General features: G+C 57.0%; 102 protein-coding genes and 9 pseudogenes. 29 read left to right on the forward strand and 82 right to left on the reverse strand.

Annotated features, from left to right (window positions below):
• Nucleotides 1–348: 348 nt before the first annotated feature.
• A complete protein-coding gene (locus tag OMP40_RS00005) occupies nucleotides 349–1,188 on the forward strand; it encodes a sugar phosphate isomerase/epimerase family protein (protein ID WP_277528175.1) in 840 nt (279 codons plus the stop codon).
• Between the two features lie 52 nt (nucleotides 1,189–1,240).
• On the opposite strand, the gene OMP40_RS00010 is transcribed toward OMP40_RS00005, so the two are convergent.
• From OMP40_RS00010 to OMP40_RS00025, 4 genes and pseudogenes are all read right to left on the reverse strand, one after another.
• The gene (locus OMP40_RS00010; RefSeq protein WP_277528176.1) at nucleotides 1,241–1,720 is read right to left on the reverse strand and encodes a C40 family peptidase; all 480 of its coding nucleotides are present in this window, start codon (nucleotides 1,718–1,720) and stop codon (nucleotides 1,241–1,243) included.
• A gap of 191 nt (nucleotides 1,721–1,911) precedes the next feature.
• On the reverse strand, nucleotides 1,912–2,415 hold the full coding sequence (locus OMP40_RS00015; protein ID WP_277528177.1) for a WGxxGxxG family protein: 504 nt from the start codon (nucleotides 2,413–2,415) through the stop codon (nucleotides 1,912–1,914).
• Between the two features lie 157 nt (nucleotides 2,416–2,572).
• Entirely contained in the window at nucleotides 2,573–3,502 is a 930-nt protein-coding gene (locus OMP40_RS00020) for a stalk domain-containing protein (RefSeq protein WP_277528178.1), read from the reverse strand.
• A gap of 261 nt (nucleotides 3,503–3,763) precedes the next feature.
• Nucleotides 3,764–4,722: pseudogene (locus tag OMP40_RS00025) on the reverse strand (3'-5' exoribonuclease YhaM family protein).
• A 203-nt stretch (nucleotides 4,723–4,925) separates the two neighbouring features.
• Here OMP40_RS00025 and OMP40_RS00030 point away from each other — a divergent pair.
• Nucleotides 4,926–5,144, forward strand: coding sequence for a DUF2188 domain-containing protein (locus tag OMP40_RS00030; protein WP_277528179.1), 219 nt, complete (start codon nucleotides 4,926–4,928; stop codon nucleotides 5,142–5,144).
• A gap of 110 nt (nucleotides 5,145–5,254) precedes the next feature.
• Here the strand turns inward: OMP40_RS00030 and htpG are convergent, their stop codons facing one another.
• The 5 genes and pseudogenes from htpG to OMP40_RS00055 all read right to left on the reverse strand — a co-directional run bounded on the left by htpG (nucleotide 5,255) and on the right by OMP40_RS00055 (nucleotide 12,094).
• Nucleotides 5,255–7,135, reverse strand: coding sequence for a molecular chaperone HtpG (htpG, locus tag OMP40_RS00035; RefSeq protein ID WP_277528180.1), 1,881 nt, complete (start codon nucleotides 7,133–7,135; stop codon nucleotides 5,255–5,257).
• A 142-nt stretch (nucleotides 7,136–7,277) separates the two neighbouring features.
• Nucleotides 7,278–8,825, reverse strand: coding sequence for a gluconokinase (gene gntK, locus OMP40_RS00040; protein ID WP_277528181.1), 1,548 nt, complete (start codon nucleotides 8,823–8,825; stop codon nucleotides 7,278–7,280).
• Nucleotides 8,826–8,869: 44 nt separating this feature from the next.
• Nucleotides 8,870–10,233 (reverse strand): annotated as a pseudogene (locus tag OMP40_RS00045) (GntT/GntP/DsdX family permease).
• Between the two features lie 161 nt (nucleotides 10,234–10,394).
• Entirely contained in the window at nucleotides 10,395–11,069 is a 675-nt protein-coding gene (locus tag OMP40_RS00050; protein ID WP_277528182.1) for a GntR family transcriptional regulator, read from the reverse strand.
• A 119-nt stretch (nucleotides 11,070–11,188) separates the two neighbouring features.
• The gene (locus OMP40_RS00055; RefSeq protein ID WP_277528183.1) at nucleotides 11,189–12,094 is read right to left on the reverse strand and encodes an AraC family transcriptional regulator; all 906 of its coding nucleotides are present in this window, start codon (nucleotides 12,092–12,094) and stop codon (nucleotides 11,189–11,191) included.
• Nucleotides 12,095–12,257: 163 nt separating this feature from the next.
• Between OMP40_RS00055 and OMP40_RS00060 the strand changes: the two genes are divergently transcribed.
• Both OMP40_RS00060 and OMP40_RS00065 read left to right on the forward strand, forming a co-directional pair.
• On the forward strand, nucleotides 12,258–13,091 hold the full coding sequence (locus OMP40_RS00060) for a sugar phosphate isomerase/epimerase family protein (protein WP_420871880.1): 834 nt from the start codon (nucleotides 12,258–12,260) through the stop codon (nucleotides 13,089–13,091).
• Between the two features lie 3 nt (nucleotides 13,092–13,094).
• Entirely contained in the window at nucleotides 13,095–14,105 is a 1,011-nt protein-coding gene (locus OMP40_RS00065; RefSeq protein ID WP_277528184.1) for a Gfo/Idh/MocA family protein, read from the forward strand.
• 505 nt (nucleotides 14,106–14,610) lie between these two features.
• On the opposite strand, the gene OMP40_RS00070 is transcribed toward OMP40_RS00065, so the two are convergent.
• The gene (locus OMP40_RS00070) at nucleotides 14,611–15,153 is read right to left on the reverse strand and encodes a shikimate kinase (RefSeq protein WP_277528185.1); all 543 of its coding nucleotides are present in this window, start codon (nucleotides 15,151–15,153) and stop codon (nucleotides 14,611–14,613) included.
• A 166-nt stretch (nucleotides 15,154–15,319) separates the two neighbouring features.
• Here OMP40_RS00070 and OMP40_RS00075 point away from each other — a divergent pair, with 166 nt between their 5' ends.
• Both OMP40_RS00075 and OMP40_RS00080 read left to right on the forward strand, forming a co-directional pair.
• The gene (locus OMP40_RS00075) at nucleotides 15,320–16,204 is read left to right on the forward strand and encodes an ATP-binding cassette domain-containing protein (protein WP_277528186.1); all 885 of its coding nucleotides are present in this window, start codon (nucleotides 15,320–15,322) and stop codon (nucleotides 16,202–16,204) included.
• Complete coding sequence (locus tag OMP40_RS00080; RefSeq protein WP_277528187.1) at nucleotides 16,201–16,989, forward strand: ABC transporter permease; 789 nt, start codon at nucleotides 16,201–16,203, stop codon at nucleotides 16,987–16,989. Before OMP40_RS00075 ends, OMP40_RS00080 begins: the two co-directional genes overlap by 4 nt.
• A 90-nt stretch (nucleotides 16,990–17,079) precedes the next feature.
• On the opposite strand, the gene OMP40_RS00085 is transcribed toward OMP40_RS00080, so the two are convergent.
• The gene (locus OMP40_RS00085; protein ID WP_338130982.1) at nucleotides 17,080–17,736 is read right to left on the reverse strand and encodes a TetR/AcrR family transcriptional regulator; all 657 of its coding nucleotides are present in this window, start codon (nucleotides 17,734–17,736) and stop codon (nucleotides 17,080–17,082) included.
• A gap of 410 nt (nucleotides 17,737–18,146) precedes the next feature.
• Between OMP40_RS00085 and OMP40_RS00090 the strand changes: the two genes are divergently transcribed.
• Together OMP40_RS00090 and OMP40_RS00095 are read left to right on the forward strand one after the other, a co-directional pair.
• A complete protein-coding gene (locus OMP40_RS00090) occupies nucleotides 18,147–18,494 on the forward strand; it encodes a type IV pilus inner membrane component PilO (protein WP_277528188.1) in 348 nt (115 codons plus the stop codon).
• On the forward strand, nucleotides 18,495–19,565 hold the full coding sequence (locus OMP40_RS00095; RefSeq protein ID WP_277528189.1) for a phosphodiester glycosidase family protein: 1,071 nt from the start codon (nucleotides 18,495–18,497) through the stop codon (nucleotides 19,563–19,565).
• A gap of 56 nt (nucleotides 19,566–19,621) precedes the next feature.
• Here OMP40_RS00095 and OMP40_RS00100 read toward each other — a convergent pair whose 3' ends face one another.
• Nucleotides 19,622–20,209 (reverse strand): NAD(P)H-dependent oxidoreductase, encoded by a 588-nt coding sequence (locus OMP40_RS00100; protein WP_277528190.1) that lies wholly within the window; start codon nucleotides 20,207–20,209, stop codon nucleotides 19,622–19,624.
• Nucleotides 20,210–20,573: 364 nt separating this feature from the next.
• On the opposite strand from OMP40_RS00100, the gene OMP40_RS39605 reads away from it, so the two are divergent.
• A complete protein-coding gene (locus tag OMP40_RS39605) occupies nucleotides 20,574–20,768 on the forward strand; it encodes a hypothetical protein (RefSeq protein ID WP_338130983.1) in 195 nt (64 codons plus the stop codon).
• A 53-nt stretch (nucleotides 20,769–20,821) separates the two neighbouring features.
• Here the strand turns inward: OMP40_RS39605 and OMP40_RS00110 are convergent, their stop codons facing one another.
• The 9 genes and pseudogenes from OMP40_RS00110 to nirB form a co-directional block, all read right to left on the reverse strand.
• Nucleotides 20,822–21,202 (reverse strand): GIY-YIG nuclease family protein, encoded by a 381-nt coding sequence (locus OMP40_RS00110; protein ID WP_277528191.1) that lies wholly within the window; start codon nucleotides 21,200–21,202, stop codon nucleotides 20,822–20,824.
• Nucleotides 21,203–21,204: 2 nt separating this feature from the next.
• Nucleotides 21,205–21,684 (reverse strand): DUF6530 family protein, encoded by a 480-nt coding sequence (locus OMP40_RS00115; RefSeq protein ID WP_277528192.1) that lies wholly within the window; start codon nucleotides 21,682–21,684, stop codon nucleotides 21,205–21,207.
• Between the two features lie 580 nt (nucleotides 21,685–22,264).
• Nucleotides 22,265–23,101, reverse strand: coding sequence for an NAD-dependent epimerase/dehydratase family protein (locus OMP40_RS00120; protein WP_277528193.1), 837 nt, complete (start codon nucleotides 23,099–23,101; stop codon nucleotides 22,265–22,267).
• Nucleotides 23,102–23,103: 2 nt separating this feature from the next.
• Nucleotides 23,104–24,345, reverse strand: a complete 1,242-nt coding sequence (locus OMP40_RS43010) for an enolase C-terminal domain-like protein (RefSeq protein ID WP_459076897.1) — start codon at nucleotides 24,343–24,345, stop codon at nucleotides 23,104–23,106.
• Between the two features lie 374 nt (nucleotides 24,346–24,719).
• Nucleotides 24,720–25,488: pseudogene (gene cobA, locus OMP40_RS00135) on the reverse strand (uroporphyrinogen-III C-methyltransferase).
• Complete coding sequence (locus tag OMP40_RS00140; RefSeq protein WP_277529149.1) at nucleotides 25,485–26,018, reverse strand: formate/nitrite transporter family protein; 534 nt, start codon at nucleotides 26,016–26,018, stop codon at nucleotides 25,485–25,487. Before OMP40_RS00140 ends, cobA begins: the two are co-directional and overlap by 4 nt.
• Nucleotides 26,003–26,338 (reverse strand): formate/nitrite transporter family protein, encoded by a 336-nt coding sequence (locus OMP40_RS00145; RefSeq protein WP_277528194.1) that lies wholly within the window; start codon nucleotides 26,336–26,338, stop codon nucleotides 26,003–26,005. The genes OMP40_RS00140 and OMP40_RS00145 overlap by 16 nt, the downstream gene beginning before the upstream one ends.
• A gap of 29 nt (nucleotides 26,339–26,367) precedes the next feature.
• Nucleotides 26,368–26,676, reverse strand: a complete 309-nt coding sequence (gene nirD / locus OMP40_RS00150; protein WP_277528195.1) for a nitrite reductase small subunit NirD — start codon at nucleotides 26,674–26,676, stop codon at nucleotides 26,368–26,370.
• An 18-nt stretch (nucleotides 26,677–26,694) separates the two neighbouring features.
• A pseudogene (nirB, locus tag OMP40_RS00155) lies at nucleotides 26,695–29,104 on the reverse strand (nitrite reductase large subunit NirB).
• Between the two features lie 333 nt (nucleotides 29,105–29,437).
• On the opposite strand from nirB, the gene OMP40_RS00160 reads away from it, so the two are divergent.
• Complete coding sequence (locus OMP40_RS00160; RefSeq protein ID WP_277528196.1) at nucleotides 29,438–30,061, forward strand: ANTAR domain-containing response regulator; 624 nt, start codon at nucleotides 29,438–29,440, stop codon at nucleotides 30,059–30,061.
• Nucleotides 30,058–31,117, forward strand: a pseudogene (locus tag OMP40_RS00165) (anthranilate phosphoribosyltransferase). Before OMP40_RS00160 ends, OMP40_RS00165 begins: the two are co-directional and overlap by 4 nt.
• A 470-nt stretch (nucleotides 31,118–31,587) precedes the next feature.
• On the opposite strand, the gene OMP40_RS00170 reads toward OMP40_RS00165, so the two are convergent.
• The 9 genes from OMP40_RS00170 to OMP40_RS00210 all read right to left on the reverse strand — a co-directional run bounded on the left by OMP40_RS00170 (nucleotide 31,588) and on the right by OMP40_RS00210 (nucleotide 41,487).
• Nucleotides 31,588–32,538, reverse strand: coding sequence for an S-layer homology domain-containing protein (locus OMP40_RS00170; RefSeq protein WP_338131004.1), 951 nt, complete (start codon nucleotides 32,536–32,538; stop codon nucleotides 31,588–31,590).
• A 217-nt stretch (nucleotides 32,539–32,755) separates the two neighbouring features.
• A complete protein-coding gene (locus tag OMP40_RS00175; protein ID WP_277528197.1) occupies nucleotides 32,756–34,021 on the reverse strand; it encodes a sugar-binding protein in 1,266 nt (421 codons plus the stop codon).
• Nucleotides 33,918–36,452 carry a glycosyl hydrolase family 28-related protein gene (locus tag OMP40_RS00180; RefSeq protein ID WP_277528198.1) on the reverse strand — a complete coding sequence of 845 codons (2,535 nt, stop codon included), beginning with the start codon at nucleotides 36,450–36,452 and terminating at the stop codon, nucleotides 33,918–33,920. The genes OMP40_RS00175 and OMP40_RS00180 overlap by 104 nt, the downstream gene beginning before the upstream one ends.
• A complete protein-coding gene (locus OMP40_RS00185) occupies nucleotides 36,424–37,602 on the reverse strand; it encodes a hypothetical protein (RefSeq protein ID WP_277528199.1) in 1,179 nt (392 codons plus the stop codon). The genes OMP40_RS00180 and OMP40_RS00185 overlap by 29 nt, the downstream gene beginning before the upstream one ends.
• A 107-nt stretch (nucleotides 37,603–37,709) precedes the next feature.
• On the reverse strand, nucleotides 37,710–39,038 hold the full coding sequence (locus OMP40_RS00190; RefSeq protein WP_277529151.1) for an extracellular solute-binding protein: 1,329 nt from the start codon (nucleotides 39,036–39,038) through the stop codon (nucleotides 37,710–37,712).
• The gene (locus OMP40_RS00195; protein ID WP_277528200.1) at nucleotides 38,974–39,288 is read right to left on the reverse strand and encodes a hypothetical protein; all 315 of its coding nucleotides are present in this window, start codon (nucleotides 39,286–39,288) and stop codon (nucleotides 38,974–38,976) included. The genes OMP40_RS00190 and OMP40_RS00195 overlap by 65 nt, the downstream gene beginning before the upstream one ends.
• 56 nt (nucleotides 39,289–39,344) lie before the next feature.
• On the reverse strand, nucleotides 39,345–40,229 hold the full coding sequence (locus OMP40_RS00200) for a carbohydrate ABC transporter permease (protein WP_277528201.1): 885 nt from the start codon (nucleotides 40,227–40,229) through the stop codon (nucleotides 39,345–39,347).
• A gap of 86 nt (nucleotides 40,230–40,315) precedes the next feature.
• Nucleotides 40,316–41,245, reverse strand: coding sequence for an ABC transporter permease (locus OMP40_RS00205; protein ID WP_254639560.1), 930 nt, complete (start codon nucleotides 41,243–41,245; stop codon nucleotides 40,316–40,318).
• Nucleotides 41,242–41,487, reverse strand: coding sequence for a hypothetical protein (locus tag OMP40_RS00210; RefSeq protein WP_277528202.1), 246 nt, complete (start codon nucleotides 41,485–41,487; stop codon nucleotides 41,242–41,244). The genes OMP40_RS00205 and OMP40_RS00210 overlap by 4 nt, the downstream gene beginning before the upstream one ends.
• A 414-nt stretch (nucleotides 41,488–41,901) precedes the next feature.
• Here OMP40_RS00210 and OMP40_RS00215 point away from each other — a divergent pair, with 414 nt between their 5' ends.
• Nucleotides 41,902–43,044, forward strand: a complete 1,143-nt coding sequence (locus OMP40_RS00215) for a transposase (RefSeq protein ID WP_277528203.1) — start codon at nucleotides 41,902–41,904, stop codon at nucleotides 43,042–43,044.
• Nucleotides 43,045–43,548: 504 nt separating this feature from the next.
• Here the strand turns inward: OMP40_RS00215 and OMP40_RS00220 are convergent.
• From OMP40_RS00220 to OMP40_RS00235, 4 genes and pseudogenes are all read right to left on the reverse strand, one after another.
• Complete coding sequence (locus OMP40_RS00220; protein ID WP_277529153.1) at nucleotides 43,549–44,184, reverse strand: sensor histidine kinase; 636 nt, start codon at nucleotides 44,182–44,184, stop codon at nucleotides 43,549–43,551.
• Nucleotides 44,185–44,302: 118 nt separating this feature from the next.
• Nucleotides 44,303–45,196 (reverse strand): annotated as a pseudogene (locus OMP40_RS00225) (cache domain-containing sensor histidine kinase); the annotation flags it as partial.
• Between the two features lie 143 nt (nucleotides 45,197–45,339).
• A complete protein-coding gene (locus OMP40_RS00230) occupies nucleotides 45,340–46,974 on the reverse strand; it encodes a response regulator (protein ID WP_277528204.1) in 1,635 nt (544 codons plus the stop codon).
• 349 nt (nucleotides 46,975–47,323) lie between these two features.
• Nucleotides 47,324–47,758: a hypothetical protein gene (locus OMP40_RS00235; RefSeq protein ID WP_277528205.1), complete on the reverse strand. Its 435-nt coding sequence runs from the start codon at nucleotides 47,756–47,758 to the stop codon at nucleotides 47,324–47,326.
• On the opposite strand from OMP40_RS00235, the gene OMP40_RS00240 reads away from it, so the two are divergent.
• Nucleotides 47,748–48,020 carry a hypothetical protein gene (locus tag OMP40_RS00240; protein WP_277528206.1) on the forward strand — a complete coding sequence of 91 codons (273 nt, stop codon included), beginning with the start codon at nucleotides 47,748–47,750 and terminating at the stop codon, nucleotides 48,018–48,020. The two genes, OMP40_RS00235 and OMP40_RS00240, sit on opposite strands and share 11 nt — an antisense overlap.
• Before the next feature lie 548 nt (nucleotides 48,021–48,568).
• Here the strand turns inward: OMP40_RS00240 and OMP40_RS00245 are convergent.
• On the reverse strand, nucleotides 48,569–49,972 hold the full coding sequence (locus OMP40_RS00245; RefSeq protein WP_420871864.1) for a transposase: 1,404 nt from the start codon (nucleotides 49,970–49,972) through the stop codon (nucleotides 48,569–48,571).
• 409 nt (nucleotides 49,973–50,381) lie between these two features.
• Here OMP40_RS00245 and OMP40_RS00250 point away from each other — a divergent pair.
• The 3 genes and pseudogenes from OMP40_RS00250 (at nucleotide 50,382) to OMP40_RS00260 (ending at nucleotide 53,026) form a co-directional block, all read left to right on the forward strand.
• Nucleotides 50,382–51,081, forward strand: a pseudogene (locus tag OMP40_RS00250) (GntR family transcriptional regulator).
• Nucleotides 51,078–52,169: a mannonate dehydratase gene (uxuA, locus tag OMP40_RS00255; protein ID WP_277528208.1), complete on the forward strand. Its 1,092-nt coding sequence runs from the start codon at nucleotides 51,078–51,080 to the stop codon at nucleotides 52,167–52,169. The pseudogene OMP40_RS00250 and the gene uxuA overlap by 4 nt, the downstream one beginning before the upstream one ends.
• Nucleotides 52,166–53,026 carry an SDR family oxidoreductase gene (locus tag OMP40_RS00260; RefSeq protein WP_277528209.1) on the forward strand — a complete coding sequence of 287 codons (861 nt, stop codon included), beginning with the start codon at nucleotides 52,166–52,168 and terminating at the stop codon, nucleotides 53,024–53,026. Before uxuA ends, OMP40_RS00260 begins: the two co-directional genes overlap by 4 nt.
• A gap of 360 nt (nucleotides 53,027–53,386) precedes the next feature.
• Here OMP40_RS00260 and OMP40_RS00265 read toward each other — a convergent pair whose 3' ends face one another.
• From OMP40_RS00265 to OMP40_RS39615, 5 genes are all read right to left on the reverse strand, one after another.
• Nucleotides 53,387–54,028, reverse strand: coding sequence for a polysaccharide deacetylase family protein (locus tag OMP40_RS00265; RefSeq protein WP_277528210.1), 642 nt, complete (start codon nucleotides 54,026–54,028; stop codon nucleotides 53,387–53,389).
• Between the two features lie 238 nt (nucleotides 54,029–54,266).
• Nucleotides 54,267–55,133, reverse strand: coding sequence for an ABC transporter permease (locus OMP40_RS00270; protein ID WP_277528211.1), 867 nt, complete (start codon nucleotides 55,131–55,133; stop codon nucleotides 54,267–54,269).
• Nucleotides 55,114–55,893 carry an ABC transporter ATP-binding protein gene (locus OMP40_RS00275; protein WP_277528212.1) on the reverse strand — a complete coding sequence of 260 codons (780 nt, stop codon included), beginning with the start codon at nucleotides 55,891–55,893 and terminating at the stop codon, nucleotides 55,114–55,116. Before OMP40_RS00275 ends, OMP40_RS00270 begins: the two co-directional genes overlap by 20 nt.
• A 68-nt stretch (nucleotides 55,894–55,961) precedes the next feature.
• Nucleotides 55,962–56,996, reverse strand: coding sequence for an ABC transporter substrate-binding protein (locus tag OMP40_RS00280; RefSeq protein WP_277528213.1), 1,035 nt, complete (start codon nucleotides 56,994–56,996; stop codon nucleotides 55,962–55,964).
• Between the two features lie 378 nt (nucleotides 56,997–57,374).
• Nucleotides 57,375–58,646, reverse strand: coding sequence for a TetR family transcriptional regulator (locus tag OMP40_RS39615; RefSeq protein ID WP_338130985.1), 1,272 nt, complete (start codon nucleotides 58,644–58,646; stop codon nucleotides 57,375–57,377).
• A gap of 266 nt (nucleotides 58,647–58,912) precedes the next feature.
• On the opposite strand from OMP40_RS39615, the gene OMP40_RS00290 reads away from it, so the two are divergent.
• Together OMP40_RS00290 and OMP40_RS00295 are read left to right on the forward strand one after the other, a co-directional pair.
• Nucleotides 58,913–59,344 (forward strand): MarR family transcriptional regulator, encoded by a 432-nt coding sequence (locus OMP40_RS00290; protein ID WP_277528214.1) that lies wholly within the window; start codon nucleotides 58,913–58,915, stop codon nucleotides 59,342–59,344.
• Between the two features lie 16 nt (nucleotides 59,345–59,360).
• A complete protein-coding gene (locus tag OMP40_RS00295; RefSeq protein WP_277528215.1) occupies nucleotides 59,361–60,113 on the forward strand; it encodes an SDR family NAD(P)-dependent oxidoreductase in 753 nt (250 codons plus the stop codon).
• Nucleotides 60,114–60,205: 92 nt separating this feature from the next.
• Here the strand turns inward: OMP40_RS00295 and OMP40_RS00300 are convergent, their stop codons facing one another.
• The 4 genes from OMP40_RS00300 to OMP40_RS00315 form a co-directional block, all read right to left on the reverse strand.
• Complete coding sequence (locus tag OMP40_RS00300) at nucleotides 60,206–61,051, reverse strand: carbohydrate ABC transporter permease (protein WP_277528216.1); 846 nt, start codon at nucleotides 61,049–61,051, stop codon at nucleotides 60,206–60,208.
• Complete coding sequence (locus tag OMP40_RS00305; protein WP_277528217.1) at nucleotides 61,030–61,956, reverse strand: carbohydrate ABC transporter permease; 927 nt, start codon at nucleotides 61,954–61,956, stop codon at nucleotides 61,030–61,032. The genes OMP40_RS00300 and OMP40_RS00305 overlap by 22 nt, the downstream gene beginning before the upstream one ends.
• A gap of 184 nt (nucleotides 61,957–62,140) precedes the next feature.
• The gene (locus OMP40_RS00310) at nucleotides 62,141–62,851 is read right to left on the reverse strand and encodes a helix-turn-helix transcriptional regulator (RefSeq protein WP_277528218.1); all 711 of its coding nucleotides are present in this window, start codon (nucleotides 62,849–62,851) and stop codon (nucleotides 62,141–62,143) included.
• Between the two features lie 25 nt (nucleotides 62,852–62,876).
• The gene (locus tag OMP40_RS00315) at nucleotides 62,877–63,173 is read right to left on the reverse strand and encodes a hypothetical protein (RefSeq protein ID WP_277528219.1); all 297 of its coding nucleotides are present in this window, start codon (nucleotides 63,171–63,173) and stop codon (nucleotides 62,877–62,879) included.
• 191 nt (nucleotides 63,174–63,364) lie between these two features.
• Here OMP40_RS00315 and OMP40_RS00320 point away from each other — a divergent pair, with 191 nt between their 5' ends.
• The 3 genes from OMP40_RS00320 to OMP40_RS00330 all read left to right on the forward strand — a co-directional run bounded on the left by OMP40_RS00320 (nucleotide 63,365) and on the right by OMP40_RS00330 (nucleotide 65,092).
• Nucleotides 63,365–64,075, forward strand: a complete 711-nt coding sequence (locus OMP40_RS00320) for a PIG-L deacetylase family protein (protein WP_277528220.1) — start codon at nucleotides 63,365–63,367, stop codon at nucleotides 64,073–64,075.
• 65 nt (nucleotides 64,076–64,140) lie between these two features.
• Nucleotides 64,141–64,347: a hypothetical protein gene (locus OMP40_RS00325; RefSeq protein ID WP_277528221.1), complete on the forward strand. Its 207-nt coding sequence runs from the start codon at nucleotides 64,141–64,143 to the stop codon at nucleotides 64,345–64,347.
• Nucleotides 64,301–65,092 (forward strand): sugar phosphate isomerase family, encoded by a 792-nt coding sequence (locus OMP40_RS00330; RefSeq protein WP_277528222.1) that lies wholly within the window; start codon nucleotides 64,301–64,303, stop codon nucleotides 65,090–65,092. Before OMP40_RS00325 ends, OMP40_RS00330 begins: the two co-directional genes overlap by 47 nt.
• 74 nt (nucleotides 65,093–65,166) lie before the next feature.
• Here OMP40_RS00330 and OMP40_RS00335 read toward each other — a convergent pair whose 3' ends face one another.
• The 5 genes from OMP40_RS00335 to OMP40_RS00355 all read right to left on the reverse strand — a co-directional run bounded on the left by OMP40_RS00335 (nucleotide 65,167) and on the right by OMP40_RS00355 (nucleotide 73,669).
• A complete protein-coding gene (locus tag OMP40_RS00335) occupies nucleotides 65,167–65,949 on the reverse strand; it encodes a dienelactone hydrolase family protein (RefSeq protein WP_277528223.1) in 783 nt (260 codons plus the stop codon).
• A 378-nt stretch (nucleotides 65,950–66,327) separates the two neighbouring features.
• On the reverse strand, nucleotides 66,328–67,440 hold the full coding sequence (locus tag OMP40_RS00340) for an IS4 family transposase (RefSeq protein ID WP_277528224.1): 1,113 nt from the start codon (nucleotides 67,438–67,440) through the stop codon (nucleotides 66,328–66,330).
• Between the two features lie 211 nt (nucleotides 67,441–67,651).
• Nucleotides 67,652–68,413, reverse strand: a complete 762-nt coding sequence (locus tag OMP40_RS00345) for a metallophosphoesterase (RefSeq protein ID WP_277528225.1) — start codon at nucleotides 68,411–68,413, stop codon at nucleotides 67,652–67,654.
• A 254-nt stretch (nucleotides 68,414–68,667) separates the two neighbouring features.
• Complete coding sequence (locus OMP40_RS00350) at nucleotides 68,668–72,516, reverse strand: carbohydrate binding domain-containing protein (protein WP_277528226.1); 3,849 nt, start codon at nucleotides 72,514–72,516, stop codon at nucleotides 68,668–68,670.
• A 514-nt stretch (nucleotides 72,517–73,030) separates the two neighbouring features.
• On the reverse strand, nucleotides 73,031–73,669 hold the full coding sequence (locus tag OMP40_RS00355) for a TetR/AcrR family transcriptional regulator (protein WP_338130986.1): 639 nt from the start codon (nucleotides 73,667–73,669) through the stop codon (nucleotides 73,031–73,033).
• A gap of 126 nt (nucleotides 73,670–73,795) precedes the next feature.
• On the opposite strand from OMP40_RS00355, the gene OMP40_RS00360 reads away from it, so the two are divergent.
• Nucleotides 73,796–74,446 carry a peroxiredoxin family protein gene (locus tag OMP40_RS00360; protein WP_277528228.1) on the forward strand — a complete coding sequence of 217 codons (651 nt, stop codon included), beginning with the start codon at nucleotides 73,796–73,798 and terminating at the stop codon, nucleotides 74,444–74,446.
• A gap of 121 nt (nucleotides 74,447–74,567) precedes the next feature.
• Here the strand turns inward: OMP40_RS00360 and OMP40_RS00365 are convergent, their stop codons facing one another.
• The 6 genes from OMP40_RS00365 to OMP40_RS00390 form a co-directional block, all read right to left on the reverse strand.
• Nucleotides 74,568–75,254, reverse strand: coding sequence for an extracellular solute-binding protein (locus OMP40_RS00365; protein ID WP_277529155.1), 687 nt, complete (start codon nucleotides 75,252–75,254; stop codon nucleotides 74,568–74,570).
• The gene (locus OMP40_RS00370) at nucleotides 75,178–75,867 is read right to left on the reverse strand and encodes an ABC transporter substrate-binding protein (RefSeq protein ID WP_277528229.1); all 690 of its coding nucleotides are present in this window, start codon (nucleotides 75,865–75,867) and stop codon (nucleotides 75,178–75,180) included. The genes OMP40_RS00365 and OMP40_RS00370 overlap by 77 nt, the downstream gene beginning before the upstream one ends.
• Nucleotides 75,868–76,069: 202 nt before the next feature.
• Nucleotides 76,070–76,909: a response regulator gene (locus OMP40_RS00375; RefSeq protein ID WP_277528230.1), complete on the reverse strand. Its 840-nt coding sequence runs from the start codon at nucleotides 76,907–76,909 to the stop codon at nucleotides 76,070–76,072.
• 19 nt (nucleotides 76,910–76,928) lie between these two features.
• The gene (locus tag OMP40_RS00380; RefSeq protein WP_277528231.1) at nucleotides 76,929–78,725 is read right to left on the reverse strand and encodes a sensor histidine kinase; all 1,797 of its coding nucleotides are present in this window, start codon (nucleotides 78,723–78,725) and stop codon (nucleotides 76,929–76,931) included.
• A 112-nt stretch (nucleotides 78,726–78,837) separates the two neighbouring features.
• Nucleotides 78,838–79,341, reverse strand: a complete 504-nt coding sequence (locus OMP40_RS00385; RefSeq protein WP_277529158.1) for a DUF948 domain-containing protein — start codon at nucleotides 79,339–79,341, stop codon at nucleotides 78,838–78,840.
• 77 nt (nucleotides 79,342–79,418) lie between these two features.
• A complete protein-coding gene (locus OMP40_RS00390) occupies nucleotides 79,419–81,878 on the reverse strand; it encodes an alpha-L-rhamnosidase-related protein (protein WP_277529160.1) in 2,460 nt (819 codons plus the stop codon).
• A 170-nt stretch (nucleotides 81,879–82,048) separates the two neighbouring features.
• On the opposite strand from OMP40_RS00390, the gene OMP40_RS00395 reads away from it, so the two are divergent.
• The 5 genes from OMP40_RS00395 (at nucleotide 82,049) to OMP40_RS00415 (ending at nucleotide 85,946) form a co-directional block, all read left to right on the forward strand.
• Nucleotides 82,049–82,330, forward strand: coding sequence for an AraC family ligand binding domain-containing protein (locus OMP40_RS00395; RefSeq protein ID WP_277528232.1), 282 nt, complete (start codon nucleotides 82,049–82,051; stop codon nucleotides 82,328–82,330).
• Nucleotides 82,323–82,973 carry a helix-turn-helix domain-containing protein gene (locus tag OMP40_RS00400; RefSeq protein ID WP_277529162.1) on the forward strand — a complete coding sequence of 217 codons (651 nt, stop codon included), beginning with the start codon at nucleotides 82,323–82,325 and terminating at the stop codon, nucleotides 82,971–82,973. The genes OMP40_RS00395 and OMP40_RS00400 overlap by 8 nt, the downstream gene beginning before the upstream one ends.
• 85 nt (nucleotides 82,974–83,058) lie before the next feature.
• A complete protein-coding gene (locus tag OMP40_RS00405) occupies nucleotides 83,059–83,340 on the forward strand; it encodes an ArsR/SmtB family transcription factor (protein WP_277528233.1) in 282 nt (93 codons plus the stop codon).
• Nucleotides 83,341–83,430: 90 nt separating this feature from the next.
• Complete coding sequence (locus OMP40_RS00410; protein WP_277528234.1) at nucleotides 83,431–84,645, forward strand: MFS transporter; 1,215 nt, start codon at nucleotides 83,431–83,433, stop codon at nucleotides 84,643–84,645.
• 122 nt (nucleotides 84,646–84,767) lie between these two features.
• A complete protein-coding gene (locus OMP40_RS00415) occupies nucleotides 84,768–85,946 on the forward strand; it encodes a glycosyltransferase family 2 protein (RefSeq protein WP_277528235.1) in 1,179 nt (392 codons plus the stop codon).
• A gap of 162 nt (nucleotides 85,947–86,108) precedes the next feature.
• Here the strand turns inward: OMP40_RS00415 and OMP40_RS00420 are convergent, their stop codons facing one another.
• The 19 genes and pseudogenes from OMP40_RS00420 to OMP40_RS00510 form a co-directional block, all read right to left on the reverse strand.
• The gene (locus tag OMP40_RS00420; RefSeq protein WP_277528237.1) at nucleotides 86,109–86,924 is read right to left on the reverse strand and encodes an alpha/beta fold hydrolase; all 816 of its coding nucleotides are present in this window, start codon (nucleotides 86,922–86,924) and stop codon (nucleotides 86,109–86,111) included.
• A 215-nt stretch (nucleotides 86,925–87,139) separates the two neighbouring features.
• Nucleotides 87,140–87,487, reverse strand: a complete 348-nt coding sequence (locus tag OMP40_RS00425) for a histidine phosphatase family protein (protein ID WP_277528239.1) — start codon at nucleotides 87,485–87,487, stop codon at nucleotides 87,140–87,142.
• A 37-nt stretch (nucleotides 87,488–87,524) separates the two neighbouring features.
• Nucleotides 87,525–88,112, reverse strand: coding sequence for a hypothetical protein (locus OMP40_RS00430; RefSeq protein WP_277528241.1), 588 nt, complete (start codon nucleotides 88,110–88,112; stop codon nucleotides 87,525–87,527).
• Nucleotides 88,113–88,151: 39 nt separating this feature from the next.
• Nucleotides 88,152–88,580, reverse strand: a complete 429-nt coding sequence (locus OMP40_RS00435) for an NUDIX domain-containing protein (protein WP_277528243.1) — start codon at nucleotides 88,578–88,580, stop codon at nucleotides 88,152–88,154.
• A gap of 343 nt (nucleotides 88,581–88,923) precedes the next feature.
• A complete protein-coding gene (locus OMP40_RS00440) occupies nucleotides 88,924–89,259 on the reverse strand; it encodes a hypothetical protein (protein ID WP_277528245.1) in 336 nt (111 codons plus the stop codon).
• A 71-nt stretch (nucleotides 89,260–89,330) separates the two neighbouring features.
• On the reverse strand, nucleotides 89,331–89,864 hold the full coding sequence (locus tag OMP40_RS00445) for a DinB family protein (RefSeq protein ID WP_420871865.1): 534 nt from the start codon (nucleotides 89,862–89,864) through the stop codon (nucleotides 89,331–89,333).
• Between the two features lie 165 nt (nucleotides 89,865–90,029).
• The gene (locus tag OMP40_RS00450) at nucleotides 90,030–91,145 is read right to left on the reverse strand and encodes a response regulator (protein ID WP_277528246.1); all 1,116 of its coding nucleotides are present in this window, start codon (nucleotides 91,143–91,145) and stop codon (nucleotides 90,030–90,032) included.
• 42 nt (nucleotides 91,146–91,187) lie between these two features.
• Entirely contained in the window at nucleotides 91,188–91,826 is a 639-nt protein-coding gene (locus tag OMP40_RS00455) for a sensor histidine kinase (RefSeq protein ID WP_277528248.1), read from the reverse strand.
• A gap of 100 nt (nucleotides 91,827–91,926) precedes the next feature.
• Nucleotides 91,927–92,028: pseudogene (locus OMP40_RS00460) on the reverse strand (hypothetical protein); the annotation flags it as partial.
• A 325-nt stretch (nucleotides 92,029–92,353) separates the two neighbouring features.
• Nucleotides 92,354–94,336 (reverse strand): annotated as a pseudogene (locus OMP40_RS00465) (sensor histidine kinase); the annotation flags it as partial.
• 291 nt (nucleotides 94,337–94,627) lie between these two features.
• Nucleotides 94,628–99,742 (reverse strand): discoidin domain-containing protein, encoded by a 5,115-nt coding sequence (locus tag OMP40_RS00470; protein ID WP_277528250.1) that lies wholly within the window; start codon nucleotides 99,740–99,742, stop codon nucleotides 94,628–94,630.
• Nucleotides 99,696–99,848 carry a hypothetical protein gene (locus OMP40_RS00475; RefSeq protein WP_277528252.1) on the reverse strand — a complete coding sequence of 51 codons (153 nt, stop codon included), beginning with the start codon at nucleotides 99,846–99,848 and terminating at the stop codon, nucleotides 99,696–99,698. Before OMP40_RS00475 ends, OMP40_RS00470 begins: the two co-directional genes overlap by 47 nt.
• A 294-nt stretch (nucleotides 99,849–100,142) precedes the next feature.
• The gene (locus tag OMP40_RS00480) at nucleotides 100,143–101,711 is read right to left on the reverse strand and encodes an ABC transporter substrate-binding protein (RefSeq protein WP_277528255.1); all 1,569 of its coding nucleotides are present in this window, start codon (nucleotides 101,709–101,711) and stop codon (nucleotides 100,143–100,145) included.
• Nucleotides 101,712–101,853: 142 nt separating this feature from the next.
• Nucleotides 101,854–104,208 carry a helix-turn-helix domain-containing protein gene (locus OMP40_RS00485; protein WP_277528256.1) on the reverse strand — a complete coding sequence of 785 codons (2,355 nt, stop codon included), beginning with the start codon at nucleotides 104,206–104,208 and terminating at the stop codon, nucleotides 101,854–101,856.
• Nucleotides 104,209–104,267: 59 nt separating this feature from the next.
• On the reverse strand, nucleotides 104,268–105,179 hold the full coding sequence (locus OMP40_RS00490) for a carbohydrate ABC transporter permease (protein WP_277528258.1): 912 nt from the start codon (nucleotides 105,177–105,179) through the stop codon (nucleotides 104,268–104,270).
• A 42-nt stretch (nucleotides 105,180–105,221) separates the two neighbouring features.
• Nucleotides 105,222–106,088 carry an ABC transporter permease gene (locus OMP40_RS00495; RefSeq protein WP_277529166.1) on the reverse strand — a complete coding sequence of 289 codons (867 nt, stop codon included), beginning with the start codon at nucleotides 106,086–106,088 and terminating at the stop codon, nucleotides 105,222–105,224.
• A gap of 458 nt (nucleotides 106,089–106,546) precedes the next feature.
• A complete protein-coding gene (locus OMP40_RS00500) occupies nucleotides 106,547–107,335 on the reverse strand; it encodes a protein phosphatase 2C domain-containing protein (protein WP_277528260.1) in 789 nt (262 codons plus the stop codon).
• 231 nt (nucleotides 107,336–107,566) lie between these two features.
• Nucleotides 107,567–108,025, reverse strand: a complete 459-nt coding sequence (locus OMP40_RS00505; RefSeq protein ID WP_277528261.1) for a hypothetical protein — start codon at nucleotides 108,023–108,025, stop codon at nucleotides 107,567–107,569.
• Nucleotides 108,026–108,278: 253 nt separating this feature from the next.
• The gene (locus OMP40_RS00510; protein WP_277528262.1) at nucleotides 108,279–108,716 is read right to left on the reverse strand and encodes an NUDIX domain-containing protein; all 438 of its coding nucleotides are present in this window, start codon (nucleotides 108,714–108,716) and stop codon (nucleotides 108,279–108,281) included.
• Nucleotides 108,717–109,044: 328 nt separating this feature from the next.
• Here OMP40_RS00510 and OMP40_RS00515 point away from each other — a divergent pair, with 328 nt between their 5' ends.
• Nucleotides 109,045–109,335 (forward strand): hypothetical protein, encoded by a 291-nt coding sequence (locus OMP40_RS00515; RefSeq protein ID WP_277528263.1) that lies wholly within the window; start codon nucleotides 109,045–109,047, stop codon nucleotides 109,333–109,335.
• 239 nt (nucleotides 109,336–109,574) lie between these two features.
• Here the strand turns inward: OMP40_RS00515 and OMP40_RS00520 are convergent, their stop codons facing one another.
• From OMP40_RS00520 to OMP40_RS00545, 6 genes are all read right to left on the reverse strand, one after another.
• Entirely contained in the window at nucleotides 109,575–110,027 is a 453-nt protein-coding gene (locus OMP40_RS00520) for a hypothetical protein (protein WP_277528265.1), read from the reverse strand.
• A gap of 395 nt (nucleotides 110,028–110,422) precedes the next feature.
• Nucleotides 110,423–110,644, reverse strand: coding sequence for a type II toxin-antitoxin system death-on-curing family toxin (locus OMP40_RS00525; protein ID WP_277528267.1), 222 nt, complete (start codon nucleotides 110,642–110,644; stop codon nucleotides 110,423–110,425).
• Entirely contained in the window at nucleotides 110,641–110,814 is a 174-nt protein-coding gene (locus OMP40_RS00530) for a hypothetical protein (protein WP_277528271.1), read from the reverse strand. The genes OMP40_RS00525 and OMP40_RS00530 overlap by 4 nt, the downstream gene beginning before the upstream one ends.
• Nucleotides 110,815–111,097: 283 nt before the next feature.
• Nucleotides 111,098–111,538 (reverse strand): hypothetical protein, encoded by a 441-nt coding sequence (locus OMP40_RS00535; protein WP_277528273.1) that lies wholly within the window; start codon nucleotides 111,536–111,538, stop codon nucleotides 111,098–111,100.
• A gap of 559 nt (nucleotides 111,539–112,097) precedes the next feature.
• The gene (locus OMP40_RS00540; RefSeq protein ID WP_277528275.1) at nucleotides 112,098–112,448 is read right to left on the reverse strand and encodes a hypothetical protein; all 351 of its coding nucleotides are present in this window, start codon (nucleotides 112,446–112,448) and stop codon (nucleotides 112,098–112,100) included.
• Between the two features lie 192 nt (nucleotides 112,449–112,640).
• On the reverse strand, nucleotides 112,641–113,123 hold the full coding sequence (locus tag OMP40_RS00545) for a hypothetical protein (RefSeq protein ID WP_277528277.1): 483 nt from the start codon (nucleotides 113,121–113,123) through the stop codon (nucleotides 112,641–112,643).
• Between the two features lie 313 nt (nucleotides 113,124–113,436).
• Between OMP40_RS00545 and OMP40_RS00550 the strand changes: the two genes are divergently transcribed.
• Nucleotides 113,437–113,727 carry a hypothetical protein gene (locus tag OMP40_RS00550; RefSeq protein WP_277528279.1) on the forward strand — a complete coding sequence of 97 codons (291 nt, stop codon included), beginning with the start codon at nucleotides 113,437–113,439 and terminating at the stop codon, nucleotides 113,725–113,727.
• Nucleotides 113,728–113,977: 250 nt separating this feature from the next.
• Here the strand turns inward: OMP40_RS00550 and OMP40_RS00555 are convergent, their stop codons facing one another.
• On the reverse strand, nucleotides 113,978–114,493 hold the full coding sequence (locus OMP40_RS00555) for a DUF3841 domain-containing protein (protein WP_277528281.1): 516 nt from the start codon (nucleotides 114,491–114,493) through the stop codon (nucleotides 113,978–113,980).
• A 204-nt stretch (nucleotides 114,494–114,697) separates the two neighbouring features.
• Nucleotides 114,698–115,153 (reverse strand): GNAT family N-acetyltransferase, encoded by a 456-nt coding sequence (locus OMP40_RS00560; RefSeq protein ID WP_277528283.1) that lies wholly within the window; start codon nucleotides 115,151–115,153, stop codon nucleotides 114,698–114,700.
• Between the last annotated feature and the right edge of the window lie 190 nt (nucleotides 115,154–115,343).

A 115,343-nucleotide genomic window follows, 5' to 3' on the forward strand; every position in this document is an offset into this window, starting at 1 on the left:
TGTGAAAGCTTGTCCGCTTCGTTTCCGAGGCAGGAATTAGATCTTATCATAACTTCGCGACTCTTGCAATACCCTTTTTTTCTTCCCTTCGAAACAAGTATGTATAATCACCAGTGTTCGGATGGCTTTAAAACGGATTCGCAAAAGGCACAATAAGTAATTTAACACATCCACGCCGAGATGCGCAACCCCTTTTTTTAAAAATATATTTGTATCTTCGCTTCGCACCATGAATGCGTAAGGAATGAACAAAAATCGCGATGGCGCTCCAGCCGTTCGATGCTATGCTGAAGGGGAGAATCTACTCATTCATTCATCTATATAGAAAGAAAGCGAGGCGAAAAACGCTTGTCTTATTTATCTTTAAGCACATGGAGCTTGCATCGGCTGCTCGGTCCGCTCCGGTGGACGGCCTGGGATGCCGCCGGTGAGCGTCATATCGTTAACGAACAGGAACAACCGGAAAGTTTGACGCTGCTTCAACTGCCTGCCGAGGCGGCGAAAAGAGGCTATGAAGCATTGGAAATCTGTCACTTCCATTTTCCAAGCACGGAACCGGATTACCTGCTTCAGCTCCGAGAAGCCTTCCAAGCATCCGGCGTTCGCTTCGATACGCTGCTGCTGGATTACGGGGATCTGACTTCCAACGACGCCAATCGGCTGAAGGCGGATCTGACGCTCATGCGCGCGTGGATCGATGCGGCGGCACATTCCGGAGCGAAACAAATCAGAATCGTCGCCGGCGAACGCGAAGGATCGGACAAAACGGCTTTGGCGCAGTCTGCGCGGCACCTTAGAGAATTGGCTGCTTATTCAAAAGGGAAAAACGTCAATGTCGTTACCGAGAATTTTAAAGCCCTGACCGCCACCGGCGACGATTGCCGCGAGCTCATCACGCTGACCGAGCCGGACGTTCAGTGGATCACGGACTTCGGCAATTTCTCGGGCTCGCGCAAGTACGAGGAGCTCGATATCATCCTGAAGCATAGTGTCTCCGTACACGCGAAAGCGCAGTATGACAAGCAGGGGCTGCCGGATCGCGCAGAATTCGAAACGTGTCTGGTGCGATCGGTCCAAAGCGGCTTCGACGGGGCTTACGTATTGATTTACGACGGTCCGGGAGACATGTGGGAAGGGCTGGAACGAATCAAAACGATCGTTCTGGACATGCTGAAAGAAGCGCAATAAACGAATCGCCCCGCATGCCGTGAGCATGCGGGGCTGTTTAGGATTGGCGTTTTTATAAAATTCTTTTGGCAGTAACGTACCTGGCTTTCCAATACGCGCTGTTCATGCTCGATACGGTGACGCCTTGACTGGTGCTGGCATGGAGGATGTTGCCGCTGCCCGCGTAAATGGCCACATGGCCGATCATTTTGTTCGAGGAGCTGAAGAAAACGAGATCGCCGACGCTCAGCGAGGCTTTGGCGACTTTGGTGCCCTTGCCGGCCATGGCGGCCGCCGTGCGAGGCAGCGTCGTGCCTTCTTTGCCGAAAATATATTGAACGAACGACGAGCAATCGAATGCGGAAGTCAATCCGCTGGCCGCGCCGTAAAGATAAGGCGTTCCTATGTATTGCTTGCCGAACGAAAGCAATTCGAGCGACTTGGGTGTCGCGGCGGAAGCCTTGGATGCTCCCAGCGCGGCTGCGCCTCCGAATAACAAACCGGCTGCAAGGACGGCGGATACGACAGGTCTGATGAGTTTGCGAACGTTCATAAGTTAGGATCCTCCGGGCAATTGAATGTTAATCTTGCTCGGGATTGATCTTAACACATCTGAATCACCCTCATTTTCCCAAAAAGAGCGTAAATCCGCTTCTATCGCCGCTAAAACGCAGATTGTTAAAATACAGTGAGAAAACGTTAATCGTGAAAAACCGCCGGAAATGCTTCCGGCGGTTCATGGTTTTAACGACGATCGTCGCTCGTGTGGCGCGAACGCATGCCGGCAAGGCCGAGCAAGCCGAGCAAGCCAAGCCAGCCCCAGTTCGAGCCGCGACGCGTCTCGGTCGTAGCCTTGGCTCTGTAAGTGCCGTCCATCGACCTCGTGTGGTAGGTCCCGCCCGTCGTCGGCGTATTGTAGCCGGTGTAGCTGCGCGCGTTATACGTGCTCGAGGACGTGCCCGTACCCGAATAGGTGCCGCCCATTCCGGTCGTATTCGTACGATAGCCGCCCATCGTGCCGCCGGTACCCATGCCCGAAACGCCGGTGTCGCTCGTGCCGTACATGCCCGTCGTACCGTGCATGCCGTAAGTCGTGCCCGTCGTGCCGTAAGTTCCTGTCGTGCCGTACGCCGCAGGCGTCGGCGAAGGACTAGGTACAGCGGTCGAATAAGAAGTCGCGTAGGCCGGAACGGCCAACATCATGGACAAGCACGTGCAAGCTGCTGCTTTGCGAAGCGTCGAATTCAAAATGTGTTCCTCCTCGGGAATGGGATTGACAAGTCCAAGCGCGAATGCTCTTGTAATGTCCCTCGCATGGCCCGAGCGCATACCGTGAGAAAACTGCCATTCCGCTCAATCCGGCCCTTCGCAGGCAGCAAGTCCTAACGAACGATGGATGCCGTAATTATTTAAATGCGGTTAGCGGCACCGCAAACTCCGGCATGCCGGCCGCATACGGCGTATATTCGTACTGCTCGAAATAAATGACCAAAGATCCGTGGCTCAGGAAATACGGACGGTCGGCTTCGATCGATTTGAACGGGGTCAGCAGTTCCAGTTTGCGTTGTTTGATTTGCGCCTGGATCGCGTTGTTGATTATGGAAACGTAATCGGCGCCGCCGGCCCCGGCGATGTCCTTGAGCGAAAGCAGCTCTCCCGTCTTCAGATCGAACGTATAGGGCACGCGGTGGGTGCCGCCGTGCGCCCCGCCGGTATAAACGTAGTAGTCCACGTACAAGCTAAGCAAACCCGTTTCATTATTCGCGATCTTATAAATGCCTTCGAATTCGACAGGCGGAAATTCGGTGTCCGGATAGCTTTCCTCGGCCTCGGCATTGTCTTTGGCTGCCTGTTCGATCGTCTGGAGGCCGTTTTCGGCGTACTTTTCCGCTTCGCTCTTCAATTTGGCGTTGATCTTCGCTTGCGCTTCCTCGTTCTCCAAACCGGCAAAAACCGGATATGAGACGGTCAGCGACAGCTTGGAGGCGGCATGGGTAATCTGCTTCGACTGCCAGGTAAGCTGATTCTCGGCGATGGGCGCAATCGATACGGTCTTGGTCGAAGCCTCGAAGCCGATGCTGTAGCCGAAGCTCTCGAGCACGAATCGCAGCGGCACAAAGGTCGAGCCGGCTTGAACGTATGCCGGGGAGGCGTACAGACGCTCGCCGTTCAGCCGGTAACCGGCTGCCGGGGACAGCTGCATCGTGCGGCCGCGGCCGGTCAGCGTCGTCTCCCGCGTCTTCGGGTCCCAAGCGGTCTTGATGCCCAGCCGATCGTTCAACGAACGGAGGCCGATATAAGATTCTCCGTTTACGATCGCGGCTGGCAGATACACCTTTTTTGCCTTCGATCGCGAACGGCCGCGCCGAAATTTGCAAAGCGGACTCGGAAGACGCCGCATCGGCGCGCGCGCCTCCGTTAACGCCTTCAAATCCCGCGACCGCCAGCACGGCGGCCAACGCGGCGATTTTCGTCTTGCGCAGCATACCGGATGAATTTACCTTACGATGGTTGGACATGTTTGCGACCTCCTCTTGCCCGGATTTGTACATCTTCCTGCCTTTACCCGCTGTGACGCTTCGAGATTCAGTGTCCGTTAAAAATCTGTTCGGTAAATCGCTTTGTTCTCCAAGCCTCTGATCATCGGCGTCCACGATTCGCCGTCCGGCAGCGCGCCCAGTGCATCCTCCGCCATCTGCAGCTTGGCGTCCAGCGAATCGATATAATGGAGCGCGATCGCTTCGGCAGTCTGCGGCTGGACGGGGCTCCCCCCACTCGCCCAAATTGTGATGCGAAAGTATTAAGTGCTGCAGCGCGACGACCTTGGGCGAATCGGCCGGAATGCCGAGCTTGAGCGCCGCCTCGGTAACCCAGACAGACGCCAGGGCAATATGACCGATCAATCGGCCTTGAAGGCTGTATTCGGATACGATGCCGAGATTCGCCGTGAGCTCCTCGGTCTTGGCGATATCGTGAAGCAGGATGCCCGCGCGCAGCAGATCGGCGTTCAAGAAGGGACGCTGGCGGCATAAAAAAGTCGCCGATCTCGAGCATGCGGACGGTATGGTAGGCCAATCCCGCATAATAATTGTGATGATGCGTCTTGGCGGCGGGATAATGGGACAATTTGTCCCCGACCTTCGTCAGACAGTAGTCGACGAGTCCGCGCAGCTCCGCGTCGCCGATCTCGGATGCCGTCCGCTGGATCGTGCGTACCAGATCGACGGCGGCGATCGGCGCGGCCTTGATAAAGTCCGCGATGGCGACGCCGTCCTGTTCGACGGCCAGACGAATCCGGTTGACCTTGATCTGCAGCTTTTCGCGGTAGAGCTGGACGACGCCTTGCACTTTGACCAGTCCCATCGGCGCGAACAGCCCCTTCTCGGCGGGAGACACGTCCCAATATTTGGCCGGCAGCTGGCCGCTCGCATCGCAGAGGACGATGTCGAAGTAATCTTTGGCCGGCGTCCCGTTCGTTTGCTTGACCTCGAATTCGCGCAGCAGGTAGAAGCCGACGAACTCGCTGCCGCTGGTCATTTCCCTGATTAACGTCACGTACCCATCCCTGCTTTCCTTCTTTTGCAGACAGTATAGCAGAATCGCCAAGACCCTACTAATTACATTATAGATTACATAATAGACGACGGTACGCGACGAAAGGTTGACGGCAATCGCGATTTTTCGCGTTTTTGCGACCGACTGTTTGGACGGTCCCGATGTTGGCTAATGAATGTTAAAACGAAAGGAGTTGTCCGAAGATGCCGAATCAGCACGTCGTGCCTCACGAAAAAGGCTGGGCCGTACGCGGCGAAGGCGCGAGCCGGCCGGAGGTCGTGACGAATACGAAGCAGGAGGCCGTAGAAGCCGCGCGCAAGCTTGCCCAGGAGCAGCGCTCGGAGCTTGTCGTTCACGGCAAGGACGGCCGCATTCAGACGAAGGACAGCCACGGCCACGACCCCTATCCGCCAAAAGGGTGAGCCGAGCGCCCCTCCGCGTGACGGACTGCCGGAATAAAGACGAACGGGACGCGACAGATCCGGCGATCTGCAGCGTCCCGTTTTTGCGGTTTGCCCGCTTTAATCCGATTTTATACCATCACCTTGCAAATATCGTTCGTGAACTCGACCGGATCCTCGATCGGCAGACCCTCGATGAGCAGCGCCTGGTTGTATAGCAGCGCCGTATACAGGCCGAGCTTTTCCTTGTCCGACTCGAAGGCGCTCTTCAGCGACTTGAAGACGTCGTGATGCGTGTTGATCTCCAGCACCTTGTCGGCCTTGACGTCCGGATTGTTCGGCATCATGCGCAGCACCTTTTCCATCTCGATCGTCACTTCGCCCTCGGTGGACAGGCAGACCGGATGCGAACGCAGACGCTTGGACGCCTTGACGCTCTTGACCTTGTCGCCGAGCAGCTCCTTCATCGCGCCGAACAGCCCTTCGTTGTCCTGCTGCTCCTGCTGCGATTCCTTGGCCTCGTCCTCGGTCTCGATGCCCAGATCCCCGCTCGACACGCTGCGGAATTCCTTGTCCTTGTACTTCATGATCATCTTGATCGCGAACTCGTCGATATCGTCGGTGAAGTAGAGGATCTCGTAGCCCTTGTCCGCGACCAGTTCGGTCTGCGGCAGCTTCGCGATGCGCTCGTTCGAATCGCCGGTCGCATAGTAGATGTACTTCTGCTCTTCCGGCATCCGGGAGACGTAATCGTCGAGGCTGACCAGCTTCTTCTCCTTGGAGGAGTAGAACATAAGCAGGTCCTGCAGCGTATCCTTGTGCATGCCATAGTCGCTGTAAACGCCGTACTTCAGCTGACGTCCGAACGCTTGGTAGAACTTCTCGTACTTCTCCCGGTCGTCGCGCTGCAGCCGCGTCAGTTCGCCCTTGATCTTGCTCTCGATGTTTTTGGCGATCAGCTTGAGCTGGCGGTCGTGCTGCAGCATCTCGCGGGAGATGTTGAGCGACAGGCTCTCCGAATCGACCATCCCTTTGACGAAGCTGAAGTAGTCCGGGAGCAGGTCGCCGCACTTGTTCATGATCAGGACGCCGTTCGCGTAGAGCTCGAGACCCTTTTCGTATTCCTTGGAATAGTAGTCGAACGGCATGCTCTCGGGAATGTACAGAATCGCCTGGTAAACGATCGCGCCGTCCGCGCTTATATGGATATGCTTCAGCGGCTTGTCGAAGCCGTAGTGCTTTTCGTTGTAAAAGTTTTCGTAGTCTTCGTCCTTCAGCTCGCTCTTGTTTTTGCGCCAGATCGGCACCATGCTGTTGACGCGCTCATCCTCGGTGTACGATTCGTACTCGTTCTCCGTGCCTTCCTTAAGACGGCTCTTGGTAGCGTTCATCTTGATCGGATAACGGATGAAGTCGGAGTATTTCTTGATAATGGAACGCAGGCGGTATTCTTCGAGGTATTCGTCATAGTTGTCGTCCTCGGTGTTGTCCTTGATCTTGAGCGTAATCTCGGTGCCGACCTCGTCCTTGCTCGCGGGCTCGATCGTGTAGCCCTCGGCGCCGTCGGATTCCCATTTGTAAGCGGTGTCGCTGCCGAGCGCGCGGCTCACGACCGTCACGGTATCCGCGACCATGAACGCCGAATAGAAACCGACGCCGAACTGGCCGATGATGTCATGGCCTTCCTTGGACGCGTTCTCCTGCTTGAAGGCGAGCGAGCCGCTCTTGGCGATGACGCCCAGATGCGTCTCCAGCTCCTCCTGGGTCATGCCGATGCCGGTATCGCGCAGGGTCAACGTGCGGGCGGCTTTGTCGGGAATGACCTGAATATAATAGTCGTCTTTGTTGAATACGAGCTTGTCGTCGGTCAACGCCTTGTAATAGATCTTGTCGATGGCGTCGCTCGCGTTCGAGATCAGCTCCCGCAGGAAAATCTCCTTCTGCGTATAGATGGAGTTGATCATCATCTCCAGCAGCCGTTTGGATTCGGCCTGGAACGGTTTCTTTTCCATCGCTCTACTCTCTCCTTCAATGCTCCGCATAGTGTTAGCACTCTCTCGCAGGGAGTGCTATTTCCTTCTTTTTTTATAACATTGGATTCTTGGTAAAGTCAATACGAAGACGGTCCTGCGCCAAGACGAAAATGTCGGGATATTATTCTCCCGCGAGCTCGCGCTGGAACGCGGCGATGGCCCGGTACTCGTCCTTCAGGCTCCGCGAGACGCCGATAAAGATCGGCAGCAGCTTGTGATACACGGCCGCGTGCGCGGCGTCCGGCACATGCCGGTGCGTCGCGCCGACCATGCCCGCCGCGACGTTCAGCGAGCCGATCCGTCCGGTCGCGTACAAGCCGAGCACGGCTGCGCCGAGGCAGGAGCTCTCGAAGCTCTCCGGCACGATCAGCTCCTGGTCGAAAATGTCGGCCATCATCTGCCGCCACAGCGCGGAACGCGCGAATCCGCCCGTCGCGTGGATCCGGCGGGGACGGCCGATTCGCTCCTCCACGGCAAGCAATACGGTATATAAATTAAAGATGACGCCCTCTAGCACGGCGCGCAGCATATGCTCCTTGCCGTGGTGCAGCGTGAGACCGAAAAACGAGCCTCTCGCATTGGCGTCCCACAGCGGGGAGCGCTCGCCGGTCATATAAGGATGGAATAAAAGGCCTTCGCTCCCCGGCGGCACCTTGGCGGCGATGTCCATAAGCAGGTCGTTCGGATCCATCTTCAGCCGCCTGGCCGTCTCGGACACCGACGATCCGAACTCCTCCCGGGCCCAACGGAGCAGGACGCCGCCGTTGTTGACCGGGCCGCCGATCACCCAGTGACGCTCGGTTAGCGCGTAGCAGAACGTACGTCCCTTCGGGTCGACGGCAGGACGGTCGGTCACGGTCCGGATCGCGCCGCTCGTACCGATCGTCGCGGCCACGACGCCGGGCTCGATCGCGCCGACGCCGAGATTCGACAGCACGCCGTCGCTGGCGCCGACGATAAACGGCGTATCCGCCGCCAGCCCGGTCTGCCGGGCATAATCGCCGTGCAAGCCGGCGAGCGCATGCGTCGTCGGGACGAGCCGCGACAGGCGATCCGCGGTCACGCCGGCCGCAGCGAGCGCCTCTTCGTCCCAATCCAGCCGCTCCAGATTCATAAGGCCGGTCGCGGACGCGATCGAATGGTCGACGACATACTCCCCGAACAGCCTGGCGAACACATACTCTTTAATCGAGACGAACCGGCGCGCGCTGCGGAACAGCTCGGGCTGCGATTCGCGCAGCCACATCAGCTTGGTCAGCGGCGACATCGGATGAATCGGCGTCCCGGTCCGAAGGTAAATCGCATGGCCCGTGCCGTCTTCCCGCAGGCGCTCCGCCCATGCAGCGCTGCGATTGTCCCCCCAAGTGATGCTGCGCGTGAGCGGACGCCCCTCTCCGTCCAAGGCAATCAGGCTGTGCATCGCCGAGCTGAAGGACACGAACAGGACGCGGCCGGGATCGATGCCGCTCCGGTCCATCACGTTGCGCAGCGTCTGAACGACGGCCCGGAATATCTCGTCGGGATCTTGCTCGGCGACGACGGGCGAGGGCGTATAAAGCGGATATTCTACGGTCGACTGCGCCGCGACTTTGCCGCTCTCCTCGAATAGCACGGACTTCGTGCTTGTGGTGCCGATATCGACGCCGATCATGTACATGGAAGCATGCATGGTAAGACCTTCTTTCCTATCATGAATAGAAACGGCGGAGCAGCCTAAGCAAACACGCTGACGATCATAATAAGCGCAAGCGCGACGACGGACAGCAGCGTCTCCATGACCGTCCAGGACTTCAGCGTCTGCGGAACCGACATGTTAAAAAAACTCCTTGACCATCCAAAATCCGGCGTCGTTGACGTGGGACAATACAAGCGAGCCCGCGCCCGTCGCAAGCACGGCCAGCTCGACGTTGGTGCCCGGGTTCAGCGCAAGCACCGGCGCGACGATGCCGGCAGCGGTCGTCATCGCGACGGTCGCCGAGCCGGTCGCCACGCGGATCAAGGCCGCGACCAGCCAGGCGAACAGCAGGACGTTCACGTTCGCCTGCGTGGCGATGGAAGCGATCGCTTCGCCGACGCCGCTGTTGATCAACACCTGCTTGAACGCCCCGCCGCCGCCGATGATCAGAATGATCGAGGCCGTAGGCGCCAGGCATTCGTGCGTGAACCGGGAAATGTCGTTTTTCGAGAAACCTCTGGCGAAGCCGAGCGAGAACAAGGAAAATACGACCGCGATCAGCAGCGCGACGACCTCGTTTCCGATAAACGCGCAAAAGCGGGTCAAGGGGCTGACCGCTTGCGGATCGGCGATGCTCGCGATCGATCCCGCCAGCATTAGAATAACAGGCAGCAGAATGGTAAACAATGTAATGCCGAATCCAGGGAGGTCGCCTGTCTCCCGCGAACTGAACTGCTTGGCCAGGTTTTCGGGCGGAGAGACGGCGATCCGCTTGCCGATCCATTTGCCGAAAAGCGGCCCCGCGACGATCGCGGTGGGCAAACCGACGATGAGCGCATAAAGAATGGTTTTTCCCAGATCGGCTTTGAACGCGTCGATCGCGATCATCGGCGCCGGGTGCGGCGGCACGAGACCATGCACGGTCGACAAGCCGGCCAGCACCGGAATGCCGATCTGCAGGAGCGGCATCTTGACCTTGCGCGCGACGATGAACACGATCGGGATGAGCAAAATGACGCCGACCTCGAAAAAGACGGGGATGCCGACGACAAATCCGACGATCATCATCGCCCAGTGCACCCGCTTTTCGCCGAAGCGGTCGATAAGCGTCGTCGCGATGCGCTCGGCGCCGCCGGACTCGGCCATCATTTTGCCGAGCATCGTTCCGAGGCCGATGACGATGGCGATCGTACCCAGCGTGCCTCCGAGACCGCCCGTCACCGACTTGATCAGCGCCTGGCCGTCCATGCCTGCCAAGAAACCGAGGAGCAGCGCGGAGAGCAGCAGCGTGACGAACGGATTCCATTTGAACCTCGCGATCATGACCACCAAAAAAGACGATCGCGACAAGCGCCCACACGAGCAGCGTCGCGTTGTGTCCGAGCCCGAATAAATGATCCAAACGATATAACCTCCGTTGATCGATTTGACCGTTCCAATAGCTAAAGATGGTATACCCCGCACACACGTATACTAGTCGACAAGTTTAAGCAAAAAGAAAGGCTAGGCCCGGACTCGACTCGCTGGTCCTTACGCAAGCCCGGTTTATACGGAATCCCATGATTAGGACCAGGCGCTGCGGAGGGTAAGGCGCGAGTCGGCGAAATAGTCTTGCACGACCTTCGCAATCCGCGCTTCGTCCCCCGCCGCAAGCGCGTCCGCGATCGCTTCGTGCTTGGCGACGACCCGCTGGAGCCGATCCGGGCCGCCCGCGAAAACGTCCTCCGTCGTCAGCAGCATGACGGCGAGCACCACATGGCGAATGCTGTCCCACAATCGCGCGATACGGGCATGGCCTGCCGTCGCGATGAGCCCGTCGTGAAACTGGAAGTCAAGCCAGGCGAATTCGGCGATGTCGGCATACTTGGCCGCCACGCGCATGCTGTCGACACGGTGACGAAGCGAGGCGATGAGCTCGGCGGGACAGGATGAAGCGAGGCGCCGCTGCGCGAAGCTCTCGATTAAATAACGCACATCGTACAGCTCGGCGACATCCTCGGCCGAGAGCCCCAGGACCACCGCTCCCATCCGTTCGAGACGGATCAGACCTTCGTTGGATAACGCCTTTAGCGCTTCCCTGACGGGCGACCGGCTCGTGCCGAAGTCCGCCGCGATTTTATTTTCCGAAACGATATCGCCCTGCTTCAAGGTGCCTTCCACGATTCGCAGCCGCAGCTCGCCCGCGATCGCTTCTCCGCGGGATTGCCCCTTCAACCAGGCGGCGGGATACTGTCGCATCGATTCCAACCTTCTCTCTATGCTTCCGGCTACTGTACTTGTCGACAAGTCGACATTTTAATCTTAACTTGCGGGACCATGGCTGTAAATCGTTGCGGTTAATCTCTGACGGCTTCTCTCTAGAGCACTCTCGAGAGCTTGCGGTATTCGCGCGGAGAGATGCCTTCTCCGGCCGTAAAGACGCGGCTGAAGTAATGCAGGTCCGGGTACCCGATCTTCGCCCCGACGGTCTCGACCGACCAGTCCGTCTCCCTCAACAGCCTGCGGGCCTCGCGGAGACGGATCGACTGGATCATGCGCCCGGGGGGCATGCCCGCGACCTGCTTGAACAGCTTGGACGCATAATCCTCGCTGACCTTGAGCTCCCGCGCGACGCGCTCGGCGCTCCAGGACGCGCCCGGATCCCTTTCCATCGCATCGACGATCTTGCGGATCCGTTCGCGATGCACGGAATCGCCGCCGTCGGCGCCCTCGTCTCCCGAACGCAGCAGCATGGCAAGTATGCCAAGCATCAGGGACTTGCATACGAGCTCGTAGCCGCTTCGCCGCATCGTGAACTCGCCGACGAGCCGGTCCATCATATGAAAGCATTCGGGCCCGCACGTATATACGGCTCTCGAAGACAGCGCGTCCAGATCCGGCGTCGTCGGTTCCTCGGCGAATTTATCCAAGTCCGGTTCGGCGTCCAGGTCGGTCGACACCATATCCTGCTCGGTCGCGATCCGCAGCTTCCCGTCGAAGTCGAAGTGAATTCCGAGCAGCGTCGCCCCGTTCGCCGAGACGATCGCATTGCGATGCGGCACGCCGGACGGAAGAAAGACGGCTTCCCCTTCGCCGATGGTGTAGCGCGTGCCAAGCATGTCGGTCGCCAATTTGCCCTTGCATACGCAGATGACCTCGAAATCGTAAATATACCGTTCGACAAGCGTGCCGGGCGGGAGCTTCTGGTACTGCGCGTAATGAACGGTCGGCGACCAATCTTTCGCCGCCAGCGCGCGGCGCAGCGGGAAACGGGACACATCCATCCTCCGGCACTCCCTTCGTCCCTCCATTTTAGCATAAGCTGCGCGTTTAGAACGGAATCGTGCAACTTTTAACTAACTTCTCTAAATGATCGGACGCGCGCCTTCCTTATAATGAAGACAAATCAAACGCTTGCCAAGGAGGACTATCCCATGAAAAAAAGGCATCAATATATGGTCGTTCGGCGACGGCGTCTCGATCAAGGACGCGATCGCGACGGCCAAGGACGCAGGCTTCGACGGCATCGAGCTGTCGCTCAACGAGACCGGCGAGCTCGGTCTTGAGGCGACGGACGGCGAACTGGCGGACATCAAGCTGCAGTTGGCGGACACGGGACTCGAGCTGGCCGGCCTGGCGACGGGACTGTACTGGTCCTACGCGATGACGAGCGAGACCGAAGCGAACCGGCTGAAGGCGATCGACGTATGCAAAAAGCAGATCGAAACCGCAGCCAAGCTCGGCGCGGACGCGATCCTGGTCATTCCGGGCGCCGTCGGCGTGGACTTCATTCCGGGCAGCGAAGTCGTTCCCTATGACATTGCCTACGACCGCGCGCTCGAGGCGATCTCGAAGCTCGCGCCGGAAGCCGAAGCCGCAGGCGTATCCATCGGCATCGAGAACGTCTGGAACAAGTTCCTCCTCTCGCCGCTCGAGATGCGCGGATTCATCGACGCAGTCGGCTCCAAGTATGTCGGCTCTTATTTCGACGTCGGCAACACGGTTTATAGCGGCTATCCCGAGCACTGGATCCGTATCCTGGGCGATCGCATCAAAAAGGTTCACTTCAAGGATTACCGCAGACAAGCGGGCGGCCTGCACGGCTTCGTCGACCTGCTCGCCGGCGACGTCGACTATCCGGCGGTCGTCGCGGCGCTGCAGGAGATCGGCTACGACGGCTACGTCACGGCGGAGATGATCCCGCAGTACGCTCATCACACCAAACAAATCATCTACAATACATCCGGCGCCATGGACGCCATTCTCGGAAGGAAGGGCTAAGAGATGCTCAAAATCGGACTGATCGGCTTCGGCTTCATGGGAAGAATGCACTTCGACAACTACGTACGACTCGCCGAAGAAGGCAAGCAGGTCAAAGTCGTCGCCATCTGCGACATTGCGATCGAAACGCTGAAAAACGCGAAGGCCGGCGGCAATATGGCGACCGCGCAGGAGACGTACGACCTGTCCGGCTACGCGCTGTACGACTCGGTCGACAAAATGCTGGCAGGCGAAGAGCTCGATATGATCGATATCACGCTGCCGACGACGCTGCACGCGGATCTGACCTGCGAGCTGCTCGAGAAGGGCTATCATGTCTTTTGCGAAAAGCCGATGGCGCGCCGTTCGGACGAGGCGCGCCGCATGGTGGAGACGGCCGAGCGAACGGGCCGCAAGCTGCAAATCGGACAGTGCCTCCGCTTCTGGCCGGCATACGAGTATCTCAAGGCGTGCGTGGAAGACGGCCGCTATGGCGCGGTTAAAGGCGGCTACTTCTACCGAGGTTCCCATGCGCCAGCCGGCTGGTTCCTGAACGGCGATCTCAGCGGCGGCGCGCTGCTCGACATGCACATCCACGACACGGACATCGTGAACTGGCTGTTCGGCAAGCCCGAGCGCGTGTCCACGATCGGACGCAACGTGATTCCGGGCAGCGGCTTCGACGTCGCCTCCACCCACTACGGCTTCGCGGACGGCAAGGTGGTCAACGCCCAGGTCGACTGGACGCTCGAAGGCGACTTCGGCTTCGAGATGGGCTTCCGCGTCAACTTCGACGGCGCGAACATCATCCTCGGCAAGGACGGCCTGACCGTCAATCCGAAGGACGCGGCCGGCTTCCAGCCGGAGCTGGCCGATAACGACGGCTATTACGGAGAGCTTCTCAGCTTCTCGAACGCGATCTTGAACGACGAAGCCGTCGCCGTCTGCACGCCGGAGAGCACGCTCGCGACGCTCGAGATCGTCGAGGCCGAGCAGCAGTCCGCCGAGCGCGGCGGCGAGTGGGTCAAGCTGTAAATAAAAGGCCGCAAAAAGTTGGGCGCAACTTGGGACAGTGACATCGAGTTAGCAGTATAAGGCGAGTGATAGGCAAAAATAGGCAAGGAGCATGAGGCCGCACAGCGATGTGCGGTCTTTTTTACGCGCTAAAGGTCTAACGGCCAGCGACTCTCATTTGCGCCAATCCGCTAACCTTCCGCCGAACCCTCGTCGTCAGATTGACTAATGCTATCGTGCAAAAGTGCATCATCCAAGGCAGGAACATGGCGTTTATGGCGATCTATCGTGCAAAAGTGCATGGTAGCCCCCCTCTTAAAACGAGAACGCGGGTGGTTCGGGTCAAAATCCTGCACTTTTGCGCGATAGGCGGATCGGCGAACGGGCGTGCGGCTCTCGATCGTGCACTTTTGCGCGATAGCCGCGCCGGACTGGTGAAGCCTGCGATTGCTCCGTCATTCCAAGCTTAAAATTAGATCGAAAATCGCGCTGCCCGGCGCGAAATGCTCGGTCAACGCGTTTTCGGTTACGGCCGTCCTTCCAGCCAATCTGCGATCTCCTGCGCGGCCGCCTCCGGCGTCTGGCTGCCGGCGTCCACGCGAAAATGATGCCGCTGGTAGATCGCCTGACGCGACTCGTAGAGCGCTTGGATCTCTTCGTCCGTCTTGTTTTGCAGGATCGGCCGGCTGTCGCGAATAAGCGGCAGTCTCATCTTCCATTGCTCCCAGGGGATGTCCATCAAGATGACGGCCGCGTTCGCCATGCACAGCTCGCGGGTGTCTTCCTTCAGAAAAGCGCCGCCTCCGAGCGACAGAACGGCGTCTTGCTTCTGAAAGCACAGCTCTCCGATATATTCTTTTTCCATCCGGCGAAAAGCCTCTTCCCCGAACGTCCTGAAAATCTCGGTAACCGGCATTCCCCGTTCCGTAGAAATGAGTTCGTCAACGTCGATAAATTCGCGGGACAGCTTGGCCGCAAGGACTTTGCCGATCGTCGTCTTGCCCGCGCCCATGAACCCGATCAGCACGATATTGCGTTCGCGGTACGGCACGGCTCCGTCTGCTTGCATGAAGAGGATCACTCATTTCCGTTATCGTTTATCTCCCAATTATAGCGATATGCAGGCGGCTCGCCAACGAAAATTGGAATATTTAAAAACAGTGTTGCATATATACTGTTTATATAATACACTGTGTACATAATAAACAGTTAATGGAGCGAGAGGAGCATTCAACATGACATTCATGATCGAAGTCAAGGACTTGCGAAAAAGCTTCGGCGACCAGCAGGTGCTGCGCGGCGTCGACATCGCCGTGCCCCAAGGCCAGATCTACGCGCTTCTGGGCCCGAACGGCGCGGGCAAGACGACGCTCATCAACATTTTGACGACGCTCGTGGCGGCGGACGGCGGCAGCGCCCGGATCGCCGGCTATGACGTCGCCGCGGAGAGCGGCAAGGTCAAGCAATCGATCAGCCTGACGGGACAGTTCGCCGCCGTCGACGAGATGCTGTCGGCAGAGGAGAACCTGCAGATGATGTGCAGGCTGTCGGGCATGAGATCCGCCGAAGCCAAGCGGCGGACGGCCGAGCTGCTCGGGCAGTTCGATCTGATCGCCGCAGCGGGCAAGCGTGTCAAAACGTATTCGGGCGGCATGCGAAGGCGGGTCGATCTGGCGATCAGCCTTGTGGCGAGCCGCCCCGTGCTCTTCCTCGACGAGCCGACCACCGGACTCGATACGGTCAGCCGGCGCGCGCTTTGGGACATCATCGAACGGCTGAAGGCGTCGGGCATGACGATCTTCCTGACGACGCAGTATTTGGAGGAAGCGGACCAGCTCGCGGATCGGATCGGCGTCATCAACGGCGGGCGCCTCGTCGCAGAGGGCACGGCCGCCGAATTAAAAGCCCGCATCGGCGGCGAAGTCATCGAGCTGACAAACGAGCGCGAACAGTGGAGCCGAACCATCTCCACGACTGGTTCCGCGCAGGATATCGGACGGATCTTAAACGGCCTCGCCGCGTCGCTGCCGCCGGATACCCAGGTGACGATACGCCGGCCCAGCATGGACGACGTCTTTATCGCGCTCACCCAACAACCTTCGGAGGTGTCCGTATCGTGAACAAGTCGCTTTCCCCGCTTTCCCCGCCCTCTTATGCCGCCACCAATGCCGTCTTCATCCGCCGCAGCCTGACGCTCAGCCTGCGCAATACCGAATCGCTCATGATGTCCATCATTTTGCCGGTCATGCTCATGCTGCTGTTCACCTACGTGTTCGGCGGCGCGATCGCGCCGGAAGGCGACTACGCCAACTACGTCGTGCCGGGCATCATCCTGCTGTGCGCGGGTTACGGCGCCGCGACGACGGCGGTCGACGTGTCCACCGACATGACGAACGGCATCATCGACCGCTTCCGGACGATGCCGATCCGCAGCCTCTCCGTCGTCACGGGCCATGTCGCCGCAAGCCTCGCACGCAATCTGGTCGCGACCGGCGTCGTCATCGGCGTGGCGCTGCTCGTCGGCTTCCGTCCGACCGGCTCCTTTCCCGAATGGCTCGCCGCGCTCGGCGTCATCGTTCTGTTCATCCTGACGCTCACATGGCTCTATGCCGCGATCGGCCTCGTCGCCGGCAGCCCTTCTGCCGCGAGCGGCTACGGCTTCATCCTGCTGTTTCTGCCGTACCTCTCTAGCGCGTTCGTGCCCATCGAGACGATGCCGCACTGGCTGCGCGGCGTCGCGAGCCACCAGCCGATCACGCCGCTCATCGAGACGATCCGCGGGCTGCTGCTCGGCACGCCTATTGGCGACTACGCCTGGATCGGCGCGGCCTGGTGCGCGGGTCTCATCGCGATCGCGTTCGTCTGGTGCGGCTTCGCCTTCAAGAAGCGCGCCGGTCGCAGATAAACCGTCGCATAACGCAAAGAGCATGACCGAGGTCCAAGCGACCTGGTCATGCTCTTCGTTCGTCAGGCGATAATCTCTTCGCTGCCTTCGCTACGTTCTCGCGCGGGACACGTGCAGCTCGATGCCATCGAGAATACGCTCCAGCCCGAAGTCGAAGTCGGTCTGCGCCTCTCCTTTGTTGCCGTCGTCCTCCGTGTATACGCCCGCCGCTACGATCGGATATAAGGCCGGGTATGCCTCTGGCGTAACCAGCTGCCTCAGCGCTCCGCCGTACATCAGACCGGAAAAGCTGTCCGGGCTCGCACCCGACTCGATCGCCCGGTCCATATCCCGCATCATGACGCCGTAAAATCGGGAATAACCGCTGAGCAGCAGCACGGTGGACATTTTCTCGTATTCGCTGAGCGGCAGATCACGTAGAATGCGCAGCGGCCAGTCCACCATCTTCAGGTTGTTCGGCGTGATCGGCACGCCCATGATCGGAATGTCCGTGAACCAGGGATGCGCGCGCATGAGCCGGATGCAGGTCTCTACGTATTCCCTGAGCTGCTCCCGCCATCCCTTACCTTCGCTTACTTCCGGAATCTCTATTTCGCAGACGGCCTCGGACATGAGCATCAACAGGTCGTCCTTGCTCTTGATATACCGGTAAAGCGACATCGTCGTAAATCCGAGCGAGCTCGCCACCCGATTCATCGACACCGCCGGCAGGCCTTCCCGATCCGCGATGCCGACGGCGGCCTCCACGATCTTGCCGACGCTCAGCTCCCCCCTTCGGGCCTCTCGTCGACGGCTTCACCAGTCCCCAGGCAAGCTGCGCGCCGTGCGGCAGGCTGTTCAAGCTGTCCTCGTCCATCGTATCGTCGGCGCTCATCGTGCTAGCCTCATTTCGCAAATAATTGTATATGGTGTATACAGTATAACACAGCGCAACTGGCGGCGCACACAGCGCAACCTCGCGGGCCGATTCATCGTCGAATTTGTATGAGCTTTACCCAAATTTTATAGGATTATGCTACAATGTACTTTCAATATCGGTATGGCCGAATGACGAGGTGACCCACTGCAATGATGAATTCTTCCCCCTCTGACGGACACGAGCGCGCAGGTCGGCAGCATGGAAAGACCCCCCGAGGAGAGCGGCGAGAAGATCCGTCGTGCCGTTCATCTGTTTATGGCTGCTCTTGATCGGCGCGGGCGTCGCCGGCACCGTCTGGTATACGGAACAGCAGCGCGAACAGGTTTCCGCGCAGCTGCAGCTGCAGACCGCGAGCCAAATCGCGGCGATGCAGCAGGATTACCGCGCCAGACTGGACAAGCTCGAGAGCGACTACGCCGCGCAGATGGCGCAGCTGTCGTCGAAGGTCGAAGCGCTGAACGAGCTGCTCACCTTTACGCAGGACAATGCCAGCGACAAGACCGACAACAGCAACAAGCTGTACACGCAGATCAGCGAGCTGAAGAAGCAGCTGGACCAGTTAAAAAAAAGAACTGGACGTGCTTAAATGAGAACGGGCGTCCAGCAGTTGAACCGAACCGTGCTGCTCGCTTGCGCGCCGTTCCTCGGCATGCTGATCTGGCTACTGGCGGCGGGCGTCAAGCCGGAGGCGCCGGACATCGGCCCGCCGCCGCAGACGCCGGAGCCGCAGCTCGTCGGCTACGCGGAGCCGCAGCTCGAATCGCTGGATCGGGCCGGCGCCATCGCCAAGGACATCTCGGCCTCCGTCAAGCGCGTATCCGAGCTGTATACGAAGACGAATAGAAGCATGAATGCGATGATGTCCACCGCCAAGTCGCAGGTCGGACGGCCCGCGGCGATCTATGACAGGCGCATCTCGATCAAGCTCGGGTATCTGCGCGACTCGGTGCAGTCGGACAATCTGACGGCCCAGCTCTACACGATCCGCGCGCAGCATTTCAGCGGCTATGCGCTCAAGGTCAAGCTGAAGAGCGACAAAGCGATGTCGATGGCGCTCGCCGGCGGCAAGCCGGGCAGCTCCGAGACGACGCTCGCGGCCGTCAAGCGGACCGGGGCGATCGCGGGCGTCAATGCCGGCGGCTTCGCGGACCAGGCCGGCAAGCGCTACCCGCTTAGCACGACCGTCGTCGGCGGGGAGTACGTCACCGGCTTCGAGCCGAGCTTCAACGACCTTTTTTTCGTCGGCCTGAACGAAGACCTGAGGCTGATCGGCGGCAAATACAACGACAAGTCACAGCTAGACAAGGAGAAGCCAAAGTTCGGCGCTTCGTTCGTGCCCGTGCTCCGCAAAAACGGCGTCAATCTGCCGATTCCCGCCAAGTGGCGGACGAGCCCGCTCCGCGCGCCCCGCACGGTCATCGCGAACTACAAGGACAATCAGATTCTGATGATGGTCATCGACGGACGAGGCGAAGACGGCAGCTCGGGCGCCACGCTCGAAGAGCTTCAGATTCTGCTCTCCCGCTTCGGGACGATCGACGGCTACAACCTGGACGGCGGCGGCTCATCCACCCTCGTGTTCAAGGGCAAAGTCGTCAACAGCCCGTCGGACGGCCAGCTTCGGCGCCTGGCGACGAATTTTCTTTTCTTCCAATAAAAGAGGCCGCGAAGGCCTCTTTTTTTGCGTCATCCGTTTGGCGCGGCAACGCTTGATCAGGCGGTCGTCGTCCTGAAGTAGCGGTATACCTTCGCCAGCTTCTCCTTCTGCTTGCCCCGCGGGCTCTCCATGCTGCCGAATTCGAAAAACTTCACCTTGCCGAAGCCGACATACCGCAGCAGCGCCTTGCGCATAAGCGTCTTGTGCGCGTTGTACAGCCAGAGCAGCATATAGCCCGCCGGCCCCTTCATCGTCGATACGCATACGGCGGTCTTGCCCTTCAATAGTCCTTCCGGCAGCAGCTTGCCGTTGTCCCGGTAGGCAAACCCCGAAGCGAACATGCGGTCGATAAAACCGAGCAGCATCGCAGGCGGCCGCCCCCACCAGATCGGATAGACGAAAACGAGCTTGTCGGCCCGCTTGATTTGTTCCCGGTAGCCCTCAAGCTCAGGGTCGGCGTGCATGTCCCTTCTTCTTTTTTCCTCGTTGAACACAAGCACCGGATCGAACGCCTCCGCATACAGATCGAGCACCTCGACCTCCTCGAACGCTTCGTTCTCCTCGCTCCCGCGCACGATCTCCTGCAGAAACGCGTAGTTCAAGCTTCGATGATTCGGATGGGCGTAAATAACGAGCAGCTTCATGATTGCGCCTCCTATCATTATCATATGATAACGATAGAGTATCGCGATATCACTTAGTTGTCAAATGATCATTTTTATTTGATAACGATTTTGATATCGTAAAGCGTACGAGGTGATCGTGTGGACAATCAGGTTCTGTTTTTAAAATTTATCGATTTTGTAGCGGCCGTCCATGAGACGACGCACGCGTTTACGAAAGGCGCGAAGCTTGAGGACGTAACCCCCGCTCAATATAAGATGCTGGAATATATCGCCGTCAGCCAGCCCGTCACGCTCAGCAGCATCGGCGACTGCACCCATATGTCGCTGCCCAACACGAGCCGCGAGATCAAGAAGCTGACGCAAAAAAGGACTTTGCGAAAAAGTGGCGGACGCGAACGACAGGAGAAAACAGCTCATTCGTCTCTCCGAAAAAGGCCAGCAGTTGATGAACGGCATTTTCGGCCATATGCTGACGCAGCTCGAAGAGCGCATCGGCGCTTTGTCCGGAGAAAAGCTGAAGGAGATCGAACAAGCGCTCGACCTCCTTCATAAACAAGTATTCCGTTCGCAAACGTAATATCCGAAGCGCGGGAACGCGGGCGAACGACAGCCTGCGTTTTTCGGCATGCGCTAGCTTTTAGGTCTATGGTATCCGCGCTCCCCGAACGGCTGCAGCTTTTCGATCCACAGCTCGGCGAGCGCGTCCACCTCGTCCTGATATTTCTTCAGCTCGGCGCGATCCGTTACCGTCTCCTCCTTCGGCTTGATCCGGTCCAGCTCCTCGAACGCGAAAGCTCCGCCGCCGTAGCGATCCCATTCGGCCTTCAGCTCGGGCAATGTGTTATTGTTCATTTGCTTCATGAATTCAAAGCGGTTGCGGGCGCCGTCCAGATCCATCGAAGAACGCACCAGCACCTTCCCGTTCTCCGCGTTGCGAATCTGATAGACGCCCATCGCTCGAAATGTCTGCGTATAGGCTTCCGCCAGCTGCTTTTTGCGTTGCTTATCCATCGTCAGTACCCCATCTCCTTCAAAATTCGCGACAGCGTCTGCAGCCGCTCGCCGATCAGCTCGCCGTCTCCTTCAAGCGCGGCGCCGAACAGCTTGATATCCTCCCGGATGCGCTCGTTGTCCGTGCATACCGCGACGGTCATGGCATCTCCTTGCAGGCCGATCCGCTCGAGGACCGGATTGTCCGGATCGTACAGCTCCTCATAGCGGTAAGCTTCGCGAAAATGACCGAGGCTGCTTGCGACCAATATCGCAAGGTCAAGTACGCGGTGAAGCGGCAGCTCCTCCGATTGCCTGGACCACTTCTCCCCCGTATATCGCCATACCTTCGCCGAGATATCGACCTTACCGCGATCGTTCCACTGCGCCAGTCCGAGCGATAGGCCCTTGGCGTCCGTATGACCGGCGTAGCGGCCGTCCACGTTTTCGTAATTATCCGAAACGATGACAGGCTTGTGCTTAAGCGTGGTCGGAATTTTCATGAGGATGTCCTCCATTTGGCGCTTAGTTAAGGTGGTTAGTAATGCTGCTTAGAAAAAGCTTAGTAAATAGGCTAAAATGGGTCAGCAAACAGCTTAGTCATTTACTAAATTACTAATTTAGTACTTCCAATATATCGAACGAATCCAGATCGGTCAATCCCGCCGTACGCAAAAGGCAGGGCGAGGATCGGATGCGCGTCACACCCTCTATTGGAGAACGAGGGCAGCATTCCTTGCATCGGAACCGCAACAGTCAGCCGGGCAAAAATAGTTGTCAAAAGGACGTTAATTTTCAGTAAATGGTTAGCGTCTGACGGATAATGGTTAAAAGGCAGTTAATCCCTTACAGAATCCGCAAAAGCGCCGTTAACGTTCGAATTAAATGCCTTTTAACAACTATTTTTTTTTGGCAGCTCAATATCGCCCAAATTAACTGCTCTTTAGCAACTATCACCCTACCGCATCCCCGATCCGCACGCGAAAAAGCATCGGTAAGAGCGTCTCCTGTCACCGACGCTTTTACCGATGCTTATGGAATTCCAGACAAAATAAACGAATCACGACCAGCCGCCATCCTCGCTCACCGCCATTTATAGACCGGTTGCCAGTTCAGCGTCTGTTTGGCAAGCGCGTTGGCGAATAGCGGCGCCGTCCCGCTCATGTCAGCGCGAATATCCGTTACCTCCGGATAATGCTCGGCGATCAAAGCCGCCGTATCCCGCTCGCTCAGGACTTCGTCACCCGTAATATTCAGCGCGACCGAACCTCCCTGCAGCCGCGCCGTCAATGCCGCAGTGCAGGCGCTCGCCGCGTCCCGGATGTCGATATAGCTCCACAAAATTTTGCGGAGCCGTTCGGGATGCCGCGCCTCTTCGGCCAACCCCTCGTATTCCCCGGGCGCCGCGATCAGAGAGAAGCGCAGGTTCGCGATCTCAAGCCCGCCTCTGCGCGCGAACATATCCGACGTCAATTCGCCCACGATCTTGGACAGCCCGTAGCCCTCCTGCGGGAGCTGGGGATGCGATTCGTCAACGGGCAAATAGGCGGGCGATAAGGGCTTGGACGCCCATGCGAATCCATAGCAGGACGTGCTCGATCCCATCACGACCCGCCGAATGCCGAGCAGGTCCGCCGCCTCCAGCACGTTAAAGCTCGCAAGCACGTTGTTGGCGAAAATCGTGTGATGCGGATAGCCGGCAGGCGAAGGAATCGCCGCCAGGTGGACGATCGCATCCGCGCCCTTCAAAGCGCCCGCGACTTGCCCGAGATCGTTCAAATCCACGCGAATTTGCCTGCAGGGAATGCCTTCGGCGATGCGGTGATCGAGCGACACGACTTGATAATCCCGCCTGCGCAGCTCCTCGATGACGTATCTGCCCAGCTTGCCGCTGCCGCCGGTAACGGCGATCGTGCGCATGTTTATTCGCTCCTCTCTTTCATGGCCGAACGATCGTGCCGTCGGCTTTGCGGTCCAGCGGGTACGGCGAATGATAGCTTCGGCGCGACCAGCCCTCGCCTGTCAGCGCGGCGGCCAGCTCCTCGTCGATGTCGATGCCGAGTCCCGGCTTGGCCGACGGATACAGGTATCCGCCCGCGCGCTCGATATGTCCGGGAAATGCGGCCAGCTCCTCCGGCCGGAAGTGATTGACCTCCTGAATGCCGAAGTTCCAGATCGCCATATCCAGATGGACGGCGGCCGCCTGGTTGACGGGATCGTTCTCGCCGCCCTCCTGCCAGGCAGTCCGCACGCCGAACGCTTCGGCCAGCGCCGCGATCTTGCGGCACGCGCTGATCCCCCCCTGCCTTGGAGACTCGAACGCGGATAAAATCGATCAAACGCTCCGAGATGAGCGGCACCCACTCCTGCGGATTCGTAAACAGTTCGCCTACGGCCTGCGGCGTCGCGCATTGCTGCCGGAGCTGCCGATACCAGCCGATCTGATCCGGCGGCAGGACGTCCTCCAGGAAAAACAGGCCGTAGGGCTCAAGCCGCCGCGCCAGGCGAACCGCGTGAATCGGCGACAGATGCTCGTGCACGTCATGCGTAAACTGGACATCGTCGCCGAATGCCACTCTGAGCGACTCGAACATGGCGGGTATCGCATTGACGTAAACGTGCTCGTCGAATACCTGTCCGCGCGTATCGGCACCGCGTGGCATGTTGGCGCGATCCGCGCCGATGAAGCCTCCTCCGCCGTAGCCGCCCATTTGCACGCGCAGCACGGTATAGCCTTCCTCGATGAAACGGGCGACGTCCTCCTTGAGCTCCGCGGCGTCCCGGCCTCCTGCGTGACCGTAACAGGCGACAGCGGATCTCGCTGCCCCGCCCAGCAGTTGATATACGGGAAGCCCGGCCTCCTTGCCTTTAATATCCCAGAGCGCCATGTCGATGCCGCCGATCGCGGTGTTGAGCAGCGCGCCGCTCCGCCAATAGCCGCTATGGTGCATGAGCTGCCACAGATCCTCGATATTGGCCGGATCGCGGCCGATCAAGAGCGGTTCCAGCAGCTGCTCGACGATCTGTACGACCGCTTCAGGGTTGTAGAGATCGGTCGCAGAGCCCAGGCCGTACAGGCCGTCCTGGTCCGTCGTCACCTTCACGATCGTCCACGTTCCGTTCTGCCTCGTCCGGATGCATGTGACGCCGGTGATTTTCGCCATTTGCGCGTTCGCCTCCTTCAGCTAGCCCCATTCTACTCCTCCTGTACGACGCGCTTAATGAGACGATGACAAACTTAAGTCGGCGATCTTATCCGATTCGAGGCGATCGCTGAGCAGCGCGCGATGCTGCGCGGCCCGTGCCGTGCGTGGAAGCACCATAAAGGTGCGATCGCGGCGTCGGTTCGAGGGCGAACGGCCGGCCACGTGCGTGGAAGCACCATAATGGTGCGATCGCAGCGGGGGCGCGTCATCGTCTGGCCGGGCCTGCGCCTTGGGGCCAGAAACGCAAACGGGACGAAGCAGCATTTCCCTCTGCTTCATCCCGCTAGACGATTTAAACTGTCTGCCTTCATCATAATTGCCGTGCCGCGCCCCTACCCGATCGCGAGCCTGGCCTGCGCCTCGAGCAGCAGAAGCTGCTCCCGCACCAGGACGACTTCGCCGATCACGATCAGCGCCGGATTGCCGATTCGCATCGCATCGGCGAGCCTGTGAATGTGCGCAAGCTCCCCCGTCACGACGCGCTGCCGGTCGGTCGTGCCCCGCTCGATGAGGGCGACCGGCGTCGACGGCGGCTTGCCGTGGCGGAGCAGCTCCGTCCGGATCTCCTCCAGCCGTCCGATGCCCATATACACGACGAGCGTATCGACGCCGTGCGCCAGCAGGTCCCACCGGATCGGCGCCGAGTCCTCCCGGCTACGGTTGCCGGTGACGACGGCGAACGAGGCGGCCAGGTCGCGATGGGTGAGCGGAATCCGGCTCGAAGCTGCGGCGCCGACCGCCGACGTGACCCCGGGTACGATCTCGAAAGGAATGCCGCGCTCCGCGAGCGCGAGCGCCTCCTCGCCGCCTCTGCCGAATACGAGCGGATCGCCCCCCCTTAAGCCGAACGACCGTTCGGCCGCCAAGCGCATGCTCGATCATTAGCGCCTCGATCTGGCGCTGCGTCATGGCATGCCGCCCCGGGCTTTTGCCGCAATAGAGAAGCGCGGCGTCCGGCTTGGCGTAGGTCAGCAGCTCCTCGCTCACCAAGCGGTCGTACAAGATAACGTCCGCTTCCCGGATGCGGCGGACCGCCTTTAGCGTGACGAGCTCCGGATCGCCCGGACCGGCGCCGACGAGGTAAACCGGCGCGGGCCTCATACGTGCCGCTCCGCGCGCAGCGCCTTGGGCGAGTCCAGGGCGGACAGCGTCCCGGCCGGGAGTCCGTCTCCCTTTTGCGACAGGTAAAAAAGGACGCCGGTGAATACCGCCCCGCCGACGAAGTTGCCGATCAGCACGGGAATTTGGTTCCATACCCACCAATCCCCGAAGCTGACGTCCGCGCCGAGCATCATACCCGCCGGGATGACGAACATGTTGACGACCGCGTGCTCGAAGCCTTGACCGAAAAACGTGAGGATCGGCAGCCACATGGCAACGATCTTGCCGAGGGTCGACGTCGAGGTCATCGCCATGACCACGCCGAGCGTCACCATCCAGTTGCACAGGATCGCTTTGATGACGACCAGGACCATCCCGTCCGCGCCCATATGCTTGTAGGCGATCGTTTTCGCTTCTGCCGCTGCGATCAGCGTCTGCGCCAGCGGGCTCGCCATATCGGAGCCCATCTTGGTCGTCGTCAGATCGTACAGAACGGCATAGACGAAACATCCGATCAAATGTCCCGCGATGACCCAGCCATAATTTTTTGAGCATCTTGCCCACGGTCGTTTTCTTTTGCAGCACGCTTAGGGGGGATGAGCGCGAAGCTGCCGGTCACGAGCTCAAGGCCCAGCAGAACGATCATGACGAATCCCACCGGAAAAATGACGGCGCCCGCCATACCGATCTTCGTCTGCGCGACGGCCGTGAACGCCAGCGTCGTGGCGAAGGCGAGGATCGCCCCGCCCAGGAAGCCGCGAATCAGCATTTGCGAGGCGCTCATCTCCGCCTTGGCGGCGCCGCCTTCGATCATCGCTTTCAATACATCTCTCGGTTTTACGAAATCCATGCGCTCATCTCCCCTGCTGCGTAAATGTTCTAAATCGTGATAAAGATCGAACCTGCGTCATCTACTTCGGTCTCGTAGGAGGTCACGCAACCGTCGTCCGGCTCATACACTTTTCCCGTCTTCAGATCGATCTTCCAGTCGTGCAGCGGGCAGTGGATCGCGGTGCCGCACACCATGCCCTCCGAAAGTTTGCCGCCCTTGTGCGGGCAGCGGTTCTCGACGGCGCGGATCTGCCCGTCGGACAATTTGAAGATGGCGATCTCCAGCTCCTCATGGCGGTAAGTGCGAGACCCTTTGGCATCGATATCGGCAACGTGAGCGACCAGCATTTTCGTCATATTCTCCGCCTCCAGTCCTTAGTTCAGCGGCGCGGGCACCGCGAGCGCTTCGAAGTTTTTGCGCAGCTCTTTGTCCTGGATGATCTCTTTCCAAGGATCTTTGAGGTAGCTGAGCGAAGTCTTGATTCGTCCGTGAAGCGCTTTGCGTTCCTCCGGATCCTCCAGCACGGCCTTGATGGCTTCGACGCCGACGCGCTCCACCCATACGGAAGTCCGCTCGCCCCAAGTCGCGTTCTCTCTATAATATTGAAGGAACGCGCCGCCCCACTCGACGACCTCGTCCTCCGTCTTCACGACGCACAGCAGGTCGGTCGCCCGGACGTGCACGCCGCCGTTGCCGCCGACGTGGAGCTCCCAGCCGCCGTCGATCGCGACGATGCCGTAATCCTTGATCGTCGCCTCGGCGCAGTTGCGGGGACAGCCGGATACCGCGAATTTGACCTTGGCCGGCGCGTTCATCCGCTCGAACTCCTTCTCCAGCCGGATGCCCATTCCGATCGCATCCTGCGTACCGAACCGGCAAAACGTATTGCCCACGCAAGTTTTGACGGTGCGCAGCATTTTCCCGTATGCGTGGCCCGACGGCATATCGAGGTCCTCCCACATGCCCGGCAGGTCTTCCTTTTTGACGCCAAAAAAGGTCGAGACGTTGTCCGCCCGTGAACTTGACCAGCGGGACATCGTACTTCTCCGCGACTTCCGCGATTTTCTTCAGCTCCGAGGGCGTGGTGACGCCGCCGTAGATACGCGGTACGACCGAATAGGTGCCGTCCTTCTGAATGTTGGCGTGATAGCGCTCGTTGGTGAAACGGGATTCCTTCTCGTCCTTGTAGCGCTCGGGCCACAGCATGCCCATATAATAGTTGAGAGACGGCCGGCATTTGGTGCAGCCTTCAGGCTGCTTCCATTCGAGCGCGAGCATCGCTTCCTTGATCGTGGCCGGCTCCAGGCGCCGCAGCCCGGCGACGATCTCGTCGCGGTCCAGCGACGTACAGCCGCAGATGCCTTCTTTGACGGCTTCGCCGGCGCGCTCTCCCGCATAGAGGCCGAGCAGTCCTTCCACGAGCGGCTTGCAGCCGCCGCAGGAGCCGGTTGCCTTGTTGCAGGCTTTGATCTCGCCGACCGTGGCGCAGCCCTTCGTCTCGATGGCCTCCTTGATCGCGCCCTTGGAGACGCCGTTGCAGCCGCAGACGATCTCGTCGTCGGCCATGCTTTCAAGCCGGCTCGCGGGAGAAGCGGCCTGGCCGCCGGGGGCGAAGCCGAGCAGCAGCTCTTTTTCCTTGCCCTTGATCGATTCGCCCTTCTTCATGATCGAGAACAGGGACGCGCCGTCGGACGTGTCTCCGAACAGCACGGCGCCGACGAGCCGGTCGTTCTCGATGACGAGCTTTTTGTAGACGCCGTCCAGTTCGTCCTGATAACGGAGCGCGCGCGTGCCCGGCGTCTCCTCGTACTGGCCCGCAGAGAATACGTCGACGCCCGACACCTTGAGCTTGGTGGATGTCATCGAACCCTCGTAGCCTGCCGTGTCAACGCCGGCGAGCCGCTTGGCCAGCACCGCGCCCTGATCGTACAGCGGCGCGACGAGACCGTAGGCGATCCCTCTGTGCTCCGCGCATTCCCCGACAGCGTAGACGTTCGGCACGCTCGTCTCCATGTAGTCGTTCACGACGATGCCGCGATTAACCGCCAGGCCGGCGGACTTCGCAAGCGATACGTTCGGCTTGATCCCGACGGCCATGACGATCAGGTCCGCTTCGACCTCGCTGCCGTCCGTGAAGCGAAGGCCCTTTGCGCGCTTTTTGCCGTAAATGAGCTCGGACTGCTTGCGCAGCAAAAACTTCATCCCTTGCGCTTCCAGTTCCTTTTGCAGCATTTTGGAAGCCGGTTCGTCCAGTTGGCGATTCATCAGGTTCGGACTGATATGAACGACCGAGACGTCCATACCGAGGTTCAGCAATCCGCGGGCCGCTTCGAGACCGAGCAGGCCGCCGCCAATGACGACGGCGTTCTTGTGAGATCGCGACGCTTCGAACATCGTCTCGCAGTCCGCGATGTCGCGGAAGCCGATGACGCCCTCTTTGTCGGCGCCCGGCAGCGGAAGCATGAACGGACGCGATCCCGTCGCCAGGACAAGCGTGTCATAGGCGGCTTCGACGCCTTGATCCGAATACACGATGCGCGCCTCTGTATCGATCCGGGTCACCGTGTGTCCCGCGTGCAGCGCGATACGGTTTTCCGAATACCACTCCCAGTCGTTGATGACGATATCCTTCAGCTCGGTGCCGCCGGCCAGAACGGAAGACAGCATGATGCGATTGTAGTTCGGATAGGGCTCGGCGCCGAAAATCGTGATTTCATAAAGCTCCGGGGCCAGCTTCAACAGATGCTCCAAAGCCCGCACGCCCGCCATCCCGTTGCCGATCATCACCAGTTTCTTTTTTGTCCGCCATGTTCGCGTTTCCCCCGTTTCGGATATCTCGTTAGAAACTCAAAAAGCCTGCCTCGCGGCACGGGAAACGAAAATCTCCCATGACACGAAAGCAGGCTCCATTGCCGCTTCAGCCGAATACGCCATTGTATTCGCGATTGATTAACCCGAATATATTATGAAACGATCGACGTGTCAATATATATAACATGAAAAAATGAAATATCTTTTCGCTCGACACTCCTCTTTCTTTTGTGTTATAAAAAAGTAACGAAGAAAATGTGTCGCCTTCCTTTAGGAATGGCGAACCGATAGGAGAGGGGGGCGTCGATGCGTTCATTGCTCGTTGTTCATAACCATCCGACTGCCGCCGAGCGGCTCGAATCCGCAGCTTCGAGGCAGCAGCTCCCGGAAGCCGTCATGCGCGCGGCCGGTTATACCGTAGCGACGGCGCGGGGGGAAGAACAGGCGCGCCAGCGAATCGCGGAAGCCGACGCCTTGATCCTCGATCTGCCCATCCCGGATATCGAAGCCTGGAGCCGAAGCGTACTCGATTGGAAAGTCGTGCCGATCCTGTGGTGGTGCAGCGAAGCGACCGCGACGCTGTCCGTCGAAGCCTGCGAGGACGGCGTGATGGCCGACGGCGTGCTTAGCGCATCGATGCGGCCTACGGACATTCATTGGACGCTTCAGTTCGGCGCCAAGCAATGTTTCGAGCGCCAGCAGTGGCATCTCGAACGCCGACAGCTGCTCGCCAAGATCGAAGAGCGCAAATGGATCGACATGGCCAAGGGCATTTTGTGCGAAGTGAAGAACATTACCGAGACCGAGGCCTACGACATCCTGCGCAAGCAAGCGATGAACGAACGCAAACGGCTCGTCGACGTCGCGACCTCCATCGTCAATGTCTACAATCTGCTGCAAGAGCAAAAACAAGGGAGGACGAAGCGATGATCCAGCTGCTTAAGGAAGTCGCCCGCGGCAAGCGCGGCGCCCGCGACCTGACCTACGACGAAGCCGTTCTGGCGGCGGAAGCCATCCTGACGCAGGAAGCGACGCCGGCGCAGACCGGCGCCTTTTTTTATCGCGGAGCGCATTAAAATGGAAAGCGTCGACGAGCTCGAGGCGTTCGTCCGGGTATCGCGCGAGCACGCGCGCCGCGCCGAGGGCCTCGGCATCGGCCTGGATTGCGCAGGGCCTTACGACGGCCGCAAAACGTCCTTTTACGCGACGTTTCCGACCGCCTTCCTGCTCGCGGCGGCCGGCGTGCCGACCGCATTGCACGGGACAGCCTCCCTTCCGCCCAAATGGGGCATCACGCTGCAGGATATCGTCTCGTGCGTCGGCATTCGAGCGGCAGACTTGACGCCCGAGCGGTCGCTGCTCGCTCTCGAGCGGTCCGGCGTGTTTTTCGCGTCTACCGAAGCGTGGTGTCCGCCGCTCGGCCGGCTGCGCCAGATTCGCGAGGAGCTTGGCATGCGCACGGTGCTCAACAGCGCGGAAAAGCTGCTCGATCTTGGCATGTCGCCGCGCATCGTATTCGGCGTTTACCATAACACCGTGTTCGACCGGCTCGCCAGGCTGTTCATCAAGCTCGGCTACGAGCAGGCGCTTATCGTCCAGGGCGCGGAAGGTTCGGAAGATTTGCACATCAACCGCCCGACCCGAGCTTATTTGGTGGAAAACGGCGAGTTCCGTCTGCAAATCTTCGATCCCGAAACTTACGGCATCGACGCCGAGCCGCCTGAGCGGACATGGACGCCCGCGGATCAGCTGGCCGTCGCGGAGGCGGTGCTTCGCGGAGATGCCGATCTGGCATACACGAACCAGGTGCTGTTCAACGGCGCCGTCCGGCTGCACCTGGCCGGGAAGGCCGAGTCGGTCGAGCAAGGGCTTTACGCCTGCAAGGCGCTGCTCGACGGCGGCGAGGCGCTGGCAACGTATCAGAGCTGGAGGACGGCGCTGCTCGAGCCAATGGGCACGACGCCCGAGGCGGCGGCTTCGCGCTGAGTAGCCGCGGGACAAAGAGACGCTCCTTTTTCCGGTTGCCGGAGGAAGGAGCGTCTCTTTGTCTTTAGAGCGGCAGATTGGGCGCATCCGCCTGTTATAGGAATGGCGATGGCCTGTAGAGTAGCTTTTTGCCCTTACAGCATCATTTGGTCGTGGCACGAGCCTGTAGAGTAACTTTTTGCCCCTACAGCATCATCTGGGTCGTAGCGCGAGCCTGTAGAGTAACTTTTTGCCCCTACAGCATCATCTGGGTCGTGGCGCGAGCCTGTAGAGTAACTTTTTGCCCCTACAGCATCATCTGGGTCGTAGCGCGAGCCTGTAGAGTAACTTTTTGCCTTTAAGGCATCATCTGGGTCGTGGCGCGAGCCTGTAGAGTAACTTTTTGCCCTAACCGGCACCTTCTGGACCGGTCCGGCACGTGCGGAAATGGGTGAATCGCCTGCTCAACGGCAGACGATTCACCCATCTTTTTATTGACCGCGCGCGTAGACGCGGTACAATAGCACGGCCGCCTCCGCGCGGGTCAGCTCGCCCTGCGGCCGCAGCTTGCCGCCGGCGCCTTGCAGCAGGCCGGCGCCCACGAGCGCCGCGAGATCGGGTCTCGCGTACGCGGCCGCATCGGATGCGTCGGCGAACGCCGCCAGCGCCGCGGCGTCGCCGTCAGGCAGTCCCGCGCCTGTGCCGCGGAGCGCGCGAGCGACCAGCGCCGCCGCTTCCTGGCGGCTGACCGCGCCGCCCGGCCGGAACCGGCCGTCGCCGGAGCCGCCGGCGATGCCGAGCGCCGCGCCGATGCGAACGGCGTCGGCATAGTACGCGCCTGCCGCCACGTCCGCAAACTTGGCGGCTCCGTCGTTCTGACCTGCAGCCGCGTTCGCGTCACCCGTCTGCTCGTTCAATTCGAGCATCCGTACGAGCAGCAGCAGGAAGTCCGCGCGGCTCACCTGCGCGCCAGGGTCGAAATGGCGCCCGTCGCGTCCCTCCGCGATGCCGCGAGCCGCCAGCGCCTCGACGGCTTCGCGCGCCCACTCGGCCCGGCCGAGATCGTCGAAGCGCCGGTCGACATAAGCGACCGCGTATTCGCTGAAATGCGTCGTCCGGAAAGTCATGACGCCATGCGCCGCGTCATATCGTCCGCTGACGACCGGGTGCGCCATCCCTTGTGCGTCGATGTAGCGGATCGTCAGCTTACCAGGTTGTGCGGCTTCGCTCGATGCAGGCGTGTACGGGACGGAGATGACGGCAGGCGATTTGCCGTTGCTCCAGGAGATCGGCTTGCCGCCGGACACCAGCGACACGTCGATGGCCGGACGTTCGCCGACTAGCGCCCGCAGCTCCCCGCTCCAAGCCTTCCGATCGGCCGCCTCCACGATTAACGTCACCTTACCTTCCGTCACGCCCGCCAACGCGCCGCCGCTAAGCATATCGCCGGTCGCAATGACTGAACCGATCGGCGTGAAAAGCTCAAGCCGTCGGGCGGCACCGCCCTCCGCCAGCGCGCTCGCAGGCAGCTCGACCGCATAGCCGGATGCCCCGGACACGCCGGACAGTACGATCTTGACCAGCTTAACGCCATCATTGCCGTAAGCCTGGGCCAACGCGTCCGCTCCGACCGAAGCTCGCGCGATACCGCTTGCCGCATCAAGCGTTGCCGCCGGCGTGAGCGTGACCGTCCCGGCTGCCGGCGTCGGTGTCGGCGATGCGGTCGGTCCATTTGTCGCGGGCGGAGGCGTAGGCGTCGGTGTCGGCGTAGGCTGCCCGCCCTCCTCCTCCAATGCATCCAGCTCCGCGGCGAGCGCCGTCCGATCCGCGCCCTCCGGCAGCAGCGCCACGAAGCCGCGCGCCGCGTCGATCGACGTTGCGTCCTTCTTCGCCTTTGCCTCGTTCACGGCCGCCTGGGCCGAAGGCAGCGACCATTCGCTGAAGCCTGCCGTCCAGCAAATACAAGTCGCCGAACAGCGTAAAGTCCTTGCTTGCGCCGATGCCCTGATTGTATTCCATGTAGCCTTCGCGTCCGCTGCCGTCGTTCTCGTTCAGGAGCAGCGTGAACCCGAGCGCAGCCTGCGGGTCAAAGTCAAAACCCGCGCCGTGCAACTGGTCCAGCGGCATCGCGATCGCATACCGCGTCGCGCCCGCTTCCGCGTCGCGGGTCACCGTCGCTTCGACGTCCGCGCCGAGCGCGCCCGTCTGCAAACCATCCGGCGCCTTCCAGCGCCACTTGACGACGCTGCCGTCGTCGCGCAAGGCGAAGCCCAGCTCGCTTACCTGCTTGCTCGCCGCGCCGGCCCCTCGATTCAGGTCGATGCCGAGCTGAATGCTGTCGCCCTGCCAAATATCGCCGCCGCCGTAGGACTGCTTGTGAACGTCGTCCCTCACAATAATGTCGAAGTACAGCTTTTCGTCATCCCAAGCGACGCCCGCGTCGGCGCTCAGATCCGCCGCGCCGGATCGTCCGCCGCCGGCGTATTCGTCCTGCGCGGACAGATCGATCCGCGGCGCATCCGATGTGTCACCCGTCATAGAACCGCCGAACGTCTGCGCGAGCTTCACCGAAGACAGATACGTCCTGCCGTCGTCCAGCGTCACTTTGAACTTCAGCGAAGCGGCCGCCAGGTACGGCAGGTCGATCGCCGTGCTGTCTCCGTAAGCAACGCCCGCAAACCGGATCGGCTTCAGCAGCGCAGCATAAGCCGAAGGCTGCACGAGCTCGATCTTGCCGGACAGCGCCGCCGAATCGGTCGCGTTGGACAGAACCAGCTTCGCGTTCGAACGCTCTTTGTGCGCCGGGTCGAGCGCCGTCTTTTCAAGCCTCAACGCCACCGGTACAAGGTTGGAGCCGCCGACCTTGACGCCGGCTTCGTTGACGAGCTGGAGGCCGCCCTTGAACAAATTGTTCGTGATCGTCATCCGCTCGATATCCGGTCCCGCGTACACATGCGTCGTGCGCGGCTGCTGGAAGTAAGAATCGTAAAGCGCGACGTCGCCGCCGAGCGCATTGATTCCCTTTTCGCCGACCGTCGTGAAGTTGCTCTGCTGCATCCGCAGCCGTCCCGAACGGATATCGACCGAACGCGACGTATCGCCCCACATCGAGGTGTTGAAAAACCGCGCGGTCGCGTCGAAGCCGTCCTCCAGCGTAATGTAAACCTTGTCGGTCGAGCTCATCGACACGAGCTCCGTGTTGACGAACGTCAAGCCCCCCTTCGCCGGCGCCCTCCAGATAAACGCCCTTCTTGCTCCCGTCGGTACCGTGGCCGAGCACGGTCGCGACCGGCGCGCCGCCGCTCTCCGAGGCGAAGTGGATGCCGTACTGGGAGCCGTAGACGAACGTGTTGAAGATCGTCTCCCCGTCGACATGTCCGATGCGGAACGCGTCCAGATGCTCCTTCTGGTAGCTCCATACCTTGTCGAAGTCGGCGTCCGTGGACGGATGGTTCGGGTAGTTGTTGCGTCCGTAATAATGCGGGTTGAACTGCACGTTGCGCATGAAGCCGCCTTCGGCGCCGCCGCCGAGATAGATGCCCTCCCTGAGCGGAGAGCCCGCTACGTAGTCGATATAATGGCCGCTCGTGTCGTAGGTGCCAAAGTCGATGCCCTGATAGGAATTGATCAGCGTCGTATCGATCGCGTAAACGCCGTGCCCCTCGCCGCGGATCGTCCAGGCGTAAGGCTTGACGTTGTTCCAGTCCTGCTCGTCATAGTAGACCGACAAGCCGCGTACGCCCGCGAAAGCCTTCAGCGTGATCAGCGCGGTCGCGCCTTCCGGCGCCCCCTGGCCGTAGCGGGTGAACAGCACCGTGCCGCCGCCGATCGTATGGTGCGGCACGTCCCAGGAGCCGCGCAGCTCGACGCCCGAAGGCACCGACAGCGGCGAGTCGACGCGGTAGATGCCCGCCGGCAAATACACGGTGCCGCCGCCTGCGCCGCCCGCTGCGTCCAGCGCCTGCTGGATCGCGGCCGAAGCGTCAATCGCGCCGGCCCGGTCGGCATTGTACGGCTCGGCCGTCGCGTCGAACAGTTGCCGGTTCGCCGGCTTGGGCCTGGCCGCCGTGTCGGTCGGGATCTCGCCGGGCAGCCGTTCGAGCGTATAACTCGCGTTGTGCGTGACGTTAACCTCCGCAGCCTGGCTATCGTCCGTCACCTGCAGACTGCCGTCCAAGCCCGAATTCACCGCGTTCAGCGACTGCGCCGCGCCCGTCAGCTTGACCTGCTTCGCCGCGCTCGCGAAGATCGATTGCCCGAGGATCAGCGATCCGCCGCCAAGCTCGATCGCATAGCGGCCGTTCGCTTCGTCCCATCCCTCGAACGTCCCGTTTTCGAAAGACAGCACGCCGCTGCCCTCGCTGACGACCGCGCTTCCGCCGCTGCCGTCGACCTGGACCTCCTGGAATTGCGCGATCGCGTGAAAGCCCGCGGTCGCGTAGATCGCGGCCGGCGAGCCGCCGACGCCCGCCGCGAAGCTGCTGCGCGTCACCAGCAGTCCGTAATCGTTGACGCCTTCGATCTTCAGCCCGATCCGGCTGTCGCTCACATGAACGTCGTACAGCTGCGCGTTCGCCGTCTCGGCGGAGCCGGTGCGCGTCGTCACCCGCATGCCGTTGTCGAAGCCCGACAGGCGAATGTCCGACATGTACTCCCAGTCGGAACGGCCCATCACGATGCCTTCGGCGTGCGTCGTCGTATAGGCGCGCACCTGCCCCGCGTCCGGCGCGCCCGCCAGCCCCGATGTCGCCCAATAGGACGGCGCGAGCCGGATGCCTTCAAGCCTGCCGATATCGGTCGTGAAATCAAGGAAGATACCGGTATGAAGCACGGTGCCGAACAGGTTTTTCACATAGTGGAGCTCGTTCCATTCCGGTCCGATCTTGATGCCGCCATAGCTGTTGACCAGCGTGATGTTCGCCATCGTCGCGCTGTCGCCCGGCAGCTGCTCGAACGTCCACGGGTACGCCGCAGGCGCATCGATGGACTGCTCCGGATACCACACCGACAGGTTCGTGACGCCGCTCACCGGCTGCAGTTGGATAAAGCTCTCGCCGTCCGCCTGTCCCCGTCCGCCGTAGGCCGCCAGGACGGTGCCTTTGACCTGTCCGCCCGCCGCGTCCGGGCTGATCCAGTCGCCGCGCAGCGTCACGCCGGTCGGCACGTTCAGATGACCGTTCAGCCGGTAGGTGCCGGCAGGCGCGAACACGACGCCGCCGCCGTTGCCGCCGGCCGCATCGAGCGCCGCCTGGAACGCGGCGGTATCGTCGCTGGCGCCGTCGGCCTTCGCGCCGAAGTCGAGGACGCTGAAGTCCGCGATCACGACGTCATCCGTCGCGAACTGCGTATCGTACACCTTCGTCTGCGTCGCCGTCGACGACCGCGCGACCTTTTTTGACCGATACGCGCGCCACGGTCAGATCCGGATTATTTTCCGGATTGCCGCCGCCGCTGATGCCGATACGGAAGTCCGAGCCGTTCGTCCGGTTGGCGAACTTGGCGTCGATGAGCTTAAAGGTCTTTGTCTTCCACTGTCCGCTGTTGCCGTACGTGAACAGCGGCGCGTCTTTAAATGCCGCCGACAGCGCGTCGTACTGCAGCACGAAGCTGCCGCCGCCTTGGTCCAGGTACTCCACGGTCACGTAGACGTCCTTGTCCGCATTGTCGTACAAATAGGCGTCGTCCACGTTCATGTACAAATAAAGCGTGCGGTCGCCCGGCGCGCCGCGATTCGTTTTCCAGTAACCCTTGCCGTCCAGCGTCCCCTTCACGAGACCGGACTCGTTGTCCCCGCCACGTCCGGCGATGCCGTCCTCGATCGCCGTCTCGCCGAGCGCGATGCTCGCTTCGTCCGCCGCGGCCGCCTTCAACGTCTTGGTGACGACGACCTTCGCGAGCTTCAGCTCCGCATTGGTCTGCCAGCTCGCGCCGCCGCCTTCGATGCCGAGACGGAAGTCCGACCCGCCCGTCCGGTTCGCGAAGTTCGCGTCGGACAGCTTGAACGTATGCGACTTCCAGGCGCCCGCATCGCCGTAGCTGAATAGCGGCGCGTCCTTGAAGCCGTTGCCTTCGCCCTGCGCGTCATACTGCAGGACGAGCTTGCCGCCGCCCGCATCGTAATAATCGACCGTCACTTCGACGTCGTACGCCGCCATGTTGACGGAGTAGCCGTCGTCGACGTTCATGTAGAAATACAAAATCCGCTTGCTCTCGTCGTCCGCGGACCGGTTCGTTTGCCAGTATGCGCGGCCGTCCAGCTCTCCCGCGACAAGCCCCGCCGGATCTCCGTCTCCGGGCCGCGCGGAGATGCCATTCTCATCCGGCACGTCTCCGAGCAAGATGCTAACGCTTTCATTTCCCGACAAATCACCCGCCGGAATCTCCGCGGCGCTTGCCCGCCCCTGAAGCTGGGCCGGCGCATGTCCCGGCCAGCTGCCGAGCAGCAGCAGGACCGCCACCCATCCCGATATCCACGAACGCCACGCGTTTTTCGTATAGCTTCGCATTCCTCTATCCCTCCAATGCCTGTTTTGGACAAAAGAAAAGGAAGCCCCCCGCGAATCATCGACCGCTATGATGAGTTCGAGGCGGGCTCCCGCCATTCATAAGCTTATTACTTCTTGGCTGCGAGGAAGGCGTCGACCTGCTTTTGCGTTTCCGCAAGGATTTTGTCGAGGCCGTTTTTCTTTTGCTTCTCGATATAGTCGTCGACCGCTTTTTCCGGGTCCTTCACCGTACCGAATTCGATCGGCTTGTTGAATTCCTCGATCGCCTGGTCGCGTTTGGCCAGCTCGTTTTTCATCGGCTCCTCGGACACGAACAGCCCGTCGAGCGGCGAGTTGACGTTGATCGGCTCGCTGGCGAACTCCGCCTCGTGCAGCCAGAAGTCCTTCGGATAAGTCGACGTCGGACGCATGAACTGCGGCTTCCAGAACGCCCATTGGCCGCCCCACTCCATGTAGTTGCTCGTCGTCGTGCTCATGCCGTCGGGATAGACGGCCGTGTCGCCGTCAAGCTTGTAAGTCTTGCCCTCGATGCCGTACTGGACCAGATCGTACAGCGTACGGTCCGTCTCGATCATGTCGAGGAAGCGCAGCACGCGGTCCGGATGCTTGGAGTTGCGGTTGATCGCGGCGACGTTGGCGAGCGGCGTGCGGTTGACCTGCTTCTTGTCCGGATAGATCAGCGACGAGTCCAGCTTGAACGACGGGTCTGAAAAGCCCGGATCGGCGTTAACCCATTCGTGCGAGGTGAGCGTGAATACCGCTTTGCCGTTGCGCCATTCGGCGGCGCCGTCCGTCTTGTCGATCATCGCGTCGCGGTTGATCAGCTTCTCGTCGTACCATTGGCGCGCCTTGACCGCGGCTTCCCTGTAAAACGGCTGCTGCTCGATCGGTTGAATCTTCATCGACGGATCGCTTAAGTAGTAGCCGAGGCCGTGCTGGTTCAGGTCGATCCACTCTTCGCGAATCTTGATGAGCGTCAGCGGGCCGGTGCGGTTCAGCTTCATGTTCGGATAGGCCTTACGCAGCTCGCGCAGCAGGTTTTCCGTATCCTCGATCGTCTTGACCGAGTCCTTTGCCACGTTGATGCCGGCCTTCTCGGTCAGATCCGAGCGCCAGGTGACGAATTGCCGCTGGTTCATCTTCATCGTCCACGGCAGCCCGACGATATTGCCGTCGATCGTCGCCGCGGAAAGCGTGCCCTGCTCCTCGTATTTCTTGTACAGATTCGGCGCGTACTGCGGCAGCAGGTCGTTCAGCGCCATGTAGGAGCCTTTGGCCGCCATCTGGTTGTAGGACAGCCAGTCGCCGTCGAAGTTGAGGTCCCAATTGTCGCCGGAAGCCGCCATGACGAGCATCTTGTCCTTGAAGTCGTTAAACGGGATAAAGTTGATGTCGAACTTGACGTTCAGTCCCTTGTCTTTGACATAGTCGCTGATCTTGGACCATACTTCGTCGGTCGCCGCCTTTTTTGTCGCCGCCGAAGTAGAACTTGAGCGTGACCTCGTCCTCCGCCTTGGCCGTCGCGCTTGGACTCGCCGCTCCGCCGGCGCTGGAACTTGCGCCTGCCGTCGCCGTGCCCGACGGACTTGCGTTGCCGTTGTTGTTATTGCCTCCGCAGGCCGACAGCATCGCGCCGAGCAGCATGACGCCGGCGAGTACCGCGGTAGCCGATTTCCCCTTTCGCATGTGAACCTCTCCCCTTAATTGTGAGATATATACTATCACGGCCGGAGCCGGTATAGTCAACCTTTGACCGCGCCTACCATGAGGCCCTTAACGAAATAGCGCTGCACGAACGGATACAGGAAGATGATCGGCCCGATCGTAATGACGGTGAGCGCCATCTTGATCGATTCGGACGGGATCGTCGCCGAGATCTGCTGCATGGCCGCGGCGTTGCTGGAGCTCTTGAGGAACTCGACGTTGGAGACGAGGGTCCGCAGCAGCAGTTGCAGCGGCTGAAGCTCCTGCTTGTCGATGAACATCAGGCCGAGGAACCAATCGTTCCAGTAGCCGAGAGCGACGAACAGGCCGACGGTGGCGAGCACCGGCACGGACAGCGGGGCGATGAGGCGGAAGAAAATCCGGTATTCGCTGGCGCCGTCCATTTTCGCCGATTCGTACAGGTCCTCCGGGATCGCCATCATGAAGTTGCGGATGAGGAACATGTTGAAGGCGTTCGCGAGCGGCGGCAGGATCATCGCCCACAGCGTGTCCTTCAGATCGAGGTACCTCACGCAAATGATGTACCAGGGCACGAGCCCTCCGCTGAACAGCATCGTGATGATGACGTAGATGGACAGCACGTTGCGGTATTTGAAAGATCGCCTCGCCATGACGTATCCGCCCATGCCGTTCACGATGATGGAGAGCACGGTGCCGATGACGGTGACGAGAATGCTGATGATATAGGCGTCGACGATCCGGCTCGAGCCGAGCAGCAGGATCTTGTAGGAGCTCAGCGTGACGTGGCGCGGGATGAACGCGTAGCCGTAGTTGACGATGTCGTTCTCGGTGCTGAGCGAGCCGGAGACGACCATGATGAACGGGAACAGGCACGCCAGGCTGAACAGCAGGACGATCGCGCCGATCGCTGCCTGGCTTAGCGAGAATCTTCTGGTGAGCATCGTTATCAGCCTCCTTGCCGAAATTGCGTAATCGCGGTTATTGCCGCTGCCTTCGTCGCCGCCGAAACGGCACTGCCCGGCCGGGATCAGAAAATCGCCGAGTCTCTGTCGATCCTGCGGGCAGCGTAGTTGCTGGACAGCACGAGCACGAAGGCGACGACGGACTGGAGGAAGCCGGCCGCGGAGGCCATGCCGATATCGCCGGATTGGCGAAGGCTGCGGTAGACGAGCGTATCGATGACGTCGGTCGTCGGGAACAGCAGCGTGGCGTCGCCGACCATCGCGTAGAACATGCCGAAGTCCGCATTCATGATCCGTCCGATCGCGAGCAGCGTCAGAATGACGACAGTGGGACGCAGCATCGGCAGACTGATGTAGCGGATCTGCTGCCACCGCGAAGCGCCGTCGATCGAGGCGGCTTCATAATACGAGTTATCGATGGAGGTGAGTGCGGCCAGGTAGATGATCGTGCCGTAGCCTGTCACTTTCCAACGGATCGCGATGGTCAGGATGATCGGCCACAAGCCCGCTTCGCTGTAGAAGTCGACGGGTCCCGCGCCGATCCATTCGAGAAACCGGTTGACCGCGCCCGTCTCGTAGTTGAGCAGGTTGTAGGTGAATACGCCGACGACGATCCAGGAGATAAAAAACGGCAGGAACGTCAGCGATTGCGTCACCCGCTTGAAGTACTTGTTCCGCAGCTCGTTCAGCATAAGCGCGAAACCTACCTCGAAGACGAGTCCGACCGCGATAAAGAGCACGTTGAGCAAAATCGTGTTGCGAACGGCGCGGAAGGCGGCGTCCGAGGACAGCAGGTAATCGAAGTTGTTAAAAAGCGGGTCCATCCAGTCGCTTCCGAAGATGCCCTTCTGGAAGTCGAAGTCTTTGAACGGGATGATCAGGCCGGACAGCGGCAGGTAGCAAAACAAAAACAGCAGCGTCGCGACGGGCAGGAACATGACGAGGAGCTGATGGTTTTGCGCGAGATCCCGGACGAGTCCGTTTCGGCGTTTCATGCGCATGTTTCCTTTCTGTTTCGTGATACCTTCATGATAAAGGGGAGCCGTCCGGCGTTCCATGAGCGGATCTTATCCTTTGCGGTCCCTGAATGTCCTGTTCCGACAAAAGCGTCCGACAGCCATTTCGATGGCATGTCGATGGCATGCCGATCGATGATCCAATCGAGAGACACGCCGATCGCAGGCCGATCGATGCCGATCGATGACACATCTTGCAGCCGCACCGACAGGTCGTTCAATCATCGCCCGCTTCGTTCTTTCGCAGAAATGCCTGCAAATATACATCCTTTTTTTGCCGATGTCGCTCCCTTCGTACAAAAAAGGATGCAAAAATGCAGTTATTTTCCTCTCATAGCCCGATTTAAGGCATCTGCTTCGAAAATACCTGCATATTTGCATGTATTTCATCGAGTGTCGCGGGGCGGCAGAAAATACGTGTACATAAAGTCAATTTCATAATTCAAACCCCTTGCTACGACTGACTTTTTTTGGCGCACCAAAAGAGGAGTACCTCCCCACATTCTCGAAATTAAGGTTAGCCACCCAAAACGAGAAAGAAAGGAAGTACTCCTACGATACCAATTCGACAGGAAGAGCTCTTTTCCTTTGAGACCCTTCTAAAAATGTCCCCGGCGTCAAAAGACGACCTCATTTTGGAAGAAGTTCCTATTGCGAAAATCTTGTACGCCATCAGTAGCTTCAAACGACGTGGTCGGCCCGAAAGCTTGAACACCAGAGCGATGATCTTTTCGCTTATCCTTTGCAAAATCGAGCATATTCGCTTCATCAAGGACCTGGTCAACCGTCTGAAAAGCAGTGCAGAATTCAGATTGCGCTGTCACTTTACAGGCTCTGATCGGGTACCGAGCCAAGCCGCCTATTCCAGGCTTTTCACCAAACTTCAGCAGTCCGGTATCCTGCATGAGGTCATCGATATTACGGTGGATGCAGCGATTACAGAAGGCTTCCTGAAAGGTGAAAGCATGGCGGTGGACTCTTCGCATGTGGAAGCCTTTGACCGAAACCCCAAAATTGACGCGTCTAAACCGGCCCCGTCCATTCTCCCCAAGGAGGTAGAAGACAGCGAAGAGCCTGCTTTTCTGGACGCCGTCAGCCATGTCCCGCAGCCAGCCCCCAAGCCCGAGAAACCCAAGCGTGTCAAACGCGGGCGCGTCCCCAAAGCCGAGGAGGCCGCGTGGCGTGCGCAAGTCGAGGCCTATGAAGCTTCGTTAACACACTTCGAAAAGGAAGTTGCGGGGATGTTGTCTTGCAGCTACGAGGAACTCATCGCGGACATGCCGACCTATCCAAGTGTAGGAGCAAAAGGCGATCCCCGCGGAAGCGGACGCGTAAAATATTGGTACGGCTACAAGCTCAATTTGTTAGTGGATTGCCAGAGTCAGTATATTGTGACTGGCGTAAACTGCTCGGCTCATGTAAACGACCAACGTCCGGCGATCGTGCTGCTTAAACGATTAAAAGAGCGGTTCCCAACACTCCAGCCTAAGTACGTGTTAGGCGACAAAGGTTACGATAGCGAGCCCGTTTACCAGCAAGTTAGAGATGTAGGTGCATGTTCGCTTATTCCGCTTGTTCATCGCACCAAACTGCCGGATGGTGTAGATAAGCACTTGCGCCCAACGTGCAAACAAGGTCATTCGTACCGCTACGATAGCTATGATGCGACTCGGGATACTGTTAAATTTGTAGCACCCAAAGAATGCGCAGCCTGTCCGTTTCAAGCCGACGGCTGCCAAAAGGTGATAAAAAAAACAAGTAAAAGAGGATGTTCGTAGATATACTGCACCTGGGCGAGGCAGTGAAAAGTTCCATCAATTATTTAAACAGCGGACCGCGGTTGAGCGTGTCTTTGCCTATTTAAAACTTTATCTGGAATTAGGCACGACGCGAAAGCTTAAAAGACGTGCATTCGTAGATATGGACTTAAGTTGTCTCACATACAATGTATGCAAACTTGCAATAGATAAATTAAACAAGCGCATCCGCGAAGCAAAACCAGCCGCTTAACCTCAAAAAAAAAGGACTTCCCCAACATTGGCCTCATGCTTGGCTCCATCACCAAATGAATTCTGAAATTGACTTCATATGCAGGTTTTTACGTGCCGCCAAGTATCCGAGAAGCCCTGACACGCCGAAACCACGTTGCCGAAATTGCGTTGCTAATACTGCGCTGCCAAAACCGCGCTAGCCTGTCCACGATTCGCCGCCGCCCGAGACCGTCCGAGTCAGAAAGAAGGCAATTCTTCCAACGCCTACTTCGCACAAAAAAAAGAGCCGCCCTATTCGGGCCGGCTCTTCTCTTCTTCGTCCAGTATCGGGTGCCGCAGCGCGATCTTCGTGCCGAACTCGGGCCCCGTCTCGATATGCAGGCGGTAGCTTTCGCCGAAATATAGCTTCAGCCGGTTGTTGACGTTGCGCAGGCCGACGCCCTTCGCGTTCGCCGTGCTGCGGCTGCCGGGCGGCTCCTCCGTCTCGAGCTTCGCGAGCGCTTCGGGCGGTATGCCGCCGCCGTTGTCGATAATGTCGATCGCGATATCGCCGCCCTCCCGGCTGGCGGAGATCAGAATTTTCCCGCTCTCGAAGTCGTTGCGGATGCTGTGCTGGATCGCGTTCTCGACGAGCGGCTGGAGCAGCAGCCGGAGGAAGGGCAGCTCCTTCAGCTCGTCGTCGACGCCGTACAATATCCGGATCGGCCGTCCCATGCGCGCCTGCTCGATCTGGACGTAAGCTTTGACCTGCTCCAGCTCCCTGCCCAGCGTCGTAATCTCCTTGCCCTGATTCAGGCTGAGACGCAGCAGGTTGCCGAGCGCGGACACCATCTTCGCGACCTCGCCGGCGCCGTGCTTTTCGGCCTTCCAGCGGATCGACTCGAGCGTGTTGTACAAAAAGTGCGGATTGATCTGATGGCTCAGCACCTGGAATTCCAGCTCTTTTTTTGTCGCGCTCGGCGCGCGAGGCTTCGACGATCAATCCTTCGATCTTGCGGATGAGGCTGCCGAAGCCCCGGTACAGCCAGCCGACCTCGTCCTGCCTGCGGGACGGCGGGATCTGCTGCTGGTAATCGCCCGACTCCAGCTTGCGCATATAACGGACCAGACGGACGATCGGCTGCGTGAAGGATGCCGTAATGTACAGGACGACGCCGACACAGCACAGCAGATAACCGATCAGGAAGTAGACGATCGCCCGGTTGATCTCATCGATCGTGCCGGTCAGGTCCTTGAGCGGCGTTAAGCTGACGATCGCCCATGGCTCGTTGTCCATGCGGACGAAGCTTGCCAGATACTTGCTTCCGTCGAGCGCGATCGTTTTCTCCCCTTCGCTGCCCGTGCGGAACTGCTCGACGAAGCCGGACGAGGGAAACGCCGCGCCGGTCCACCCGTTTTCGAACGAGTCGTACAGCACGACGCCGTCTTCGTTCCGAAGCAGCAGGAGCCGCTGCTCGATCATCTGCCCGCTGGGCGAGAAAAATCGCTTGAACTGGTCCTCCGACAGGTCCGCGGCGATGATGCCGCGCGGCGTCTGATCGTACAGCCCCGAAAAGCGTTTGACGTAGGAGAGGAGCGGACGCTCCAGCCGCCCCTTCTCCGGCAGCTTCAAGTACCAGGAAGGGCTGACCTGGGCGGCCGATTGGCGGAACCACGCCTGCATCCCCACATTGGGCTCGCCGATCGTACTGAGATAATCGCCGTACCGGTCCGGATCGATCGGATACACGCTCACCCGGAAGGCATCGACGGCCGGAGTTCGCTGGTACAGCCAGGTCAGCAGGTCGACCGTGAACATGTCCTCGCCGGGCCCGCCCCCGGCAGGGGCGAGCAGCTCCTGCAGACGTTTGTCCCCGATCAGGTCGTTGACCTGCTCGTTCAGCGCGCTCAAGTAATTTTGAAAGTTTTTGCGCGCCTGCAGCAAGTAGTTGTTGGTCATCGACAGGTTCGCGTTCGAGATTCCCTCGATCGACTTGACGTGCGCGTAATAGGCGAACCATAAAAAAAGGGACGACAATGATCATGAAAAAGATCAGTATCATCCGGTTGCGAAGCGACGAGGCGAGCCGCAGCGAGATCGCCTTACTCATCCGCGATGCCCTGCAGCCTGCGGTACTCCTTCGGCGTCAGTCCCGTCTGCCTTTTGAACACTTTGGTAAAATGCACCGGGTCCTTGTAGCCGACCTGCGCGGATATCTCGTAAATTTTATATTGCACGTCCGCGAGCATCCGCTTCGCCTTCTCCGTGCGGATGTCGGTCAAGTATTCGAGAAACGTTTGGTGCATTTCCTTCTTGAACAGCTTGCTCAGCCAGACCGGGGTCACATGCACCTCGGCCGCCACGCTCGGCAGCGTAAGGCTCTCTGCGTAATGCGCGCGGATGAACTTGTCCGCCTCCTGGATGATCTGGCTCGGCGGCGCCGCATGGCTGCGGAAGTCTTCGGCCATGGCCAGCAGGAACTGTTCGGACTGCTCGCGCAGCGATTCCAGCGTGTCGAACTTCTCGAGCCGTTCCCAGACGATGACCGGATTGCGCTCCCAGGAACGGTCGGTCCAGCCGAGCGCGGCCGCCTTTTTGAACAGGCTCAGCAGCCACTCGAAAATCCGCTGCTGCGTGTCCCGGATGTGACCGGCGCCCCAGCACCGCACCATCTCGACGAAGCGGTCCATCGCCGAGCGGATGTCCTCGTCCGTGCCGTACCGGACCAGATCCAGCACCTCGTCCGCCTGCGCGATCGACGGCACATCCCGCTCCGCCTCGTTCTCCCAGCCGAGACTCGTCAGCGCGCGATTGCCGCCGTAGACGGCCTTTTGCATCAAAATGTCCTCGGCCTCCTGATACAGTGCATGCAGACGCTTCGCATCGCCGCATCCCGAGCTGATCGCGACGCTCACGTTCACCTTGACATATTGGTTGACGCGCCGGATCAACAGCCCGGCGAGTTCCTTGGAAGCCTCGTGCCAGCCGTTATCCGGGCATTGCAGCACGATCGCCCAGCGGTTTTTTCGGTCGGGGACGAGGACGAACGGATGCGGCATGTCCTCCTCGAGCGTCTGCTTGGCGACGTTGCCGATGCCGAACAAAATGAGCTCCTTGGCGAGCTGCGAGCCTTCGCGCGTCTCGATCGATCTCAGGTCGTCCACCTCGACGAGCAGGAGCGCCAGATGGCCGCCAAGCAGCCAGTCCAGCTCCAGCGTCCGCAGCCTGTGCGCGATCCGCGTCTCCCGGTAAGGGTCGTACGGCACCTCGATCAGCTCGCGTACGACCTCATCCCGCATCTTCGGCAGGGCGGAGGACAGATCGCTCTGCAGCCGGCTCTGGCGCTCCCGCTCGGCCCGCTCCTTGCGCAGCTGGCCGATCGTCCGCGTGACGATCTCGCCGAGCTCCTCTGCGTTGATCGGCTTTAAAATATAGTCCATCGCGCCGAGCTTCATGGCCGTCCGCACGATGTCGAAATCGTCGTACCCGCTGATGACGATCCCCTTCCAGCCGCCCGGACGCTCGGCAGACAGACGCTCGAGCAGCTCGAGTCCCGACATGCGGTTCATCCGGATATCCGTCACGACGAGGTCCGGCATCCGCGCTCTGGCGATGGCCAGCGCCGTATCGCCGTCGTCCGCGACCGCCGTCTCCTCGATCCCGTAGTCGGCCCAGGGGATTTGCGTTCGAAGTCCTTCCCGAATCTCCAGTTCGTCGTCCACGATCAGAGCCAGCATGACGCTCTCCCCTTCCCGATGAATCCGCTTTCGTCAATTGCGTACATTCGTCAGAAAAGCATACGCTCGCGGCCGCCAAAGCGCAATGTGCATATCTTAGCTTTTATAGTGCGATTGTATCTCGATTCTGAAATGCGTGCAGGCGACAGCCGCTGAAGCGATCGGTAGGGAACGGTAGCGGGCAGTTGCCGACGGCTGCCGGCGGGTTTGGGCGGGTATGGGCGGCTTCGGGCGATTGCAAAATCGATGGACGGCGCCTCTTTAACGATTTACAATGGTAAGCAAGAGACGAAGCACGTCCCTCTTCATTCCGCGCGAATGGAGACGGGGCGTTTTTTTTGATTTTATTTTAAGGTGAAGGGTTGATTGGCGAATGATGAACTTCGAGCAAGCGCATGCCGCGTTTATGGAATACCATTTGACCCGGCGGACCGGGGAACGCAGAGGCCGGCTTGAACGCGGACACCGGGAGGCGGAAAAGTTGTTTTGCAAAAACGTATGGTGGCGGCTCCGCGGCGATTTCGACGGACTGCATCCCGAGTACGAGGTGATGGATTGGCGGGGCATATCCTACTTTTGCGACTTTGTCTGGATTTTTCTGAACGTCAAATTCGTCTTCGAAATTAAAGGCTTCGGCCCGCACGTACGGGACATGGACCGTCAAAAGTATTCCAATGAGCTCAACAGGGAAACGTTTCTGGGCGCAATGGGCTACCAGGTCGTTTCCTTCTCGTACGACGACGTAGTGGCCCGGCCGGACCTGTGCGTCACGCTTGCTGCGCATGTTCATCGGCCGCTACCAGTCAGAGGCAGCACCGATCGGTCTGGACGGTCTCGCGGAGCGCGAGACGATTCGACTTGCATGCGCGCTATCCAGGCCGCTGCGTCCGATCGACGTCCAAGAGCAGTTGCAGGTCAACCATCGCATCGCCGTCCGGACGCTTCGTTCGTTAAGCGAAAAAGGATTATTTACGCCGCTGTCGGGAACCCAAGGCAAACATATTGTGCGATATGAAATGAATCCGGCTGCTCTTCGGCTGCTGTAAGAACGTGGGTAGGGGTGGTGGGAATTGCGATTGAATTGGCGCAGAGACGACAGGTTGGAAAAACTCGCAGGGTTGATGCGGGCGGGATGTTCGTGCGGGCGGGAAATTCGTGCGGGCAGGATGTTCGTGCGGGCGGGATGTTCGTGCGGGCGGAATGTTCATGCTGGCGGGATGTTCGTGCGGGCGGGATGTTCTTGCGGGCGGGATGTTCTTGCGGGCGGGATGTTCTTGCGGGCGGAATGTTCATGCTGGCGGGAAATTCGTGCGGACAGGATGTTCATGCTGGCGGGATGTTCATGCGGGCGGGATGTTCGTGCGGGCGGGATCTTCGCGAAAATGGCGGTTTGTGCGAACGGCGTTCGAGAGAAACGGGTGTGTCAAATCGAAAGACTTGTTTTCTCAGCGTTCTTGGTGAGGACGCCGAAGCGTGCATTGTAAGTAAGCGTTGGCGTGTTTCTTAGAAACCTGCAAATAAAGTCAATTTCAGAATTCATTTGGTGATGGAGCCAAGCATGAGGCCAATGTTGGGGAAGTCCTTTTTTTTGAGGTTAAGCGGCTGGTTTTGCTTCGCGGATGCGCTTGTTTAATTTATCTATTGCAAGTTTGCATACATTGTATGTGAGACAACTTAAGTCCATATCTACGAATGCACGTCTTTTAAGCTTTCGCGTCGTGCCTAATTCCAGATAAAGTTTTAAATAGGCAAAGACACGCTCAACCGCGGTCCGCTGTTTAAATAATTGATGGAACTTTTCACTGCCTCGCCCAGGTGCAGTATATCTACGAACATCCTCTTTTACTTGTTTTTTTATCACCTTTTGGCAGCCGTCGGCTTGAAACGGACAGGCTGCGCATTCTTTGGGTGCTACAAATTTAACAGTATCCCGAGTCGCATCATAGCTATCGTAGCGGTACGAATGACCTTGTTTGCACGTTGGGCGCAAGTGCTTATCTACACCATCCGGCAGTTTGGTGCGATGAACAAGCGGAATAAGCGAACATGCACCTACATCTCTAACTTGCTGGTAAACGGGCTCGCTATCGTAACCTTTGTCGCCTAACACGTACTTAGGCTGGAGTGTTGGGAACCGCTCTTTTAATCGTTTAAGCAGCACGATCGCCGGACGTTGGTCGTTTACATGAGCCGAGCAGTTTACGCCAGTCACAATATACTGACTCTGGCAATCCACTAACAAATTGAGCTTGTAGCCGTACCAATATTTTACGCGTCCGCTTCCGCGGGGATCGCCTTTTGCTCCTACACTTGGATAGGTCGGCATGTCCGCGATGAGTTCCTCGTAGCTGCAAGACAACATCCCCGCAACTTCCTTTTCGAAGTGTGTTAACGAAGCTTCATAGGCCTCGACTTGCGCACGCCACGCGGCCTCCTCGGCTTTGGGGACGCGCCCGCGTTTGACACGCTTGGGTTTCTCGGGCTTGGGGGCTGGCTGCGGGACATGGCTGACGGCGTCCAGAAAAGCAGGCTCTTCGCTGTCTTCTACCTCCTTGGGGAGAATGGACGGGGCCGGTTTAGACGCGTCAATTTTGGGGTTTCGGTCAAAGGCTTCCACATGCGAAGAGTCCACCGCCATGCTTTCACCTTTCAGGAAGCCTTCTGTAATCGCTGCATCCACCGTAATATCGATGACCTCATGCAGGATACCGGACTGCTGAAGTTTGGTGAAAAGCCTGGAATAGGCGGCTTGGCTCGGTACCCGATCAGAGCCTGTAAAGTGACAGCGCAATCTGAATTCTGCACTGCTTTTCAGACGGTTGACCAGGTCCTTGATGAAGCGAATATGCTCGATTTTGCAAAGGATAAGCGAAAAGATCATCGCTCTGGTGTTCAAGCTTTCGGGCCGACCACGTCGTTTGAAGCTACTGATGGCGTACAAGATTTTCGCAATAGGAACTTCTTCCAAAATGAGGTCGTCTTTTGACGCCGGGGACATTTTTAGAAGGGTCTCAAAGGAAAAGAGCTCTTCCTGTCGAATTGGTATCGTAGGAGTACTTCCTTTCTTTCTCGTTTTGGGTGGCTAACCTTAATTTCGAGAATGTGGGGAGGTACTCCTCTTTTGGTGCGCCAAAAAAAGTCAGTCGTAGCAAGGGGTTTGAATTATGAAATTGACTTTATATACATCTTTTTTTGATTCATTCACTCTTATTCGTGAACCTTCTGTTCGAAAGCCTGCATATTTGCAGGAATTCAATATGTCGTCGGGCTTTGACATCACAAGCCTGCAAATTTGCAGGCTTTTATTCGACGTGCTTCGTACAGTAAGAACTCCAAAAAAACCTCTACCACACTACCATACAAGTATGGTAGGATGTTTTTGCAAGCCCGAAAGGAGTCATGCTGCCATGTATACGAACGGACGCGCACAGGAGCCATCGGCGCGGGAGACGGTCTACGCGAAGCTGAAGGAGCAAATTCTGAATCTGGAGCTGGCGCCCGGCACCGCCCTGTCCGAGAAGGAGTCGTCGCTCGTGCTCGGCGTCAGCCGGACGCCGGTGCGCGAGAGCTTCGTGCGCCTCGCCCAGGAGGGACTCGTCCAGGTGCTGCCGCAGCGGGGGGACGTTCGTCTCGCTCATCGATCCGGCGCTGGTCGAGGAAGCCAGGTTCATGCGCGAGCATCTCGAGCGAGCCGTCGTCAGGCTCGCCTGCGCGCATTTTCCCGAAGCGCATCTGCACGCGCTCGAGGACAATCTGGCCTTGCAACTGAAGAGCATCGAGCGTGCGGACGACCGCCGTTTGTTCGAGCTGGACGAAGCGTACCACCGGATCTTGTTCGACGGCTGCGGGAAGCTCAATACGTGGCGCGCGATCGGGCAGATGAACGTGCATCTGAACCGCAGCCGGATGCTGCGGCTCGTGGCGGACCGCCATTGGCAGCATCTGTACGAGCAGCACGAGACGATTTTTCGGGCCGTCAAGGAAGGCGATGCCGACCGGGCGGAACGCATCATGCAGGAGCATCTGCTGCTCGGCGTTCGCGATCTGGCGCATCTGATGGACAAGTTTCCGCAATATTTCATATCGGGAGGAGACGGCAAGCCATGAGAATGACGTTCCGCTGGTTCGGCACGGGCAACGATACGATCTCGCTCGCGCAGATCCGGCAGATCCCGGGCGTCGAGGGGATCGTATGGTCGCTGCACGACATGCCCGCAGGCGAAGAGTGGCCGATGGAGAAAATTTTGGCGTTACGGGACGAAGCGCACGCGGCCGGTCTGAACATCGACGTGGTCGAAAGCGTGAACATTCACGAGGACATCAAGCTCGGACTACCGAGCCGGGACGTCTACATCGAAAACTACAAGCGAACGCTGGAGAAGCTCGGCCAGGTCGGCGTCAAAGTCGTCTGCTACAACTTCATGCCCGTGTTCGACTGGCTGCGGACCGAACTGCACAAAGAGATGGAAGACGGCTCCACCGCTCTCTTTTACGAAAAAAGCCGGATCGACAACATCGACCCGTTCGAGCTGGTCCGTCAGATCAACGAAAACTCGGAGCTAACGATGCCGGGCTGGGAGCCGGAGCGGCTGTCGCATCTGACCGCTTTGTTCGAGGCTTATAAAGACGTCACCCAGGAGGATCTGTGGGAAAACGTTCGCTACTTCCTGGACGAAATCATTCCCGTGGCGGCCCGGAACGGCATCAAAATGGCGATTCATCCGGACGATCCGCCGTGGCCCATCTTCGGTCTTCCGCGCATCATGACGAGCCAGGCCAACTTCCGCCGGTTCCTCGCGCTGCACGACAGTCCGTCCAACGGCATCACGCTGTGCAGCGGCTCGCTCGGCGCCAACCCGGCCAACGATATCGTGTCCATGATCCATGAGTTCGCGGACCGCATTCCGTTCGCCCATATCCGCAACGTGCGCGTGTACGAAAACGGCGACTTCATCGAAACCTCTCACCGGACGCAGGACGGCTCCGTCGACATCGCCGGCATCGTGAAGGCGTACCACGACGTCGGCTTCACCGGCTATGCGCGGCCGGACCACGGGCGCCATCTTTGGGGCGAGGTATGCCGTCCCGGCTATGGGCTGTACGATCGCGCGCTCGGCATCATGTACCTGTGGGGACTGTGGGATGCGGCGGCGCGCGCGGCAGCCGACGCCAAAGCCAAGGAGGCTGCCGTATGAGCGCGAATCTTCTCCCGATCCATGAATCGCTCGCCGGCAAGGTCGCCGTCATCACCGGCGGCTCCGGCGTTCTGTGCAGCGTGATGGCGAAGGAGCTCGGCCGGCAAGGCGCCAAGGTGGCCGTTCTGAACCGGACGGTAGAAAAAGGCGAGCAGGTCGCTGCCGACATCCGCGCGGCGGGCGGCATCGCGATCGCCGTCGCCTGCGACGCCACGGACGCGGAGAGCGTTCGCGCCGCGGAAGCTGTCGTCTCGCGGGAACTGGGGCCTTGCGACATCCTGATCAACGGCGCGGGCGGCAATCATCCGAGCGCCAACACGACCCAGGAGATTTTCCGCCCCGAGGACCTCGGGCAAGAAGGCGTGACCACCTTCTTCGACCTCAGCGCAGCCGGCTTCCGGGGCGTGCTGGACCTGAACTTCATGGGGACGCTTATCCCGTCCCAGATCTTCAGCCGGTCGATGGCCGAGCGAGGCGGCGGCGTCATCGTCAACGTCTCCTCGATGAGCGCCCCGTCCCCGTTGACCAAGGTGCCTGCCTACAGCGCCGCGAAGGCAGCCATCAACAACTGGACGCAGTGGCTCGCCGTGCATCTCGCCGAATCGGGCATTCGCGTCAACGCGCTGGCGCCGGGCTTCTTCCTGACCGAGCAGAACCGCGCGCTGCTCAAAAACGAGGACGGCTCGCTGACGGAGCGGTCCGGCAAGATCATCGCGCACACGCCGATGCGCAGGTTCGGCCAGCCGGAGGACCTGCTCGGCACGCTGCTCTGGCTCGTCGACGACGCGGCGTCAGGCTTCGTGACCGGCGCGTTCATACCGGTCGACGGCGGTTTTATGGCATACGCCGGCGTGTGACGACGAGCTTGCGTCTCTTGCATGGAGGGCCGGCGCAGCGCAATTGTTGTTCTGGTTGGGACTTCCTTATCGAGCGTAATCGAGACAAGGCTGGGATTGCTCCTGGTCAGGACTTCTTTTTTTCAGGAGACTGTCGCGAGGTTTCGTTTATTTCCGGTTAAGACTTCCTTGTTAAGCAGGGTCGAGGCGTGAATAGAATTGATTCTGGTCAGGACTACTTTTGCGTGGAAGGTTGGCTCGGCGTAAGCGTTGTTTCCAATTGAGACTTCTCGAGCTGCCAAAAAAAAGCCCAGCAGGATAGGGTCGAAGCGGATCTTCCCGCTTCGACGCCGCATCTGGCGCTGGGCTTTTTTGGATTTGTTATGCCTGGGAGAGCAGCTCGCTGGCCGTCAAGAAGACGTATCCTTCCTTTTTCAGCGTCCTCACGAGCGCCCGCACCGCCTCGACCGTCTGCGAGCGGTCGCCGTAGCCGTCGTGGAAAACGAAGATGCTGCCCGGCTCCGCGACGGCGAGCGAGGCCTCCAGTATATGATCGGCCCCGGGCATCTCCCAATCCCGTGCCGCGCCGTTCACGCCGCCGATGACCGCATAGCCGAGCTCGCGCGCGATGCGTTCGACCATCGCGTCCGTCGCCAGATAGGGCGGTCGGAACGTCTCGGACCGCACGCCCACCGTCTCGCGGATCAAGTCGCCGGTACGGACAAGCTCCGCCCGGACGGCATCCTCGTCCAATTCTGTCAAATTCGGATGCGCATAGCTATGGTTGCCGATCTCATGACCGGTCTCGTGGACGAGCCTCGCCGTATCGGGATAACGCTCGATTTGCTCGCCGGTCATGTAGAACGTCGCCCGCCCACCCTCCTCGCGGAAAATCTCGAGTATTTGCGGCGTAAATTCGGGATTCGGACCGTCGTCGAAGGTGATGGCGACAGCCTTGACGGAAGTGGGGTGAATCGAGATCATCTCGGATGAAGGTGCGAATCGGTCTTCGGCTTGGTTCATTCGGACAACGTCTCCTTATGTACGAGAAAATAGTGTACCTATTCCACTTCAAACTTTAAACGACTTCTGAAGTTTTTTCACTCTTTTCCTGCTATCGGAGCGGCGATAAGCTACTGGGCACGATCTCGGCCGGAATGCTCGGATCGGGGACGGCGATAAGCGGCGATATACGCCGACATACGCCTTGCATCCGCCGTGTCGCGCTGCCGACTTGCGGCGGCGGCGCGGCGGAATGCGTTTAATCATAAGGGTGGCGCCTGAGCGCGAAACGACCGAGGAGCGAGACGACTCCGTAGAGCGCCATCGAGAGCGCCGCGAGCAGCGCGATGGCGACCATGACCATGTCCATCTGGAACACCTGACCGCCGTAAATGATCATATAGCCGAGCCCCGCTTTCGACGACAAAAATTCACCCATGATAACGCCGACGAGCGTGAGACCGACATTAACCTTCAGCGTCGCGACGAGATTCGGTACGCTCGCGGGCAACAGCACCATCCGCAGCGTCTGAAGCTTGGTCGCGCCGAACGACTCCATCAGCCTTAGCTTCGTCTGCCCGATCTCCTTGAAGCCCGACTCCAGCATCATGATCGTGACGATGACCGAGATGGCGATTGCCATGCCGTATACCGAGTAGCGGTCGCCAAGCCATATATAGAAGATCGGACCGAGCGCTACCTTGGGCAGCGCGTTCAGCACGACCATATAAGGTTCGAGCACCCTGGACGCGTACGAGGACCACCAGAGCGCCACCGCGATCGCCGTGCCGATCGCCATCGACAGCGTCAATCCGATGACGGTCTCCGACGTCGTCACCCAAGCATGGTGCCACAGCTTGCCTTCGAGCGCCAGGCTTTTGAATGAAGCTACCAGCTGCGAAGGGCGGCTCGTCAGCATGGCGTCGACCCATTTGCGATCTGCGGCCAGCTCCCAGACGCCGAGGAAAGCCGCGAGCAGCGCGAACCTGGCGAGCCAGACGGCCATTCGCAAGCGGCGCTGCGCGCGCAAATATTTTTTGTACGGAGCCGAGGCTGTCCCCATGGAAGCGGCAGTTGTCCCTGCCGCCCCTGCATGCCGCGCGTCTTTAACCGGGTTGGACGACATGACCTTCCAGCTCCCTCCAGATGGCATTGAAATACGAATGGTAGCGTGCGGCTTCGCGCTTTTTGAATGGAGACTGCCCATCGCCCTCATCGAAGCGAATGTCATGGACGCTGGCAATCGTACCCGGCCGCTTCGACAGGACCATCACGCGGTCGGCCATGCCGATCGCCTCGGAGATATCGTGCGTCACGAGCAAAGCCGTCTTGCCTTGATCCTTGATGATGCGATACACCTCGTCGGCAAGCGTCAAACGCGTCTGATAGTCGAGCGCCGAAAAGGGCTCGTCGAGCAGCAAAATGTCCGGCTCGGCTACAAGCGTCCGGATGAGCGCCACCCGCTGCCGCATGCCGCCGGACAGCTGAGCCGGATGGTGGCCCGCAAACCCGCCCAGACCGTAGCGCTCGAGCAGCTCGAGCGCTTTTCGCTTGGCCCTTTTCATATCCATGCGACGGATCTCCGCGCCGACGAGAAGGTTGTTCAGCAGGTCCCGCCATTCGAACAGATGGTCGTGCTGTAGCATGTAGCCCACTTTGGGGGAGACGCCGCGCACCTCCGCCCCGTCGATCAGCACCTTGCCCTTCGTCGGCTTTTGCATACCGGAAACGAGAGACAGCAAGGTGCTTTTCCCGCAGCCGCTCGGTCCGACGACGCTGATGAATTCCCCGCGCTCGATCGTAGCGTGAATGTCTCGAAGCGCCTCGGTCTCTTGCTTCGGCGTAAAGTAGCTTAGCCCGACGCCCTGCAGCTCGATTTGCGCCATCGGTTCATCCCGCCTCCCCGATCCGCTCGACGAAAGACATGTCGACGATCGCGCTCATATCGGCGATTTTATCCTCTGCCTTCAGCACGCCATTGTCGATCAGCACGCTTTGAAGCTTGTCGAACGCTTCGGGCGTCAGCGCCGGCGTGGCCGGCCACGTATCCTGGTTCTGATAGCGACGGACGGATTCGACGATCCTCTCCTTCGGCGTCCCTTCGAAATAAGGCGAGAGCGCCGTTGCGATCTCGTCGTCGGACGCGCTCGCCAGCCAACGGGTCGCCTTGGCGACGGCATTCGCGAAGCCTTGAACGATCTCCGGATTTTTGGCGATGTAGTCCGAAGTCGCGACGAACGACGTCTCGGGGGAAGTCGCCGAACGTCTCGCCGAGCGAAGCGGCGTAGTAGGCTTTGCCTTCCGCGATAAGCGTGGAAGCGACCGGCTCGAACAGCTGGATATAATCGCCCTGCCCGCTCGCGAATGCGCCTGCCATCGCCGGAGCCGCGATGTTCGTAACGACGTTCGTCCCTTCCGCGCCCTGGGCCTTGAGCGTCGAAGCCATCACCATCTGTGGCGCGCTGCCAGGCCGCCAGCCGATGATTTTTTTGCCTGCGAGCGCGTGCCAGTCGAAGGCGTCGACGGAAGAGCGGGACAGCAGGAACGAGCCGTCCTTCATCGTCAGCTGGTAGAAAACTTTCAGCTTTTTGTCGCCTTGCTGATTGTAGATATAGATGGCGGTCTCCGGTCCGACGAGCGAGATGTCAGCAGTCCCCGCGATGAGCGCCGCCGCGCCCTTGTCGGAGCCTTGGGCCGTGTTCATGTCCAGCTTCAGGCCTTCTTCCTCGAAATAACCTTGGGAGATCGCGGCATAGTAAGGCGCATAGAAGATCGAACGGATGACTTCGGAAAATTTGATCGTCACGATCTCCTTCGGCGCGACGGTCGCGCCTGGACTCGGCTCGGCGGCGGACGGCGATGGAGAAGCGGACGATCCGGCGCCTGTGCTCGGGCTCGCGGACGGCGCGTTCGCGCCGCCGCACGAGGCCGCGAATGCCAGCAGCAGCGCGGCGAGCAGCAGCAGGACGGGTCTTTTCAGCTTAAACATGGTGGTTAGCCTCCCTTTCATTTTGAAACGAGACGGGAATAACGCAATTTCGCGCTATTCCATGGGCAGCATGGCAGCGATGGAGCGGGCGTTGGTCACTCTTGGGCGGGATAGCGCAAGTTTGCGCTATTCCTTGAGCAGCATCGTGGCGGCAGAGCGAACGTACTCGCTCTTGGGCGAGAATAACGCAATTTCGCGCTATTCCATGGGCAATATGGCAGCGATGGAGCGGGCGTTGGTCACTCTTGGGCGGGAAAAGCGCAATTTTGCGCTATTCGTGTGGTGGCGAGCAGCCTCCTCCCCGGACGGTGCGAGCTTAGGTCAAGCTCCGTGCGCAGCATCGCATCGCCCGGATTCGCGAAGGAAATGCATTATATGCTAGGCGGGCTTTTCCCGCGCCCCGTCCAAGCCCGCCGAACCGGCCGATAGGCGATCGCAACGCGAATGGGATGGCGAAGACATAAAAAAAACGCCGATCAAGCGCATATTGAGACCATCATTCGATGATCGCCATATGCCTTGATCGGCGTTTAAATCCGCATTTAGATCGGCGCCTATCCCGGTTCGCCTTCCAAGCGCGACCGGATCGCCTCCTGCACGCCTTCCCAGTGCGCTTTCATTTCCACGCGGGCCGCCGGACCGGACAGCTTCTCTTGATGGATGCTGACCGTGGCGCCTTGCTTGGCAGGCAGCACGCGAATCTGAAGCGTCGAAGGCGCCTCCCAATCGCTTCTCATCCATTGCAGCCTCATGTGGGACAAGGGCTTGACGACCGTAAACCTTCCCGAGTCCCCTTCCCGCGTCGCGAAGTTCTCCCCCCTCGCGCACGAGCGCGCCATCGACTTCCCCGAGCCAAACGCGCATACCTTTGGCATCGGTCAAAAATCGCCAGGCCTCCTCCACCGTTACCGGCAGCGTCCTGCGCACGCCGATCTGGTAGCCCGCATCCTTCGTTTTGCCGACCGCGCTTGCCGCTTCGCCACTCGCCGTCTTGTCCATTTCCCCGTCGCTCCTCCACTCTGCATGTTGAGGCGTCAACGCCTTCGCGAACAGGTCCGCGCTCGATTCGACGACGTCCGTCATCGATACCTCGGACAGCGGATCGCCGCCGTACAATCGGGAGACGAACGCGCCGAAATGCGTCCACATAAATGTCATCGCCTGCATTCGCGTATCCGTCTCGACGAGCTTGCCCGCAAGCCGCATCTCGTTCAAGTAGCCGGTCAGCAGCTCGAGCAGCTTCTTCGGATGGCGCTGCGCTTTCTCCCGCACGCCGGCGAGCGCGTCGTCTTTGAGCACGATCCGGTACAGCTTGCGGTTGCGCGCCATGATCTCGTGATAGATACGACCGATCGACCTCAGATCCTTGCCGAGATCCCAGACGATTTTTTCCTCGAACGCGCTCGTCATCTCGTCGGCATAATGGTAACGCTCCACCGTCTGCTCTAGCAGCGACAGCTTCGTGCCGAAGCGCCGGAACAACGTCATCTCGCTCACGCCAGCCGCCGCCGCGATTTCCTTGGTCGATACGCCTTTGAAGCCTCTGTCGGCCATGAGGTCGATGGCGGCCTGCATCAGCTTTTCTCTGCTGTCGGTCTCGTCGTATGCGATAAGTCGGTCCTCCCCCTTTTCTAGATAGTTAGTGGTCACTAACATCCCTTTTCTTTTAAACTACCGCTTTTCCCCTTCTTTTTCAACCCCCACCATGGAACGCACGTTAAAAAGCACGCTTCCGGGAACGCGCTTATCGCGTTATCGCAGTTGGTCTTCATGCAGGCGCAAATCATCGTCCAGTTTCCCCGTTCGCGAAGGTTGACGGGAGAGCGGCGGTTCGCTAAACTTAAAATAGTTAAAAGGTATTAACTATTTATATATGAATCATTAAAAGAATTAAACTACATGAAAGAATCGAGGTGTTGAAGCTGGACAAACAGGAGACGCTGTCTACGCTGTTCGCGAATCAGATGCTGACCGTCGTCGCCAGCTACGCCAAGCTTCTGGAGAGCGAGATAACGGCGCCCCAGTACTACATGCTCCAGACGTTGGCCCGGGAGGACGGGATGACCGTATCGCAATTCGCGAGTCTGCTGGACGTGTCGCTCCCCGCCGTAACGAATCTAAGCAACAAGCTGGTGAGCAAAGGGTATGCCGAAAGGGAGATGTCCGAGGCGGACCGCAGGCAAGTACTGCTGAGGATCACCGATGCGGGCCGGGCGTTCGAGAAACGCATGCTGGACAAGTACAAGGAACTGACGAGCGGGATGTGGGACGGCTTTTCGGATACGGAAATGGATCTGCTGATCGAGGCATACCGCAAGATGTCGGCGCATTTGCAATCGAAAATATAACGGGAGGTTATCGATCATGGGAAGACTGGAAAACAAGGTCGCGATCATTACGGGAGCCGCGGGCGGCATGGGAAAAGCGGATGCGCTGCTGTTCGCGCAGGAAGGCGCGAAGGTCGCGATCACGGACCTTCAGGAGGAGAAGCTTCAGGAGGTCGTCAAGGAAATCGAAGCGGCAGGCGGCACCGCGCTCGGCTTCAAGCATAACGTCGCATCCGAGGAAGACTGGATCCGCATCGTGGCGGAGGTCGTCGAAGCCTTCGGCAAAATCGACATTCTGGTCAACAACGCGGGCATATCCAACGCGACGCCCTTCCTGGAGATGACGGCCGAGAGCTGGGACAAGACAATGTCGATCAACGTATCCAGCGTCTTTTACGGTCAGAAGCACGTCATCCCGCACATGATCGAAGCCGGCGGCGGCTCGATCGTCAACATCTCGTCGATCGCCGGCCTCACGGGCGGCAGCGGCACCGGTCCATACACCGCAAGCAAGGGCGCGGTGCGCATGCTTACCAAGGCGACTGCCGTCGACTACGCGCAGTTCGGCATCCGGGCGAACTCCGTGCATCCCGGCTATATCGAGACGCCGATGACCGCCGGCCTTTTCAACGACGACCGGATGACCCAATGGGCGCTCTCCCAGACGCCGCTCCGGCGGCTCGGCAAGCCCGAGGACATCGCGCGCGGCGTCCTGTTCCTGGCGTCGGACGAATCGTCGTATATTACCGGCGTCGAGCTGCCGATCGACGGCGGCTACTACGCCAAGTAAACCCGCTTTTAGCCCTTCCCGGGCAACGCGCGCTCCTGCGCCCGGGAAAGGCTTTTTAGCTTTGGGCCGGACCATCATGCGTCAAGAACGAATCATCCTTTCACCGCAGAATTGGTCAAGCCTTGAATGATGAAGCGCTGGCCGATGACGAACACCGCGATCATCGGGAGGATGCCGGCCGACGCCGCGGCCATCATGCCGTTGTAGTCGACCGTGTTTTCCAAAATGAAGTTTTGCAGGCCCAACGGGACCGTGTACAGCTTCTCGTCGATCAGGAACACGAGCGCGTTCTCGTAGTCGTTCCACTGCCAGGAAAAGTCGATGATCGCGAGCGTGGCGAGCGCGGGCTTGGCCAGCGGCAGGACGAGCCGGAAAAAGATGCGGAAGTGACCGGCCCCGTCGAGGAACGCCGATTCGGAAATCTCGTGCGGGATCGACAGGAAAAACTGACGCAGCATGAATACTCCGAAAATCGTGAACAAGCCCGGCAGGATAAGCGCCAGATGCGTATTGTAGATGCTGGCCCACTCGAACATGATGAACTTCGGCACGAACAGCACCTGCGGCGGCACCATCATCATCGACAGGTAGATCATGAACAGCGCGTTGCGTCCTTTAAATTCGATTCGCGCGAAGCCGTATGCCGCGAACGCCGACAGGAACGTCGCCCCGAGCATGCCGATGATCGAGATTTTGAGCGAGTTCAGGTAATACGTGCCGAAGCTCTTCGGACCGGTCCACACCTTGTGATGATGCGCCCACGTCGGATGCGAAGGAATCCATTCGATCGGATATTTGAATACTTCGGCCGGCGTCTTGAGCGACGTGCTGATCATCCACAGAAAAGGAACGATCATGACGATCGCCAATGCCAGCATAATGACCGTGACGAGCAGCCTGCCGGCCGCGCCGGACGTCAGACTTCTTTTAAGCTCCATCGTCGATGCCCTCCTTGGCCGCTTAGTAATGAACCCATCTTTTTTTGACCCAGCCACTGCAGAAGGGTGATGAGCAGGATGATCGCGAACAACGCCCAGGAGATCGTGGCGGCGTAGCCCATCTCGTAATAACGGAACGCGTTCTGGTACACGTAAAGCGACAGGATCGTCGTGCTGTTGCCCGGACCGCCCTGCGTCGTCGCCTGGATGATGCCGAACGTCTTGATCGTCATGATGAGTCCGGTGATCAGCAGCAGGAACGTCGTGGGGCTGACGAGCGGCCAGATGATTTTGCGCAAGATCTGCGTCGGCCTCGCGCCGTCGATCTTGGCGGCTTCGAGCAGTTCGGACGATACCTCCTGCAGCGCGGCCAGGTAGATGATCATGTTGTACCCGAGCAAAAACCATACCCAGATGATGTCGATCGCGTACATCGAGGAAGTCGTGGTCGACAACCAGCCCGGCGGATGCGCGATGCCGACGCTGCGCAGAAACCCGTTGATCGGCCCCTGCTTCGGCTGGAACAGCAGCATCCAGACGAACGCGACAGCCACCCCGCTTGTGATATAAGGCATGAAGTACAAGCCCCGCAGCAGCTTTTTCAAATAAATCTTCTGGTTCAAAATGACCGCGACGACAAAGCCGAGCCCGATCGATACCGGCACCGCGAGCAGAAAAATAACTGTGTTGCGCAGCGACAGATAGAAAAGATCGTCGTGGAGCATGCGCACGATATTGTCTGCGCCGACGAATTCGACGTTCGGGCTCATGAACTTGTAATTCGTGAACATGAGGCCGAAGGAATAGACGGCCGGGATCAGGAAAAACACCAGAACCCCAAGCATGCTGGGGCCGATGAACACGTAGCCGAGCAGACGCTGCCTTCTCATCCAGTTGTTGTACATGCGCATAAACCTCGCTTCTCGAATGAATAGCTTCAGTCTATCAATCGGGCGCCGATCCCATAAGGAACAAATCCACCGTTTTCATCGCACATATCCATGCAAAAAAAAGCCGCCCGGAGGCGGCTTCGCGAAGCGGAAACATCAAAATGTTCTATTGGCGCAACGCTTGAGGATGAGCGCCTCTTCAGCGGCGCGCCTGCACCGTCCGCGCATATTCCGAAGGAGACATGCCCGTCTCGTGGCGGAAGTGCCGGGAGAAGTTGTGCACGGTCGGATAATGCAGCATCGCGGCGATCTCCGTGAACGTATGCATTTGCTCGCGGATGATGGCCTTGGCGCGTTCGATCTTGAGCTGCCGGTAGTACCGCATAATGCTAAGTCCCTTGCACTTCTTGAATATAGCGAGCGCATGCGTCTTGCTCATATGAAAGTGGCGGCAGATCAGCTCGAGGCGTACTTGCCCTTCGACGTGCGCTTCGAGATAAGCGACCATCCGCGAAGCGAGATCCGTCTCGCTGCGGATCGTGACGGCGCTGGACAGCCGTTGCTCGCGCGCGGGTTCGCAGCCGGCCTGGTACAGGTCGATCAGCAGCAACTCCAGATAGAGTTTGATCGACTGCTCCGCGCCGAACGGCGCGTCGGGTCTGCGCAGCAGCGTATGGTCGAGCGGATCGTCGTAAGGCGGCCGGAAAGCGGCGAACCCGCTGCGGATCAGCTGCGCGAGCAGCTCCTTCTGCCGGTCGTTCAGCGTTAAGATCCGGTTGTTAAAATGAACGATGGCGGGCGAAGGACATTCGAACGAGACGATGATGACGTTTGGGGACCGGACGCCGTTCGCCCAGACGCCGTGGAACTCGCCCGGCTTGTGGAAAATAACGTCGCCCTGCCTCAGCAAGTAGCCTTCCGTATCCGCGAATACTTCAAGCTCCCCCTTTGTCCACGTAGACGAACTCCCAAAAATCGTGCTTCTCGCCCTCGAACTTGAAGTCCGGCGCGAATTCGAAGTAGTGGAAGGAAATGAGTCTGCGGACGGAAAGTTCGATCTGCAGTCGGGTCCGCGGATAAGCGATGGACTGCGCATGGACGCCCGCCTCGCCGGTTCCAAAGTTACCGCCAGATTCGACCGGGCCTTTTTCTTCCGCCGAGAGTTCCGTCTGCCCGCCTGCTGCCGATTCGGCGCCTTCCGTTCGCTTGTCCGCATGTTCAGCGGCTTCCATCCTCTCACCTCCGCGCTCCGGTATCGCTCTCATTTTCACCCATTATAGCATCCGTCGAGCAGAACGCGCAGTCCCGGCACAATTGCTACAAGCCGCGCTCTTTTTTGATAAATCGCCCGGCGCGCCTCGACGCTACAATAAAAGCGGATGGGATCGCGATCGCCACCTAAGCCATAAGGAGCTGAATAAATATGAACGTGCTGGCCGTGGGCTGCCACCCCGACGATCTGGAGATCGGTTGCGGCGGGACGCTTGCCAAGCTTGCCAAGCAGGGGCACCGCGTGACGATGGCGCATGTCGCGAACGGGAACAAAGGGCATCGAACGATACCGCCGGAAACGCTTCGCGATATTCGCAAGGAGGAAGCTCGCCAGTCAGGCGCGTTGATCGGCGCGGAGGTCGTAAGCCTGGACATCCCCGACCTGTCGGTAAAGGCCGACCAGGACGAATTGATCGCGGGACTCGTTAAACTTATTCGCCGCGTGCGCCCGGATTATATCATTACGCATCCGCCCGAGGATTATATGAAGGATCATATGGAAGTTTCGCGCGCCGTTTTCGATGCCAGCTTCGCCGCCTCCATCTCGCACTATGCGCCGGATTCCGAATTTCCTTTTCACGACAAAGTACCGCCGATCTACTATATGGACACGCTCGCCGGCGTCGGCTTCCTGCCCACGGAGTATGTCGACATCACCGGCGAGATCGAAGTGAAGATCGCCATGAACGACAGCCATCAGAGTCAGATCAAGTGGCTGTACGAGCATGACGGGATCGATTTTCTCGATTTCGTGCGGACCGTCTCCAAGTTCCGCGGCTTGCAGTGCGGCGCCGGTTATGCGGAGGGCTTCAAAGCCTGCCAGGCATGGCCGCGCATTCCGACGCAGCGGTTGCTGCCTTGATGACGGCAAGGAAGATGATTTGAAAATAAAAATCGCTTACGCATCATTACAAAGGAGCTGCTCGAATGGATCTCATGACGACGTTAAAAGGCTCGCTGCTGGAAAATTTCTATCCCGAAGGCTGGGATCTGGCCCGGATCGACGCTTGCTGCGCCCACGCCCCCGAGACGATCGGCGAGCGCCAGCCGTTCTGGCATCCGGCATTCGCGCCGGTGGGCTGCGCGGATGTCGGGGGAGCTCGACGTCAAGCTGGGTCATGCCATCGCCCTTGAAATTCGCACGGCGAAGGAGCAAGGCAGGCAGCTGGCGATGATTCTGCCTGCGGGCCCGATGGGCATGTACAAGTGGACCGCCTATTTCCTGCGGCAATGGGGCACGGACTGCGGACACCTTCATACGTTCAATATGGACGAATGGAGCGACGACGAAGGCCGGACGCTGCCGTCCGATAACCCCGGCTCGTTCCAATACGCGATGGAGCAGGCGCTCTTCCTCCCGCTCGGGGAGCTCGCCGTGCCGGAGAGCCAACGGAACTTCGCCACGGCCGACAACCTGCCGACTTATGCCGGCAAGATCGCCGCGCTCAAGGCGGACGGCGCCGAACTCATCACTGTCTTCGGCATCGGTCGCGCGATGCACATCGCCTTCTGGGAGCCGCATTTCGGCGGCGAATTCGCGGACGATGCGGCCTGGGCGGCCGAGACGCACCGCATTGCCGCGCAACTGCATCCGCTGACGATCGAGCAGAACGCCATCACCAGCTTCAAAAGCCGCACAACGCTCGTCCCGTGCCGCGCCAACACGATCGGCCCCGGCCTGTTCCTGCAGTCCGACCGCATTCTCGGCGGCTGCGACGGCGCCCTCGGCCGCGGCATGCAATGGCAGGGCCTCTCGCTGTGGACCACGCTTCGCCACGGCCCCGACCGCTGGCTGCCGTCCTCCTTTATGCCGACGCTGCCGGGCACGCTGTTCTACCTGGAGGAGCTGGCGGGACCGCTCGGCGCGGAGATTAACTGAATCGGCTCGCAAGCACTCTCAAATGAAAAAGGGACAAAGCAACGCTTCACGCTGCTTTGTCCCTTTTTGTCCTCTTAATCGTCGCTGCGGTGAAGCAGGAACCACGCCAGCGCGTCCTGCAGCATCGTTTCCGTGAATGCGTGGCCTACGCCTTCGTATTCGGTTACGACGAAGCGATCCGGGCATGCCGCGTACGCATCCGCCAGCGCCGTACGAAATCGTCGCGCGCCGTCCGGCGGCACATGCCCGTCCTCCGCGCCGTTCAAGAACCGGATCGCCGGCGCGTGCGCATACAGCGCGGCGTTCGTCAGCGGATTGCGCCGCCGGTAGCAATTCCAGGCATACGTGTCGGGTTCGCTCGGCGCCTCGTCCGAGCCGGGACGAAGCCAGTCCGGCGTTGAGATGCAAGCCGCCACCGCCCGGATGCGCCTGTCAAGGCCAGCCGCCGTCACCGCGATGTCGCCGCCCATCGAGATCCCGCCCGCCAGGACTGCGCCGTCCAGGCCGAACCGCTCGAACGCCCAGTCGATGACGCGCGGGTATTCTTCGGCCGTAAGGGCGATCATCGGCCAAAAATACCGCCTTTTGTTCGCGCCGAGTCTTTGCCGGAATAGTTCCGGCGTCTCGCGCATACGCTCCCCGTGCTCGTAGGGATCGTAGGAGACGGCCGTAAATCCTGCGTCCGCGAACCGTCGCAGATGCTCGCGCAGCGCGTCCTTGTTACCAGTCAGTCCCGGCAGCCAAACGACCAGATCCCGGCTTGCGCCGGACATCGGTCGCTCCCAGATCAGCGGGATATGATCCACGATCTCCGTGCCGCTTGTGGCCCCCCGATCTTCTTGCTTGTATTCGCCCATACCGTCTGCTCCCCCGATTCTTTATATGGATCGTTTTCGCGGCATATTAGCGGCTAACGACAGACCTGAGGCGAGTCGCCCGTCCGCGCGATTCTCTTCGCCGACATTAATCAGTTCCACCTTCATCGCGTATTTCCTCCTTTGCGACTTGCCTTCTCAGCGCCTGCGCAAGCTACTTCCTGCCAGGCGCTGACGCGCGTCGGACGGTCAGGCAACCTCAGTTACCAAACCTGCGATTCGGGGCCCCATCTTATGAAAGAAATAGCGCAATTTTGCGCTACTCTTGCGTATCCCGGGGTAGCGGCGGGCGAACGGAAAGTGACTATGCCAGGGAGTATAGCGCAATTTTGTACGCCTGTTGATTTACCAGTATCTAGGTCATGGTAGTGATAAATGGTGAGCCAAATAAACCACCCATTCGGGAGGCAAGGCAGCCAAGCTGATTAGTCGGTCAAACGCCGCAAAAGACAACCGTGCGCTGGGGTGAACCTGGCTATTTCCCTGCACATACACGTACTGGAGCAGCACGTATACGATCAATGCGGTATATAATTGTCCGTAAACGGCATTCGGTGTCCTTCCAAATAGTTTGGGCACATTCAAATGCTGTTTAATCCATCGAAAAAATACTTCGATTTGCCACCGTTGTCGGTAGATTTCTGCAATTTTCTCCGCCGAGGGACGGTGCAAGTTGGTCACGAGAACAACCGGGTTGCCTTGGGGATCCTTTAGCTTCACGACCCGAAATCGATGGCGGGTCAAGCGCGCCTTTGTTCCGAGTTGGCAGGTCAAATCTTGCTCAATCGTATGTTTGTAGGGACGTTTTCGATCGCGATAAACAGGCTCATGCAGGAACGTGTTGTATCTCACCCGGATGACAAAATACTGCCGTTGCTCCTGCTCCATGTAGGTATCAAATTGCTTATGCTTTCCGTATGCACGATCCGCAACCAGAATGAAATTCGAGTCCGTTACTACATGGCACAGGGTTGAGTCGTGCTGTTTCCCTGTCGATTCCGTTACACGATGGAGTTCGCCGGTCTCTGTCAATAAGGACACGTGCAGCTTAATGCCGCTCTTCTCTCCTTTGACCGATGGCGCCCAAGGCAGCCGATTTTGACCGGCAGAAATGGTTGTGGAATCGACTGCTAGCGGCTCTTTCGGAAGCCGAAGACGCCTGCGCGTAGAGCGATTGCATTTACGAATCAACAGATGCAGCAATTGTTTAAAGACGTTGAACGGAACCTCTTTCGCTTTTTTGGAGATTGTTGAGTGATCCGCCGGGCGCAGTCCACAGACGATCATTCGCTTTTCTCCGTCCCGATAGCCATCCCACTTCCCCAGCGCCGCTTCAGCAAGAAAGATAAAGAGCTCGTAAACTGTAAATTTCCTTGCTGTATCGACATAATTGGCTTCCTGTAACAAAGGTTGAAGCTCCTCGTTAGGAATCAGGGATTGAAGAATGGGAGCTAACATTGTACGATGTTTCATAAGACCGTCTCACCTTCCGTAGGGTTTGTAGGGGTACAAACACTTTACAGGAGTGAGCGGTCTTTTTGCTATTATTTTTTTGATAATCAACAGGCGTACAATTTTGCGCTATACTCGCGTATCCCGGTAGCGGCGGCGAGCGGGCAGAAGTCATGCGAGCCGTTCGCAATTCTCCGTCCATAAAGGCCTGGCAGCGTCGATTTATCGGGCATTATGGGGAGCGGCGTCCTGCCGTCTGCCGGCTCTCGGTCACGGCAGGCTCAACGTATACCCGTGACACAGCACCGTCTACAATTTCCAGCGCATTGAGCTGGTAGCCGTACGAGCATCCGCCGTCAATGCCGATCTTGTCGCCGCCGAACCAGACGTCCGGCTTGTTATGCAGCTCGATCGCCTTGGTATGACCGAAGATGACCGTCTTGCCTGCCGTCACCGGATGCTTGTAGAACGCCTCGCGGATAAAAAGATAATCCATGACGCTCTGCTGCCGCCAATTGCGGATATCCGGGTTTAGGCCGGCATGCACGTATATGAAGCCATCATCCTCGTAGTAATACTGCAGACGGTCCAGAAATCGAATATGCTCCGCGCAGCAGGACAGGATTCGCGCACGATATTCGGCGACCCGCTCAGGCACGATCTTCGACTTATAATTCGGGCCCAGATAACTGCCGATCGCCTCGGCGCCTCCTTTTTCGAAAAAATTGCGAAGCTCCTCGGGATGCGCCTTGCCCTGTATGACCCGGACGAATCGCCGGTCGTGATTGCCCTGCAGCGCGATCGCGCCCGACGCTTTGACCAGGCGCCGGACGAGGGCGACTGCCTGCCTGCTCCGAGGGCCGCGGTCCACATAATCGCCCAGCAGGACGAGCTGATCGCGATTCGCGTCGAAGCCGCATCTGTCCAGCAGCCGCTTCAACTGCTCCGCGCAGCCGTGAATGTCGCTGATCGCAAGCGTACGCGTCTTCTTCATGACCCCGCGCACCTCCTGTGGCGGGATCCGCCGCCGCAGGCGCAGCGCCGGCGGGACGAATCACCAGAATATAGTTCCGCATGTCCTTCTTTACCCGGTAAGGCGCGATTCGCACGCAAGGCGGCCTCCGGCAACGCCTGCCGGCCGCCGGACGGCGCCGGGAAACAAGCGCGCGCAGCCAAAAACGGCAAAGCGGCCGCGCATATGCGCGGCCGCCGCTTCGCCTGGCTGCTCCAACTTCGTGGGAGATGTTCCTATTTCAAATACGGACCGTCCGTCCCGATCTTGCCCGGCGCCGGGTTGCCCGGCAGGTCCAGCACGTACACCCGCAGGTTGCCCTTGCCGGACAGCGATACGGACATCGTGCCGTTCGTTACCGTCTTGACGTCGCCCGTAATCGCATCCTTGTAGGTGCCGTTCGGGATGCCCGTGTAGCTGGCGGAGCCGCTGATCGTCACGAGCGCGAAGCTGTCGACGCCCTTCCCGCTGTCCGTAAACCGGCGCTTGAACGCCATGCCGCCCGAGATGCCGTCGGTCGAATACTGCCCTTTCTGCAGCGCCGGGATCTGCCGGCGGATCATGTTGAGCCGCTGCAGATGCTTGACGAGCGGCTGCTGCAGCGTCGTCGCGACTTGCCCCGTGGCAGAAGCGACCTGGCCGAAGCCGGACGCGACGACCGTACCCGCGAGATGGTCGCCGAAGTAGGCGCGGCGCGTCGTCGCGAGCGGGCAGGAAGAGCCGCAATCGATCGTCTTTCCGGCCTGGAACTCGATCTCGTCGCCGTACATGATCGTCGGGATGCCGCGGAACGTCCACATCAGGCTCATATTTTCCGCCCATGCGTCCGTGCCGCCGTTGTAAGCCGTACTGGACTTGTTCGGCCCATAATCGTGACTGCTCACATACATGACGTTGTACGTCGCGTCGTTGTACGAATCGTCCGAGTCCTTGCCGTTAGTAAACGCATTGTAAGCGTCGCTGAAATTCATATGCATGCGCATGTCGATAACGTTCATGCCCGATGCCTGGCTGTGGTCCGGCGTATGATAGTTGTTGCCTTGCAGGAATGCGTTGTTCGAGGTCGGCTGGTTCGCCGTGCCCTGCTGCTGCTCGTAGTTATACATCTCGAGCGACGCGGCCGCGTCGTCCGCGCTGTACGTCTGACGCTCCTTCCACGTATAGAATTGCGCCGAGTGATTCACCGAGCCGCGGTTCCATTTGTCGTTGACGAAGGCCGCAACCTCGCCGAACATGAAGAAGTTCTGCCCGCTCGCGCCGAACTTGGTCGCCGAGTGGGTTTGCGCGGCCGGCAGGAATCGCCTGTTCCAGGTCGTGCGCGGGATATGCACCGCCGTATCGAGCCGGAAGCCGTCCACGCCCATGTCGATAAAGTTGTTGTAGGCGCCGATCAGGTAGTCCTGCACCTGCGCGTTCTCGGTGTTGAAGTCGGCGAGATCCTCGTGCAGCCAGCAGCTGCGCGCGTCCTCGCCCTCCCAATTGCCGATCCAGCATTGGTGATAAAGCGTGGAAGGGAACATGCCGGACGTCGGACTCGGCCATTGGCAATTGTAGATGCGGTAGCCCTCCGAACTGTAGTTGTTCGTCGGCGTGCCCCAGTTGGCGCACGTATTGTTCGCCGGCGCGGCCGTCGACCACAAGTCGCCGTTGTATGTCTTGGCGGAAACGCCCGTCGGATACAAGCCGTCATACTCCTGCCCCGGTATTTTCTCGTCGTAATACCAGCTCCACTGCGCGTCGCGGATTCCGAATACGGTCGGAGTGAACAATCCTTTGGCGCCCCAACGGCTGGAGTGGTTGTAGACGACGTCCTGATAAATTTTAATGCCCTTGTTGTGCGCCGCGTTAATCAGATCCTGATAGCTCGCTCCCGACGATTCCAGGCGCGGATCGACGCGATAGAAGTCGTATCCGTGATAGCCGTGGAAATCGTAGTCCGAGCGGTTGAGCACGACCGGCGTGATCCAGATCGCGGAGAAGCCGAGCGCCTTGACGTAATCGAGCTTCTCCATCAGGCCCTTGAAGTCGCCGCGGAACATCGGATCGTTGTTCGCCGCATTGCCGGACTTGACGTTGAGCTGGCCGCCGCGGTTGTTCGACGTATCGCCGTCGTTGAAGCGGGCGGTCACCACGAAGTAGATCGAGTCCTCGCGCGCGTCTCCGCCGAGCGGCGTGCCGCCGGCGGACGGCAGCGGCGCGTCGCCCGTCTTGGCCGTAGCCGCCGCGCTGGCCGCGGACTTATTGGCGGGCACGGCCTTGTCGTAAGCCTTGACCGTATAGGCGTACGTCGTCTGGGCTTCCAGATTGGACTCCGAGAAGCTCGTCTGCGTCGTCGTATACGTCTTCTGGCCCAGCGTGCCGCCGGTGCGCGTGATCTCGTAGCCGTCCACGCCCCTGCCGCCCGCATTGTCCGTCGAGGCGGTCCAGCTGAGCGAGATCGTCAGGTTGGTCGCCGAAGCGGTCACGCCGGCCGGCACCGACGGCGGCGTCGTGTCCGGCGGGAGCGGCTGGCAAGGCACGGCCGCATTGGCGGTCACGACGCCGTCTCTCACGGTCGTAATGCCGGTACCGATCGTGTAGTTGTTGCCGTTGTTGTTGTCCCAGGCCGTGCCGTTGTTGAACGCGGCCTTCATCGAAGTCGCGCTGCCGAGATTGACCGTCAGCTTGGTCCAGTCCGTGCAGGCTTCCTCGCTCATCGCGACGCCCGGCGACGTCGTCCAGGTACCGCCCGTCGGCGCGTAATGCAGGTTGACCTGCGACCAGCCGCGGGTCGTCTTGTAATAATAGACCGTGGCCTGATTGCCCGTGCCCACAGCCGACGTCGTCGCGGACAGCGCCGTCGACTGCGCCGACTTGTTGCCCGCAGCGTCCTTGGCCAGTACGGTGAGCGAATAGGCCGTGGAAGCGGTCAGCCCCGTGAACGTATAGGCGGTCGCCGTCACGTTGGCATCGACAAGCGTGCCTTCCTTGTACACTTCGTATCCCGCTACGCCGCTGCCTCCGGCGTTGTCCGTACTTGCCGTCCAGGAGATCGAGATCGTCGAATCCGTCTTCGCCGTCACGGCGAGGCCGGCCGGAACCGAAGGCGCCGTCGTGTCGGGCGACGATCCCGCCGGCGCGCCTGCCGTGATGACGCCGGCATTAAACGTCCATGTGCCGATGCCGAATAGATAATTATTGCCGTTGTTGCTGTCCCATTGGCCGAGACCGTTGTTGAAGCAGGCCTCAAGCTGCGTCGCAGAGCCGATATCGATCGTCTTCTTGGCGTACCCCGTCGCCTCGGCCGCATCCATCACGATGCCGGGCGTCGTCGTCCAAGTCCCGCCTGCCGCACGATAGTGGATATAAGGCGTCGTATAGCCCTTCTTGTAGTAAATCGTTACTTTGTTCGTTGCGCCCGGCGCGTTCGTCGTCAACGTGACCGGGGCGCTGTCTGCCGACCAGTTGCCGGCGCTGTCCTTGGCCCGAACCGTGTACGTGTAAGCCGTCGAGGCGGTCAGTCCGGTGTCGGTGAAGGACGTCCCCGTAACAGCGGTGCTTACGGCCGTGCCGTTGCGATAAATTCCGTAGCCCGCCAGGCCGCTGCCCCCGGCGTTGTCCGTGCTGGCCGACCACGAGAGCGACACCGTCGTATCCGTCTTGGCCGTGCTGGTCAGGTTGGCGGGTACGGACGGCGCGGTCGTATCGGGCGCGTCGGGATTCGTATCCGTCCATGTCGAGCCGGTATACCAGCCTTCCTTGTCGCGCAGCAGTCCCGCTTGCCCGGAAGCCGGCGTCTGGTGATTGCTGCTATCCTTAAAAATGACGCGCGCGCTCGTCGCGCCTGCGATCGTATAGCCGTACCAGCCGCCGCTCTCGGCGGTCATCGCGGGCGAAGAAGCCCAGACGGGCTCGGACACGGCCGGACTCGTCTGGTAATAATACAGCTGCGGCGCTCCCCATCCGCTAGGCGGCTTGAAGTGCACCTTCAGATCGGTGCCCGCGGCCTCCGCCGGCCGCTCCTGCGCGACCGGGCTAAGGATCGACAGCACGATCATGATCGCCGCCACGAGCCCGAGCCATTTTTGCCTGCTGCGTCGTTTCATTTGTTCATTCCCCTCTCTATATTCCATTTCCTTTTCGCTTTTCGCTCACATTAATGCGCTTACATTTCAAGCGAAGCCTTATGCCTGCGCTTACATCTCCTTCCTTTGTCGATGCTTGCGAAAACGTTTGCACAAATAACAAAACGTCGACGTTGAAACGGTTAAGCCGGGCCCAATCGAATCGTAGCATCCCGCTTGCGAACGCGTCAACAAGTTTTTTTGAAACCGGTTTCCCTCTTTCGGGCGGACTGTCGATTTTCGCGCGAAATTATTTCATTCGCCCGCTTACGCAGCTCTCGGGACCGCATTTTTGCGCATGAAAAAAAACGATCGGCGATCGCTTTGATCATTCAGCCGCTCGCGTAAGGCAGTTGCACCATTATTGTGCTATCGGACCTGCCGCCGACCGCGCGCAGTCTCGCTCGCTCCGCAGTTCCACCCTAATGTCCCTATCGCGCCTGCCGCCGATTGCAGGAGCCGCGCCTGCGCCGAAGCCCAAACACGCCCCCTAAGCCTAGTTCCGGATCGCGTCGAACGAACGTATATGTCCCATCGCCATGTCCAGCGCGGCGCGAAGCGGCGGGGTCTCCCGGCGTACCTGGGTCAGCAGGAGGCCGCCTTGCAGCGCCGCAAGCAAGCCGAGCGCAAGGCGGGCCGGATCCGCCTCGGGCGCGAGCTTGCCCCGTTCGCGCATCGTCTGCAAGCCAGCCCGGATGCGCGCCTCCCATCGCGCGAAGCCCGCCGCCAGCCCGTCGCGCGCTTCGGGCTCCAGCTCCGACAGTTCGCTCGCCAGCGAGCCGATCGGACAGCCGCCCCGGCAGTGCCGTTGCTCCTGCAGCGCAACGATCGCGTCGCACCAGGTCTGCAGCGCCTCGAAGCTGTCGAGCCGGCTGAGCAGAGGCTGCTGCGCCTCCAGCACCTCGTCGATCTGATGCTCGACGACGGCCAGCACCAGTTCCTTTTTCTCTTTAAAGTAATGGTAAAGCTGCGAAGCGCTCACGCGCGCAGCGCGCTGCACGTCCTCCACGGTTGTGCCCGCGACGCCATGCTCGAACATAAGCGCGGCTGCTTCCGCAACGATTCGCGTCCTCGTCTGTTTTCCTTTAGCCGTCAGGCGCGGCCGCATTTTCGCGTTTCGGTTAGTAGTTTCCATACCGATATCTTAGCAAAAATGGAGTTGACAATCCAGAAAACGAAGACTAAGATTAGTGCAAGCCATAAAATGGATCGTTCACTCCATAATTAAAAACTTTTACTAAACCTCGACTTAGAACGGAGAATGAGCATGCGCTTGCGCGAGACGCTGGATGAAATGAAGAGACAATTCGAGGCGAGCACGCCCCTGGAAGCGCAAACCGCGCTTTACGGCCTGATCCGGGCGCAGCAAGCTTCCGCGAAGCCGTTCGGCCTGCAGGTCGGCGAGAAAGCCAAGGACTTTGCCCTGACCGACGCGAACGGGCGCGAAGTCAGCCTTTACGAACAGCTGTCGTCCGGCCCCGTCGTTCTGACCTTTTATCGCGGCGGCTGGTGCCCATACTGCAGCCGACAGCTTCGTGCGTACCAGCAAGTGCTGCCCCGGATCGAAGCGTTGGGCGCCAGGCTGATGGCGGTGAGTCCGCAGGGTCCCGACCAGACGCTGTCGCAGGCGGAGAAGGACGAACTGCGTTTTCATGTGCTCAGCGACCGTCACGGATTGGTCGCGGCGAGCTACCGTATTTTATACGACGTGCCCGAAGACGTCCAGGCCGTCCTTCAGCAAGGGTTCGGTCTCGACTTGGCCGAATACAATGCGACGGACCGCTGGATCCTTCCCGTGCCTTCCACGTTCATGATCGACGAGAGCGGCATCGTGCGCTCCGCCTACGTGAATCCGGACTTCATGCAGCGATTCGAGCCGGACGATATTATCAGCGAATTAAGCAAACTGTAACTGACAGGCAGAGATAAAAAAAAACGGGACGAAACGGCGCATTCGCCGTTTTATCCCGTTTTCCATTTCCGCTGTCGCGCCTGCCAAATGCACGTTCGGCAGCGACACTACCGCTTCAAGCTTATTTGGCCTTCTTCAAAAATTCGTTGTGCCGGCTCACCATCGCGGCGACCGTCGCATCGAGGTTCTGCGAACCAAGGAAGTACTTCTCGTATTCCTGCGCGCGAAGGTCCATGACCTCCTGCGGCACGGAACGAACGAAGGTCGGCGTCTTGTTGTCGAAGATGACGTACATGAGCGAGTCTTTATCGTACGTGTCGGCCTTGTCGCCGAGCATGCTCGCGAGCGCCGCGTCCTGGTCGGCGTCTTTGGACGCCGGCAGCCGTCCGCCTGCGGCCATCGGCGCCATGCCGCCGTCCGCGTACCACTTCAGGAACTCCCAGGCGGCGGCCTGGTTTTTGGACTTGGCGTTGATCGAGATATAATCGCCGATGCCGCCGCGCGTCACATAACCTTCGGGTTCGTCCTGGAGATGCGGGACAGGCGCGAAAGCGATCTTGAAGTCGCGCGGATAATCGGTGAAGTTGTTGGAGCTGCGGAGCAGCCAGGCCCCGATGTTCAGCATCGGCACCTCGCCGCTCAGGAACATTTGCTCGACCGGCATCTTGCTCGTCAACTGCTCGCCGAGCGGCGGCGTCGTCTTGTCGTCCTGCATCATGCCGTTCAGCGATTCAAGCCACTTGCGGACGAGCGGGTGATCCAGGTTCGAAGTGCCGTCGGCTTTCGTGTAGCCGTCCTTGAACAGCACGGCGTCGACGGGATCGGCGTACGGCTCGGTATTCTGGATGAAGCCGTAGCCGTCGCCTTTCTTGAGCTTTTTTGGCGTATTCGCGCATCTCGTCCCAGGTCCAGTCCTTCGGCACAGCGAGGCCGACCGCATCCAACGCGTCCTTGTTGAGCGCCACGAAGTAAGCGCTTTTCGTCGTGGGTATGCCGTAGAACTTGCCGTCGATCTTCCAGCCTGCGGCATCGGCGCCCATCTTTTCGTCGATGTTGTAATCGGCGTATTGGCTCAGGTCCGCCGCGAAGCCGGATTCGACGCGTTTGGCCGTTTGGGACAACGTATAATTGACGTAGAGATCGACGTCCTGACCGGTCATCATCGCCGTGTCGAGCTTGAGGTTGCCTTCGTCGTCATTAACGTAGCGCACGTATTCGATCTGGATGTCGGGATGCGATTTGTTCCAATTGTCCATGACCTCCTGCGGTCCGGCTTCCGGCGGCACCCCGCCCCACATCTTCAGCTTGACCGTGCCGCCGTTCGCCTTCGTTCCGGCCGGAGCCGATGAAGACGCTTCCGTTTTGCCGCTTGCCGCAGGACTCGCGTTCCCGCCGTTATCGTTGTTGCCGCAGCCTGCCATCGCGCCCGTTACGAGCGCCAGCGAAGCGATGCCTGCCAGCCAGCCTTTTTTTTGTCACCAGAGACGCCCTCCCCGAATGTACCGGTATTGTTGTGTGCAGCTCAAGGATAGCAGGACGGCAAGGCTGTCCATAAGTAACAGAATGATGTTCTCGATGGAACAGATATACACAATCCGGCTGCCGCCCTGTCGCCTGCGACGATCAAATCGTTCTATGATTCCGGTACTGGCTCGGCGTCGTCCCGGTCATGCGCTTGAAAATTTTAATGAAATAGTTGTCGTTCATGAAGCCGACGCGCTGGCCGATCCGGTTGACCGGCAGATCGGTGCTCATCAAGAGCTCGATCGCTTTGTCCACGCGCGTGCGATGCAAATAGTGGATCAGCGTCTGACCTGTCTTTTTCTTGAACAGCGCGCTGACGTAGTTTTCGCCCATCATGACGTAGCGGGACAGCGATCCCAGCGTGATATCCTGATCGTAATGCTGCTCGATGTATTGAATGATCTTGTTCACCTCGGGATGCGTGATCCGCTCGCGCTCCAAGAGCTGCGGTCGCGACGCCGACGGTTGGTGCGAAGCCGACGGTTGGTGCGAAGCCCCAGGCTGATGCGACGCCGAAGGCTGAAGCGCCCCTCCAGGTCGCGCCGCGGCGGCAGCCGAGCCGCCCGACAGCTCCCGGCTCACCTTCGCCAGCGTCTCGCGCAGATCCTTCACGCTCATCGACAGCTTCAGAATATAGTTGGACGCGCCGTACTCCATCGCCTGTCGCATCGCCTCGAAGTCGCCGATGCAGGTCAGCATGACGAACTTGGAGCCGATGCCGGCGTCCCGCGTCTCCTTCAGCAGCGCCAGGCCGTCCATTTTCGGCATGACGATGTCGCAAAGGACGAGGTCGGGCGGATCCCGCTTGAGCAGCGCCAGCGCCTCGACGCCGTTGCTCGCTTCGCCGGCCAGCGTGAAGCCCATGTCCTCCCAGCGGATGATCTCCTTGACCGATTCGCGGACGAACGTCTCGTCCTCGACCAGCAGCACCTTGTACATCGCTTACGCCTCCTTTTCGTCATGACGGCCGACCGCGCCAGCACCGCTCTCGTAAGGCGGGGACAGCAGCAGCGGCAGTCGCAGCCGGCACAGGGTCCCGCGAGCAAGCGGCACGACGTCGAGCTCCCCCCTTGTCCTTGAACAGCAGCCGCAGCCGCTCCCGGACGTTGTCCAGCCCGATGCCCGGCCGCTTGCGCCCTTCCTCTCGGCTGCGTCTCGACTGCTCGAGACCGACGCCGTTGTCCTCGACCTCCAGCGCCAGCCTGTCCGGATATTCTGCATCCCGATCCATTCGAATCCAGATGCGTCCGCCCTCCTGCATGTCGGCGATGCCGTGCCGGATCGCATTGTCGACGAGCGGCTGAAGGCTCAGCTTGGGAACGAGCGCGTAGACGAGCGACTCGTCGTAGCTGAATTCGATGTCGAAGCGGTTGCCGTACCGGATCTGCTGAATGTACAGGAAGGCGCGGGTCAGCTCGATCTCGTCCTTCAGGTAGATGAGATCCACGTCCGAATTCAGGCTCGTCTCCAGCAGTTTGCCTAGCGACAGGCAAATCTCCACGGTCTCTTCGCTGCCGCCGCGCAAGCCGATCCATTTTAGCGTGTTGAGCGTATTCAGCAAAAAATGGGGGTCCATCTGGGCGAGCAGCATTTGAAAATGCACGGCATCCTTCTGCCGTTCCTCCGCCCGCAGACGCTGGATCAGCCCGTTCATATCGACCATCATCGTGTTGAAGGTGCGGGTCAGCTCCAATATTTCGCCTTTGTAATTTTTCTCCGGCAGCCGAATCCGCAGGTCCTTGCGGACAGCCTCCTTCATTTTCAGCTGCATGCGGGAGAGCGGGCGCGTGAACGTATAGGCGAGCATGAACGCGACGGCGACGAATGCGGCGGTGATGACGAAAAACGTGACGAAATATTGCCGTTTCAGGCTCTCGATCTCGTTAAACAACACCTGCAGCGGGATGCGGTCCACCAAATACCAGTCCAGCGAGGACAGGTAGCTGTAGTTGACCAGCGCATCTCTGCGCTTGTCGATCCGATACCCGTTGTCCGGGGTGCGGGAGACGGCTTCGACCGCTTCCTTCGACAGCTCCGAACCGGGCATGGATCTGGCGATCGTCTCTCCTTTTCTCGTCATGATAAAGTAGGCCTGGTCGCTCTCCGACTTTTGCAGCATGGACTGGAACCAGAAGGAAAAATCGATGCTGATCCGCGCCAGCCCGTAGGCTCGGTTGCCGCGGTCCCGCAGTTCGGCGTAAAGCGACAGCAGCATCGGACTTTTGGAAATGTCGCGCGACACGTAATTTTCATCGTCCGGCACCCAAAGGTAAGACGCCTTCGTCTCTCGCATGGCGGCGAACGACGCGTTCGAGGCGATCGTGTCGTAGTCGAGCGGCCGTCGCGGCTGATAGGACGTATAGACATGGCCGCGATCGTCGAGCAGCGTGAAGTATACGGACGGATTGTAAAGGAAAAAGCTGTTGTTCAAGCCTTTGAACTTGTCCTCCATCAGCTCCTTGTTGTCCAGCACGGAATGACGTTCCGGCTCCTGCAAAATCTGCCGGACCTCGGTATCCTGCTCGAGGAAAATCAGCGTCTTGAACGCGATGCTGAGCTGGTCTTCAAGAGAGCGATGCAAATTGTCCAGCTGCTCGTGGCTTTGCTCGCTCACTTTTTGCTGAACGAGCGATTCGATCTTCCTGTAGTTGTAAATGTTCAAAATGCTGAACGGGAGCAAAATGACGAGCACGAACGCCGCGAACAGCCGATATTTGAGCTTATGGGGAACGAGATGTGACAGCAAGCCCCGCATGTTGAGCGACCCCTTTGCGCCAAGTGGTGACCTCATTATAACATCGGGCGGACATTCCTTCGGCTTTCGCGCGGAAGGATCACCAAATCGTAGGATCGGACGGTAAAAATCATCAAATCGTTCTATCCGGCGCAAGCCGGCGGAAACTCGGATTTGCCCAAAAGTTGCCACGATCGCGACGCGAAAAAGCCCGTCCCCCCCCCTTTATTGAAGGAGGAACGGGCTTCATACGCGGCGCCGCGACGGCTATTTGACCTTGACGCGAAGCTGCGGTGTCTCCGATCCGGATGCGAGCCGCTCCGGCGAGGACGGGATGCCAGCCGCTTTTTTTGACCGACTCGGTTACCGTCTGGATCACTTCTCCGACGTCGTGCGCCGATTCGAACAGCGGATCGATCGTCCGCATCTTCCCTTTGACGTCGCGGGTCACCTGATTGGCGTTGCGGATGAGCTGAGAAGCCTCCTGCGTCAATCCATGAACCGCGTTCCTCACCTCGGCTAGCGTCTTGTTCGTCTCCGCGAGCGTCGTCATTCCTCTGCGCAGCGTCAGAATCAAGTACAAGGCCAGCCCGGCAAAAGCGATCGCGGCGACCGCGACGCTGATTTGAATGACCATTTTCAGCACCCCCTCTCCTCCTCACTGTATGTCCGGAGGGAGCGGGACATTCCTTTGCCGGCCATACCGGCCGTCGATCATCGCCGCTTCTGCGAGGCTGTCCGGTATACGCTGGAAAAAGCCCCGGAGCAAGATGGTCGAAAACGCGATCGAGCCGGTCGTGTACAGCAGGATGAGCGACAGGAGGGATTTTTTTGCATCTTCCTCATGAACTTTTTAGCATGAAGCCGCTGAATTTGCATTATTGCAGCGCGCAAGAGAAATGAAGTTCTTCTCCCCCCTTGATGAACATGTACGGTTTGATCCGGAAGAACAATCATGAGCTGCGCATCGACGCTAGTCGATACGGTCAATTTGAACTGCTTCCCGTCGCCCAATTCCCATGCGACATGTACGACTCCCAGCGGTGTAGCCACCTCACCGGACGCGTATGTCAGCTTGCCCGGCTGCGGTGCGACTTTAATCGTGCGATAGCCTGGCGTGGCAGGCGATACACCCAATAGTTTCGCGCTGAACTCATAGATCGGCACGGCGCCCCAGGCATGACAATCGCTGCGCTGACTAACGGGATCCTCCACCCACGATGTGAGTCCGAGCGCAGCCAGGTCCCTCCATGTGTCCCACAGAGAGAAGGATTGATCGTAGGAACCGATCTCCTCGAGCGCGCGGAACAAGAAAAATGACATGGCGTAGGATACTTTAGCCAATGATTGGTTGGCAAACATGCGATCGATCAGCTGCTTGGCAGCCTCTCCTTGGACTGCGCCGGCCAGTACGGCCCAGATCTGTGCATGCTGGCTGTACAGCTCCACCTGAGGGGCATCCCGATAAAGTCCCGCAGCTTGCGAATAGCTGGTTCGATTGACGGCTTCAAGTATCGCGGCGGCGCGAGACCTGTACTCGTCGCCAGTACTGGTTCTGCCCAACGAGTCCTGAAGCTCGGCGGCCAGCTTCAACGATGCGGCATACATCAGATTATAGATGACCATGCTGCCTTCCTTAGAAGCCGTCGGTACGCCGTTTAGTTCGCGCCACTCGTCCACCCAATCCACATAGGACCAATATTCCGGCGGCATTTGATCCAGCAGTCCATCGGAAGCTATTCGTTGATGGAACCATTCCAGAATCCCGTCAATCGTGGGCAGATAGGTCCTCACCAGCGTCGGATCTCCAAAATAACGGTAATGATCGTGGACCATCATTATCCAATAGAGCGAAAAGCCTGGAATCACCTGCTGCAGCATCGAAGGATATCTGCTCTGGAGCATCCCGTTAGGCAGCCGAGAGCAATGAAAATCATAGATGGCCTTCCGGGCCAGACGGTCATCGCCGCTTAGCTGGTAAGTAAACAGAGCCTGCAGCCGCGTATCCATCGCGTACTGCAGCTGCTCGAAATAAGGACAGTCTTCGTACGTCTCGTGCATGCAGCGCTTAAGCGTGTTGACGCTGATGTTCCAGAGCGGCTGCAAGCTGGCGTCGGAGCTGGCGAAGCTCGCTTTGACCTCGAGCGGATAGCCTGTTTCTCTATAATGAAAAGATTGGATGATCAGCGCTTCCTCAGCCGTCACCACCTCAAGCGAAATATAACGGAATGTCCGGAATAAGAAAGGTTCGTAACATTCAGGTTGATCTGCGGAACCGGATCCGCCGACGGTATAGAGATCAAAATGGCCGATCAGCACGCCGGTCCTGTCGTCTCGGATTCCTTTGACGAATACACCCGTTGCCGGATCGGCTTGTCGATAGCATTCCGCGTACAAAAGCTTTACGGTAGCGTTTTTTCCGCCGCTTAGCCAAAGTACGGGGTAGCCGGTCGTCATCTCGCCTGCATCAAGCTCGAGTTTGAAGTTTTGATGAGGACCGATCGTGATGGGCTTTCCGCTGTCGTCCAGGCCGAATGACGGCACGAACGCGCGATTCGTCTCATATAGAGGCGGAATCGGACGCGGAGCAAGATACCATGGCGAGTAATGGCCGATGACGGGATTTTCATGTTCGCTAATTTTGACCGCAAAAGGCCAGTTGGAATCGTCGTATTCCATCGTATACCAGTTGTGCGCGAGATTAAGGCCGTCCACGCGTTCCGTACCGCCTACAAACGCCGTATCCGCATCGGAGACATCATAGGCGATCGCCGTTTCCTGAAGACAACGCCAACGATCGTCCGTATGCAGCGTCAGAATGGATTGGCCTTTTGGATCCGACACCTCGCCGGCAAGCAAAAAGCCTCCGCGATTCGCTCTCCAGACGGAGACCGGACCTCCTCTGTCGTCATAGTGTACGACATGGGCGGCGATTACATTACGTCCTTCGCGCAAGAAGGAGGTGCAGTCGACCTCTTCATAATAATAGGTTTGGTGGTCGCCTTTGGCCGGTCCGCGAGATACCGGAATGCCGTTGACATACAGACGATATCTGCTGTCCGCAGAAACCTTCAACCGCAACGTCGCCTCTTCTATACGATCCAGCTCAAAGCTTCTGCGGAAATAGATTTGCTCGTGCGCTTGCTCGTTATGGATGACCTGACGTTCCTCCATCCAGATCCATACCGCATCGATAGCTGCGTGATCGCTCAACGTTTAGTGCCTCCCCCCGTTTGCAAATTTCAATCATTACTATACACTAGAGGTTAATCGAAATTTGAGGCTTATTCGGACGATATATAGGGTGTAATCGGACGTTAGACATCAGGAAATTGGGTGACTGCATGAGCATCAAACCTTTCGTCTTTACGACAACCGCGGCCGAATTTCTGTCGCCGGAAGTTCCTGTTTTTATCAATCGTGTGCAAGAGTCGTTCGGGATGTGGCATCACGATCACGAGTTTGTAGAGATCAACTATGTGAGCGAAGGAACGGGGTTCCAGTATATCGAGGGACAGTTTTTGCCTGTGGCAAAAGGAGATCTATTCTTTTTTGCCGATCGGGGTGTCGCACGTGTTTCGGCCTTCGCATGCCGGGCCGGACGCCGGCCACTTGATCGTGTATAACTGCCTGTTCGACGGTTCGCACAGTCAACCGCTAAGGCGTTTTTTTGCGGAAGATGAAGAGATGCTCCGGTTCATTTTCGCTCGTTATCCGGATCAGACTTGGCTGCATTGCAAGGATAAGGATGGTTCGTTTCAACGGATCTTTAATACGCTCTTCGAAGAAAATAGCGTAAAACGTTCGGACTCGAATGATATGATGCAGGCCGAGTTGGTGAAGCTGCTGCTTCTTATCCGGCGCTCCAAAGAAAATGACATGGCAGTGGAAAGCGGGGCATCAAAGTTCGGAGAAGATGCGCTTGAATCGGTGCTGAACCTGCTTCGCCGTGATCCGGTAAAAGCGGTACGTATGCGGGATTTGGCCGCAATGGCGGGTTTCAGCGAGCGACAGTTCAGGCGCCAGTTTGCGGCTTGTACAGGGATGAGCTATACCGATTATGTGAACAAGCTGCGTGTCGAGATATGCTGCGACCTGCTGCTTGCGACGAACGAGAAGATCGCAGCCATCGCAAGGCTGGCGGGCTACGAGGATATGAAGCATTTTAACCGTCTGTTCAAGCGTATCACCGGGCAAACGCCAAGGCAAATTCGGAGCATGCATGCCGCGAGAGGCGGCGTGGACGGGCAAAAGGAAACTAGGGGTTAAATAGGGCGCTTTACAATTGACCGGAAGCATGATACCTTATTTCTATAGTTTTAGAAATTACGACGAATCAGGCGGTGAGCAAGCGATGGTCCCGGACAATGAGGAAGTCAAACAAGCGGTGAAAGTCTACAAAGCACTCGGCGAACCGACCCGCATCAAGATCGCGATGCTGCTCACGGAGGAACAGAATCTCTGTTGCTCGGACATCGGAGACAAGCTCGAGTCGGTCGCAGGCTCCACGCTGTCGCATCATCTGAAGCAGTTGACGGAGAGCGGACTGCTGCAGCTTCGCAAGGACGGCACCTATATTTACTACAGCGTCAACAAGGACGTCGCGCGCAAGTACGCGCCTTACCTGCTGGGTTAGCCTGGATCAGGCGCGGCAGGATGTTTTTCGCCATTAATTTCGATATTTTTAGAATTATAAAAATAATAAGATTCAAGGGAGCTGGGGAGAATGAACAACGCTTGGAAAATCTATATGCTGGCTATCGTAAGTTTCCTCGTCGGCACGTCTGAATTCATCATCGCGGGCATACTGGACCAGGTCGCCGCCGACGTCAGCGTCTCGCTGGCGGCGGCCGGACAATTAATCACCGTCTATTCGCTGGCCTACGCCTTCGGCACGCCGTTTTTAATGGCCGCGACGGCGAAGGTCGACCGCAAACGGCTTATGATCTATGCGCTCGCCGTGTTCGTCGTCGGCAATTTCGCCGCGCTCGCCTTTTCCGGTTATGGCTTCCTGATCGTCTCCCGCATCATCCTGGCGCTTAGCAGCGGCGTGTTCGTCGTGACATCGCTCACGGTCGCCGCCAAGCTCGCGCGGCCCGAAAAGCAGGGCAGCGCGATCGCCACGCTCGTCATGGGCTTCAGCACCGCGCTGATCGTCGGCGTCCCGCTCGGCAGACTCATCTCCTCGCTTTATAACTGGCAGCTCGTCTTCGGCGCGATCGGTCTGCTCGGCGTGCTCGGCATTGCGCTTGTCGCCTATACGGTGCCGCGGACGGAAAGCGAGCGTCCGATTCCGCTCCGTGACCAGATCCGGCTGCTGGCAAATCCGAAGATCGCCGTCGCGCTGCTCGTCACGCTGTTCTGGATCGGCGGCTACTCGATCACCTACACGTACATTTCTCCGTTCCTGCTCGACATTACCGGACTTAGCGAACGCTGGGTCAGCATCGGCTTGTTCGCGCTTGGCGTGGCCAGCCTGATCGGCTCCAAGCTCGGCGGCTTCGGCACCGACAAGTGGGGCTTCCGGCGGACGCTCGTCGGCGGCATGTCGCTTCACGCGATCATCCTCGTTCTTATCTCGCTGTTCGCCCATTCGGCCGCTTTCGTCATTCCGCTGCTCATGCTGTGGGCGTTCGCCGCCTGGTCTTCGGGTCCGACGCAGCAGTATCACCTCATCACGCTTGCGCCTGAAGCCTCGAGCATCATGCTGAGCCTGAACAGCTCCGTGCTGCAGCTGGCGATGGCGGCCGGCGCCGGCATCGGCGGCGTCATCGTCGAGCAGACGTCGCTCGCGGCGGTCAGCTGGATCGGCGCTGCGGGCGTCGCCGTCGCGGCGTTGGTCGCGGCTTCGGCGTTCGGCTACTTCAGGCCGGCATCCGCGGCCCTCCGGCGCAAGGAAGCGGAGCTGGCGGCGAAGCTCGGCGCGCAGGATCTGGGCTGATTTGAACGCAATCCCGAAGAAGCCGCGGCTAGATGCTGCGGCTTCTTCGCGTATCCATTGGCATACGGCTGGGCTCGTGATATGATGATACATATCGTATCACAACGAAGGAGCGTCTGACGATGTCCTTGAGGATCAGCGTAGCCGTACCTACGCACAAACGCGCGCATTATTTGCGAGAAACGCTGCTGTCCATCTGCGCGCAAACCCGCGCGCCCGACGAGATCGTCGTCAGCGAGGACGGCAGAGACGGGCCGACCTTCGATACCGTCAAGGAGATTCGGGCGAAATATCCTGCGATCGCATTCAAGCATTTGGCAAGCATTTCTGACGACGTTCGGATCGGCCAGTTGCAAAACCGGCAGCAGGCGTTCCGCGCGACGACCGGCGACCTGGTGGCCATGCTCGACGACGACGACGTGTGGGAGCCGACATTTTTGGAATGCGCCGAGGCGGCGCTCCTCTCGCATCCCGCATGCGCATTCGTGTCGAGCAATCACTTTTTCATGGACGCTACGGGGAACAGGCTCGTACAGCAGAGCGAGGATTTTGCCGCGTATTGCGGAAGATCCGCGATGCGCAGCCAGCTTTACGAGGATGTGCTGACGCACACGCTTCGCAACAACGCTTGCGTATTTTCGCTTCAGTTCAGCCTTTTCCGAAAAAGCGCGCTTGAGCGCGTCGGTTTTTTTCAACCGAGCGGCGGGCTCGTACCGGATTATATGCTGATGCTGGCGCTTGGGGCACGTGGGCTTAGCGGGTATTTTCTGACCGACTATCTGGGTTCTTGCCGGGTCCATGCGGGACAACAGACCGCTAAGCGATTGGAAAACGTAAAGAGCAAATTCGAAGGGCTCGCGTACATGATTCACGTATTCGGCGAACGTCTGACGCAGGAGCAGCGGAGGCGGCTCGTCAAAAAAGTATCAGCAGACCGTGCTGGAATATTCGATCGCGCTGGCTCATGCAAAGCAGCGGTCCGCGGCGCTGCAATTGATGGCCGGGCCGTTCAACCGCTTCGGCTCGGCGCTGCCTTCTCCCAGGCGGCTGGCGGTGCTCCTCGCGCTGCTGCTCGGGGTACGGAGGCTGCGCCACTAAAAGCGCTCGCATCAAGAAAACCCTCAGGGAAGAGGCACGCCCTGACTGTCTTTTACTGCAGTCTCGTCTCGTCTCGTCTCGTCTACAATCTGCGGACAACCATCCTCCCCCCGACCGCCTGGCATGCACTACGCGACAAACGCTCAGGAGCGGACCGGCTGAGCGGTTCAATGGCACAACAACGCCGATCAAATAACGGTTGAAAAGCAGTTATTTCCCCTGATCGCGATGTCTTTGGAGCAAATAAGTGTTGTAGCGCAATTATTTTCTCGCAATTGCACGTTTCGAATCGGTTCTGAACCAAATAATTGCGGTTGAACACTTATTCCTTCGAAGCCCCGTTCAGCGCGCCGATTAAGTGCTTTTCAACACTTAATTAGTCGATTCCGTCCCACCCCGGAAGGGATGCCCAGAGGCGCCGATGCGAAAGACGTCAATCCGATTCCCCTCCCCCTGTCGGACTGCCTTAAGAAGGCTATGATCGTCCGATCCAGCTTCTCCTTTTCCGCCCCTCGAATGTTGTGTCCGCTTTCCTCGAATTGTACGATTTTTATCTGGCGGAAACGACGCTTGTAGCGCGCCAGATCTTCGTCGGAAATAAGCGAATCCTCAAGCGCTCCTCGCAAAACAAGAACGGGCTTCTCAAGCGAAAAACGGAATTCGCAGGCGTTTGATTCCCTTTGAATGCCATAAACGGCCTCTGCGCGAATGTTCGACGTCAATCGGTCAAAAGGAATCAAGTAGTCTTCGATATACGATTTCGCCCATTCGGCCGTCATCGCCTTATGCTCGGCGGGGTAGTCCTGCACGATTAAAGAAGCGATCCGCTCGGGATGCTGCCTTGCATATTCAAGCGCATACGACACGCCGCGCGAGTAGCCGTAAAGGTGGAAACGCGTAATCTGCAGATGCAGAACGACGGATTCGATATCCGTCACATGATCCTGCAGGTCGTACCCGGCGAGCGGCGTATCGCTTCGACCTCTCCCTCTGAAGGATAGCGCGATCGTTCTTCTAGGCAGCATTTCAACCATAAAGTCCTCGTACTCTTCCGCAATCTCCGATAGGCCTGGACAGACGAGAACGGGGATCGACGAAGCATCCGATTCATGAAGAGAGTCCAAATAATGAATGCGCACGTCGCTTAAATCCGAAGTGCCTGAAATGATCTTCATAGACATCCATCAACCTCATTTTCACGCAAAATTAATTCCATTTCCGAGTTGCTCGCTTGAGTTTTGTCCCTTCAAACCACAATTCATAAATATCCGGCATTGTCGCAGACTGCCAAAAATCATAATCATATTGTTTATCAAAATAGTTCATCATTAACGTCATGATGTCCCCATGCGTTCCTAATACAATCGTTTTTCCGGCGTGCTCATTTAAAATTCGTTTAAGCTGATCGATCGCTCTTTTTTTGAGCATTATCGCTGGATTCGCCATCTTCAAATGCAAAGTTAAAATCACGGTAGACCTCCCGCTTGGCGTCCTTAAAGGTGCCTTCTTGGAAGACTCCAATTTGTCTCTCTCTTAAGTCTTCAATAATCGTAATATCCTTCTCGCACGCGTCGGCCAGCGGTTTTATCGTTTGAATCGCTCTTTCGAACGGACTAGAGATAAAAAGATCAATCCCTTCTGCCGCTAAAAGGGAAACGATTCTTTCGGCGTCTATTTTTCCATTGTCCGACAGACCGCGCGTTCTTTCCATTCCTTCAATAAAAGGCGATTCTGCGTGCCGCAACAGATATAAAATCGTATTAATGACTGTCCCTGCTTCCTTAGATTCCCGTTAATTTATGTTGAGCGACCAAATAATGTTGAATGGCATCGTCATCCCAGATCTGTACTTCGATATACCGTTCGGGCCCCTGCGCTCCGTCGTGATTCCACTCTTGAGGCCAACCGTATCGTTGAATGATTTCTTGTATTTCGAATAGGGTGTACACATTCCCTCTATATGGCTTGCCGTCGTTGTATCGCATCGTTGGAAAAAGATCGCCATATGTAAAACTAAGCGATTTCGGGTTAAACGCTTCGATTGGAATTTTAAGTTCTTTCCCTTCGACATACCACTCTTTAAGCCAATTACAGGGACCCAACGTCATATAATGCGGATACTGCTTTGTAGCTTTACCGCCCTTCTGAATAAAAGCCGCCCGAGCCCTTTGCTCTAAATCAAATCTAATTTGCAAATAGTCTTCCGCTCTTTTGCTCGCAAAAACAGCCTTATCTTTCTTCAAATCTTTCATAATATGCTGAGCTTCAGATATGGTGAGAGCCGACAAGTTTTTAAACGGACCTGTTTTCGATTCATAATAATGGAACAGGTAGCGCAGCTGCCCATTGAATACCGATTTTGAGTTCATTCGAATATCGCCTCGCGTCGACTGCTTTTCAGGAATATTTCAATCGGATATGGATTTGAAATTTCGGGGGATTTCGTTCTCCTTGAAATACTTCAGATCCTTCATTTCTTCATTGTCCGGACTTAAACTTCCGCCTGTTATTTTACAATCGAACACAATCGACAGGTATTCTACTTTGTGTCCATTGCTATACGTAAATCTATGCCGATCTCCGCCGAAGACGCCAATAATTCTTTCGGGAGAAACGATTAAACCCGTCTCCTCCAGCACTTCACGACAGATTGCTCTAGCTGGCGTTTCGCCAAGTTCAATGGCTCCGGCGATGAGTCCCCACTTTTCTTCTCCGTGCTTTCTCCCGAACAATATTTCACCTTCGGCATTCCGAATAATAGCGACAACCGCCGGCATAAAAATGAAATCCGGTCCAAACTTGTCTCTCAAGTCTTTATAATATTCAGACATCGTCATGGATGGTCGCTCCGTTTCATTTCGTAAACTATCTTTAAATATTCGACTCATCTGCAAATTCAATACGATAAATATTCCTCCTTTAAATCTCCGCACGAAATGACAGTTCAATCTCTTTGAATTTATTGGCGTCAAAATGATCCCATAAATATTTGGATTCCTCATCGGAGACGACTAATATTTTCATACAAGCTCCTCCTGGGCCATCATCCGTTTGAATGCGTAAAATAAATATACCACTACGCCTAAATATTGGTAGTGGTATCTGTGCTAGCCTATGATCTCATTCTTATTAAATTGCGGTTTGCCAGGCAAATACTCGAGGGCCAGACTAGCATCTTCATTATAAAATACCGTCACTTCTTCTCTCGCGTCCGTACTGGCGGATAGCACGTATACGTTTCTTTGCTTTTTTTCTAAGATCATAAAAAGTATAAATCAAATAAACCAAATTTGTGTTATTGTATAAAATAAATGAATTTTTCCATTCTTTATAGGTGCCTCTTGCCACAAGGCCCGTTTGAATCAATAGAATTTTCTTTTTCGCTCGAACAATACTAATGTAGATTAACGCTCCCCCGGTAAATAGCAGCGCAACCGCGACAGGCAATGAATTTAAATCACGATTCAGCGATAAGAGCAAGACGACGAATCCAGCCGCGACGATCATTAAGCTCATTTTTGTAAATCTCGTGCCGAATCGAATTTTAAATTTGAGCGTTTTAGACAGAGGCCGCATGATAGAATTCATTATAACTGCGTATTCATTTTCTTCTTGATCAATCTGATTTGACCTCTGTGATTGATCTCGTCTTCAAATACGTGAAACCACATAAAATAGTGATTCGCTTGTTTCCCGTACCAGAACGGCTCCTCGAGATGCAACCAATCATCGTCGACCGTTTTAAAAAGTTCATATGTCTTTGTTCTGACTTCATTGAGCTTATTTACGTAATAGGTCAGATCATTTCCACGAATGGCTTGCCGTCCTTTCTCACCGAGGTCCAGGGCTGGGCCCCAGATTAGCATCTCCTCCTCGTTCAAATCCCGCTTCTCGAACGTCTCCAATTGATAGGCAAACTCTACCGCCGCAAAATGCAGCAACAACGCGCCGATCGAATTGCCCTCGGGATCCATTAAATAATCCAACTGTTCTGTCGTTAAATTCTTTGCGGCTTCCAGGGTTGTATATCTTGCATAATTCATCATGGAGAGCAGCCGACCAACCTCGGGCGTATAGCCTTGAATGTCGGTAATCAGGTAGATTTGGTCCATGTTTATCATGTTATTCGGCGAACCTCTCTTTTAACGTTTTCATGAAAACCTCGATCGGCTTTTCATAATCGATCGGTCTAAAAAGTTTTTGCGTAAATCTAAACGAATCCGGCCTCAAAGTCAACGGCATTTATCATTATATCATGATGTCGCTGAATCATCCGCTCGAACCGGCTAGCCGCCCAAGCAGGGTCTTACCCGCGTCATAAACTCTTCGGACGGTTCGCAGCCGAACTCGTCGCCGTACCTCCGCTTGAACTGCTCGTAATGCCGGACCATATTCTCTTTCTGACCGCGAAGCGATAGAAGCTCGATCAGACCCGCGTTCATCTCCTCGTCCAGCGGATAGATCGACAGAAACGCATGGAGCCTGCGCTCCGCGCTTTGCCAATTCCGCTCGGCAACATTCTCGTCAGTCAGCCTCCGGACGAGATCGGCGTACTGCTTCTTTAGCGCCTCCTCCAGCCATATTTTCCAAATATAAGACCTTCCCTCAAGAAGCGGTCCCCTGTACAGCATTCTGAGCGCCTCCGCCTGTTCCGAGGTCATCGTACCGCTGGCGATTTCGCTTTCCCTGCTGCAGTACAACAGAAAATCGTATTCCATTTGCCCCAGCGACAAAAAGTAGCCTTCCCTCGTCCGCTGAATATCGATCGGAAGCGCCTGCTCCTTAAGCAGCTTCTTCAATTGATAAATCGCGGTATGGAGGCTGGCCATCGCCCGTTCTTGCGTCTTCTCCGGCCAGAGAAGCTCCGTCAACAGCCACTTGCTGATGTCCTTCTCCGGATGACAGAGGAGATACGCAAGCAGTTCCTCCGTCTTGCGGGTCGGAAAATGCAGCAGTTCGCCCCGCGCGCTTAATATCTCGAATCCGCCAAGGAGGCGGATGTTCGGACCGTCATTGTCGCCTCCGGATGCCGGCTCGGGCCGCAGCAATGCCGCTAGCCGGTTCGTCACCCGCTCGATCGCCGCCGGCGTGACCGGCTTCAGAATATAATCGAGCGCCTGCACGTCGAAGGCCGACAGCGCATACTGCTTGTAGGCCGTCGAGAAGACGATGGCCGTTCGCTTCGATCGCTCGACGATCCGATGCGCCAGCTCCAGCCCGCTCATCTTGGGCATCTCGACGTCGATAAAAGCGATATCGGGGTCCAGCTCCGTCAGCTTCTCCAGCGCTTGCAGCGGACTGCCGAACGCGCCGACGATCTCATAATTGCCGTTGCGCCCGATCAGCACCTTCATCAGCTCCAGCACGGGCCTTTCATCCTCCACGATGATTGCTCTGTACAAGGGAACACTCCTCTCCGCACATCGGGTCTTTGCGCTCCCGCCTTAACGTTCATAGGGTAAATGAATCGAAACCTCGGTGCCCTCGCCCGGCTCCGACCGGATACGCAGCGCAGCGCCCGGCATGGCGTCCAACCGTTTGCGTATATTCGCGATCCCGATGCCTCCGTCCCGGTCTTCGGACCGTTCGCCCGCGGCGATCCGCCGCAAGACGTCGCTCGGAATGCCGACGCCGTCGTCTTTAATGACAATGACGGCTTGCGAGCGTTCGATTCTCGCCGTCAGCGACACCGCGCCGAGGCCCTCCTTCTCGAACAAGCCATGACGAATCGCGTTTTCCACGAACGGCTGTACGGAAAGCGAAGGCACCTCGCATTGCTGCGCTTCTTCCTCGATCTCGCATATGAAATCAAACCGTTCGCCGAATCGCGCCTGCTCGATTTTCACGTACGCCTCGATCACTTCGAGCTCCCGGTGCAATGGAACGAGCGGCTTGTCGCGATCCGTCTCCAGAATATGGCGAATGTACTGACTCAGCACGGACAGCAGCTCAGCCGCTTTCTCTCCGTCCGTATAGCAGAAGCCGATCACGCTGCTTAAGGCGTTGTATAGAAAATGAGGCTTGATCTGCGCTTGATGAAACGCCTGTTCGTTTCTCATCGCTTCCCGAATCGCCGATCTCATCGAGATGAGCGTCCGGATGCGCGCGATCAGCGTCTCCCCCTTCGAACGGCTTCGTCACATAATCGTTGGCGCCGGCCTCGAAGCCGAGCGCGATGTCGCCGTGCGAATCCTTGACCGTCGAGATCAGAATCGGCAGGTCCAGGATCGATCGACTCTCGCGAATCGTCCGGCAGAGCTCGATCCCCGACGTGCCTGGCATCATGATGTCCACGACCGCCAGATCGATATGGGGGGAACTGCTGCAGCTTGAGCGCCGCCTCGCCGGCGGAGAATGCCGTCACGACATTGAACTTGCTGCGTCTTAGCATCTGGCGGAGCGTCAGTACGTTGGAGGCTTCGTCGTCCACGATCAATACGGTATGCGCGTTGCCGTCCCACCGATCGAGCGATCCGTCCTCCTGACTCACGCGCTTGGACTGTTCAGCCCCTGCTGCGATCTCCAGATCGCCGGGCATGCGCCGGAAGCCGGGAAGCGTGAATTTCATTCTCGTTCCTGTACCCGGCTCCGTCCAGTCCAGGCCGATCTGACCGCCCATCCGCTCGATCAGCTTGCGGCTGATATAGAGACCGACGCCCATCCCTTCATAGCCGTCGCGCGGGACGGACCTGTCGATCGAATCGAACTCGCCGAACAGCGACTCCCTTTTCTCCGGCGGCACGCCCGTCCCCGTATCCTCGACAAAAACCGCGATGTACGCCTGGCCACGGTCGGCCCGTACGCGGATCTCGCCATGCTGCGTATGCTTGATTGCGTTATGCACGAGATTGTAGAGCACCTGTCTGAGCCGGCTCTCGTCGGCCGTCACCCATACGTCCGCCTCGACGGCGTTGTTCAAAACGACCTGCTTGCCGGACAACTCGAACCTCAGCATATCGAAGACGATCTGCACCGCGACGCGCATATCGACCACCGACGAATACAGCCGAAGCTCCCCATGCTTCAGATGAACGACGTCGATCAGATCCTTGATCAGCATCGACAGCTTGGAGGCGGTATCCTTTACGAGCCATAGATTCTGCCGTTGCTCCGTGGCCATGGTTCGTTCTCCATCCTCAAGCAGGTGAGAGACCATGTTCATAATGCCGTTCAACGGCGTTTTGAGCTCGTGCGACGTATGAACGAGAAATTCGTCCTTCAGCTGGTTCGAGACCGTCAGTTGATGCGACAGCGACGCCGTCTTGGCGAACTCGTTGGAAAACCGGACGGCCAGCAGCAGCTGCAAGCAGAGAATGAAGCCGAGAAGCGCGCTCTTGGCGACAAGATCCGACGACAACGCGTTTTCCGCGTACAGGCTGATGCCGATTAAAAAGAGAAGCAGCATGACGAGACTGCCCAGCAGCAGAAACCTTTCAAATCGCTCCTTCGCATCGACCTTCGTTCGCGCGAACAAATGCAGCAAGCGGCCGACGAGAACCAGGACGGCAAAGCCTTCGTATAGAACAAAAATATATTTATAGTCGATATGAATCCTGTACGGAAGCAGCGCGACCGCTGCGATATAGATCATGAACGGAAGCGCCAGCAGCCGCCTCGTCCAAAGTTTGAACAGACGGCGTTCGACGATATAGAACAGCTGCATAATCAGGATGACGCCCGCGAACTGGAAAATCTCGAGTCCCTTGTAGACCAGATCGAACGGAAGCCCGGGAAGCAGCCGTTGGATGATTTTCTCCCCGTAGATCGACATTTGAACCCCGAGCAAGAGCAAATAGAGGCCGAGGATCAGATAGGTTTTGTCTCGCCTTTCGAGTATGTATACGCTAATATGATAGGCGCCAAGTATGACGAGGATCAGGCAGATCGCGATATCGGTGCCGATCCGAATGCCATTGAGCTTGATCAGGTCGGCGCTCAAGCCGAACTGCAGCGAATTCACGACGCCGCCCGTGACGAATTCGAAGTTGGCTACCTGGAGGACGATCTCGACATCCCGGCCGCGCGGCTGGAAAAACGCCGTATACGGCGTATTGCCCGGGCGACTGTCCAGCCTGTCGTCGGCAGGCCGGCCGCTCTGTCCAGCCAATCGCCCGTCGATGTAAAGCCGATGCCCCATGCGAATGCTCGTCACCTTCACGCCGTAAATCTCGTCCGTCGGCTGCATATGAATGACCAGCCGATAGGTGCCGAAGCCCTTTCGCGCCATCCCGTCACCGCTCTTGCCCGCGCCGCGCCACGTTCCCGGCACCTGCAAATAGCCGCCCGGCGCTACCGAAAATTGCCCCGGCTCAAGCAGCCGGCCGGGATAGAACGCCCACTCCCCGTCGAGATCGGCCAAGCCGTTCCGTTTAAAGTCCCATCCGCCGAGATCCAATTCCCCTCCAGCGGCTTGCGGAGAATGCCGGTCGGCAACGGTCGGATAATACAAGGCCCAAAAAATGCCGACGATAAGAAGCAGAAGCAGGCCCATGCCCGATAACTTGCGAATTTGCATAAAGACTGATCCGACCTCCGCTGCGAGCTTTTCCGAATCGGTTATCGGATGCGCTTGCCTAACCTTAATCATCCGCATCGCGAAGCGCTCGCAGAATCGCTTTCATTCTACCATTTTCGACATGAGGCTGGATAATAAAATGAACCGGTTCGGGCATTACCTATTCTAATCCTCTCTTCTCAAAGATCTCTCAAAAACTACTGTACTTCTTGTTTTTTCTCTTCAATGTATTCTATTGCACGAAATCCGAGGTCCACAGCGGTTCTTGAACGCTTTTCCTTGTAGGACATCGACAATAAAAGTAAACGTCCATCAAGGCTCTGTTGGGGAGCCTTAATGAACGTTTCCGGAGAATTAGCAGTCGGCGTCTTATGTCTCGAAAACCTCGACTTCATTAATGAAAAAATATTCCTTGACCGTCTTTGCCACGCGAATATACCGGTAGGCGGTCGGATCGGTCACCTCGGTCGTCCATGCCGCCTGATAGGCGAGCGCTGTGCTGCCCTGGCTGCCGAGCACCGTATACGTCGCAAAGTCGGGATCGTTCGACGCCCGCACCTCGAAGTTGCGCCGCTCAACCTCCTGGTCTACGTCCTGGCGCGTCATCAGGTTGATCCGCCCGAGCGAGTATGCGTCGCCAAGATCGACCTGCCACCAGTGCAGCGCTATTCCGTCTCCGCCCGGCGACCAGCCTGTCGCCAAACTTCCGTCCACAGCCTTGCCTGGCGCGAAAATTTCTCCCAGCGGATACACAGAAGATGCACTTGCCGTCTTGCCCGCCGCCAGATTCGTCTCCGGCTCGGAGGGCGGGGTCGGCCCGCTGAACACTTCCACCTCGTTAATAAAAAAATATTCCTCGACTGTCTTCGCCACACGTACATAGCGGTACGCGTTCGGATCGCTCACCCGAATCGTCCAGGTAGCCTGATAAGCAAGCGGTGTGCTTCCCTGGCTGCCGAGCACCGTATACGTCGCAAAGTCGGGATCGTTCGACGCCTGCACTTCAAAGTTGCGCCGCTCAACCTCCTGATCGAGATCCTGCCGCGTCACCAGATTGATCTGGCTGATCGCATACGGCGCGCCGAGGTCGATCTGCCACCAATGGCCGGCCGAGCCGCTGCCTCCCGGCGACCAGCCCATACCGGCATTGCCGTCTACAACATTGCCAGGCGCATAGCTGTTCCCCGCCGGATATACCGAAGACGCGCTTGCCGCCTTGCCCAGCGCCACATTATGCGCTGTCGCCTCCCCGAACGCATCTATTGCCGCGAGCAGCGCCGTCCGCGCCGCGTCGATGGTGGCCACCGTCCGCTCCTCATCGGCCAGCGCGTCCTCCGCGCCCGCAATCGCATCGGCCAGATCGTCTTTGGCCCACTGTGGATACTCGCCCTGTCCGTTCCCCGTGTCCGTATCGTCGATGAGATGCTGCGCCTCGTCGATCGCCGCCAGCAAAAGGTCGATGCGGGCCGCGAGCTCGCCGTCCGAGCCCGAATTCTGGAACAGAAACGTATTGTGCAGCTTCACCGGACTGGCGTACGCCAGCACGCCGAAATAGCCGGAATCCTCGATCCGCTCCGCCGCCGTATCCACGTAATCGAACACGTTGACGCCGTTGATGTTGGCGATCAGCCGCACGCCGCCGTCGACGTTCAGCGCGCCGAACTGCACCAGATTCGTCTGGCCGAACGCGAACACCGTATTCGGCACCGCATCGCCGGCCAGCGGCACGTTCTCCCCGATGTTGCCGTAAAACACCGTCCGTTCCCCTTCGTTGAACCGCTGCAGCTCCAGCACGTCCGGCTTGACGCACATCGTATACCCCGCGTTGTCCTCGCCCCAGAGCACCTCGTCGTTCACCCGGTTGCGCAGCGTGAAGCACGGCCAATCGCCCGGTCCCGACTGCTCGGTCGTCACGTTGAACGCCAGCAGCTCGTCGCCGTATTTTCGCCCTTGATACGTCGCGAAGCCCGTCGGCGTCGATACCGTGAGGCTGCCCGTTCCCGCCGTCTTGCTTCCGCCTTCGACATGCCACTCCGCGTCGTCCGCGATCGCTTCGTTCAGGCTGAGCGGCACGGCCGTCTTACCGAGCTTCACCGGACTGGCGTACGCCAGCACGCCGAAATAGCCGGAATCCTCGATCCGCTCCGCCGCCGTATCCACATAATCGAACACGTTGACGCCGTTGATGTTGGCGATCAGCCGCACGCCGCCGTCGACGTTCAGCGCGCCGAACTGCACCAGATTCGGCTGGCCGAACGTGAACACCGTATTCGGCACCGCATCGCCGGCCAGCGGCACGCTTTCCCCGATATTGCCGTAAAACACCGTCCGTTCCCCTTCGTTGAACCGCTGCAGCTCCAGCACGTCCGGCTTGACGCACATCGTATACGCCGCGTTATTCTCGCCCCAGAGCACCTCGTCGTTCAACCGGTTGCGCAGCGTGAAGCATGGCCAATCGCCCGGTCCCGACTGCTCGGTCGTCACGTAGAACTCCAGCAGCTCGTCGCCGTATTTCCGCCCCTGATACGTCGCGAAGCCCGTCGGCGTCGATAGGGCAAGACTGCCCGTTCCTGCTGTCTTGCTTCCGCCCTCGACATGCCACCCCGCGTCGTCCGCGATCGCTTCGTTCAGGCTGAGCGGCACGGCCGTCTTGCCGAGCTTCACCGGACTGGCGTACGCCAGCACGCCGAAATAGCCGGAATCCTCGATCCGCTCCGCCGCCGTATCCACATAATCGAACACGTTGACGCCGTTGATGTTGGCGATCAGCCTCACGCCTCCGTCGACATTCAGCGCGCCGAACTGCACCAGATTCGGCTGGCCGAACGCGAACACCGTATTCGGCACCGCATCGCCGGCCAGCGGCACGCTTTCCCCGATATTGCCGTAAAACACCGTCCGTTCCCCTTCGTTGAACCGCTGCAGCTCCAGCACGTCCGGCTTGACGCACATCGTATACGCCGCGTTATTCTCGCCCCAGAGCACCTCGTCGTTCAACCGGTTGCGCAGCGTAAAGCATGGCCAATCGCCCGGTCCCGACTGCTCGGTCGTCACGTTGAATTCCAGCAGCTCGTCGCCGTATTTTCGCCCCTGATACGTCGCGAAGCCAGTCGGCGTCGATAGGGCAAGACTGCCCGTTCCTGCTGTCTTACTTCCGCCCTCGACATGCCACACTGCGTCGTCCGCGATCGCTTCATTCAACGGATAGCCGCGCATCCGGCTGTCCGGCAAGTCCGCCGCCCGGATGACGCTGACCGTCCAGATCGTCTGCCTGCCCTTGCCGTCGGAGACGACGTACTGCACCGGATTCGTGAAATCCTGCGCCGCGCCGGATGCGGGGAATACGCTGGCTCCCGGCGGCAGGACGATCGTCGGGGCGAGCTGGGTAATGTCCGCAGACGCATCCACTTTTAGCGTAACGGTACGGTTGGGAGCCGATATCAACGGTGCCGCTGTCTGTTCCGCCACCGTCATGCCGTCTATATCCAGCCGGACCGGAAAATATTCCGCCTTCACCTGCGGCTCCCAGTCGAGATCGTTCAACACGGCGCCGCCCGTCGGCTCCGTCAGAAATTCAAGCGTGTCGCCCTCCTCGACGCGGACGACCAGGTTGTGCGTATACACGCTTGAGCCGACGGTTACCGGTCCGAGAACGGGCACACCGTTCTTCTTGATCGAGATCATTACGCCATCCATCGCCGTATTGACCGCTTCGCCGACAATACGCGCTTCGCCGTTGTCCGCCGCGGTCCAGCTGCGGATTGCGGCATGCCCGGCAATCGTCTGCAGCAAACCGTCAGCGGCCGGTCCAAAACCCCAATATTCAGGTTCCAGACCGGCTTGAGCCTTGATGGCCGGATCGCTGCCATCGTTGTTGGTCAGCGTATTGGTTCCGATCACATTGTGAAAATAGGTTGTCGCTACATTTTCGCTTACGTTATCGTGAATATTTAAGCCGCTCGTGCCCTGATCGAGATAGATCGCCGCCAGCGGAAAATACGACGCATATGCGTGACGGTCGAGATCATGAATGTAGTTGCCGTAAATTTCCCCGCCTTGCTGCCGGCTGAGCGTATAGATGCCGCCGCCGTCCGCTAGCCTGTTCATGACATTGTAGATGTTATTGTATCGTACTATATTGGCGCTCGAGACGTTATCCTCGTCGATCCAGCCCCAACCGACGCTGATGCCGGTATATGCGCCGTCCGAAATTTCGTTGTGCTCGATCAGCGTGCCCTGCGCGTAGCCGCTGAAAATGCCCACCGCGCTTAGCGGAGCCTGGCTGTAGCCGCGGATGTAGTTGTTCGCAAACACGTTGTTCTGCGCCAGCTCCCGCGTATCCGTCTCGTTGTAGGGCCGGCCGAATTCATTTAACGCGCCTTGGCTGATCGCGCCTGCGGACAGATCGATGAATGCGTTGCCGACAACCCGATTGTCGTGCGCGCGGCGGTAAAGATCGATCGCGGTCGCGCCCGTATGGGTGAACCTATTGCCCTCGAACGTAATATCGTCCGCCGATTCCAGATAGACGGCAGCCGGCAGCCGGTCCCATCCCCCGTCGCTGCGGCTGTAAGCGATCGCCTGGTCGATGAGCAGTCCTTCGTTCGGTTTCATGAACGTCGTATAGGCGAACGTGAGGCCGCTGAAGCGAACATGGTGCACGGGCGTCGTCAAGGAGGTGCCTTGAAGCTTCAGCAGCGTTTCGGTCTGCGGCACCGTCACGACGGCGGTCGCCAGATTCTCGCCCGCGCGCGGCATGTAATACAGCTCGTCGGTGTCTTGGTTGAGATACCATTCGCCGGGCTCATCGATAAATTCATACGCATTCTCGAAATGGTAGCTGGAGTTGGCCGTACGCACGGGAGCGGCGCGGTTGAAGATGATGTTCCGCGACGGCTGGGACAGGGCGACGTTCGCCGTGCCGCCCGTTACCGTATACGAATCGAGCGGCACCATACCTTCTGCCCAATGCTGCTGAATAACCATCTCCACCTGCCCGAAACGGTCCCAATCGTAGATCTCCGAGCTGTCGATCTGAATCGTCTTGTCCGCGGACGTCCACGATAGAATGCTGTATTCGGTGCCGGCATTCGGCATTCTCGCGCGTGTCGCCCGCCGGCCGTCGATGTACAGCTGGCGGAAATCCAGTCCTTCGGCGTCCAGCTTGTAGATGGAGCCTCCGACTGACGTCCAGCCACCGTCCAGCCGCGCCCCGCCGGTAAGGACCGGCGTCTCGCCGGGATAGTTGGTGTAGACGATGTTGTAGCCGTTGCTGCCGGAGTCGCGTTCATCCAGCTCGATCGTCCCGGTTACCGCATATTCGCCGCCGCGCAGATAGACGACAATGTCGCCTTCCATGTCGTCGTTCAGCGTCCGCACGACGTCGCGCGCCTTGGCGATCGTTCGCAGCGGCGCGGCTTCCGTTCCCGGATTGCTGTCATTGCCGGAAGGGGGAGACATATAGCTCGGCTTCGACCGCGGCATCCGCCGCCGCCGTCCGTCCGCCAAACGGCAGGTTGACCGAACCTGTCAACAATGCAAAAGCGAGCGCAAGCGCCGACAGACGCCTGGCCAATCTGTTTTGAACCATGGTTGCACGCTCCTCGTTTGAGAGGAGGGCGAATAAAGCCCCGGTCCGGCAGAATCTCTCGTTGTCCGCTATTGTTGCCGCTTTGATGGTTGTCGCCAGGATGAATCCTGCCGTTCGCTCATTATTCACCCGCCTCGAATCGAAATGCAAACTTCCAACAACCCGCACCGTCGAATAGCACCCTGCGCGCGGCCCGAACCGGCGCGGCGGCAACCGGGCGCAAGTCCCGTCGACGCCGCCGGATGCCGCATCCCGTCAGCCCGGGATGCGGCATCCGGTTATGTCCGCGGCCGTTTACTTTGCGCTTTTCCAGGCATCGATCTGCTTCTGCTTCTCCGCCACTACTTTATCTGCGCCCGCCGACTTCAGCTTCTCGAGAAATTCCGGCAGAAACTTGTCGGGGTCGACGGAGCCCGAGACGAGCGAATTATGGTACTGCTTGATTACGGTGCTCGCCTGTGCCAATTCGGCCTTGACCGGCTCGGGGTTAAAGTTGAAGCCGAGCAGTGGAGAACGGACGGCGCTCTCGTTCAATTGCTGCGTTTTCTCCCAATTGCCGACATCCGCTTCGGAGATATAATAGCCGTTGAATTGATTGCCGAACATCCAGTCCGTGCCGGGAGCATAGCCGTTCGTCTCCGGCGTGATGCCCTCCGGCATGCCGATGACGCCCTTTTCCTTGTCGACAAAGACGTAATGCTTGCCTTCGATGCCGTGACACAGCAGGTTGTACAGCTCCTTGTCCGTATTGATCAGCTCCAGGAACATCATCGCGCGTTCCGGATTTTTGGACGTAGCGCTGATGCCGGTCATCGTCGCGATCGCCCGCCCGGTCGTCACAAGCGCCGGACTGAGCGCCTTGAACTTCTTGTGGACGCCAAACCTCAGGAAAACCGTGCTTTCCACGCCCGGCGCAACCGTAGCGGCCAGCGATCCGCCGTATCGGCCCGCCTTCGTATCGGCGGTATTATCGGTGATGCTGGCATTATCCTTGCGGAAGAAACCTTTCTCGTGCCACTTGTGCATGAGACGAACGAACTGCTCGTATTCGGGCGAAGCGTACTGGTTTATGACCCTGGTCTCGCTGTCGTCCAGATACAACCATCCCGGCGAAGCGTCGTCGCCGATCGTATCCATGCCGAAGTACGGTGCCTGCCCGTTAAAAATATCGTAATTGTTCACGTACGACAGCGGCGTTACGCCTGGCTCGCCCGCAGCCAGTTTGTCGAGGAACGGCTCCAGTTCGTCGTATTTGTTGACCTTGTCCATATCTAGACCGTATTTGTCGGCCAAGTCCTCGCGCATGTCGAAGCCGTACTGCATGGCGATAATCTGCCAGTTGATCGCGCCGTAAATTTTGCCCCTGATACGTGTCGCGTCCCAAACGTATGCAGGCACGGTCGCCTTGAGTCTCGGCGCGTACTTGTCGAGCAGATCGTCGAGCGGCAGCAGCGCATTTTTCTCCACGTTCTGGTAGTAGTTGTTGCTCCATGGCGCGGTGAACATCAGATCCATTTCATCGCCCGCGGCGATCATTACGTTCATCTTCTGGTCGTAGCTGCCCCAGTCGATCAGTTTGAGCTTGATCGTCGCATTGATCTTCTTTTTCAGAATCTTGTTCATTTCCGCCTCAACCAGCGGCAAATCCTTCTGCGGCGTGCCGACATAATAATACGTCAGTTCGACCGGCGGCAGCTGCTCCTTGCTTCCCTCCGTCTCATCGCCCTGCTCTGAAGCAGTCGGAACGGCTGCCGGCGAAGCGCTCCCGCTCTCCTTCGGACCGTTGCTGCCGCACCCGGCCAGCAGCAACGCGACCAGTAGCTTGCATACGATGGCGGCGTGCAGGCGTTTTTGCAAAACCATGCGTATTTTTCCCCTCTCTAAAAATGGAATGCCTCGGCCTTGGCCTGGACGCACTCAACATAGCACGCATTTTTGCGCATCATCCACAGCTAAAATGCAACCTTTGCAGCCAAATCTATAGATTTCGCCACCTTAGTCCGATTCAGGACTGGTGCCCGGTGATCAGCTGCGGCAGATGGCGGGTTTTGTATTCGCTGAACGAGATGCCCATGCGTGCCTTGAACAATTTATAGAAATAGTTGCTGTTCTCCAGTCCCACCTCGTCCAAAATGTCGCCGACGTTGATGACGCCGCTGTGCAGCAGCGCCACCACCCGTTTCAGCCGGACATCGGTGATATAGTCGGCCACCGACTGGTTGTACGCCTCACGGAACAGCTTCCCGATATACACCTTCGACATATTCACGGTGCTAGCAATACTTTCTAGGCATAGCGATTTGTCCTTGTAGTTTTGGTCGATCAGCTGCACGATTGTCTCCGTGACGGCGCTGCCGCGCTTCGGCTTCTGCTCGCTCACAATACCCGCGACGTGGCGGAACAGACTGGCGAACCGGACGCCGATCTGTTCGAGCGTCTCCAGCTCGCCGATCTCCCGGTTGAATGTCGTGAAATCGATATCGAAGCGCAACTGGCTGTTGCTTTCCAACTGATGCAGTTCGTTGTAGATCGCATAGGTCACATAAAGAAGGGTCGAGACGACCGTATCGTAGGAGTAGCCTCGTATTTCGCCGACGATGTCCGTATACGCCATATCCGCTTCGTTCAGCTTGCCGGTACGCAGCGCCTCCAGCAGCCGCTTTTCCTTCATGACAGGCAGCCGGTAGGCGTCCGTGCTCTGCGCTTTGAGCGAGTCCGGGCGCAGTACGGAGCCGTGGCCGAAGATCAGCCGATATTGGGCGATACGCGTCACTTCCCGGTATGCTTCGCCCAGCCTGCCGAAGTCCCGATGCACGTAGCCGGTCGACGCCGAGACCGATAGCTTGAGGCTTGCGAGCGTCCACGACTGAATTTCGGCAATGATCCCGCCCAGCTTGCGCGGCGACTCGTCCGGTCCGGTGCCCGCCGCCTGGACGATCGAAATCAGCGTATCGCCGCCCATGTATACCGTTTCGCTGTCGAATGACGTGCGCAGCAGTTCGTCCGCCGCGTTCGCGAAGGCAAAACGCAGCAGCGCCTGATCCCTGAGCGAATAGGCGGAGGCGAACGCGGCATAGCGGTCGAGCCGCCACGCCACTAGCATATAGTCGTCGCCGACATCCAGCTTGACTCCGTAACGCCGGAACGTCGTCTGGAGTCGCTCGCCTTCGTCGGCCGCTGGCTTCCCGCCCAGCAGCAGATCGGCCAGCAGCTCGTTCCGGAGCGCATGCAGCTTGTCCCGCTCGGCTGCGTCGAGCAGTCTGGCTTTGTTCGTCGACTCGGCGATCGCGCGGGACAACAAGGAGATCTCGTCGAGCGATTCGTCTTCCGCCGGATCGCCGGCCGAATGCTTCAGCTTGCCGACCAGCTTGCGAAGCGGCGAAGTAATCGTGCTGGAGATGAGGAACGAAGCCCCGGCGCCGAGCACGAGCAGAGCGGCGCATACGAACAGCGTAATCCGCTTGATCCGGCTCGCCTCATCCGTAATGGCGGTGTACGGCACGACGCTGATGAACTTCCAGCCGAGCAGCTCGGACGAGACGTAAGCGACCATCTTCTTCTCGCCGTCGATTTCGCTGAGGAAATGCCCGTCCGTCTGGCCCGATTGTAGGAGGGTGCGCACGAACGAATCTTCTGTCTGCGTCAGGAACGCCTTGCCGCCGCTGACGAAGGTGCCATCTCCGTCGACGATGAACGTATCCATGCCCGGGAAGCTGTTCTTGCGCTGCAGCGAATGGATCAGGTCGTTCAGATACTCTTCCTTCACGTTGACGATAATGGCACCTTCGGGACCGCTCTTGCCCGAGATCAGGTCGTACATCAGATATGTATAAACGTTTACAACCGGCGTATCCGCGCCCGCCACCGCGGGATCGAGGCGAACGCGCCGCGGAATCGGCAGCAGCTTTCTGCGGTTCTGATCGGCCGACTGCATAATGCGATCGATTTCTCGCCGATTTTCCGGCGTATCCTGTGCCGTATCGCCTATCGTGAATAGCCGGTCGATGCGGCTGTTATAAACATGGAAGGAATAGATGAATGGATTCGTTGCGGTCAGCTGCTTCAGCCGGTCCATGTTGAACAGAAGACTTGTGCCGTCTTCGTCGCTGCGGTACATCATCTGCGTCAGATCGGGATCGCCGAAGATCGAGATGGCGAAATTGCGCGCGTTGTCGTTCATATAATTCGCGCTGTAGCTGATCTGCGACAGCGTCTTCATGTTCGACTCCGTCACGATCCGCAGCGCAACGCGCTCGAATACGACGAACAGCCCGTACGACAACCCCAGAATAATGGTAACGAGTGCGACGGTGAAGGAAAAAAACATACGGGAAAACATCCGCGATCGGATCCAGCCCACGACTCCCCCCTCCTCTGCCTCATTCTATCATGAAAGGAGCCGCCTGCACGCTAGCTGCGTTACCCTTTAATTGCCCCTACCGTCAGCCCCTGGACGAAGTATTTCTGCAGGAAGGAATAAACGAATACGATCGGACCGATCGCCAGCACCGCCGTCGCCATTCGCACACTCTCCGCCGGAGCCGCCGTCGTTACCGTATTGGCCGACATATTGATCGCTTCGATGTTCTGGATAATCGTGACTAGCAAATATTGCAGCGGCAGCAGCCGGCGATCATCGATATAGAGCAGCGCGAGGAACCAATCGTTCCAGTAATTCAGACTGGCGAACAGCGCGACCGTTGCCAGCACCGGCGTCGACAGCGGAAGCACTATGCGAAAAAAGAGCCGGTATTCGCCAAAGCCGTCCATCTGCGCCGATTCGATGATTTCCACCGGCAGCATGGCGAAGAACGTGCGCAGCAGCAGTACAAACCAGGGGACGATCAGGTAAGGCAGAATAAGCGCCCATACCGTGTCCTTCAAGTGCAGCACCTGCGATACCACAATATAGGTCGGAACGAGACCGCCGTTGAACAGCATCGTAAAGAAGACGTAGAACGACAACGGCCGCCGCCAGCGGAAATCCCGCCGCGCCAACGGATAAGCCAGCAAGCTGGACAGCAAAAGCCCACCCAGCGTGCCCGTGACCGTTACGAACGTCGTGATGCCGTAGGACGCTGCGAGCTGATCGGGCTGGTGCCACAGATAGGCATACGCAGCGATGCTGAACTCCCGCGGCAGCAGGCTGTAGCCCCACTCGACCAGCGACCGCTCGCTGGACAGCGAAGCGGAGATCACGATGACGAGCGGCAGAACGCAGATGGCGCCGATTGCAGCAACCGCGAGCAGAAGAAACAGCTTGCCGACTTGCGCCCGGCGCGGCTGACTCGGCGTCAGCTCGGCCGTCCTCTCACTCGGCGTTAGATGCATAAACCATTCCTCCTCGAAGCGGCTGTCTGGCTTTTCATGTCATTAAAATAGCGCATTGTCCTTGTCCATCCTGCGTACGATCAGATTGGAAAGCAGCACGAGCAGGAAGCCGACGACCGCTTGGTAGAAGCCGGCCGAGGAAGCCATCCCGATGTCGCCCACCGTGCGGAGCATGCGGAACACGTACGTGTCGATGACGTCCGTCGTCTCGTAAAGCATGCCGGAATCGCGCGTTACGTTGTAGAACAGGCCGAAGTCGGCGTAGAAAATTCGGCCGATCTGCAGCAGCGTCATCATCGTCAGTACCGGCGCGAGCAGCGGCAGCTTGATCCGGCTGATCTGTTGAAACTTGCTCGCCCCGTCGATCCGGGCGGCCTCATAATACTCCGGGTTGATTCCGAGCATCGCCGCCAGATAGATGATCGAATTGTAGCCCGCCGACTTCCATACCGAGACGAGCAGCAAAATCGCCGGCCAATATTTGCTCTCCATATACCAATTCACAGGCGGCAGGCCGAGCGCGGCCAGCGCGTTGTTGACCAGTCCGTTCTCCATCCGCAAAAGCGCGAATACGATGTAACCGACGAGTACCCAGGACAGCAGATACGGAAAAAACAAAAACGACTGCAGCACGCGGTTAAGCCAGCGGTTCCGGATTTCGTTCATCAGCAGCGCCAGCGCCACGGCGGCGACCGTGCCAAACGCGATGAACAGCGCGTTCAAAAACAATGTGTTGAACGTGATGCGCCAGGCGTCGCTCGAACTGAACAGATAGCGAAAATTGGCGAAGCCGACCCATTCGCTGCCCCAGATGCCGTCGCTGACGCGAAAGTTTTTAAAAGCGATCACGATGCCGAACATGGGCAGATAAGCGAACACGAGCAGCAGCAGCACACCCGGCAGCGTCATCGACAGCAACGGCGCGTCGCGGAGCAGACGCTTGACCCCGCGATACTTCCGCTCCGCACGCTGCAGCCCCCCGTCAGCCGGACCCGAGACTTGATTTGGATAAGCTGTGTTCATTGTTTCGGAATTCACTCCTCGCTTCTATTCGCAGTCCCCACAACATATCACCTCGCACCGGCAGGCTCTACAGTAAAAACGAAAGCTTTTCGGCAAAAAATGAAGATGACCGCACAAGCCTGCCTGCGATTGACGGGACGACAATAGAGCCTCGTTGACACGCCGGGCATCGCAAAAAAAATAAATCGAAAAGAAGCATCCGCGCTGTTCGCGTGCGGATGCTTCTTTTTTTGATTCAAAACGCCAAGATGCTAAAGTGTTTTTTTTATTTCTATCACAGTTCTGCTTGTGGTTCTGACCAACTATCCGTCCCGTATGTTACGAGCTGTTGCAATCTTCTTCAATTAATCAGAAGGATATTGTACAGGTTGTTTATTAATGACTTGCCAACTAATAATCGTTGTGCTGTCCTTAACATGGTCATTCAAAAGATCTCTCAAGATTAAGTCAATGTTCTCTTCCATTTTCATTCCGTTAAAAAATCTGTTGTAGAGATTCCGATGATTTTCATAATATCCATCCTCATATTCAAAAACACCATCCGTAATGAGTACGATTAAGTTAGTATCTTTCCTTAGTTGTCTCCTGCCTGAAACGTAGCAAGGCACGGAGAGTTCAAAAGTATTCACTTCTCCGATCCATTCATAAAACTGCCTTTGATTAAGACCAAATTGACTGAACTTGGCAAGTTCTGGATGAAACAAAAATGCCATGCAATCTCCTATTGATAGCCACCATATATATGATCCAAACTGAAAGCAAATTAAACATGAAGTTTCACCTGTGACAGCTTTACATTTTGCTTTAAAACTTTCTTCAGATAATAATCGGAGAATATACGGCTCAAGATCTCTAAATGCACGATTGGAAGTACATATCTCGCTAAGTACAGCTCTATTATTCTTAAAAAGTTCAAGGATAATTCTGGAACTCTCAGTACTATTGTGGGCATCCAGTATAACAGCAAGAGTCCATTCTTGATCTTCACCCTTTAATATAAATAGTGCATCTTCATTTTTAGTTGCTCCATTTTCTGTGCTACCACCAAAACGCCCTACATGAATGTTGCCAATTTTATTTACCGATATTTCATCTAAGAATGGTTCTCTATCTCCTATCCATTCATAATGCATTGAATCACTCACTCCCCAAAACTTATTACAACGTCGCCTAACGTTACCGTATTGATGACGTCGAGAGGCTTATTTTCAATGAGTGCGACCGCATTCAATTGTTTTACCTCTGTGTTTTCGAATAGATATTGCACTATCCCTTGCACAGCTTGGGTTGTGTAACCTTTACTTAGTCAATTCTTTGGCCTTCATTGACTCGATCTATAAAATTGATTGTTTTCAGAGATTCTTTCAAGTCCCGATATATTTGTATTCATATAAAGCCAATCCTGTATATAGCACATCGATTTGAAAATGATATTGTTCTAAAAAACTATAGGGAATACCAAAGGTAACACTATCTTCTCCATGTCCATAAGAATATGATTCAACCTCAATTTTTTGTCCTTCGTGCTCAAAAGAAAACGACACCGGGATTTCTACCCAGTTTAAGTTATAAAGCATTCCTGTATTTTCAAAAGTCATTGGTGTAATAAACTTGCCTTTAAGCTTTTTGGTATTCTGTTCAAATCTAAGCATCATTACTACGTCATCATCACCCTGAAACACATTACGATATGTTTTATCGATAATGATCGTTGTATCTCCTACAACTTTTAAAACTTGATTGATTTCTATACTGTTTTCTTTATCATCCGGTATCCACTCTTTCTTAAAATGAAAAATGACGGACTCCGAACTGCTTACCAATGCTTTTTCCCAGTCGTTCCACAGCGCTATTGATTCAATAGCTGCTGGCTCTGTTTTATACTGTTCATATCTTTTTTTTCTTAGCTACTTTCCCCGAGTAATCAATAGAATAATAGATAAGGAACACTATTGTAATAAGAAGTGAGCATATAAGTAATTTTCTAATTCCCAAATTGCGCCTCCAATGATGAATATTACTTAATAATTCTTTTGATTTTGTTTTAGCCTTTCTAAACGATGATCTTCAATGATTTCAATATTCCTTCGATTTTGAACATAGTCTATAATTTGATTTTTTTATATTCGGAATTAAAATTAAACTATTAAGTTCTTGGATCGGAATCCACTTTACTGCAGTTTGATGAGGGTCTGGTTGGGAAGGTAGTTGAGGGACTGTATTGCCCGTTAGTTTGCATTCAAAAATAAGATTTAATCCGTGCTGTTCGTTATCTTTATAATCTCCTGATTGCTTATGGGGAGCCATTTCATATACTAATGCTATTGGGCCTACTTCAATTTCTGCACAGGTTTCTTCGAGAACTTCTCGTTTTACTCCGTCCACTATTGTTTCACCTGGCTCTAAACCACCGCCGGGCAAATTATAATGGATACCTCTTTCATTATATTCAACTAGTAATATTGAATCATTTTCAATAATTAAACCTGTGCAACGTATTCGAACATGTGCCAAAACAGCACCATCCTTTAGAGTTTATGAATTTAAAACGTTTGACCCAATTTCTTATAACGTTTCCGTATTCACGACGCCGAGAGGCTTAAGGACCGCAGGTCCGGCTGCGCTTGCGCAATCAGCCTCGCAGGTGTGTCCGCCTAATTCCACTTTCTCGAAATCCATCTGGCGGACCTAGAGGCCGCAGGCCCCGCAGCGTGAATACATTGTTATAGGATGTATCGGCCTTCTCTGAAATGCTTACTAAATCCTTTTTTTCGTCAATTAAACAATACTGATTCCTTGATCCCTTCATGCTATAATATTAATTATGAAAGGTGGGTTTGTTTTGGATCAGATTTCAAAACAGATTCTTGAAGAAATTGTTAATCTTAAAGCTGAAATTCAACAAATTAGTCAAAATCAAGTTATCTTAATTCAAAATCAAAGCCAGACTGCCATTCAAGTTAATAGTATTTATCAAGCCATTGTGCGGTTTGAAGACGGACAACCTAAAGATATTTTCGATTTACTCGAAAAAATCAACAACGACTTCTTTGATAAAGAAGCTGAAATTGCTGCCCTTAACAAACGTGTATTTCGTTTAGAATCCGATTTCGAGAAATTTAATAGACAGTAATATCAAGTCACTATTGAGTGACTTTTATTTTTTCTGCCGATATTTTCTATAACGTTTCCGTATTCACGACGCCGAGAGGCTTAAGGACCGTAGGTCCGGCTGCGCGCCAGCGCATTTAGCCTCGCAAGTGTGTCCGCCTGATCCCGCTTCCCCGAAATCCATATGGCGGACCGAGGGCCGCTAGGCCCGAAGCGTGAATACATTGTTATACGAAGGGACCCTTGAAATAATTACAAATCTTATAACTTCAATAATTTAACTATTGCCTTAACATTTTGTTCTAAGTCATTAAAGAATTCCAAATCGAATTCAAATGTTCCTTTTAAGATTGTTTCAATCATTTTATTCTTGCAATATTTTGTTTGCTTTATTGAATAGTTCATTAAGAAAAGATCTACTCTTTCACTTTGAATTGATAATTCCAATTCTTCTGGGCTCATGGATTCTAAAGTTAATTTACCTTTTCTTGAACTATTCAATTCTTTTATGTCTCTTAGAAAATTATCGATTTTCTCCTTTTCTATCCAAATATATACCTCTCCAGAAAACATATAATCCTTAATATGAACACGAAAAGAAATTGAAGGATACCTTTCCTGCTCAATCTCTAGAAAAGTAAATAGCATTGATGATTTTCGATCAGTAGAGAACAAAATAAAATCATATTCTTCTAAAGGTTTGGAAATAATCATTCGCTTCGTCCTTTCGTATAACGTTTCCGTATTCACGACGCCGAGAGGCTTAAGGCTCTGAAGGAGCCGGCTGCGCGTCAGCAGTTAGCCTTGCAGGTGTGTCCGCCTGATTCCGCTTCCCCGAAATCCATCTGGCGGATCAAGGGGCCGTAGGACCCGCAGCGTGAATACATTGTTATATGTAGTACCGGCCTTCTTCGAGTTATCCTCATAAAAAATAAATAAAGACACCAAGGTTTCTATACCTGATGTCTGATTATCCAGTCTTCTATATCCTGTTCTTTGTATCTTCCTTCTGCCGTTCCCAGACCTAATTGAACTAATTCATCTTGGCTATAAGAGACCTTTAAACCGTTGATCCGTAATAACAACAGCATAACTGCAACTCCAATTCGCTAATTCCCATCAACAAAACAATGGTTTTTAATAAGTGAATAGGTAATAACCGATATCTTTCTTGTTAATCCCGGATAAAGCTCTTGTCCATCAAATGTTATTTCTGCTTTGCCAAGAGCACTTTCCAATACACTTCGTTCCCTTACTCCTGCCGACCCTCCAGTACTTTCGATAATCTTATGATGAAAATGAAGGAGTTGGTCAAAAGTGATGGTTATCATTTTGCCAACTCCCTAAGCGCTTCTATGTTTTCGTTAATAATATCATCCATGACGTTCTCGATTTTAGAATTATTTTTCGATTTTAGAAATTCCACGAAGTCAATGACTTCGATTTGTTTTTCTTGGGGTAGTGACAAAAAGTCTTGGATCAATTTTTCTTCAAGACTCATTTAATCGCCTCCGTTTCTTTACTTCTCAGTATACACCAAATATCAAAAGCACTTAACATCGTCATTGAATGACCTTAAAATAAGCTTTGCCGGTATTACATATAACGTTACCGTATTCACGACGCCGAGAGGCTTAAGGTCGCATAGCGACCGGGTCCGACAGAACTTAGCCTCGCAGGTGTGTCCGCCTGATTCCACTTCCTCGAAATTCACCTGGCGGACCGAGGGCCGAAGGCCCCGAAGCGTGATTACATTGTTATGCGAAGTTGATGACTTCGAAGCCTTACTTAAATCCCTGATCCTTTTCAGCTCTTTCAAATTCATAATCTATGGTTATACCTGAAATCGTCTTGTTATCTAATTCAAAAATTAACTTTTTTGTACCTTTTAAATATGTAAGTTTATTATCTGTTTTTTCACTGGGTTTACCATATACGTTGATTAAGTCCTCTGAACTGTCTCCCACTTTAACTCCTCTTGCAGTTGAAATTGTATATAATTGAAGACCCGCTATATAATCTCCTTCAAGTGGATTATGCCCATCACCCATGATTGTTATTTGAATTTCCGTATTTGTGCGACTAGGGTAATGTAAGTTCCATCTGGAGTATCCATTCTCGGGACCTTGACTAACCAAACCATAGTTATTTTCTACATCTTCATTGCTAATACCTAATAAGGAATCAATCTTTGGTAGAATAGTTTCGTTTATTTGTTTATTCATATACGAAATACTAAAGTCCTCTTCAGAAAGTGGTTGAGGATGGTTCTCTCTCTGACACGCGGTCAAAATAAATAAACAATAAAATATAAAGAACAAATATGATCTCATAAATCCTCCTTGTTTTCGCATAACGTTCCCGTATTCACGACGCCGAGAGGCTTAAGGACCGAAGGTCCGGCTGCGCGCCAGCGCAGTTAGCCTCGCAGGTGTGTCCGCCTCAATCCACATCCCCGAATTCCATCGGGCGGACCGAGAGGCGACGAAGTCGACCCGATGCGTGAATACATTGTTATATGATGCACCAGACTTCTATGAACTACTCACAAAATATCTTGTTTGAATAGATCCGTCTAAAATTACTCCAATACCTATGTATCTATTCTGATATTCTCGCTTCAAAAGCTCGCTTGGATTGATTTCTTTATAACTGTATATATTATCCGGCCAACTTTGGGTTTCAGAGATCAACCCTAAAACATCATTCTCTATTGCAACTGCACCAGCATATCCGTGAAAATGTTCAAGCATCTCAGAAAGGTAGTTAATATAATAATGATATTCATCCTTTTTTAATTCCTAACTGTCCCCATTCAGGAGCATCAAATTCACTCCCAAAGAAACAAAAATTCAATAAAATTGTATCTTTTGCTACTTTCGATATGTATATTACTGATTTTCTTTTGCATTGTATGTTAGCGAGGATATTAATACTAGTTGAATGAATCCGATTTGATGAGCTATCTTGTTCATCATACAAATATCCAATTTCAAATTGGTTTATCTTATCTTCTAAATTCTCCTCTAGGATTGATACACTTTTATGATTTGAAAGCCTTGTGATAATTTTATAGATCTTATCTTCTTGTATTAAAAGACTAATTTCTAGAAATGGTCCACCCTGTAACCACATGTTTTTATTCCTCCGCTCTTCGGGTGTTTCACATAACGCTTCCAGGCTTAGGACCGTAGGTCCTGCTGCGCGCCAGCGCAGTTAGCCTCGCAGGTGTGTTCTCCTGAATCCGCTCCCCCCGCAATCCCTCTGGCGGACCGAGGGGCCGCATGCTCCGAAGCGTGAATACATTGTTAGGTGAAGTTATCGTCTTCAAGAGTAGCCTTCAAAAGTTTTTATCGCTTCTACTGCTCTCTTCCTTACATATTCAACATAGTCTTCTGAAAATTTATATAATAGAGCTCTCACTTCAGGTTTGCGATCTTCAACTTTGATAAGATAATGAGCAAATTGCCATCTAGCATCATTATCAGAATATTTAAGAGCTTCTTCTGCCAAAAACAAATAGTTATTAGTTCGTTCACTCAACTTTTCAATTATTGTTTCACATTCATTGTCTCTAGCAATTATGTATAATAAGTTATTTATTGTTCTTTGATCCCATTGATCATAGCTCGTCGTTTCTAATAAAGTAATAACCAAAGTAGTTAGTAACGACCAATTGGGATAGCTCACTTCCCATTCATAGCTTTGTTTTTCATTTTTTGACCATTTCCAAAATTCATCTACTTGCTCATCAACTTTAGTAAAGATGCTCTTTGATTGGTCATTAATTATTTTATATAGATCTTTCAATGAGATCACCTCACAAATTGCCCTTCGATAACTTCACCTAACGTTACCGTATTCACGACGCCGAGAGGCAGCTTAAGGTCACGAAGTGGACGGCTGCGCGCCAGCGCAGTTAGCCTCGCAGGTGTGTCCGCCTGATTCCGCTCCCTCGAATTGGCGGACCGAAGGGCCGCAGGCCCCGAAGCGTGAATACATTGTTATAGGATGTATCGGCCTTCTCTGAAATGCTTACTAAATCCTTTTTTTTGTAAATTAAACAATACTGATTCCTTGATTCCTTCATGCTATAATATTAATTATGAAAGGTGGGTTTGTTTTGGATCAGATTTCAAAACAGATTCTTGAAGAAATTGTTAATCTTAAAGCTGAAATTCAACAAATTAGTCAAAATCAAGTTATCTTAAATCAAAATCAAAGCCAGACTGCCATTCAAGTTAATAGTATTTATCAAGCCATTGTGCGGCTTGAAGACGGACAACCTAAAGATATTTTCGCACTTCTCGAAAAAATCAACAACGACTTCTTTGACAAAGAAGCTGAAATTGCTGCCCTTAACAAACGTGTATTTCGTTTAGAATCCGATTTCGAGAAATTTAATAGACAGTAATATCAAGTCACTATTGAGTGACTTTTATTTTTTCTGCCGATATTTCCTATAACGTTACCGTATTCACGCGCCGAGAGGCTTAAGGTCACGCAGTACCGGCTGCGCGCCAGCGCAGTTAGCCTCGCAGGTGTGTCCGCCTGATTCCACTTCCTCGAAGTCCATCTTGCGGACCGAGGATCGGCGAAGACGATCCGAAGCGTGAATACATTGTTATACGATGTTAATGCCATCTTTGAAATACAATCAATAATTATCGGCTTGTGAATTCTTTAATTTTCTTAAGCCTGCTGAGTTCAATTCTTCCTGTGACAGCTTGTAGTAAGTCTTCCCCTTTCCAATAGTCATATTGCTTAATTTCGTGATATTCAAATATCCTTATCCAGCTCTGTTCTTTTGTTTTTAAGAACGTTCCGTTAGCAAGTTTATTATCTTCTTCTTCAGAAAGGGTAAGGTAGTCATTGTTTAACACGATATGCCATGCCATAAAATCAGAAATAAGAACTTCATCTTTATTAAGTTCAGCTTCAATCAATACGCCTTGTTGTCCCTTTCCTAACCTGCCACCAATCCTCAAATCAGGCCTCTTGGTCCAAAGCCAAATAGGAAATTCTCCTTTATAGTAAATAAGCCGCTTCTTCATTTCATTCATCATCCATCTATAGCTGACTAACCAATCCTTATCAATATATTTTGGATTCCCAACAAGATAGCCCGATGTTACAGCTTGATCCCAAGCTTCTAGCGATTGAATAGTCCAGAATTTCATCTTTCACCTAGCTTTGCATTAATATCGTATAACGTTCCCGTATTCACGACGCCGAGAGGCTTAAGGTCGCGTAGCGACCGGGTCCGACAGGACTTAGCCTCGCAGGTGTGTCCGCCTGATTCCGCTTCCCCGAATTCCATCTGGCGGACCGAGGGGCCGCAGGCCCCGAAGCGTGAATACATTGTTATACGACGGATCCCTGGGCTACTTACATTCATTTTGACTGCATTTCATGTTTGTATAGTACGGCCTAAATCCAGCCTTTTCCCAAAATTGTTTTCCTCTTGGGTTTGATTCTAAGACATCTATTATCATGCTTTTAACTTCTGTAAAACGCTCTTGTTTTAAAAGAGCTATTCCCTTAAGGCCATAACCTCTATTTCGTTCTTCTCTCTTTATAAAGTATTGTCTTATGTAGACTTCCTTTTTTGTGTCATCAAATGAATTCATTTGAAATTTATATACTGCATATCCTACGATCTTTTCCTGGAAGACTAACAAATCGGCATCCCATCCATGACTTAGCCAATTCAACATTCTATCTTGCAATTGAGTAATATTCATGGGGTTTGTACTGCCTTCATCTTCAATAAGTTGAAAGTTCATTTTAGCAATAATTTCAACATCATTTGTTGTAGCTGATTTTAATGCTAATACCATACAAACCAGTCCTTCTCATGAATGGGTTTAAACAAAGACTTCGATCTGTCGTATAACGTCCCCGTATTCACGACGCCGAGAGGCTTAAGGTCACGAAGTGACCGGCTGCGCGCCAGCGCAGTTAGCCTCGCAGGTGTGTCCGCCTGAATCCGCTTCCTCGAAATCCACTTGGCGGACCGAGGGGCCGCAG

The organism is Cohnella rhizosphaerae (assembly GCF_029525575.1).
In the GTDB taxonomy this organism is placed as follows: Bacteria; Bacillota; Bacilli; order Paenibacillales; family Paenibacillaceae; genus Cohnella; species Cohnella rhizosphaerae.

What these genes read in the sequence shown, in the direction of transcription:
- OMP40_RS00520 (WP_277528265.1), bottom strand. Translation starts at nt 110,027, where the DNA reads ATGATTATTTCCAAACCTTTAGAAGAATATGATTTTATTTTGTTCTCT.
- OMP40_RS00340 (WP_277528224.1), bottom strand. Translation starts at nt 67,440, where the DNA reads ATGAAACATCGTACAATGTTAGCTCCCATTCTTCAATCCCTGATTCCT.
- OMP40_RS00370 (WP_277528229.1), bottom strand. Translation starts at nt 75,867, where the DNA reads ATGGCAGGCTGCGGCAACAACGATAACGGCGGGAACGCGAGTCCTGCG.
- OMP40_RS00555 (WP_277528281.1), bottom strand. Translation starts at nt 114,493, where the DNA reads ATGAAATTCTGGACTATTCAATCGCTAGAAGCTTGGGATCAAGCTGTA.
- OMP40_RS00280 (WP_277528213.1), bottom strand. Translation starts at nt 56,996, where the DNA reads ATGTTTAAGCTGAAAAGACCCGTCCTGCTGCTGCTCGCCGCGCTGCTG.
- OMP40_RS00330 (WP_277528222.1), top strand. Translation starts at nt 64,301, where the DNA reads ATGTCGGGGGAGCTCGACGTCAAGCTGGGTCATGCCATCGCCCTTGAA.
- OMP40_RS00350 (WP_277528226.1), bottom strand. Translation starts at nt 72,516, where the DNA reads ATGAAACGACGCAGCAGGCAAAAATGGCTCGGGCTCGTGGCGGCGATC.
- OMP40_RS00075 (WP_277528186.1), top strand. Translation starts at nt 15,320, where the DNA reads ATGACATTCATGATCGAAGTCAAGGACTTGCGAAAAAGCTTCGGCGAC.
- OMP40_RS00360 (WP_277528228.1), top strand. Translation starts at nt 73,796, where the DNA reads ATGAGCATGCGCTTGCGCGAGACGCTGGATGAAATGAAGAGACAATTC.
- OMP40_RS00335 (WP_277528223.1), bottom strand. Translation starts at nt 65,949, where the DNA reads ATGGGCGAATACAAGCAAGAAGATCGGGGGGCCACAAGCGGCACGGAG.
- OMP40_RS00205 (WP_254639560.1), bottom strand. Translation starts at nt 41,245, where the DNA reads ATGAAACGCCGAAACGGACTCGTCCGGGATCTCGCGCAAAACCATCAG.
- OMP40_RS00415 (WP_277528235.1), top strand. Translation starts at nt 84,768, where the DNA reads ATGTCCTTGAGGATCAGCGTAGCCGTACCTACGCACAAACGCGCGCAT.
- OMP40_RS00010 (WP_277528176.1), bottom strand. Translation starts at nt 1,720, where the DNA reads ATGAACGTTCGCAAACTCATCAGACCTGTCGTATCCGCCGTCCTTGCA.
- OMP40_RS00295 (WP_277528215.1), top strand. Translation starts at nt 59,361, where the DNA reads ATGGGAAGACTGGAAAACAAGGTCGCGATCATTACGGGAGCCGCGGGC.
- OMP40_RS00305 (WP_277528217.1), bottom strand. Translation starts at nt 61,956, where the DNA reads ATGTACAACAACTGGATGAGAAGGCAGCGTCTGCTCGGCTACGTGTTC.
- OMP40_RS43010 (WP_459076897.1), bottom strand. Translation starts at nt 24,345, where the DNA reads ATGGCGAAAATCACCGGCGTCACATGCATCCGGACGAGGCAGAACGGA.
- OMP40_RS00525 (WP_277528267.1), bottom strand. Translation starts at nt 110,644, where the DNA reads ATGATAACCATCACTTTTGACCAACTCCTTCATTTTCATCATAAGATT.
- OMP40_RS00535 (WP_277528273.1), bottom strand. Translation starts at nt 111,538, where the DNA reads ATGAATAAACAAATAAACGAAACTATTCTACCAAAGATTGATTCCTTA.
- OMP40_RS00395 (WP_277528232.1), top strand. Translation starts at nt 82,049, where the DNA reads ATGAGCATCAAACCTTTCGTCTTTACGACAACCGCGGCCGAATTTCTG.
- OMP40_RS00275 (WP_277528212.1), bottom strand. Translation starts at nt 55,893, where the DNA reads ATGGCGCAAATCGAGCTGCAGGGCGTCGGGCTAAGCTACTTTACGCCG.
- OMP40_RS00470 (WP_277528250.1), bottom strand. Translation starts at nt 99,742, where the DNA reads ATGCCGCGGTCGAAGCCGAGCTATATGTCTCCCCCTTCCGGCAATGAC.
- OMP40_RS00410 (WP_277528234.1), top strand. Translation starts at nt 83,431, where the DNA reads ATGAACAACGCTTGGAAAATCTATATGCTGGCTATCGTAAGTTTCCTC.
- OMP40_RS00050 (WP_277528182.1), bottom strand. Translation starts at nt 11,069, where the DNA reads ATGCGACAGTATCCCGCCGCCTGGTTGAAGGGGCAATCCCGCGGAGAA.
- OMP40_RS00055 (WP_277528183.1), bottom strand. Translation starts at nt 12,094, where the DNA reads ATGGATGTGTCCCGTTTCCCGCTGCGCCGCGCGCTGGCGGCGAAAGAT.
- OMP40_RS00115 (WP_277528192.1), bottom strand. Translation starts at nt 21,684, where the DNA reads ATGAAAATTCCGACCACGCTTAAGCACAAGCCTGTCATCGTTTCGGAT.
- OMP40_RS00065 (WP_277528184.1), top strand. Translation starts at nt 13,095, where the DNA reads ATGCTCAAAATCGGACTGATCGGCTTCGGCTTCATGGGAAGAATGCAC.
- OMP40_RS00070 (WP_277528185.1), bottom strand. Translation starts at nt 15,153, where the DNA reads ATGCAAGCAGACGGAGCCGTGCCGTACCGCGAACGCAATATCGTGCTG.
- OMP40_RS00390 (WP_277529160.1), bottom strand. Translation starts at nt 81,878, where the DNA reads ATGGAGGAACGTCAGGTCATCCATAACGAGCAAGCGCACGAGCAAATC.
- nirD (WP_277528195.1), bottom strand. Translation starts at nt 26,676, where the DNA reads ATGACGAAAATGCTGGTCGCTCACGTTGCCGATATCGATGCCAAAGGG.
- OMP40_RS00430 (WP_277528241.1), bottom strand. Translation starts at nt 88,112, where the DNA reads ATGAACTCAAAATCGGTATTCAATGGGCAGCTGCGCTACCTGTTCCAT.
- OMP40_RS00500 (WP_277528260.1), bottom strand. Translation starts at nt 107,335, where the DNA reads ATGCATTATGAATGGATAGGAGATAGAGAACCATTCTTAGATGAAATA.
- OMP40_RS00455 (WP_277528248.1), bottom strand. Translation starts at nt 91,826, where the DNA reads ATGAGATCGGCGATTCGGGAAGCGATGAGAAACGAACAGGCGTTTCAT.
- OMP40_RS00235 (WP_277528205.1), bottom strand. Translation starts at nt 47,758, where the DNA reads ATGCGCAGCAAGCGTGACGCACAGGTCCGGCCGGGCCACTACGTCGTC.
- uxuA (WP_277528208.1), top strand. Translation starts at nt 51,078, where the DNA reads ATGAGAATGACGTTCCGCTGGTTCGGCACGGGCAACGATACGATCTCG.
- OMP40_RS00270 (WP_277528211.1), bottom strand. Translation starts at nt 55,133, where the DNA reads ATGTCGTCCAACCCGGTTAAAGACGCGCGGCATGCAGGGGCGGCAGGG.
- OMP40_RS00260 (WP_277528209.1), top strand. Translation starts at nt 52,166, where the DNA reads ATGAGCGCGAATCTTCTCCCGATCCATGAATCGCTCGCCGGCAAGGTC.
- OMP40_RS00200 (WP_277528201.1), bottom strand. Translation starts at nt 40,229, where the DNA reads ATGCTCACCAGAAGATTCTCGCTAAGCCAGGCAGCGATCGGCGCGATC.
- OMP40_RS00345 (WP_277528225.1), bottom strand. Translation starts at nt 68,413, where the DNA reads ATGAAGAAGACGCGTACGCTTGCGATCAGCGACATTCACGGCTGCGCG.
- OMP40_RS00185 (WP_277528199.1), bottom strand. Translation starts at nt 37,602, where the DNA reads ATGCGAAGCTATACGAAAAACGCGTGGCGTTCGTGGATATCGGGATGG.
- OMP40_RS00375 (WP_277528230.1), bottom strand. Translation starts at nt 76,909, where the DNA reads ATGTACAAGGTGCTGCTGGTCGAGGACGAGACGTTCGTCCGCGAATCG.
- OMP40_RS00245 (WP_420871864.1), bottom strand. Translation starts at nt 49,972, where the DNA reads ATGTCCCCGGCGTCAAAAGACGACCTCATTTTGGAAGAAGTTCCTATT.
- OMP40_RS00195 (WP_277528200.1), bottom strand. Translation starts at nt 39,288, where the DNA reads ATGCGAAAGGGGAAATCGGCTACCGCGGTACTCGCCGGCGTCATGCTG.
- OMP40_RS00495 (WP_277529166.1), bottom strand. Translation starts at nt 106,088, where the DNA reads ATGACGCTGCCGGGTGTGCTGCTGCTGCTCGTGTTCGCTTATCTGCCC.
- OMP40_RS00095 (WP_277528189.1), top strand. Translation starts at nt 18,495, where the DNA reads ATGAGAACGGGCGTCCAGCAGTTGAACCGAACCGTGCTGCTCGCTTGC.
- OMP40_RS00475 (WP_277528252.1), bottom strand. Translation starts at nt 99,848, where the DNA reads ATGGTTCAAAACAGATTGGCCAGGCGTCTGTCGGCGCTTGCGCTCGCT.
- OMP40_RS00030 (WP_277528179.1), top strand. Translation starts at nt 4,926, where the DNA reads ATGCCGAATCAGCACGTCGTGCCTCACGAAAAAGGCTGGGCCGTACGC.
- htpG (WP_277528180.1), bottom strand. Translation starts at nt 7,135, where the DNA reads ATGGAAAAGAAACCGTTCCAGGCCGAATCCAAACGGCTGCTGGAGATG.
- OMP40_RS00480 (WP_277528255.1), bottom strand. Translation starts at nt 101,711, where the DNA reads ATGGTTTTGCAAAAACGCCTGCACGCCGCCATCGTATGCAAGCTACTG.
- OMP40_RS00435 (WP_277528243.1), bottom strand. Translation starts at nt 88,580, where the DNA reads ATGACGATGTCTGAATATTATAAAGACTTGAGAGACAAGTTTGGACCG.
- OMP40_RS00320 (WP_277528220.1), top strand. Translation starts at nt 63,365, where the DNA reads ATGAACGTGCTGGCCGTGGGCTGCCACCCCGACGATCTGGAGATCGGT.
- OMP40_RS00315 (WP_277528219.1), bottom strand. Translation starts at nt 63,173, where the DNA reads ATGGAAGCCGCTGAACATGCGGACAAGCGAACGGAAGGCGCCGAATCG.
- OMP40_RS00110 (WP_277528191.1), bottom strand. Translation starts at nt 21,202, where the DNA reads ATGGATAAGCAACGCAAAAAGCAGCTGGCGGAAGCCTATACGCAGACA.
- OMP40_RS00265 (WP_277528210.1), bottom strand. Translation starts at nt 54,028, where the DNA reads ATGAACCAAGCCGAAGACCGATTCGCACCTTCATCCGAGATGATCTCG.
- OMP40_RS00175 (WP_277528197.1), bottom strand. Translation starts at nt 34,021, where the DNA reads ATGACGATCACGAACAATTTGTTCAAGGGCGGCCTCCAGCTCGTCAAC.
- gntK (WP_277528181.1), bottom strand. Translation starts at nt 8,825, where the DNA reads ATGCATGCTTCCATGTACATGATCGGCGTCGATATCGGCACCACAAGC.
- OMP40_RS00440 (WP_277528245.1), bottom strand. Translation starts at nt 89,259, where the DNA reads ATGAGCTTAATGATCGTCGCGGCTGGATTCGTCGTCTTGCTCTTATCG.
- OMP40_RS00445 (WP_420871865.1), bottom strand. Translation starts at nt 89,864, where the DNA reads ATGATAAACATGGACCAAATCTACCTGATTACCGACATTCAAGGCTAT.
- OMP40_RS00385 (WP_277529158.1), bottom strand. Translation starts at nt 79,341, where the DNA reads ATGGTCATTCAAATCAGCGTCGCGGTCGCCGCGATCGCTTTTGCCGGG.
- OMP40_RS00420 (WP_277528237.1), bottom strand. Translation starts at nt 86,924, where the DNA reads ATGTCTATGAAGATCATTTCAGGCACTTCGGATTTAAGCGACGTGCGC.
- OMP40_RS00490 (WP_277528258.1), bottom strand. Translation starts at nt 105,179, where the DNA reads ATGCATCTAACGCCGAGTGAGAGGACGGCCGAGCTGACGCCGAGTCAG.
- OMP40_RS00170 (WP_338131004.1), bottom strand. Translation starts at nt 32,538, where the DNA reads ATGCTTAGCGGCGGCGCGTTGGCGGGCGTGACGGAAGGTAAGGTGACG.
- OMP40_RS00145 (WP_277528194.1), bottom strand. Translation starts at nt 26,338, where the DNA reads ATGGATTTCGTAAAACCGAGAGATGTATTGAAAGCGATGATCGAAGGC.
- OMP40_RS00380 (WP_277528231.1), bottom strand. Translation starts at nt 78,725, where the DNA reads ATGCGGGGCTTGCTGTCACATCTCGTTCCCCATAAGCTCAAATATCGG.
- OMP40_RS00355 (WP_338130986.1), bottom strand. Translation starts at nt 73,669, where the DNA reads ATGGAAACTACTAACCGAAACGCGAAAATGCGGCCGCGCCTGACGGCT.
- OMP40_RS00530 (WP_277528271.1), bottom strand. Translation starts at nt 110,814, where the DNA reads ATGAGTCTTGAAGAAAAATTGATCCAAGACTTTTTGTCACTACCCCAA.
- OMP40_RS00100 (WP_277528190.1), bottom strand. Translation starts at nt 20,209, where the DNA reads ATGAAGCTGCTCGTTATTTACGCCCATCCGAATCATCGAAGCTTGAAC.
- OMP40_RS00120 (WP_277528193.1), bottom strand. Translation starts at nt 23,101, where the DNA reads ATGCGCACGATCGCCGTTACCGGCGGCAGCGGCAAGCTGGGCAGATAC.
- OMP40_RS00540 (WP_277528275.1), bottom strand. Translation starts at nt 112,448, where the DNA reads ATGTGGTTACAGGGTGGACCATTTCTAGAAATTAGTCTTTTAATACAA.
- OMP40_RS00405 (WP_277528233.1), top strand. Translation starts at nt 83,059, where the DNA reads ATGGTCCCGGACAATGAGGAAGTCAAACAAGCGGTGAAAGTCTACAAA.
- OMP40_RS00325 (WP_277528221.1), top strand. Translation starts at nt 64,141, where the DNA reads ATGGATCTCATGACGACGTTAAAAGGCTCGCTGCTGGAAAATTTCTAT.
- OMP40_RS00300 (WP_277528216.1), bottom strand. Translation starts at nt 61,051, where the DNA reads ATGGAGCTTAAAAGAAGTCTGACGTCCGGCGCGGCCGGCAGGCTGCTC.
- OMP40_RS00230 (WP_277528204.1), bottom strand. Translation starts at nt 46,974, where the DNA reads ATGCTGGCTCTGATCGTGGACGACGAACTGGAGATTCGGGAAGGACTT.
- OMP40_RS00560 (WP_277528283.1), bottom strand. Translation starts at nt 115,153, where the DNA reads ATGGTATTAGCATTAAAATCAGCTACAACAAATGATGTTGAAATTATT.
- OMP40_RS00160 (WP_277528196.1), top strand. Translation starts at nt 29,438, where the DNA reads ATGCGTTCATTGCTCGTTGTTCATAACCATCCGACTGCCGCCGAGCGG.